Origin of the sequence: Novosphingobium gossypii (genome assembly GCF_050433305.1) — a bacterium.
Lineage (GTDB): Bacteria > Pseudomonadota > Alphaproteobacteria > Sphingomonadales > Sphingomonadaceae > Novosphingobium > Novosphingobium gossypii.
The window spans coordinates 890978-1004733 of record NZ_JBNPXM010000001.1; the positions used below are offsets into that span (position 1 = coordinate 890978).

General features: G+C 66.5%; 100 protein-coding genes and 8 tRNA genes (2 of these 108 running past the window's edge). 46 read left to right on the forward strand and 62 right to left on the reverse strand.

Annotated elements, in window-relative coordinates:
* The 4 genes from GGR40_RS04555 to GGR40_RS04570 all read right to left on the reverse strand — a co-directional run.
* On the reverse strand, nt 1-943 hold the 5' portion of the coding sequence (locus GGR40_RS04555) for an XrtA system polysaccharide chain length determinant (RefSeq protein WP_429274986.1). The gene continues 581 nt to the left of window position 1, outside the view; 943 of the gene's 1524 nt are visible here — the first part of the coding sequence; it begins with the start codon at nt 941-943; its stop codon lies off the left edge, out of view.
* Complete coding sequence (locus tag GGR40_RS04560; protein ID WP_429274987.1) at nt 944-1585, reverse strand: XrtA/PEP-CTERM system exopolysaccharide export protein; 642 nt, start codon at nt 1583-1585, stop codon at nt 944-946. It abuts the gene before it with no gap.
* 172 nt (nt 1586-1757) lie between these two features.
* A complete protein-coding gene (locus GGR40_RS04565) occupies nt 1758-2984 on the reverse strand; it encodes a pyridoxal-dependent decarboxylase, exosortase A system-associated (RefSeq protein ID WP_429274988.1) in 1227 nt (408 codons plus the stop codon).
* On the reverse strand, nt 2981-4531 hold the full coding sequence (locus GGR40_RS04570; RefSeq protein ID WP_429274989.1) for an acyl-CoA ligase (AMP-forming), exosortase A system-associated: 1551 nt from the start codon (nt 4529-4531) through the stop codon (nt 2981-2983). Before GGR40_RS04570 ends, GGR40_RS04565 begins: the two co-directional genes overlap by 4 nt.
* A 24-nt stretch (nt 4532-4555) precedes the next feature.
* Between GGR40_RS04570 and GGR40_RS04575 the strand changes: the two genes are divergently transcribed.
* Genes GGR40_RS04575 through GGR40_RS04590 form a run of 4 tightly spaced genes read left to right on the forward strand, consistent with a single transcriptional unit; the run spans nt 4556 to nt 7359 of the window.
* Nucleotides 4556-5596: a GNAT family N-acetyltransferase gene (locus GGR40_RS04575; RefSeq protein WP_429274990.1), complete on the forward strand. Its 1041-nt coding sequence runs from the start codon at nt 4556-4558 to the stop codon at nt 5594-5596.
* Between the two features lie 38 nt (nt 5597-5634).
* On the forward strand, nt 5635-5895 hold the full coding sequence (locus tag GGR40_RS04580; RefSeq protein ID WP_429275224.1) for a phosphopantetheine-binding protein: 261 nt from the start codon (nt 5635-5637) through the stop codon (nt 5893-5895).
* 16 nt (nt 5896-5911) lie between these two features.
* Nucleotides 5912-6586: an alpha/beta hydrolase family protein gene (locus GGR40_RS04585; RefSeq protein ID WP_429274991.1), complete on the forward strand. Its 675-nt coding sequence runs from the start codon at nt 5912-5914 to the stop codon at nt 6584-6586.
* Nucleotides 6583-7359 (forward strand): hydrolase 1, exosortase A system-associated, encoded by a 777-nt coding sequence (locus tag GGR40_RS04590; protein ID WP_429274992.1) that lies wholly within the window; start codon nt 6583-6585, stop codon nt 7357-7359. The genes GGR40_RS04585 and GGR40_RS04590 overlap by 4 nt, the downstream gene beginning before the upstream one ends.
* Before the next feature lie 9 nt (nt 7360-7368).
* Here the strand turns inward: GGR40_RS04590 and GGR40_RS04595 are convergent, their stop codons facing one another.
* From GGR40_RS04595 to rpmF, 5 genes are all read right to left on the reverse strand, one after another.
* On the reverse strand, nt 7369-7830 hold the full coding sequence (locus GGR40_RS04595; RefSeq protein WP_429274993.1) for a MerR family transcriptional regulator: 462 nt from the start codon (nt 7828-7830) through the stop codon (nt 7369-7371).
* A gap of 28 nt (nt 7831-7858) precedes the next feature.
* Nucleotides 7859-8173 (reverse strand): integration host factor subunit alpha, encoded by a 315-nt coding sequence (locus GGR40_RS04600; protein ID WP_429274994.1) that lies wholly within the window; start codon nt 8171-8173, stop codon nt 7859-7861.
* Nucleotides 8174-8280: 107 nt separating this feature from the next.
* Nucleotides 8281-9255: a beta-ketoacyl-ACP synthase III gene (locus GGR40_RS04605; protein ID WP_429274995.1), complete on the reverse strand. Its 975-nt coding sequence runs from the start codon at nt 9253-9255 to the stop codon at nt 8281-8283.
* A complete protein-coding gene (gene plsX / locus GGR40_RS04610; RefSeq protein WP_429274996.1) occupies nt 9252-10337 on the reverse strand; it encodes a phosphate acyltransferase PlsX in 1086 nt (361 codons plus the stop codon). The genes GGR40_RS04605 and plsX overlap by 4 nt, the downstream gene beginning before the upstream one ends.
* Nucleotides 10338-10373: 36 nt before the next feature.
* Nucleotides 10374-10553, reverse strand: a complete 180-nt coding sequence (gene rpmF, locus GGR40_RS04615; RefSeq protein ID WP_232496339.1) for a 50S ribosomal protein L32 — start codon at nt 10551-10553, stop codon at nt 10374-10376.
* Between the two features lie 161 nt (nt 10554-10714).
* Here rpmF and GGR40_RS04620 point away from each other — a divergent pair, with 161 nt between their 5' ends.
* The gene (locus tag GGR40_RS04620; RefSeq protein WP_429274997.1) at nt 10715-11107 is read left to right on the forward strand and encodes an MAPEG family protein; all 393 of its coding nucleotides are present in this window, start codon (nt 10715-10717) and stop codon (nt 11105-11107) included.
* A gap of 44 nt (nt 11108-11151) precedes the next feature.
* Here GGR40_RS04620 and GGR40_RS04625 read toward each other — a convergent pair whose 3' ends face one another.
* Together GGR40_RS04625 and GGR40_RS04630 are read right to left on the reverse strand one after the other, a co-directional pair.
* The gene (locus tag GGR40_RS04625) at nt 11152-11832 is read right to left on the reverse strand and encodes an MBL fold metallo-hydrolase (protein ID WP_429274998.1); all 681 of its coding nucleotides are present in this window, start codon (nt 11830-11832) and stop codon (nt 11152-11154) included.
* 50 nt (nt 11833-11882) lie between these two features.
* Complete coding sequence (locus tag GGR40_RS04630) at nt 11883-12554, reverse strand: S24 family peptidase (RefSeq protein WP_429274999.1); 672 nt, start codon at nt 12552-12554, stop codon at nt 11883-11885.
* A 101-nt stretch (nt 12555-12655) separates the two neighbouring features.
* Between GGR40_RS04630 and GGR40_RS04635 the strand changes: the two genes are divergently transcribed.
* Together GGR40_RS04635 and GGR40_RS04640 are read left to right on the forward strand one after the other, a co-directional pair.
* Nucleotides 12656-12856, forward strand: a complete 201-nt coding sequence (locus GGR40_RS04635; RefSeq protein ID WP_429275000.1) for a hypothetical protein — start codon at nt 12656-12658, stop codon at nt 12854-12856.
* Nucleotides 12846-13214, forward strand: coding sequence for a hypothetical protein (locus GGR40_RS04640; protein ID WP_429275001.1), 369 nt, complete (start codon nt 12846-12848; stop codon nt 13212-13214). Before GGR40_RS04635 ends, GGR40_RS04640 begins: the two co-directional genes overlap by 11 nt.
* A 52-nt stretch (nt 13215-13266) precedes the next feature.
* Here the strand turns inward: GGR40_RS04640 and GGR40_RS04645 are convergent, their stop codons facing one another.
* The 6 genes from GGR40_RS04645 to GGR40_RS04670 all read right to left on the reverse strand — a co-directional run bounded on the left by GGR40_RS04645 (nt 13267) and on the right by GGR40_RS04670 (nt 21105).
* Nucleotides 13267-14940, reverse strand: a complete 1674-nt coding sequence (locus GGR40_RS04645; protein ID WP_429275002.1) for an acetolactate synthase large subunit — start codon at nt 14938-14940, stop codon at nt 13267-13269.
* 120 nt (nt 14941-15060) lie between these two features.
* Entirely contained in the window at nt 15061-15999 is a 939-nt protein-coding gene (locus tag GGR40_RS04650; RefSeq protein ID WP_429275003.1) for a D-2-hydroxyacid dehydrogenase, read from the reverse strand.
* Between the two features lie 128 nt (nt 16000-16127).
* Nucleotides 16128-17591: a cysteine--tRNA ligase gene (gene cysS, locus GGR40_RS04655; protein ID WP_429275004.1), complete on the reverse strand. Its 1464-nt coding sequence runs from the start codon at nt 17589-17591 to the stop codon at nt 16128-16130.
* 84 nt (nt 17592-17675) lie between these two features.
* Nucleotides 17676-19490, reverse strand: coding sequence for a cobaltochelatase subunit CobT (cobT, locus tag GGR40_RS04660; RefSeq protein ID WP_429275005.1), 1815 nt, complete (start codon nt 19488-19490; stop codon nt 17676-17678).
* 169 nt (nt 19491-19659) lie between these two features.
* Complete coding sequence (fsa, locus tag GGR40_RS04665; protein ID WP_429275006.1) at nt 19660-20310, reverse strand: fructose-6-phosphate aldolase; 651 nt, start codon at nt 20308-20310, stop codon at nt 19660-19662.
* A gap of 99 nt (nt 20311-20409) precedes the next feature.
* Entirely contained in the window at nt 20410-21105 is a 696-nt protein-coding gene (locus GGR40_RS04670) for a DUF4197 domain-containing protein (RefSeq protein WP_429275007.1), read from the reverse strand.
* 49 nt (nt 21106-21154) lie between these two features.
* On the opposite strand from GGR40_RS04670, the gene GGR40_RS04675 reads away from it, so the two are divergent.
* A complete protein-coding gene (locus GGR40_RS04675) occupies nt 21155-23320 on the forward strand; it encodes a primosomal protein N' (protein ID WP_429275008.1) in 2166 nt (721 codons plus the stop codon).
* A 34-nt stretch (nt 23321-23354) separates the two neighbouring features.
* On the forward strand, nt 23355-24923 hold the full coding sequence (locus GGR40_RS04680; RefSeq protein ID WP_429275009.1) for a cryptochrome/photolyase family protein: 1569 nt from the start codon (nt 23355-23357) through the stop codon (nt 24921-24923).
* A gap of 3 nt (nt 24924-24926) precedes the next feature.
* Here the strand turns inward: GGR40_RS04680 and GGR40_RS04685 are convergent, their stop codons facing one another.
* Both GGR40_RS04685 and GGR40_RS04690 read right to left on the reverse strand, forming a co-directional pair.
* Complete coding sequence (locus GGR40_RS04685; protein WP_429275225.1) at nt 24927-25949, reverse strand: bifunctional transcriptional activator/DNA repair enzyme AdaA; 1023 nt, start codon at nt 25947-25949, stop codon at nt 24927-24929.
* Nucleotides 25950-25960: 11 nt separating this feature from the next.
* Complete coding sequence (locus GGR40_RS04690) at nt 25961-26452, reverse strand: DUF1203 domain-containing protein (RefSeq protein WP_429275010.1); 492 nt, start codon at nt 26450-26452, stop codon at nt 25961-25963.
* Between the two features lie 230 nt (nt 26453-26682).
* On the opposite strand from GGR40_RS04690, the gene GGR40_RS04695 reads away from it, so the two are divergent.
* From GGR40_RS04695 to GGR40_RS04715, 5 genes are all read left to right on the forward strand, one after another.
* Entirely contained in the window at nt 26683-27237 is a 555-nt protein-coding gene (locus GGR40_RS04695; RefSeq protein ID WP_429275011.1) for a F0F1 ATP synthase subunit delta, read from the forward strand.
* Nucleotides 27238-27250: 13 nt separating this feature from the next.
* Nucleotides 27251-28780: a F0F1 ATP synthase subunit alpha gene (gene atpA, locus GGR40_RS04700; RefSeq protein ID WP_429275012.1), complete on the forward strand. Its 1530-nt coding sequence runs from the start codon at nt 27251-27253 to the stop codon at nt 28778-28780.
* A 128-nt stretch (nt 28781-28908) separates the two neighbouring features.
* Complete coding sequence (locus GGR40_RS04705; protein WP_429275013.1) at nt 28909-29784, forward strand: F0F1 ATP synthase subunit gamma; 876 nt, start codon at nt 28909-28911, stop codon at nt 29782-29784.
* A gap of 24 nt (nt 29785-29808) precedes the next feature.
* The gene (gene atpD / locus GGR40_RS04710) at nt 29809-31266 is read left to right on the forward strand and encodes a F0F1 ATP synthase subunit beta (RefSeq protein ID WP_429275014.1); all 1458 of its coding nucleotides are present in this window, start codon (nt 29809-29811) and stop codon (nt 31264-31266) included.
* A gap of 2 nt (nt 31267-31268) precedes the next feature.
* Nucleotides 31269-31526: an ATP synthase F1 subunit epsilon gene (locus GGR40_RS04715; RefSeq protein ID WP_429275015.1), complete on the forward strand. Its 258-nt coding sequence runs from the start codon at nt 31269-31271 to the stop codon at nt 31524-31526.
* A 6-nt stretch (nt 31527-31532) separates the two neighbouring features.
* Here GGR40_RS04715 and GGR40_RS04720 read toward each other — a convergent pair whose 3' ends face one another.
* Entirely contained in the window at nt 31533-31697 is a 165-nt protein-coding gene (locus GGR40_RS04720; RefSeq protein ID WP_429275016.1) for a hypothetical protein, read from the reverse strand.
* On the opposite strand from GGR40_RS04720, the gene GGR40_RS04725 reads away from it, so the two are divergent.
* The 4 genes from GGR40_RS04725 to GGR40_RS04740 all read left to right on the forward strand — a co-directional run bounded on the left by GGR40_RS04725 (nt 31687) and on the right by GGR40_RS04740 (nt 37309).
* On the forward strand, nt 31687-32007 hold the full coding sequence (locus tag GGR40_RS04725) for an I78 family peptidase inhibitor (RefSeq protein ID WP_429275017.1): 321 nt from the start codon (nt 31687-31689) through the stop codon (nt 32005-32007). The genes GGR40_RS04720 and GGR40_RS04725 overlap by 11 nt on opposite strands.
* Nucleotides 32008-32287: 280 nt before the next feature.
* Nucleotides 32288-33955, forward strand: coding sequence for a 2-isopropylmalate synthase (gene leuA / locus GGR40_RS04730; RefSeq protein ID WP_429275018.1), 1668 nt, complete (start codon nt 32288-32290; stop codon nt 33953-33955).
* Nucleotides 33956-34726: 771 nt separating this feature from the next.
* Nucleotides 34727-36187, forward strand: a complete 1461-nt coding sequence (locus GGR40_RS04735) for a hypothetical protein (protein WP_429275019.1) — start codon at nt 34727-34729, stop codon at nt 36185-36187.
* Nucleotides 36188-36346: 159 nt separating this feature from the next.
* Complete coding sequence (locus tag GGR40_RS04740) at nt 36347-37309, forward strand: NAD(P)H-dependent flavin oxidoreductase (protein ID WP_429275020.1); 963 nt, start codon at nt 36347-36349, stop codon at nt 37307-37309.
* Here the strand turns inward: GGR40_RS04740 and GGR40_RS04745 are convergent.
* The 3 genes from GGR40_RS04745 to GGR40_RS04755 are packed head-to-tail and all read right to left on the reverse strand — an operon-like array spanning nt 37264 to nt 39075.
* Entirely contained in the window at nt 37264-37839 is a 576-nt protein-coding gene (locus GGR40_RS04745) for an AHH domain-containing protein (RefSeq protein ID WP_429275226.1), read from the reverse strand. The two genes, GGR40_RS04740 and GGR40_RS04745, sit on opposite strands and share 46 nt — an antisense overlap.
* The gene (locus tag GGR40_RS04750) at nt 37836-38633 is read right to left on the reverse strand and encodes a hypothetical protein (protein WP_429275021.1); all 798 of its coding nucleotides are present in this window, start codon (nt 38631-38633) and stop codon (nt 37836-37838) included. Before GGR40_RS04750 ends, GGR40_RS04745 begins: the two co-directional genes overlap by 4 nt.
* 13 nt (nt 38634-38646) lie before the next feature.
* Nucleotides 38647-39075: a flavodoxin family protein gene (locus GGR40_RS04755; RefSeq protein WP_429275022.1), complete on the reverse strand. Its 429-nt coding sequence runs from the start codon at nt 39073-39075 to the stop codon at nt 38647-38649.
* Between the two features lie 152 nt (nt 39076-39227).
* Here GGR40_RS04755 and recJ point away from each other — a divergent pair, with 152 nt between their 5' ends.
* The 4 genes from recJ to GGR40_RS04775 all read left to right on the forward strand — a co-directional run bounded on the left by recJ (nt 39228) and on the right by GGR40_RS04775 (nt 41422).
* Nucleotides 39228-41033 carry a single-stranded-DNA-specific exonuclease RecJ gene (gene recJ, locus GGR40_RS04760; RefSeq protein ID WP_429275023.1) on the forward strand — a complete coding sequence of 602 codons (1806 nt, stop codon included), beginning with the start codon at nt 39228-39230 and terminating at the stop codon, nt 41031-41033.
* 92 nt (nt 41034-41125) lie between these two features.
* Nucleotides 41126-41200: transfer RNA gene (locus GGR40_RS04765), tRNA-Glu, on the forward strand.
* A 35-nt stretch (nt 41201-41235) separates the two neighbouring features.
* Nucleotides 41236-41310 (forward strand) — tRNA-Glu (locus GGR40_RS04770).
* A 37-nt stretch (nt 41311-41347) separates the two neighbouring features.
* Nucleotides 41348-41422: transfer RNA gene (locus tag GGR40_RS04775), tRNA-Glu, on the forward strand.
* A gap of 37 nt (nt 41423-41459) precedes the next feature.
* Here GGR40_RS04775 and GGR40_RS04780 read toward each other — a convergent pair.
* Together GGR40_RS04780 and GGR40_RS04785 are read right to left on the reverse strand one after the other, a co-directional pair.
* The gene (locus GGR40_RS04780) at nt 41460-42185 is read right to left on the reverse strand and encodes an extensin-like domain-containing protein (RefSeq protein WP_429275024.1); all 726 of its coding nucleotides are present in this window, start codon (nt 42183-42185) and stop codon (nt 41460-41462) included.
* A gap of 168 nt (nt 42186-42353) precedes the next feature.
* The gene (locus GGR40_RS04785) at nt 42354-43919 is read right to left on the reverse strand and encodes an amino acid permease (RefSeq protein ID WP_429275025.1); all 1566 of its coding nucleotides are present in this window, start codon (nt 43917-43919) and stop codon (nt 42354-42356) included.
* A gap of 187 nt (nt 43920-44106) precedes the next feature.
* Here GGR40_RS04785 and panB point away from each other — a divergent pair, with 187 nt between their 5' ends.
* Both panB and nhaA read left to right on the forward strand, forming a co-directional pair.
* Nucleotides 44107-44976 carry a 3-methyl-2-oxobutanoate hydroxymethyltransferase gene (gene panB / locus GGR40_RS04790; RefSeq protein ID WP_429275026.1) on the forward strand — a complete coding sequence of 290 codons (870 nt, stop codon included), beginning with the start codon at nt 44107-44109 and terminating at the stop codon, nt 44974-44976.
* Nucleotides 44977-45131: 155 nt separating this feature from the next.
* Complete coding sequence (gene nhaA / locus GGR40_RS04795; protein WP_429275027.1) at nt 45132-46319, forward strand: Na+/H+ antiporter NhaA; 1188 nt, start codon at nt 45132-45134, stop codon at nt 46317-46319.
* A gap of 103 nt (nt 46320-46422) precedes the next feature.
* On the opposite strand, the gene GGR40_RS04800 is transcribed toward nhaA, so the two are convergent.
* From GGR40_RS04800 to GGR40_RS04810, 3 genes are all read right to left on the reverse strand, one after another.
* Nucleotides 46423-47430 carry a class 1 fructose-bisphosphatase gene (locus tag GGR40_RS04800; RefSeq protein WP_429275028.1) on the reverse strand — a complete coding sequence of 336 codons (1008 nt, stop codon included), beginning with the start codon at nt 47428-47430 and terminating at the stop codon, nt 46423-46425.
* Nucleotides 47431-47616: 186 nt separating this feature from the next.
* The gene (secA, locus tag GGR40_RS04805) at nt 47617-50352 is read right to left on the reverse strand and encodes a preprotein translocase subunit SecA (protein WP_429275029.1); all 2736 of its coding nucleotides are present in this window, start codon (nt 50350-50352) and stop codon (nt 47617-47619) included.
* 113 nt (nt 50353-50465) lie between these two features.
* Nucleotides 50466-50741 (reverse strand): hypothetical protein, encoded by a 276-nt coding sequence (locus GGR40_RS04810; RefSeq protein ID WP_429275030.1) that lies wholly within the window; start codon nt 50739-50741, stop codon nt 50466-50468.
* Between the two features lie 125 nt (nt 50742-50866).
* On the opposite strand from GGR40_RS04810, the gene GGR40_RS04815 reads away from it, so the two are divergent.
* Genes GGR40_RS04815 through GGR40_RS04830 form a run of 4 tightly spaced genes read left to right on the forward strand, consistent with a single transcriptional unit; the run spans nt 50867 to nt 54560 of the window.
* Nucleotides 50867-51850: a phosphatase PAP2 family protein gene (locus GGR40_RS04815; protein ID WP_429275031.1), complete on the forward strand. Its 984-nt coding sequence runs from the start codon at nt 50867-50869 to the stop codon at nt 51848-51850.
* 31 nt (nt 51851-51881) lie between these two features.
* Nucleotides 51882-53108, forward strand: a complete 1227-nt coding sequence (gene argJ, locus GGR40_RS04820; RefSeq protein WP_429275032.1) for a bifunctional glutamate N-acetyltransferase/amino-acid acetyltransferase ArgJ — start codon at nt 51882-51884, stop codon at nt 53106-53108.
* A 4-nt stretch (nt 53109-53112) separates the two neighbouring features.
* Nucleotides 53113-53748, forward strand: a complete 636-nt coding sequence (locus GGR40_RS04825; RefSeq protein ID WP_429275033.1) for a glutathione S-transferase family protein — start codon at nt 53113-53115, stop codon at nt 53746-53748.
* Nucleotides 53749-53750: 2 nt separating this feature from the next.
* Nucleotides 53751-54560 carry an inositol monophosphatase family protein gene (locus GGR40_RS04830; RefSeq protein WP_429275034.1) on the forward strand — a complete coding sequence of 270 codons (810 nt, stop codon included), beginning with the start codon at nt 53751-53753 and terminating at the stop codon, nt 54558-54560.
* Between the two features lie 128 nt (nt 54561-54688).
* Here the strand turns inward: GGR40_RS04830 and trxA are convergent, their stop codons facing one another.
* The 9 genes from trxA to GGR40_RS04875 all read right to left on the reverse strand — a co-directional run bounded on the left by trxA (nt 54689) and on the right by GGR40_RS04875 (nt 66536).
* On the reverse strand, nt 54689-55009 hold the full coding sequence (gene trxA, locus GGR40_RS04835) for a thioredoxin (protein ID WP_429275035.1): 321 nt from the start codon (nt 55007-55009) through the stop codon (nt 54689-54691).
* An 86-nt stretch (nt 55010-55095) separates the two neighbouring features.
* The gene (gene addA, locus GGR40_RS04840; RefSeq protein ID WP_429275036.1) at nt 55096-58605 is read right to left on the reverse strand and encodes a double-strand break repair helicase AddA; all 3510 of its coding nucleotides are present in this window, start codon (nt 58603-58605) and stop codon (nt 55096-55098) included.
* A complete protein-coding gene (locus tag GGR40_RS04845; protein ID WP_429275037.1) occupies nt 58602-61607 on the reverse strand; it encodes a PD-(D/E)XK nuclease family protein in 3006 nt (1001 codons plus the stop codon). Before GGR40_RS04845 ends, addA begins: the two co-directional genes overlap by 4 nt.
* Nucleotides 61600-62370, reverse strand: a complete 771-nt coding sequence (locus GGR40_RS04850) for a nucleotidyltransferase family protein (RefSeq protein ID WP_429275038.1) — start codon at nt 62368-62370, stop codon at nt 61600-61602. The genes GGR40_RS04845 and GGR40_RS04850 overlap by 8 nt, the downstream gene beginning before the upstream one ends.
* Nucleotides 62367-63365: an aminoglycoside phosphotransferase family protein gene (locus GGR40_RS04855; protein ID WP_429275039.1), complete on the reverse strand. Its 999-nt coding sequence runs from the start codon at nt 63363-63365 to the stop codon at nt 62367-62369. Before GGR40_RS04855 ends, GGR40_RS04850 begins: the two co-directional genes overlap by 4 nt.
* The gene (tsaE, locus tag GGR40_RS04860) at nt 63362-63808 is read right to left on the reverse strand and encodes a tRNA (adenosine(37)-N6)-threonylcarbamoyltransferase complex ATPase subunit type 1 TsaE (RefSeq protein WP_429275040.1); all 447 of its coding nucleotides are present in this window, start codon (nt 63806-63808) and stop codon (nt 63362-63364) included. The genes GGR40_RS04855 and tsaE overlap by 4 nt, the downstream gene beginning before the upstream one ends.
* Nucleotides 63805-66156, reverse strand: a complete 2352-nt coding sequence (locus GGR40_RS04865) for a PAS domain-containing sensor histidine kinase (protein WP_429275041.1) — start codon at nt 66154-66156, stop codon at nt 63805-63807. Before GGR40_RS04865 ends, tsaE begins: the two co-directional genes overlap by 4 nt.
* Nucleotides 66157-66315: 159 nt before the next feature.
* Nucleotides 66316-66392: transfer RNA gene (locus GGR40_RS04870), tRNA-Asp, on the reverse strand.
* A gap of 67 nt (nt 66393-66459) precedes the next feature.
* Nucleotides 66460-66536 (reverse strand) — tRNA-Asp (locus GGR40_RS04875).
* A gap of 176 nt (nt 66537-66712) precedes the next feature.
* Between GGR40_RS04875 and GGR40_RS04880 the strand changes: the two genes are divergently transcribed.
* Entirely contained in the window at nt 66713-67171 is a 459-nt protein-coding gene (locus GGR40_RS04880; protein ID WP_429275042.1) for a hypothetical protein, read from the forward strand.
* Between the two features lie 36 nt (nt 67172-67207).
* Here GGR40_RS04880 and GGR40_RS04885 read toward each other — a convergent pair whose 3' ends face one another.
* From GGR40_RS04885 to recG, 7 genes are all read right to left on the reverse strand, one after another.
* Nucleotides 67208-67792 carry an iron chaperone gene (locus GGR40_RS04885; RefSeq protein ID WP_429275043.1) on the reverse strand — a complete coding sequence of 195 codons (585 nt, stop codon included), beginning with the start codon at nt 67790-67792 and terminating at the stop codon, nt 67208-67210.
* Nucleotides 67793-67805: 13 nt separating this feature from the next.
* Complete coding sequence (locus tag GGR40_RS04890) at nt 67806-69185, reverse strand: dihydrolipoamide acetyltransferase family protein (protein WP_429275044.1); 1380 nt, start codon at nt 69183-69185, stop codon at nt 67806-67808.
* A 4-nt stretch (nt 69186-69189) separates the two neighbouring features.
* Nucleotides 69190-70242 (reverse strand): alpha-ketoacid dehydrogenase subunit beta, encoded by a 1053-nt coding sequence (locus GGR40_RS04895; RefSeq protein ID WP_429275045.1) that lies wholly within the window; start codon nt 70240-70242, stop codon nt 69190-69192.
* On the reverse strand, nt 70239-71549 hold the full coding sequence (locus GGR40_RS04900) for a thiamine pyrophosphate-dependent enzyme (protein WP_429275046.1): 1311 nt from the start codon (nt 71547-71549) through the stop codon (nt 70239-70241). The genes GGR40_RS04895 and GGR40_RS04900 overlap by 4 nt, the downstream gene beginning before the upstream one ends.
* Nucleotides 71550-71642: 93 nt before the next feature.
* The gene (gene thyA / locus GGR40_RS04905; protein ID WP_429275047.1) at nt 71643-72584 is read right to left on the reverse strand and encodes a thymidylate synthase; all 942 of its coding nucleotides are present in this window, start codon (nt 72582-72584) and stop codon (nt 71643-71645) included.
* 129 nt (nt 72585-72713) lie between these two features.
* Nucleotides 72714-72790, reverse strand: a tRNA-Pro gene (locus GGR40_RS04910).
* 116 nt (nt 72791-72906) lie between these two features.
* A complete protein-coding gene (recG, locus tag GGR40_RS04915) occupies nt 72907-74964 on the reverse strand; it encodes an ATP-dependent DNA helicase RecG (protein ID WP_429275048.1) in 2058 nt (685 codons plus the stop codon).
* A gap of 105 nt (nt 74965-75069) precedes the next feature.
* On the opposite strand from recG, the gene GGR40_RS04920 reads away from it, so the two are divergent.
* Complete coding sequence (locus GGR40_RS04920) at nt 75070-75492, forward strand: baeRF12 domain-containing protein (RefSeq protein WP_429275049.1); 423 nt, start codon at nt 75070-75072, stop codon at nt 75490-75492.
* A 43-nt stretch (nt 75493-75535) separates the two neighbouring features.
* Nucleotides 75536-75808 carry an FAD assembly factor SdhE gene (locus GGR40_RS04925; RefSeq protein WP_429275050.1) on the forward strand — a complete coding sequence of 91 codons (273 nt, stop codon included), beginning with the start codon at nt 75536-75538 and terminating at the stop codon, nt 75806-75808.
* 7 nt (nt 75809-75815) lie between these two features.
* On the opposite strand, the gene GGR40_RS04930 is transcribed toward GGR40_RS04925, so the two are convergent.
* Nucleotides 75816-76541, reverse strand: a complete 726-nt coding sequence (locus tag GGR40_RS04930; protein WP_429275051.1) for an SDR family oxidoreductase — start codon at nt 76539-76541, stop codon at nt 75816-75818.
* 207 nt (nt 76542-76748) lie between these two features.
* Here GGR40_RS04930 and mfd point away from each other — a divergent pair, with 207 nt between their 5' ends.
* Complete coding sequence (gene mfd / locus GGR40_RS04935) at nt 76749-80225, forward strand: transcription-repair coupling factor (RefSeq protein ID WP_429275052.1); 3477 nt, start codon at nt 76749-76751, stop codon at nt 80223-80225.
* 181 nt (nt 80226-80406) lie between these two features.
* Here mfd and GGR40_RS04940 read toward each other — a convergent pair whose 3' ends face one another.
* Nucleotides 80407-81771, reverse strand: a complete 1365-nt coding sequence (locus GGR40_RS04940; RefSeq protein ID WP_429275053.1) for an EAL domain-containing protein — start codon at nt 81769-81771, stop codon at nt 80407-80409.
* Between the two features lie 103 nt (nt 81772-81874).
* On the opposite strand from GGR40_RS04940, the gene GGR40_RS04945 reads away from it, so the two are divergent.
* Together GGR40_RS04945 and GGR40_RS04950 are read left to right on the forward strand one after the other, a co-directional pair.
* Nucleotides 81875-82657, forward strand: a complete 783-nt coding sequence (locus GGR40_RS04945) for an NAD kinase (protein ID WP_429275054.1) — start codon at nt 81875-81877, stop codon at nt 82655-82657.
* A gap of 107 nt (nt 82658-82764) precedes the next feature.
* A tRNA-Asn gene (locus tag GGR40_RS04950) sits at nt 82765-82839 on the forward strand.
* 79 nt (nt 82840-82918) lie between these two features.
* Here the strand turns inward: GGR40_RS04950 and radC are convergent.
* Nucleotides 82919-83842: a RadC family protein gene (gene radC, locus GGR40_RS04955; RefSeq protein ID WP_429275055.1), complete on the reverse strand. Its 924-nt coding sequence runs from the start codon at nt 83840-83842 to the stop codon at nt 82919-82921.
* A gap of 233 nt (nt 83843-84075) precedes the next feature.
* Here radC and GGR40_RS04960 point away from each other — a divergent pair, with 233 nt between their 5' ends.
* Nucleotides 84076-85104 carry a glycosyltransferase family 2 protein gene (locus GGR40_RS04960; RefSeq protein WP_429275056.1) on the forward strand — a complete coding sequence of 343 codons (1029 nt, stop codon included), beginning with the start codon at nt 84076-84078 and terminating at the stop codon, nt 85102-85104.
* A gap of 168 nt (nt 85105-85272) precedes the next feature.
* The gene (locus GGR40_RS04965) at nt 85273-86448 is read left to right on the forward strand and encodes a DegT/DnrJ/EryC1/StrS family aminotransferase (RefSeq protein WP_429275057.1); all 1176 of its coding nucleotides are present in this window, start codon (nt 85273-85275) and stop codon (nt 86446-86448) included.
* Here the strand turns inward: GGR40_RS04965 and GGR40_RS04970 are convergent.
* A complete protein-coding gene (locus GGR40_RS04970; RefSeq protein WP_429275058.1) occupies nt 86445-87683 on the reverse strand; it encodes a glycosyltransferase family 4 protein in 1239 nt (412 codons plus the stop codon). The genes GGR40_RS04965 and GGR40_RS04970 overlap by 4 nt on opposite strands.
* Before the next feature lie 228 nt (nt 87684-87911).
* Here GGR40_RS04970 and GGR40_RS04975 point away from each other — a divergent pair, with 228 nt between their 5' ends.
* The 5 genes from GGR40_RS04975 to GGR40_RS04995 all read left to right on the forward strand — a co-directional run bounded on the left by GGR40_RS04975 (nt 87912) and on the right by GGR40_RS04995 (nt 93341).
* Complete coding sequence (locus GGR40_RS04975; protein WP_429275059.1) at nt 87912-88199, forward strand: hypothetical protein; 288 nt, start codon at nt 87912-87914, stop codon at nt 88197-88199.
* Nucleotides 88200-88328: 129 nt separating this feature from the next.
* Nucleotides 88329-89621, forward strand: coding sequence for a polysaccharide pyruvyl transferase family protein (locus GGR40_RS04980; RefSeq protein ID WP_429275060.1), 1293 nt, complete (start codon nt 88329-88331; stop codon nt 89619-89621).
* Nucleotides 89618-90949 carry a glycosyltransferase family 4 protein gene (locus GGR40_RS04985; protein WP_429275061.1) on the forward strand — a complete coding sequence of 444 codons (1332 nt, stop codon included), beginning with the start codon at nt 89618-89620 and terminating at the stop codon, nt 90947-90949. Before GGR40_RS04980 ends, GGR40_RS04985 begins: the two co-directional genes overlap by 4 nt.
* A gap of 3 nt (nt 90950-90952) precedes the next feature.
* Entirely contained in the window at nt 90953-91816 is an 864-nt protein-coding gene (locus tag GGR40_RS04990; RefSeq protein ID WP_429275062.1) for a glycosyltransferase family 2 protein, read from the forward strand.
* 28 nt (nt 91817-91844) lie between these two features.
* The gene (locus GGR40_RS04995; protein WP_429275063.1) at nt 91845-93341 is read left to right on the forward strand and encodes a lipopolysaccharide biosynthesis protein; all 1497 of its coding nucleotides are present in this window, start codon (nt 91845-91847) and stop codon (nt 93339-93341) included.
* On the opposite strand, the gene GGR40_RS05000 is transcribed toward GGR40_RS04995, so the two are convergent.
* From GGR40_RS05000 to GGR40_RS05030, 7 genes are read right to left on the reverse strand one after another with little or no spacing between them, the layout of a single operon-like run.
* Nucleotides 93338-94270: a calcium-binding protein gene (locus tag GGR40_RS05000; RefSeq protein ID WP_429275064.1), complete on the reverse strand. Its 933-nt coding sequence runs from the start codon at nt 94268-94270 to the stop codon at nt 93338-93340. The two genes, GGR40_RS04995 and GGR40_RS05000, sit on opposite strands and share 4 nt — an antisense overlap.
* A 52-nt stretch (nt 94271-94322) precedes the next feature.
* Complete coding sequence (locus GGR40_RS05005) at nt 94323-95402, reverse strand: polysaccharide pyruvyl transferase family protein (protein ID WP_429275065.1); 1080 nt, start codon at nt 95400-95402, stop codon at nt 94323-94325.
* A complete protein-coding gene (locus GGR40_RS05010) occupies nt 95399-96853 on the reverse strand; it encodes a glycoside hydrolase (protein WP_429275066.1) in 1455 nt (484 codons plus the stop codon). Before GGR40_RS05010 ends, GGR40_RS05005 begins: the two co-directional genes overlap by 4 nt.
* Nucleotides 96850-97989: a glycosyltransferase gene (locus GGR40_RS05015; protein WP_429275067.1), complete on the reverse strand. Its 1140-nt coding sequence runs from the start codon at nt 97987-97989 to the stop codon at nt 96850-96852. Before GGR40_RS05015 ends, GGR40_RS05010 begins: the two co-directional genes overlap by 4 nt.
* Nucleotides 97986-100130: a GumC family protein gene (locus tag GGR40_RS05020; protein ID WP_429275068.1), complete on the reverse strand. Its 2145-nt coding sequence runs from the start codon at nt 100128-100130 to the stop codon at nt 97986-97988. Before GGR40_RS05020 ends, GGR40_RS05015 begins: the two co-directional genes overlap by 4 nt.
* 42 nt (nt 100131-100172) lie before the next feature.
* Nucleotides 100173-101432 (reverse strand): outer membrane beta-barrel protein, encoded by a 1260-nt coding sequence (locus GGR40_RS05025; protein WP_429275069.1) that lies wholly within the window; start codon nt 101430-101432, stop codon nt 100173-100175.
* Nucleotides 101426-102211, reverse strand: a complete 786-nt coding sequence (locus GGR40_RS05030; RefSeq protein ID WP_429275070.1) for a sugar transferase — start codon at nt 102209-102211, stop codon at nt 101426-101428. Before GGR40_RS05030 ends, GGR40_RS05025 begins: the two co-directional genes overlap by 7 nt.
* 299 nt (nt 102212-102510) lie before the next feature.
* On the opposite strand from GGR40_RS05030, the gene GGR40_RS05035 reads away from it, so the two are divergent.
* A complete protein-coding gene (locus GGR40_RS05035; RefSeq protein ID WP_429275071.1) occupies nt 102511-103113 on the forward strand; it encodes a polysaccharide biosynthesis/export family protein in 603 nt (200 codons plus the stop codon).
* 120 nt (nt 103114-103233) lie between these two features.
* A complete protein-coding gene (locus GGR40_RS05040; RefSeq protein WP_429275072.1) occupies nt 103234-103932 on the forward strand; it encodes a LuxR C-terminal-related transcriptional regulator in 699 nt (232 codons plus the stop codon).
* Here the strand turns inward: GGR40_RS05040 and GGR40_RS05045 are convergent.
* From GGR40_RS05045 to GGR40_RS05060, 4 genes are read right to left on the reverse strand one after another with little or no spacing between them, the layout of a single operon-like run.
* Nucleotides 103880-105727: a tetratricopeptide repeat protein gene (locus tag GGR40_RS05045; protein WP_429275073.1), complete on the reverse strand. Its 1848-nt coding sequence runs from the start codon at nt 105725-105727 to the stop codon at nt 103880-103882. The genes GGR40_RS05040 and GGR40_RS05045 overlap by 53 nt on opposite strands.
* A 6-nt stretch (nt 105728-105733) precedes the next feature.
* Nucleotides 105734-107101: a PEP-CTERM-box response regulator transcription factor gene (prsR, locus tag GGR40_RS05050; RefSeq protein ID WP_429275074.1), complete on the reverse strand. Its 1368-nt coding sequence runs from the start codon at nt 107099-107101 to the stop codon at nt 105734-105736.
* The gene (gene prsK, locus GGR40_RS05055) at nt 107101-109227 is read right to left on the reverse strand and encodes an XrtA/PEP-CTERM system histidine kinase PrsK (RefSeq protein WP_429275075.1); all 2127 of its coding nucleotides are present in this window, start codon (nt 109225-109227) and stop codon (nt 107101-107103) included. Before prsK ends, prsR begins: the two co-directional genes overlap by 1 nt.
* Entirely contained in the window at nt 109206-110594 is a 1389-nt protein-coding gene (locus GGR40_RS05060) for a TIGR03013 family XrtA/PEP-CTERM system glycosyltransferase (protein ID WP_429275076.1), read from the reverse strand. Before GGR40_RS05060 ends, prsK begins: the two co-directional genes overlap by 22 nt.
* Before the next feature lie 414 nt (nt 110595-111008).
* Between GGR40_RS05060 and GGR40_RS05065 the strand changes: the two genes are divergently transcribed.
* From GGR40_RS05065 to GGR40_RS05075, 3 genes are all read left to right on the forward strand, one after another.
* Complete coding sequence (locus tag GGR40_RS05065; RefSeq protein WP_429275077.1) at nt 111009-111173, forward strand: hypothetical protein; 165 nt, start codon at nt 111009-111011, stop codon at nt 111171-111173.
* A gap of 85 nt (nt 111174-111258) precedes the next feature.
* Complete coding sequence (locus tag GGR40_RS05070; protein WP_429275078.1) at nt 111259-111957, forward strand: glutamine amidotransferase; 699 nt, start codon at nt 111259-111261, stop codon at nt 111955-111957.
* Between the two features lie 88 nt (nt 111958-112045).
* Nucleotides 112046-112318, forward strand: coding sequence for a hypothetical protein (locus GGR40_RS05075; RefSeq protein WP_429275079.1), 273 nt, complete (start codon nt 112046-112048; stop codon nt 112316-112318).
* A 16-nt stretch (nt 112319-112334) separates the two neighbouring features.
* On the opposite strand, the gene GGR40_RS05080 is transcribed toward GGR40_RS05075, so the two are convergent.
* From GGR40_RS05080 to GGR40_RS05090, 3 genes are all read right to left on the reverse strand, one after another.
* Nucleotides 112335-112418: transfer RNA gene (locus tag GGR40_RS05080), tRNA-Leu, on the reverse strand.
* A 46-nt stretch (nt 112419-112464) separates the two neighbouring features.
* Nucleotides 112465-113286 (reverse strand): inositol monophosphatase family protein, encoded by an 822-nt coding sequence (locus GGR40_RS05085; RefSeq protein ID WP_429275080.1) that lies wholly within the window; start codon nt 113284-113286, stop codon nt 112465-112467.
* A gap of 54 nt (nt 113287-113340) precedes the next feature.
* Nucleotides 113341-113756: the 3' portion of a hypothetical protein gene (locus tag GGR40_RS05090; protein ID WP_429275081.1), read on the reverse strand. Its footprint extends 16 nt past the window's final position; the window shows 416 of its 432 coding nt (coding positions 17-432); the start codon falls outside the window, past its right edge — the gene reads right to left on this strand; the stop codon is at nt 113341-113343.

Below are 113756 nucleotides of genomic sequence, written 5' to 3' on the forward strand. Positions count from 1 at the left end.
TGTATGCCGGATTGATCGTGCCGCCGCCGCTTGCCGCTTCCTGCGAAGCGGGGCCGCGCAGCGCCGCCACCTGATTGCGGGCAGCGATGACATCGGGGTGATTCTCGGTCAGGCCGCGCGCGCGCATGGCCGCCAGTTCCGCCTGCGCACGGGCCAGAGCGGACTGCGCGCCGCCATCGGCAGCACCGCCCGCGATCGTGCGCGGGGTGCCGGCCAACTGGCCGTCGATCGCCGCCAGCGCGCTTTGTGCCGCCGAAAGATCGGCTTCCATATCGCGAAGCGACGTGCGCGAACCTTCCAGCCGCTGCGCCACAGCCGCGCCGCCCAGCGCCATTTCGGGATGCGCCGCTTCGAACGCGGTGCGCTTGGTTTCCGCCGCTTCCAGCTCGCGCTCGCGGGCGCGCAACTGCTGGTTCACGAACTCCAGCGTCTCCACCATGTCGCCACGGTCGCCGGAGAGGTTCTCCTCACGGAAGATGTCGATCATCTTCTGCGCGATGTTCTGCGCCAGCTTGGCGTTTTCCGCATCCGAGAACGACTTGTCGTCGGCGTAGGCGGTGATCTCGAAGAGGTTGTCCTCCTGGCTCACCACCTGCACGTTCTTGCCCAGCCTGAGGACGGCGGCTTCCATCGCCTTGGGACTGTCTATCGTGTCGCCAAGGCGGGTTGCGCGCACCACCTTCTCCAGATTGACGGCGCTGGTCAGCGTCTGGCGGATACGCTCGATGTCGCGCTTCTTGTCCGCCACACCGATGCCCACCTGTTCGGCCAGGGCATCGTCCAGCTGGATGAAGATGCGCGCCTTGGACTGATAGCTGTTGGGGATCAGCGCTACCACCAGCCAGCCCGCCAGGCAGATCGCCCAGGCGACGGCCAGCGCGATCCAGCGCCGGTGCCAGATGCTGTGCAGCCCCGCCAGCAGTTCCTCGTAGAGCGATTCCATTTAGAACATGCTCTCCGGAATGATGATGACGTCGCCAGGGGCAAGCATCACGTTGGCCTTGCTGTCACCCTTCTTGAGCAGGTCGCCAAGGCGCAGCTTGTATTCCTGCTGTTTGCCGCTTTCCTTGTCGAAGCGGATCAGGCGGGCGCTGTTGCCCGACGCATATTCGGACAGGCCGCCCACCGCGATCATCGCGTCAAGCACGGTCATGTTGGCGCGATACGGGATCGACGCGGGCTTTTCAGTGGCACCGACGACGCGGATCTGCTGGCTGAACGTGCCGGAAAACCCGTCGACGATCACCGAAACCAGCGGATCCTCGATATATTGCGAAAGCTGCAGGCGGATATCCTCGGCCAGCATCGACGGCGTCTTGCCCACTGCGGGCATATCGGTGATGAGCGGCGTGGTAATGCGTCCGTCAGGCCGGACCTGCACCTTGGCGCCCAGTTCCGGATTGCGCCAGACGAACACCGTCAGCTGGTCGAGCGGGCCGATGACGTATTCCTCGCCCGGCCCTTCCTGCATCGCCACGAACGAGGCGGGCGGCAGTTCCTTGGCCGGTCCCGGCCCGCCGCAGCCGGTCAGGACGACGCTGGCCAGCGCTGATACGGCCAGAAGTCGGGCTGGAAGATGCGGCATGAACAAGTCCTCGTCTTGGCCCTGCATTCCCGCGTGGTCGGCACGCAGGGGTGAAGAGGGTGAAATCAGCGTTCCGTATCCGTGCAAACGGTGAATATTGCGTTAGCCTTGCAAGGCTAATTCCGCCGTGGTCCCAAATCGGGACGACGATGAGATCGGGGTTAACGGAGGGTCACACCAGCATTTCGCGCGCCGGCCCCTGACCCAGGAAGTTCGCAGGGCTAGCACTGGCGCCGTAAGCCCCCGCGCAGAACACCGCGATCAGATCGCCCACGTCGGCGCGGGGGAAGCCGCCTTTGTCCGCCAGCTTGTCCAGCGGGGTGCACAGGCAGCCGACGATGGAAGACTCCTCTTCCACTTCGTGCCCGAATCGCGTGGCGATGGCCGAGGGGTAGTTGCGCCGCACGACGGTGCCGAAATTGCCGGACGCGGCCAGCTGGTGATGCAGGCCGCCGTCGGTGACAAGGAACACCTCGCCATGGCTCTCCTTGCGGTCGATGACGCGGGCCAGATAGACCCCCGCCTCGCCGACAAGGTAGCGCCCCAGTTCGATGCAGAACGCGGTATCGCGCAGCACTTCCGGCAGATCGTCCATCCTTTCGGCAAGACGTTCGCCCACCAGCGGCAGGTCCAGCGGCGTGTCGCCGGGGAAGTACGGGATGCCCAGCCCTCCGCCCAGATTGCAGTGAGGCAGGACCACGCCGCTTTCTTCCGCCAGCCGCGCCGCCAGTGCCAGCGCGTGACCCTGCGCTTCTGCGATGGCCTCCGCGTCCAGCGCCTGGCTGCCTGCAAAGATGTGGAAGCCCCGCCACTCCGCCCCGCTGGCGACCACTTCGCGCACCAGCGCCGGCACGCGATCGGCATCGATGCCGAAGGGCTTGGCGCCGCCGCCCATCTTCATGCCCGACCCCTTCAGGTCGAAATCGGGATTCACGCGGATCGCCAGTCGCGGCATCAGGCCCAGCTTCTCACCGATGGCGAAGGCGCGGCGGGCTTCACCCTCGGATTCCAGATTGAGCGTCACACCCGACCGGATCGCCGCTTCCAGTTCGCCATCGCGCTTGCCCGGCCCCGCGAAGCTGACCTTGTCCAGCGCCAGCCCTGCCCCGCGCACTATCTCCAGTTCACCGCCCGAAGCGATATCGAACCCGTCGACCAGCCCGGCCATCAGCGCCAGCAGCGGCGCAAAGGGGTTCGCCTTTACCGCGTAATGCAGCGCAACCCGCTGCGGCAGCGCCGCCCGCAGGGCCGCCACGCGGGCGCGCACCAGATCGGCGCTGTAGAGGAACAGCGGCGTATCACCTGCCTGCTCCACCCACTGCGTAACCGGACGCCCGGCCACCGACAGGACGCCGTCGATGGCCGGATAGCCGGCAGGGATCGGACCGAGCGGCTTCATGCCGATGCTCCTGCAAGGATTTCGCCAACAATCTCGGCGGCCAGCCCGGTACGGTCCAGCTTGCCGTTGGGGCCGACCGGCATCGCCGCGCGCCAGTGGATGACTTTAGGTTGCATGAAGTTGGGCAGTTCCTGCATGAGTGCGCGCGGCAGTTCCTGCGCCGCGTCGGGTTGGCCGGGGGCCGCGCGGGCGACAAGGTGCACCGCTTGCCCCAGCCGTTCGTCAGGGACGCCGAGCGCAACCGCCTCGGCGACGAGGCCGGTCGCCAGCGCGGCTTCCTCCACTTCCTGCGGAGAGATGCGGTGGCCCGCGCTCTTGATCATCGCATCGCGGCGCCCGACGAAATAGAGCAGCCCTTCGCCGTCGCGCCGCACCCGATCGCCCGACCATACCGCGATCCCGCCATAGCGCGATCCGGCAGGCGCAGGCCGATAGCGTTCCGCGGTGCGTTCCGGGTCCTGCCAGTACCCCTGCGCCACCAGCGGGCCGCAGTGCACCAGTTCGCCCTCCTCATTATCGGCGGCGATCTCCCCCGCATCGTTGACGACGAGGATCTCGGCATGGGGGATCGCCCGGCCCATGGACGTGGGATGCGTATCGACCAGCGCCGGATCGAGGTACGTGGAGCGGAACGCCTCGGTCAGTCCGTACATCGGGAACAGGCGTGCATGCGGGAACAGCGCGCGCAGCCGCCGTACAAGATCGACGGTCAACGCGCCGCCGCTGTTCGTCAGCCTGCGCAGCCGCGCCGCCGTTTCGGGCGGCCAGTCCAGTTCGGTCACCTGCACCCACAGCGGGGGGACCGCCGCCAGCGTGGTGATCGCGTGGCGCTCCACCGCCTTCACGACATCGCGCGGCATCAGGTAATCCAGCGGAACCACGCAGCCCCCGGCATACCACGTGGAGAACAGCTGGTTCTGCCCATAGTCGAACGATAGCGGCAGCACTGCCAGCGTCCGGTCGTCCGCCGCCATGCCGAGGTAATCGGCCACGCTCTCCGCCCCAAGCCACATGTTGGCATGGCTCAGCATCACGCCCTTGGGCCGCCCGGTGGAGCCGCTGGTGTAGAGGATCGCGGCCAGTTCATCCGCCGACGCCGTGGACCGGGGCAGAGCGCCGTCAAGTTCGCCCGCCAGCCCCAGCGCGTCCTGTTCGGCCACCAAGCGGCATCCTTCGGGGATGTCCCCCGGCTCCAGCGTCTTCAGCCGCGCCGGAGTGCCGATCAACAGCACCGCACCGCTGTCGGCCAAGATATGCGCGACCTGCGCGTGCTTGAGCAGCGGGTTCACCGGCACATGGACCAGCCCTGCCCGCGCCGCCGCCAGCGGCATCAGGCAGGTAAGTTCGCCCTTGGCCGCCCACGTCGCCACGCGCGCACCGCGTTCCGGCACCGCATCGGCCAGCCATGCAGCCAGCCGGGCGACACCCGATCTTAAGTCCTTCCAGCTAAGCACCGCATCGCGCAGCACCAGCGCGTCGTCTTCGTCCTTTCCACGCAAGGCCAGATGGTCGATGGGAAGGACGGGGCCTGCGGGGCTGCCGGACATGATGCAAAATGGCTCCGCGATCGAATGAAGGACATTGTGGTCGAAACGACCTATCACCGCGACGTTAAGGAAGTCCAATCGGACGATGCGCTTGCCGCGCTGTTGTCCGACGATGCCCAGCACGCGCCGTTCGACCGGCTCGATTGGTGGCAGGGTCTTGCCGAGCACTGCGGGCCGCAGCCGCTGATCGTCACTACGGGCACAGGCGCGGACCGGGCCGTGCTGGCGCTGGACTGCACCGATGCGGGCCATCTCCGCTCGCTGGCGAACTGGTACACCTTCCGCTTCCGTCCGATCTTCACGACAGAAGCGCTGCTGGTGCCGCTTGCCCGCTCGCTGCGCAGCCGCTGCCGCCGCGTGACGCTGAACGGCGTTCCGGACGAGGACGGCAGCGCCACCAGCCTGACCCGTGCGTTCCGTTCCGCAGGCTGGGTCGTCCACCGCATCGTTTGTGACACCAACCGCGTTCTCGCCGTCGAAGGGCGCAGCTATGCCGACTACATCACCGCCCGCCCCGGCAAGCTGCGCACCACCCTAAAGCGCAAGTCCGCAAAGGTCGCCACGCGCATCCTGACGCATTTCGACGAGGCCGCCTGGGCGCAGTACGAAGCGATCTACGCCGAAAGCTGGAAGCCGGAAGAAGGCTCGCCCGCGTTCCTGCGCGCCTTCGCCGAACGCGAGGGCGCAGCGGGACGCCTGCGGCTGGCGCTGGCCCATGCCGCCGACGACCTTGCCGTGCATCCCGGCTGCCCTGCCATCGCCGCGCAGATGTGGACGGTGGAGGGCGGCACCGCCTTCATCCACAAGCTGGCGCACCGCGAAGCCGCAAAGCCGCTGTCGCCCGGCTCGGTCCTGACCGCCGCACTGATGCGCCACGTCATCGATGACGACGGCGTCGCGACGGTCGATTTCGGCACCGGCGACGATCCCTACAAGCGCGACTGGATGGAGCAGCAGCGCCCGCGCTATCGGCTTGACATGTTCCGGCCCCTCAACCCGCGCAACTGGCCCGCGCTGGCGAAGATCGGCGCGCGCGCCCTTGCCGCAGTTGCGAAGCGCAGCTAGAGGGCGGCGGTTGGGGAAGACGGAACAGAATGAACGCCATGCAAGACGACACCGACCTGCTGCTGCGCCGCATCCTGACGGATGTGCTTGGACTGAAGCCGGGTCAGGCCGATGCGTTCGATGCCGAAACCGGCCTGTTCGGACACCTGCCCGAACTCGATTCCATGGCCGTTGCCGGTCTGCTCACCGAGATTGAGGACCGCCTGGACATCATCATCGACGATGACGAGATGGACGGCGAAATGCTGGAAACCTACGGCGGCCTGCTGGCCTTCGCCAAGGCCAAGCGCGCCGCGTGATGATGGTCCGGGGCCGATGACACCTGCGCGCTGGCCCTGCCCGCTTCCCGGCGGCGGCACCAGCGACGAATTTGCGCTGTCGTTCGACCGGAGCCGCCGCGCCCGCCTGCTCATCGTCCCTGCGCTGTTCGACGAAGGCAACAAGCTGCGACGCTTCACCGTGGATCTCATGCGACGGCTGGACGCAGCAGGGATCGACAGCGTGCTGCCCGACCTGCCGGGCTGCAACGAAAGCCTGCTGCCGCTGCAGGCGCAGGATCCTACCGACTGGCTGGACGCGATGACCGCCGCCGCGCGTCACTTCCGGGCCACGCATGCGCTGGGCATCCGGGGCGGCTGCCTGTTCGTGCCGCAAGGTCTTTCGGCTTTCCACTACGCGCCGGTACGCGCCGCCGCGATCCTGCGGCAGATGCTGCGCGCCCGCATCCTGTCCTCGCGCGAAGCCGGGCGCGAAGAAAGCCGCGAGGCACTGGCACAGGCAGCAGTGACACAGGGCATAACGCTGGCGGGCTACGATCTGGGTGCGGACTTCTACCGCCATTTCGAACCGATGGCACCTCAGCCCGCCACCGGCGTCCTCACGCAGGAAGAAATCGGCGGCAGCGGTCTATGGCTGCGCGCCGAACCTTCGCACGATCCCGCGCAGGCCGAAGTGCTGTGCGCCGTGCTCGCTTCCCGGATCGACGCATGACGCGGCGGCATTTCACTTTCCCCTGCGAGGGCGCGCAACTGGTCGCCACGCTGGACGAAGCGGCGGGCAGGACCGCGCTTCTGATCGTCTCGGGCGGGAACGAAGTGCGGGCAGGCGCCTGGAACGGGCAGGCACGGTTCGCCGCCCGAATCGCCGCGCAGGGGTTTCCAGTGCTGCGCTTCGACCGGCGCGGGGTGGGCGACAGCGAAGGCGAGAATCGCGGCTTCCGCCATAGCGCGCCCGATATCGCCGCCGCAGCCCGCGCTCTGCACACTGCTGCACCGAATGTCGATCGCATCATCGCGCTAGGCAACTGCGACGCTGCCAGCGCGCTGATGCTGGCAGGCGGCGCCGGCCTCGACGGACTGATCCTTTCCAACCCCTGGACCATCGACGACGGCGCCGAAGACGCCCCCGCCGAAGTCGTGCGCGACCATTATCGCCGCCGCCTTGCCAATGCGGCAGCGATCCGGCGGCTGCTCAGCGGCAAGGTATCGCTGGTGAAGCTGGCTCGCAGCCTGATCGGCGCCGTTCGACCTGCCCGGCCCGCGCCGCAAGGTCTTGCCAGCGAAATTGCTCAAGGCATCGCGGAGTTCGGCGGCCCCATCCGCTTCCTAGTCGCCGGACGCGACCGCACCGGCCTCGCCTTCCTGTCGCACTGGGACAAGCGGGATTCCCGGCTCACAACCTGCCCCCAGGCTTCGCACAGCTACGTCGAACCGGAAGCACAAGACTGGCTGGCGGAAAACGTACTGCACATGCTCCGCACCTGAATACCCAGTTCAGGCTTGGCGCAGGGCCTCCGCAAGATCATCGCGAATCGCGGCAATCCTGTGCAGCAGATCCTTGTCGTGCTCTGTTTGCGCCGCCGGCTGCGATTTATAAGCCAGCGGTTCGATGACCTGCCCCTCGATCGCCTTGGCCGCACCGCGCAGGGTATACCCTTCGCGATTCACCAGCCGGTCGATTTCGGCGATCAGGGCGATGTCCTGCGGGCGGTAGTAGCGGCGATTGCCGCTGCGCTTGATCGGCTGCAGCGTGGGAAACTGTTCCTCCCAGTAACGCAGCACATGCGGACGCAACATCAGCGCCTTGGCGACTTCGCCGATCGTGCGCAGCGCCTGCGGGTCCTTGCCGTCGGCGAACGGTGCCTGCTCAGCCGCGCGGTCATCCGCACGAACGTGGTCGGACCGGACATCTTCGAAAAGGTTCGCCGCAGGGGTATCAGTCGCCAAAGTATCCATGCCTGCCTTTTCCTGACGGGGCTTCCCGTCAATCCGCGGCGATACGGTCCTTCAGCATCTGGCTTGCCCGGAAGGTCATGACGCGCCGCGGCGTGATCGGCACTTCGACGCCGGTCTTGGGATTTCGCCCGATCCGCTCACCCTTGTCGCGGAGCAGGAACGTGCCGAAGCCCGAGATCTTGACGTTCTCTCCGTTGCCGAGAGCCGTGGTCATGTGCTGCAGGATCGCTTCCACCATGGCAAGCGACTCGGCACGGGATATGCCCAGTTTACGATGAATCGCCTCTGAGATCTCTGCTCTGGTCAGAGTATCGGTAGACGGCAAGGTTTCCGTAGAGCGCATCGTTCCCGCATCCCCATAGTGCGCAATGGAGAGCATAATATTATAAAGTTGGAATAAATCAACGGTGCGTCCAATATTGAACGCATCATGCCAAATGGATCGCTCGATCAGACCCGAATGAGGCTGGCACCCCAGGTAAATCCGCCGCCCATCGCTTCGAGCATGACCAGATCGCCCTGCTTGATCCGTCCGTCCCGCACCGCCACGTCAAGCGCAAGAGGCACCGAGGCGGCGGACGTATTGGCATGCTGGCCCACCGTCATCACGACCTTTTCGGAAGGCAGGTTCAGCTTTTTGGCGGTTGCTTCCAGGATGCGGGCGTTGGCCTGATGCGGCACCAGCCAGTCGATTTCGGAAGCGGAAATGCCCGCTTCCTCAACGACTTCGCGCAGAACTTCGGCAAGATTGACGACCGCATGGCGGAAGACTTCGCGACCCTTCATGCGCAGCTTGCCGACCGTCCCGGTGGTCGATGCCCCGCCATCGACGAACAGCAGCTGATTATGCGCACCATCCGCGTGCAGGCGCGAGGCGAGAACGCCGCGCGGTGCCGGACCGTCCTGCTCCTGCGCCTCAAGGACGATCGCACCCGCGCCGTCTCCGAACAGCACGCAGGTGGTGCGGTCTTCCCAGTCGAGGATGCGGCTGAACGTCTCTGCGCCAATCACCAGCGCACGTTTCGCCATGCCGGTGCGCAGCATCGAATCGGCCACGCCCACGGCATAGAGGAAGCCCGAACACACCGCAGCCACGTCGAAGGCGATGCCGCCCGGACGGCAGCCCAGCTGGCTCTGCACGATCGTGGCGGTGGCGGGGAACGTCTGGTCCGGCGTCGCCGTGGCCAGCACGATCAGGTCGATGGAGGCCGCTTCGATCCCAGCCGCTTCCAGCGCCTTGCGCGCCGCTTCGGTGGCAAGGCTGGAAGTCGTCTCGTCATCCTGCGCTATGTAGCGGTTTGAAATGCCGGTACGCTCGACGATCCACTCATCGCTGGTGTCGACGCGGGTCGCCAGTTCGGCGTTGCTGACGGCGGTGCGCGGCAGGGCCGATCCGGTGCCGATCAAAACCGAACGGAGCGTCACGCGCGCTCTTCCTCAAAACCGGGAGCCGTGTTCGATGCACCCCTTGGCATGCGCCAGGTCGCCCCTCCCAGACGGGCAAGGTCGGCAGAAATGCGCTCGGTCACGTTTTCCTCCAGCAGCCGGGCGGTGACCGCCACGGCGTTGGCGACACCGGCGGCATTGGCGCTGCCGTGGCTTTTCACGACAATGCCGTTGAGGCCAAGGAAGACCGCGCCATTGTGATTGTTGGGATCGAGATGGTGCTTGAGCAGGTCGGTCGCCGGCTTGGAGATCAGGAACCCGATCTTGGACCGCAGCGAACTGGTAAACCCGCGCCGCAGCAGGTCGGCCACGAACCGTGCCGTGCCTTCGACCGCCTTGAGCGCGACGTTGCCGGTGAACCCGTCCGTCACGACCACATCGACGTCACCGCGATTGATCTTGTCCGCCTCGGTGAAGCCGTCGAACGACATTGCGAGGTTTTCCGCAGCGCCTTTGAGAACGGCAGCGGCATCGCGCAGCTCTTCGGTGCCCTTGGTTTCCTCAGTCCCAATGTTGAGCAGGCGCACCCGCGGCTCATCGCGGCCGGTGGCGACGCGCGAATAGGCCGCGCCCATGATCGCAAACTGGACCAGGTTGCGGCTGTCGCACTCGGTGTTGGCACCAAGGTCGAGCATGATGACGTCGTTGTCACCCAGCGTCGGTAGCAGAGCCGCCAGCGCGGGGCGATCGATGCCGGGCATCGTGCGCAGCGAAAGCTTGGAAATCGCCATGAGCGCGCCGGTATTGCCGCCGCTGACGGCAGCCCCGGCGTGACCCAGCTTCACCGCTTCGATTGCGCGCCCCATGGACGTGCCCTTGGCGCGGCGAAGCGCCTGACTGGGCTTCTCCTCGCCACTGATGACGCCATCGGTGTGCAGGATTTCGGAGCTGGCCCTCAGGTTCGGGTGATTCTCGAGAGCGGCCTTGATCCGCGCCTCGTCCCCCACCAGCAGGAACTTGAAGCGGTCATGCCGACGGCGCGCAAGCGCGGCGCCTTCGATCATGACGCGCACGCCCTCGTCGCCGCCCATCGCATCGATAGCGATACGCGGCAAACTCATGGGGCTTTCTCCGAAATACGTCTTGAGATCTAAGTCTTAGACTTCGACCGCGACGATTTCACGACCATTGTAGTGGCCGCAGGCATTGCACAGGTTGTGCGGGCGCTTCAGTTCGCCGCAGTTGCCGCATTCGTGGAATGCTTCAACCTTCAGCGCGTCATGGCTGCGGCGCATGCCCCGGCGGGAGGGGGTCGTTTTTCTCTTAGGGACAGCCATTTCGGCACCTGTTCCTGCAAATACGTTTCTGTCAAAAAGGCCGCCGGTGACCGGGTAGGGGCACGGCGGCTTGCGAAGGCGCGCCTATACCGCATTCCACGCGAGTTGCAACCCGTTACTCCCGCAAGCATGAAGCTGTCACCATTGGAGAGTAGGCCCATATGATTCTGCAGACCACCCTCAGCCTTTCCGCCGCTGCCGCCGTGCTGGCCTTCTGGCTGGCGGTACGGACGATCAGGGCGCGCCTTGCAGCCAGGGTGTGGCACGGGGACGGCGAGAATCCCCTGCTTCTGCGGCGTATGCGCGCCCAGGCCAATTTTGGCGAGAGCGCACCCTTCGTGCTGGTGCTGGTCGCGGGAATCGAATTTGCGGGCAAGGGCGGGGAATGGTTGCCGATCGTCGGAGGGGTCTATCTGCTGGCCCGGATCGCGCATGGCATCGGCATGGACAAGGCGGAAAAATCTCCGCTGCGGGCTGCCGGATTCGGCGTGTCGATGCTGACGCTGCTGGGGCTTGCCGCCATTGCCGTACTGATCGCGACGGGGCGATTCTGAAGGAACTGGGTCATCCCGGACGCGATCCGGGACGACCATCGGTTTCAAGCCGGTACGCCTCGCGCGATCGCCTCGTCGCTGACGTAGGGGTTGGTCCGGCGCTCCTGCCCGAAGGTGCTGACCGGGCCGTGGCCAGGCACGAAGGTCACGTCGTCGCCCAGCGGCCACAGCTTGTGCGTGATCGAGTGCAGCAGGTCTTCCAGATTGCCGCGCGGGAAGTCCCAGCGGCCGATGCCGTTCTGGAACAGGACGTCACCCACCATCGCGAATTTGCTGGGAGCATGATGGAACACGACATGGCCCGGCGTGTGGCCGGGGCAATGGACGACGTCCAGCACCAGTTCGCCCACGGTCACGGTATCGCCGTCCTGCAGCCAGCGGTCCGGCTCGAAGGTATGGGCCTCCATATTCCAGCGCGGCCCGTCATCATCCAGCTTGGCGATCCAGAACCGGTCGTCCTCGTGCGGGCCCTCGATCGGCACGCCCAGTTCGGCGGCGAGCACTCCGGCCTGCCCGCAATGGTCGAGATGGCCATGCGTGACGAGAATCTTCTCGATCTGCACCCCGGTCTTTTCCAGCGCCTGCCGCAGCTTGGGCAGGTCGCCGCCGGGATCGACAAGCGCGCCCTTCATCGTGGCAGTACACCACAGGAGCGAGCAGTTCTGCTGCAACGGCGTGACGGGAATGATCCCCACGCGCATCTGTCGTTCGGTGCCTTGCGTCATGCTGCAGGAAATGGCCGCTGCGCCGCGCAAATGCAACCTGCCCGCGCCGGCTAGATCCGCCCGCCCTTCCACACCACGCGCCCGGTCACCTGCACGTCGCTGGCGGGGCATTCCAACGGAGGATAGGCGGGATTGTCGCTGATCAGCACGATCATGCCGGGCCGTGACGTGTCGAGTCGTTTCACCAGTATGCTGTCGCCCAGCCGCACCACGTGAATGCCATCGCGCGAGGGGCGCAGGGTGCGGTCGACGAGGATTTCGTCTCCGTCGCGCAGGGTCGGCTCCATCGAATCGCCGCTAACCACGATCGTCGAGAGCTCGCCCGGTTGAAGGCCCATCGTGCGCAGCCAGCGGCGCGAAAAGCGGATGGTGTCGAACACCAGTTCGCCGTCCGGCTCTGTCCCCGGCCCCGCCGAGGCGCCGACAGCAAGGCGGGGAACGTCGATCCAGTCCGCCTTACCCTTCCGCACCGATTGCTCCGGAACGGCGTAGGAATTTTCCTTCGCCTGCCCCAGCTCTTCCTCGCTCACGCCGAAGAACCGGGCCAGCATGCCGCGGTCCTGTTCCTCCAGCTTTCGCGGGCTGCCCTTGCGCACGAACTGTTGCAGATAGCTAGGGTTCTTGCCCAGCATCTGCGACAGCTTGAGCAGGCTGACGCGCTTTTCATCCGCCAGCTGCAACAACCGGGTGCGGACTGGATCAGGTGCGGGCTCACTTACCATAATGTAATCCGTATCCGTAGGAAATTTCCTAGACATGTAGGATTTAGATAGGAACATAGCAGAAACATCAAGCGAAATTCTACAGGAAAGGACCATACCGGATGCTGCTGCGCCAGATAGAGCGCTTTCTTCGCCAGACGCGGATGCCTTGGACCAAATTCGGTCGCCTGGCTGCGCAGGATCCGCGCTTCGTGGCCGACCTTCGCAACGGACGCGTTCCGCGCGGCGACACCATCGCCCGGGTCGAAAACTTCATGCAATCCTATCACGCCAGCGCCGGAGAGAGCCGCCATGCACTCTGAACTCGTTCTCGAAAGCCCTCTCCCCCTCGTGCCGGCCAAAGCACCCGCGCGCGGCCCGTGGCTGCGGCTGCTGTCCGAGGTACTGCGCCTCGCCGGGCCCGAAGTCGAGTTCGTGCATCACGGCGAACGCGACTGGGCAAGCGCCACGTTCTCGGGCGCGCGGCACAGCATCGCGCTGGCGTTCGACGGGGCGCAGGCGGTCGCTGCCGCAGAAGCGCTCATCGCCGCCCTGCCCGATCACGAATTCACCGTGCCGCGCCATCTGGTGGCCGACGCGGTGATCGCCTCGGTCGAGCATCGCCAGTCACCCCCGCACATGGCGGTGGAAGTGGAACTGCTGGTGATCGTGGACGCATGATGCGCAATCCGCCCCGGTCCCTGCTCCGGGGCGGCCGCTTATCGAACCGGCTTCACAGCGCCCGCGACAGTTCCTTGATCTCGGTGTTGAGGATGTGATCGTTTTCGGAATAGTCCACCGGGCAATCGATCAGGTGGACGCCTGGCGTATCCCGGCAATGGGCGAGCAGTTCCTTAAGGTGCGCGGCGCTTTCCACGCGGTAGCCGTTGGCGCCGTAGCTCTTGGCATACTGCACGAAATCCGGGTTTCCATAGGACAGCCCGAAGTCCGCAAAGCCCATGTTGGCCTGCTTCCAGCGGATCATGCCATAGGCATTGTCGTTGAGGATCAGCACCGTCAGGTTCAGCCCCAGCCGGACCGCCGTTTCCATTTCCTGGCTGTTCATCATGAAGCCGCCGTCGCCGCACACGGCCAGCACCTTGCGGTCCGGATAGACCATCGCGCTGGCCATGGCGGAGGGCAGCCCCGCCCCCATCGTCGCCAGCGCATTGTCGAGCAGCACGGTGTTGGGCTTGATCGCGCAGTAGCCGCGCGCGAACCACAGCTTGTAGACCCCGTTGTCTAGGCACACGATCGCATCGTCGGGCAGCGCGTCGCGGATCTGCTGCACGGCATGCGGTGGGAAGATCGGGAAGCGTTCGTCCGCCGCCAGCTTCGCGGTGTGCGCCACTTCGGCGGCGCGGAAGCGCAGCATCGCGTCGAAGTTCCAGCCGGGCGACGGCACGATCGCTTCCTTGATCTGCCACATGGCATTGGCGATGTCGCCGATGACCTCGATGTGCGGGAAGTACACCGGATCGACTTCGGCGGTCTTGGTGGAGACGTGGATCACCACGCGGTCGTCTCGGGTGCCGTCGTTGTGCATGAAGAACGGCGGCTTTTCGATCACGTCGTGGCCGATGTTGACGATGCAGTCGGCATCCTCGATCGCGCGATGGACGAAATCTCCGGCGGACAGCGCCGCGCAGCCCAGGAACTTCGGGTGCCGCTCGTCGATCACGCCCTTGCCCAGCTGCGTGGTCAGGAACGGGATGCCGGTCTTCTCGACGAACTCGCCCAGCATCTTGCTGGTCATCTTGCGGTTGGCGCCCGCACCGATCACCAGCACCGGACGGTGGGCGTTCTGCAGCGCTTCCACCGCCTGGGAGATCGACTTCACGTCTGCCGAAGGGCGCCGCACGATCGACGGGGGGACGGGGCGCGAATCGGTATATTCGTCGGCGATGTCCTCGGGCAGTTCGACGTGGGAAGCGCCGGGCTTTTCCTCCTCTGCGATGCGGAACGCCTCACGCACGCGGCTGGGGATGTTGTCGGAAGACGCCATCTGGTGCGCGTACTTGGTGATCGGCTGCATCATCGAGACGACGTCGAGGATCTGGAAGCGGCCCTGCTTGGACTTCTTGATCGGCTTCTGGCCGGTGATCATCAGCATCGGCATGCCGCCCAGCGTGGCATAGGCCGCAGCGGTGACGAAGTTGGTCGCTCCCGGTCCCAGCGTGGAGAGGCACACGCCCGCCTTGCCAGTATGACGCCCGTAAGTGGCCGCCATGAAACCGGCGCCCTGCTCGTGCCGGGTCAGGATCAGCTTGATGCGTTTGGAGCGGGACAGCGAATCGAGGAAATCGAGGTTCTCTTCGCCCGGCACGCCGAAGATGTATTCGACGCCTTCCTGCTCCAGGCATTCGATGAACAGGTCAGATGCCTTGCGCTTGTCGCTCTCGGCCATGGTCCCGGTGTCTCCTCTTGTCTGCGCGCCGTCCCTGACGCCGGCTGTCCTGTCGGGGCTGATACGCGATCTACCCCCGTGGTGTCCCTGATGAATTGACCAGCCTGCAGGCCGGGCCGGTCAGTATCCTGCCAAAAGATCGACCTGATGCGCCAGCGGCTCGCCCTGCTGGTAACGCGCTAGGTTGTCGAGGAAGCGCGCCGACCCGCGGGTGAACAGCGCGTCCTGCGCCCGGCCCGACAGGTGCATGGAGATATGCACGTTCTCTCGCGACCACAGCGGATGGTCGGACGGCAGAGGCTCGGGCGTGGTCACGTCCAGAAAGGCGCCGCCCAGATGCCCCGAATCGATGGCGGCCAGCAGCGCGTCCTGGTCGATCACCGAACCGCGCGCAAAGTTCAGCAAGGTGGCGCCGGGCTTCATCGCTGCGAACTGCTCCGCACCGAACATCCCCGTCGTCTGCGGGGTGGAGGGAACGATCAGGATCACCCAGTCGAACCGGCCCAGCGCGCCCTGCCATTCGTCCTGCCCCAGCTCTCCGGCCTGCGGGCGGCGGCGCGCCGTGGTCACGCGGGCACCGAACGCGCGCAGCAACTCGGCGATCCGGCCGCCGATCTCTCCCGCGCCGATCACCAGCACTTCGGAATCGAGCAACTCGCGCGTGCCCGGCGGCTGCGCCAGCCATTCGTGCCGATCCTGCGCGCGCACCACCTGCCGCCAGCCCTTGGCCATCGTCAGCATGCCCATCAGCGCGAATTCCGACACGGTCTGCGCATGGATGCCCACGCCGTTGGTCAGCCGCACCCCGCGTTCCCGGAACAGGTCGAGCGGCAGCCAGTCCACACCCGAGGACATGGCGTTGTACCACTTCAGCCCGGTCATCAGCGCGATCGCCTCGCGCGCCTTGGGCTGGGCGACCATGTCGAGCCACGCCACTTCGGCGCGCGGGGCCAGTTCGATCAGCTGCTCCGCATCCTCGAACCACAGCGGATCGACGCCATCGGGCAGCTTACCCTCCAGCCAGGATCGCGAATTGGCGTTGATGAGGGCGACGGTCATGAAGAACTCCGAATCCGGGCTGGCACAATGAGTTACCAGCCTTTAGCCATCGGAGCGGGAACGCAAGAGCGGGTTACGCCCCTGCCCTTGCGCCCAAAGCAATCATGCGAGCCAACTGGGCCGGGCAGTCAGCCCAGCTTCCATTCCCAGCCGAGCGGATCGCCGTCCATCGCCTCCACGCCCTTTGCGGCCAGTTCGTCGCGCAGGGCGTCCGATGTGGCGAAGTCCTTGTCGGCGCGGGCCTGCTTGCGGAGGGCCAGCACGTCCTCGATCTCCGCCTCGTCGATCGCGGCCGCCTTGGGGCGCAGCCGCAGGTCGGCGCGCGAAGTGCCGAACAGGTCGAGGCCCAGCACCGCGTCCATCCGCTCCACCACGGCGCGCTTGGCGGCGGGATCGACCTTCTTTGCAGCTAGCACATCCTCCAGCGCGGTCAGCGCGACGGCGGTGTTGAGATCCTCGGCCATGGCCTTCTCGAAAGCCTCGATCATCGGCGCCAGTTTGGGGTGCGAAGGTTCCCCGGCTTCAACGTCCGCCAGCCGCTCGGCAACGATGATCATGCGCTTGAGCCGCACCAGCGACGCCGCAAGGCCATCCCAGCTGAATTCCAGCTCGCTGCGGTAATGCGCCTGAAGGCACATCATGCGATAGCCAAGCGGATGATAACCCCGGTCGATCAGCAGTTGCAGCCGCAGGAACTCGCCCGAGGACTTGCTCATCTTGCCGGAGCGTTCGACCAGAAAATTGTTGTGCATCCATACCCTGGCGCCCGAATTTGCGGGCGTGTCGAGGTCGCACGCGTCTCCGGGATTGCAGCAGAACGCCTGGTTCTGGGCGATCTCGTTGGGATGATGGATCTCGCGGTGGTCGATGCCGCCGGTGTGGATGTCGAACGGGAAGCCCAGCAGATCGCCGCTCATCACCGAACATTCCAGATGCCACCCCGGCGCGCCCCGGCCCCAGGGTGAATCCCACTCCATCTGCCGCGTCTCGCCTGCAGGGGTCTTGCGCCAGATCGCAAAGTCGGCGGCATTACGCTTGCCCTCGACCGCTTCGATCCGGCCCTCACCCTCGTCGGTCACGGCGCGGGCAAGGCGCCCATAGTCGGCGACGGTGGAGACGTCGAAGTAGAGGCCGCTGTCCAGTTCGTAGCAGTGCGCGGGCGCGATCTTCTCGGCAAAGGCGATCATCTGCGGCACGTAGTCGGTCGCGATCGACCATTTCGCGGGCTGGCGGATGTTCAGCGCGGCAATGTCGGCCCAGTAGGCCTGCGTGTAATGCGCCGCGATATCCCAGATGGACTGCGACTGCGCGCGCGCCATTTTCTCCATCTTGTCCTCACCCGCATCGGCATCGTCCGTCAGATGGCCGACGTCGGTGATGTTGATGACGTGGGTGAGCCTGTAGCCCCTGTGGCTCAGCGTCCGTCCCAGCACGTCCGCAAAGACATAGGCGCGCATGTTGCCGATATGCGGGTAATTGTAGACCGTCGGCCCGCAGGTATAGACGCGCGCCTCACCGGCATGGACGGGCTCGAACGCTTCGAGCTTGCGGGTCAGGCTGTTGAACAGCGCGAGTTGAGGTGCGTCGGTCATAGACGTCCGCGCATAAGCGGCACGCCGCTGCGGGGTCAATCCTCGTCGTCGCGGACCTTTGCGGGGAAGACGGCAAGCCCCGGCCTATTCCTCCTCGAACAGGCCGGCGAGCTGTTCGATCATCGTGCCGCCAAGCTGTTCGGCGTCCATGATGGTCACGGCGCGGCGGTAGTAGCGGGTCACGTCGTGGCCGATGCCGATGGCTACCAGCTGCACCGGGGACTTGCTTTCGATCCATTCGATCACGCGGCGCAGGTGCGCCTCAAGATAGCCCGCCGAGTTCACCGACAGCGTCGAATCGTCCACCGGCGCGCCGTCCGAGATGACCATCAGGATGCGGCGGTCCTCTTGCCGGGCGAGCATGCGGTTGTGCGCCCAGAGCAGCGCCTCGCCGTCGATGTTCTCCTTCAGCAGACCTTCGCGCATCATAAGGCCAAGATTCTTCTTGGCCCGGCGCCAGGGCTCGTCTGCTTTCTTGTAGACGATGTGACGCAGGTCGTTGAGGCGACCGGGATGCGCGGGCTTGCCGTTCGCCAGCCAGTTTTCGCGGCTTTGCCCGCCCTTCCAGGCGCGGGTGGTGAAGCCCAGGATCTCCACCTTGACGCCGCAGCGCTCCAGCGTGCGGGCAAGCACGTCGGCGCTGATCGCCGCGATCGAGATCGGCCGTCCGCGCATCGAGCCGGAATTGTCCAGCAACAGGGTGACGACGGTGTCCTTGAACTCCACGTCGCGCTCGATCTTGTAGGACAGCGACTGCCCCGGAGAGACGACGACGCGGGCCAGCCGCGCGGCATCCAGCAGCCCCTCTTCCTGGTCGAAGTCCCAGGACCGGTTCTGCTGCGCCATCAGGCGACGCTGCAGGCGGTTGGCAAGGCGCGTCACCACGCCCTGCAGGCCCTTCAGCTGCGCGTCCAGATAAGCGCGCAGGCGGGTCAGTTCCTCCTCGTCGCACAAGTCGGAAGCACCGACCACTTCGTCGAACGCCTCGGTGAAGACCTTGTAGTCGAAGCTGTCGGGAATGTCGGTCCACGGACGATTGGGGCGGACGGGCAGCATGCCCTCCTCGCCATCCTGACCCTCGTCGCCCTCCTCCATGTCGTCGGAGGTTTCGCCTTCGGCCTCGCTCTCGCCCTCGTCGTCGCCCTGCGAGGGTTCGGCGGCCATTTCGGCGGGCTGCTGTTCCTGCCCTTGCTCGCCACCCTCTTCCTCCTGCTCGGTCTCCTCCTCGCCGTCCATGTCCTCGGCGTCGGTGGGTTCCTGCGGGATTTCCTCGGCGCGGGTCAGTTCCAGATGCTGCAGCATATCGAGCGACAGGGTCTGGAACGCCTTCTGGTCGTCCAGCGAATTGGCCAGCGCATCGAAGTCGGTCGCGGCCTTCCTCTCGATCCACTTGCGGACCATGTCGACGCCGGGACGCGCGATCTCGGGGATTTCCTGACCGGTCAGACGTTCCCGCAACAGCAGCGCCAGCGCGGCGGGCACCGGCACGGCATCAGGCGTTTCGGCCCGCGCAATCGGGTCGGAAGTGATGCGTGTCAGCAGCGCGGCGTCCAGATTGTCGCGCATGCCGTCATAGGCGTTGGCCCCCAGCGCTTCGTAGCGGACGGCCTCCACCGCATCGAAGGCCGCACGCGCGGTCGGCTCTGCCGGCGCATTGCGCATGTGCAGCTTTTCGTCGTGGTGGCGCAGTTTCAGCGCGAAGCTGTCGGCGAACCCGCGCGCCTGCATCGCGGCGGCGCGCGGCAGGCTGCGGCCGGGCATCGGCACGCGGAAGGTGTTGCCGGTGGAACTGGGCGCGTCGGCGGTCCAGTTTACTTCCACCTCCGCCTCCTGCGCGATGGCGCGCGAGGCTCCGGTGAGGACGGACTTGAAGCGATCGGTGGGGGATTCGTCGGACATTGCCGACGGTGCCTAGCGCATCGGGACGCGCGGCTCAAATGGCCGATGTGCGAGGGCACCATTCACGATGGGGCGCCCCTGCACGCCGGGGCTTCGGCAAGCTCAGCCTGAGCGGGTTGAGACGTGCGTCACCAACCCCGCTCATCCTGAGCCTGTCGAAGGATCGCGATCAGATCGACTGGCCGGTCTTGGCCCAGTCGGCCAGGAAGCCTTCGATCCCCTTTTCGGTGAGGACGTGCTTGAACAGGCCCTTGATGACCGACGGCGGCGCGGTCATCACGTCGGCGCCGATGCGCGCGGCTTCCAGAACGTGGACGCCGTGGCGGACCGAAGCGACGAGGATTTCGGTGGCGAAGTTGTAGTTGTCGTAGATCAGGCGGATGTCGCCGATCAGGCCCATGCCGTCGAAGCCGTTGTCGTCATGGCGACCGACGAAGGGCGACACGAAGGTCGCGCCGGCCTTGGCCGCCAGCAGCGCCTGGTTGGCCGAGAAGCACAGCGTCACGTTGACCATGGTGCCTTCGCCGGTCAGCGCCTTGCAGGTCTTGAGGCCGTCGATCGTCAGCGGCACCTTGATGCAGACGTTGTCGGCGATCTTGCGCAGGATTTCGGCCTCGCGCATCATGCCGGCGTGGTCGAGCGCGACGACTTCGGCGCTGACGGGGCCATCGGTCAGCTTGCAGATCTCTGCCGTGACTTCCATGAAATCGCGACCCGACTTGGCGATCAGGCTGGGGTTGGTGGTCACGCCGTCGAGCAGGCCGGTGTCGGCCAGTTCCTTGATGTCGGCGATTTCGGCGGTGTCAGCGAAGAACTTCATGGTGCGTGTGTCCTTGGGGCAGCGATTCTGGCCGCCCCTATAGGGAACCACGCGCCGGGGGACCAGCCATGTCGGCGGATGACGCCCGGCTCAGAAGGCCTAGAGCGCCTTCGCAGCCCGAAGCGCCGCGATCAGGCTCGCGTCGTTGGTGCTTTCCGGATGGGCGCGGATTTCGGCTTCCTGCGCGCCGATCTCGTACCAGATGGCGTTGTCCGCCTCCAGCGCCAGCGCGTGGGCGGCATCGGCCATGTTCACACCGGTCAGCGCATTGACGGCGGTGTTGAGGATCGGATCCTCGGCCACGCGCATCACCCGGTCCAGTTCCGGGATCATGGCGTTGACCAGCCCCGAGGCCATCGACTGGCGCAGGAACGAGGTGGCAGAAGTATCCCCGCCGCGCAGCAGGGCCAGCGCATCGGTAACGGTCAGGCGGCGCACCGCGTCATAGACCAGCGGCGCGGCCACGCGGGCGCCGTCCTCTGCCACGCGGTTGAGTTCGTGCTGCAGCTTTTCCTTGAACAGCGGCGAGCGGAACACCTTTTCCGCCACCGAACCGGGGCGGCCGAAAAGCACCGGCAGGTTGATCCGCGCCACCTGGCTGTCCCAGAACCCGTCGGGCTGCGTCAGCCGCGCAAAGGCGCGCTGGCTGGAGAGCATCAGCAGGTTCTCCACGATGTCGGTATAGCTGGGCCTGCCCATCGTCGCGCAGCCCGGCAGCGCCAGCGCCCCGGCGGTCAGAAAACCGCCCAATACCGCACGGCGTCCCATCGTCATCATGCCCGATCCCCCATTCATCGCGTCTGCTCCTTCACGACCCTGACCATGCGCGCCTATATGGGCGCCAATGCAACGTGTCCGACTCCTCGTCTTCAACGCCGCTCTCGGCGTCCTCGACTATCGCGTGCCGGAGGGAATGACGATCGAATTCGGATCGATCGTCGTTGCCCCCCTTGGCCCGCGACAGGTGCTGGGCATCGTCTGGGAAGCGGAACGCCTGAACGCGCAGGAAGTGCCTGAATCAAAACTGCGCGCTCTGATGGGGGTGATGCCGGCCCCGCCGATCGCGGCGAAGCTGCGGCGGCTGATCGAGTGGACGGCCGATTATTACTGCGCGCCGCTGTCCTCCGTGGCGCGCATGGCGCTGGGCAGCATGTCGGCGCTGCGCGGCGGCGGCACCACCACCGAATACCGCCTGACGGGGGAAGAGCCGGCCCGCCTGACGCCCCAGCGCGCCGCCGCGCTCGATGCGCTGCAGGGGGAACAGGGGTCTATCCGCGAACTGGCGGAACTGGCCAGCGTCTCGGAAGGCGTCCTGCGCGGAATGGTGGGTGCGGGCCTGCTGGAAGCGGTGACGGTGGACCTCGACCGGCCCTATCCCCCCGCCCGGCCGGAATTTGCGCAACCGCGGCTCAGCGACATGCAGCAGGAGGCCGCCGACATCTTCGTCGAAGCCGTGCGCGCCGAAAAGTTCGCGCCCTTCCTGCTCGATGGCGTCACCGGGTCGGGCAAGACGGAGTGCTATTTCGAGGCGGTGGCCGAAGCCCTGCTACGGGGCCGGCAGGTGCTGGTGCTGCTTCCCGAGATCGCGCTGACCGAGAACTTCCTGCGCCGGTTCGAGCACCGCTTCGGGGTGCCGCCGATCCTGTGGCATTCCTCTCTGAAATCCAGCGAACGGCGCCGGGCCTGGCGGGCCATCGCCGGCGGCAGCGCGCAGGTGGTGGTCGGCGCACGTTCCGCACTGTTCCTGCCTTATGCGCGGCTGGGCCTGATCGTGGTGGATGAAGCGCACGAAATCTCGTTCAAGCAGGATGACGGCGTCCGCTACAACGCGCGTGACGTGGCGGTGATGCGCGCCAAGTTCGAAGGCATCCCGGTGGTTCTGGCCAGCGCCACGCCCGCGCTCGAATCGATGCAGCTGGCCGAGGCGGGCGTCTATCGCAAAATCGACCTGCCCGCGCGTTTCGGCGGCGCGACGCTGCCCGACATCAATATCCTGGACCTGCGCGAACAGGCGCCCGAGCGCGGCCGCTGGATCGCACCGAAACTGGTGGAGGCGATGAAGGACCGGCTGGCGAAGGGCGAACAGTCGCTGCTGTTCCTCAACCGCCGGGGCTATGCGCCGCTGACGCTGTGCCGCAACTGCGGCTACCGCTTCCAGTGCCCCAACTGCACGGCCTGGCTGGTGGAGCACCGCTTCAGCAAGCGGCTGGCCTGCCACCACTGCGGGCATGAAACGCCGGTGCCCGACGCCTGCCCCGAATGCGGCACCGGCGACTGCCTTGTCGCCTGCGGTCCCGGCGTGGAGCGCATCGCCGACGAAGTGGCCGAGATCCTGCCCGAGGCGCGCACCGCTCTCGTCACCTCCGACACCATGAACACCCCCGCCGCCATCGGCGAGTTCGTGGCGATGGCCGAAAGCAAGGTGATCGACGTCATCATCGGCACCCAGCTGGTGACCAAGGGCTATCACTTTCCCGACCTGACGCTGGTGGGCGTGGTCGATGCCGACCTTGGCCTTGAAGGCGGCGACCTGCGCGCCGGCGAACGCACTTACCAACAGATCGCGCAGGTGGCCGGCCGCGCCGGTCGCGGGGAGAAGCCGGGCGAAGTGCTGATCCAGACCCGCCATCCCGACGCCCCCGTCATCGCCGCACTGGCCAATGGCGACCGCGACGCCTTCTATGCCGCCGAAACCGAGGCCCGCCGCGATGCCGGCGCGCCGCCGTTCGGCCGCTGGGCGGCGATCATCGTCAGTTCGGAAGATCAGGCAGAAGCGCTTGCCGCCGCGCGCGCCATCGGCGGCACCGCGCCCGACCTGCCGGACATGCTGGTGCTTGGCCCGGCCCCCGCGCCGCTGGCGCTGCTGCGCGGGCGGCACCGCTTCCGCCTGCTCATCAACGCGCGCCGCTCCGCCGAACTGCAGAAGACCCTGCGCGCGTGGCTGGACCCGCTGGAGTTCCCGCGCGGCGTGCGGGTAAACATCGACATCGACCCCTATTCGTTCGTCTGAGGCACCCGGCAGGCCGCTCGCGCGTTCGAGCGGCATGACCGTAAAAACCCTCGTCCCCATACTGGGCGATCAGCTTACCCGCACCATCGCGTCGCTGCGCGGGCTGCACAAGGCCGACACCATCGTGCTGATGATGGAGGTTTGGGACGAGACAAAATACGTCAAGCACCACAAGCAGAAGATCGCGCTGATCCTTGCCGCGATGCGCCATTTCGCGGCGGCGCTGGAGCGGGACGGCTGGCGGGTCGACTACGTGAAGCTGACGGACGAAGGCAATTCCGGCAGTTTCACCGGCGAAGTGGAGCGCGCGGTGGAGCGGCATCGTCCCACGGCGATCCGGGTCGTCGAACCCGGCGAACTGCGCGTGCTGGAGATGATGCGGGGCTGGTCCGACGCCTTCGGGCTGCCGGTGCACATCCTGCCTGACGATCGCTTCATCTGCACCATTGATGCGTTTCGGGAATGGGCGCAGGACCGCCGCGAACTGGTGATGGAGACGTTCTACCGCACCATGCGCCGCCAGACCGGCCTGCTGATGCAGGGAGATGGCCCGGATGTCGGCCCCGAAGGCGGCCAGTGGAATTACGACGAGCAGAACCGCGCCCCGCCCGACCGCCACCTGATTCCGCCCGAAGTGCCCCGCTTCGCGCCCGATGCGATAACCGGCGAAGTCATCGACCTTGTAAACGAACGGTTCGCCGATCACTTCGGCGATCTTGCCGCGTTCGACTGGCCCGTCACCGCCCGTCAGGCGGACGAAGCGCTGGATGCCTTCATCAACCAGCGGCTGCCCCGCTTCGGCAAGTATCAGGACGCGATGGTCTGCGGCGAGGATGACCTGTTCCATTCGCTGCTGTCGACCTCGATCAACCTGGGCCTCCTCGATCCGCTGGACTGCTGCCGCCGGGCGGAGGCCGCCTATCACGCGGGCGAGGCGCCGCTGAACGCGGTGGAGGGCTTCATCCGTCAGATCATCGGCTGGCGCGAATACATCCGCGGCATGTACTGGCTGGAAATGCCGCAGCTTCGTCAGGCGAACGCACTGGATGCCCGCCGCCCGCTGCCCGACTTCTACTGGACCGGCGAGACGGACATGCGCTGCATGGCGGACTGCGTGCGCTCCACCCGCGACAATGCCCATGCCCATCACATCCAGCGGCTTATGGTGCTGGGCAACTTCGCCCTCATCGCCGGGATAGAACCGCAGCAGGTGGAGGACTGGTTTCTGGTGGTCTATGCCGACGCCTACGAATGGGTGGAGTTGCCCAATGTCGCGGCAATGGCGCTGTGGGCGGACAAGGGGCGGCTGGCATCGAAGCCCTATGCGGCAAGCGGCAACTACATCAACACGATGTCCGATTACTGCGGCCAGTGCCGGTACAAGGTGTCGAAGAAGTTCGGCCCGGGCGCCTGCCCGTTCAACCCGCTATACTGGCATTTCATGCACCGCCACCGCAGCCTGTTCCAGCGCAACCGGCGGCTTGCCCGCGTCTACGCGAACTGGGACCGCATGGACCCTGACAAACAGAAGGCATACCTAGACAGCGCCGAGAGCTTCCTTCGGACGTTGACCCCGGCAAGGTCGGGCTGGGAGCGCGACTGACGGTCAGCCTTCTCCGTGCTCGCGCCGCAACAGTTCGGTCTTGATCGCCGGGCCATAGGCATAGCCGCCGATCGTCCCGTCTGACCGGATCACGCGGTGGCACGGGATCAGCACCGCCACGGCGTTCGCCCCGTTCGCCGACCCCGCCGCGCGCACCGCGCCCGGACTGCCGACGGCGGCGGCGATCTGCGCATACGTCCGCGTCTCTCCTGCAGGAATACGCTGCAATTCGCGCCAGACGGCCTCCTGGAACGCGGTCCCCTGCACGTCGAGCGGGATGTCACGCGACTGTCCCGGCTGCTCTACCGCCCCGACCACCTGTTCCACAAGGCGCGCGAACCCCTCGTCGCCCTCCACCAGCCGCGCGTTTGGGAAACGCGCCGCCAGTTCCTCGCGCCCTTCCGCGAAGGAAAGCCGGCACACGCCCTTCCCGGTCGCCGCAACCAGCATCGGCCCCATCGTCGTTGGCACCACTGCCCAGTGGATCGTCACCCCGCGCCCGCCATCGCGCCATGCCGAAGGGGCCATCCCCATGCGCCCCTGCGCCGCTTCGTAGAACCGCGAGGAGGCCCCGAACCCCGCATCGTAGATGGCGTCGGTCACGCGGCCGCCCTCGCTCAGCACGTCGCCGGCGCGCTCCACACGCCGGGCCCGCACGAAAGCAGCCGGAGAAAGGCCGACCGCGCGCTTGAACACCCGCTGGAAATGGGTGGGGCTGTAGCCCACCGCCCCCGCCAGCTCGCCCAGCGACGGCGCCTCGTCCACCCCCGCAAGCAGCGCCAGTGCGCGGGTCACCGCCTGCTCGTCACGCGCGGTATCGCCGGGGCGGCAGCGCAGGCAGGCGCGCAGGCCCGCCGCTTCCGCCTGCTGCGGCCCGTCGAAGAAGCGCACGTTCTCGCGCCGGGGATGCCGCGCGGAGCAGGACGGGCGGCAGTAGATCCCGGTGGAAAGCACGCCCGTGACGAAGCGCCCGTCGAACGCCTTGTCGCGCGCAAGCACCGCCTGCCAGGCCCGTTCGTCGTTCATCGTGGCCGTCGTCACCGCTCGTCTCCCACGCCAACCCGGTCGATCCGGGCAGCAAAGCACCCATACGTCGCGTAGTGGGCGTGAATGTAGGCCACCTCGCCCGACGCGAACAGGTCCGCGATGCCGGCCTCGATGCCCGCCGGTTCGGCCAGACGGGCTGCGCGCAGCAACCCCTGTACATCAAAGCCGCGCAACGACAGTGTGCGGACGGCAAGGCTGGGCGGCAGTTCGCCCAGCCACGACCTGCCCTCGCCCGGAGTGTCCACCTCGCGGACATATATCGCATAGGCGGTGCGGAACGGCCCGGGCACATCGTGGCTGGTGAAGTTGAGCAGGAGCACGCTTTCCCCCGCCCGCGCATCTTCCAGCGACACGCGGCAGGGATACCCGGCATCCGCATCGGCGACCACGCGCATCCCACCCATTCGCCGCAGTTCTTCGGTGTCTGCCGCGAAATACCTGGTAAATTCCACGCGGGGCAGACCGGTGATTCGGTAGGTCATCGAAAACGCTCCTGTCGAGTTCGTCCGATGCTTTGCACGTCGCCTCGACCACGCGCGTCCCGGTGCTTGCTTTTAAAGCAGTTACCTGTCCTTTGTCCCCAGGACCGAAGGGGCACCTTGCGTTGTAACAGTATCGTCGCTATGCGCGGCCCCGTCAGCGGGCTGGGGGAGCACGCTGTGCCGTTGCGCCCCCGACCCGAACCCACCTGCGATGTAAGGATAGGACAGGCGTGGAGAATTCCGGAGGCATCAAGGCCAGCTTGCAGGGACGCTACGCTTCGGCGTTGTTCGATCTCGCCAGCGAAAACGGCGTCGTTTCTGCCGTTGAGACCGACCTCGACAATCTCGGCCAGGCCCTGCGCGAAAGCGATGAGCTTGGCGCGCTGATTCGCAATCCGCAGATCAGCCGCGATGCCGCCGCCAAGGCGATCGAAGCGGTGGCGGGCGTGCTGGGCACCTCGCAACTGACGAAGAACTTCCTCGGCGTGCTGGCGGGCAATCGCCGCCTGTCGGCCCTGCCCGAGATCATCCGCGCTTTCGCCGCGATCGCTGCCGCCCAGCGCGGAGAGGCCACCGCCGAAGTCGCTTCGGCGCATGCCCTGTCCGACGATCAGGTCGAACAGCTGCGCCACAAGCTCGAAGCGCGTGAAGGCCGCAAGGTCAAGATCAGGACCAGCGTCGATCCGGAACTGCTCGGCGGCCTCGTCGTCACCATCGGTTCCAAGCGCATCGACAGCTCGATCCGCACCCGTCTCAATTCGCTCGCCCAGGCCATGAAGGGCTAAGAAAGGCAGAACAATGGATATCCGCGCAGCAGAAATCTCGAAGGTCATCAAGGACCAGATCGCCAGCTTCGGCACCGAAGCCCAGGTTTCCGAGGTCGGCTCGGTTCTGTCGGTCGGTGACGGCATCGCCCGCATCCACGGCCTCGACAACGTGCAGGCCGGCGAAATGGTCAAGTTCGCCAATGGCGTGCAGGGCATGGCGCTCAACCTCGAAGCAGACAACGTCGGCGTCGTGATCTTCGGCTCGGACGCCGAAATCCGCGAAGGCGACAGCGTCAGCCGCACCAACACCATCGTCGACGTTCCCGTCGGCAAGGGACTGCTGGGCCGCGTGGTGGACGCGCTGGGCAATCCGATCGACGGCAAGGGCCCGATCGTCGCCGAAAAGCGCGCCCGCGTCGAATCGAAGGCTCCGGGCATCATCCCGCGCAAGTCGGTGCATGAACCCGTGCAGACCGGCCTCAAGGCGATCGACGCCCTGGTTCCCGTGGGCCGCGGCCAGCGCGAACTCATCATCGGTGACCGCCAGACCGGCAAGACCGCCGTCGCCATCGACACCTTCATCAACCAGAAGGAAGCGAACAAGGGCGACGACGAATCGAAGAAGCTCTACTGCATCTACGTCGCCGTCGGCCAGAAGCGCTCGACCGTTGCGCAGATCGTGCGCCAGCTCGAAGAGAACGGCGCGATGGAATACTCCATCGTCATCGCCGCGACCGCGTCTGAGCCTGCTCCGCTGCAGTACCTCGCGCCTTACACCGGCGCCGCCATCGGTGAATTCTTCCGCGACAACGGCATGCACGCCGTGATCGTGTACGACGACCTTTCCAAGCAGGCCGTCGCCTATCGCCAGATGTCGCTGCTGCTGCGCCGCCCGCCGGGCCGCGAAGCCTACCCCGGCGACGTGTTCTACCTGCATAGCCGCCTGCTGGAGCGCGCGGCCAAGCTCAACGACGAGAACGGCGCCGGTTCGCTGACCGCCCTGCCCGTCATCGAGACGCAGGCCGGCGACGTGTCCGCCTACATCCCGACCAACGTGATCTCGATCACCGACGGCCAGATCTTCCTTGAAACCGGCCTGTTCTACCAGGGCATCCGTCCGGCCATCAACGTGGGTCTGTCGGTGTCGCGCGTGGGCGGCTCGGCGCAGACCAAGGCGATGAAGAAGGTCGCCGGCTCGATCAAGCTGGAGCTGGCGCAGTACCGCGAAATGGCGGCATTCGCCCAGTTCGGTTCGGACCTCGACGCCTCGACCCAGAAGCTGCTCAACCGCGGCGCGCGCCTGACCGAACTGCTCAAGCAGAAGCAGTTCTCGCCGCTGTCGTTCGAAGAGCAGACCGTGTCGATCTTCGCCGGCACCAACGGCTACCTCGACAATCTGCCCGTCTCGAAGGTCACCGAGTACGAAGCCGAGATGCTCAGCTACCTGCACTCCGAACATGCGGACGTGCTGGCGCTGATCCGCTCGACCAAGGACTTCGGCGACGAAGCCAAGAGCAAGACCAAGGCCGCGCTCGACGCCTTCGCCAAGCAGTTCGCTTAAGTTAAACCGTCATCCCGGCGAAAGCCGGGATCGCAGGCGGTCTTGAAGCACCCTCGCAAGAGAGGTTCGGCCTAAAGACCGCCACCGGTCCCGGATCAGGTCCGGGACGACGCAACGAGGAACAACGAGTGGCTTCGCTCAAGGAACTCAAAGGCCGCATCAACTCGGTCAAGTCGACCCAGAAGATCACCAAGGCCAAGCAGATGGTCGCCGCGGCCAAGCTGCGCAAGGCGCAGGCCGCCGCCGAGGCCGCGCGCCCCTATGCCGCGCGTCTGGCCGAAGTGATGGGCTCGCTCGCCTCGAAGATCACGGTCTCCGAGAACAGCCCCAAGCTGCTCGCCGGCACCGGCAGCGACAAGGTGCATCTCCTTGTCGTGATGAACTCGGACAAGGGTCTGGCAGGCGCGTTCAACTCGAACATCGTCAAGGCCGCTCTGGTCAAGGCACGCGAACTGGAAGCGCAGGGCAAGACCGTCCTGTTCTACCTCGTCGGCCGCAAGGGTCGCGCGGTGATCCGCCGCGAATACCCGAACCAGATCGCCCACATGTTCGACACCACCGACGTGCGCGACCCCGGCTTCAACGAGGCCGAGCGCATCGCCGATGAACTCGTCGCGCTGTACGACGCGGGCAAGTTCGACGTGGCGCACCTGTTCTACTCGAAGTTCCGTTCGGCTCTGCTGCAGGAACCGACCGACCAGCAGATCATCCCGGTTCCCGCCCCCAAGGCGGCTGCCCCGGCTGCCGATGCCGTCACCGAGTACGAGCCGGACGAAGAGGAAATCCTCGCCGCCCTGCTGCCGCGTTACCTGCGCACGCAGCTGTTCGGTGCGCTGCTCGAAAACGCCGCGTCCGAACAGGGTGCGTCGATGACGGCGATGGACAACGCCACGCGCAACGCCGGCGACCTCATCAAGAAGCTGACGATCGTCTACAACCGCACCCGTCAGGCTGCGATCACCACCGAACTCGTCGAAATCATCGCGGGCGCGGAAGCGCTCTAAGAACCGCAGGCTAAGGAAACCGAAATGGCCACTGCACCCGTGCTCAACCTCACCACCAACGGCAAGATCAGCCAGGTCATCGGCGCTGTCGTCGACGTGACCTTTGAAGGCGAACTGCCTGCCATCCTCTCCGCGCTGGAGACCGAGAACAACGGCCAGAAGCTGGTTCTCGAAGTCGCCCAGCACCTCGGCGAGAACACCGTGCGCACCATCGCGATGGACGGCACCGACGGCCTGACCCGCGGTCAGCCCGTGTCGAACACCGGCAAGCAGATCTCGGTGCCGGTTGGCCCCAAGACGCTTGGCCGCATCATGAACGTCGTCGGCGACCCGATCGACGAGCGTGGCCCCATCGGTTCGGACATGTTCGCCCCGATCCACGCCAAGGCTCCCGAATTCATCGACCAGTCGACCGAAGCGGCGATCCTGGTCACCGGCATCAAGGTCATCGACCTTCTCGCCCCTTACGCAAAGGGCGGCAAGATCGGCCTGTTCGGCGGCGCCGGCGTTGGCAAGACGGTTCTCATTCAGGAACTGATCAACAACATCGCCAAGGGCCACGGCGGGGTGTCGGTGTTCGCCGGCGTCGGTGAACGCACCCGCGAAGGTAACGACCTCTACCACGAATTCCTCGACGCCGGCGTCATCGCCAAGGACGCCGAAGGCAACGCCACTTCGGACGGTTCGAAGGTTGCGCTCGTTTTCGGCCAGATGAACGAGCCCCCGGGCGCCCGTGCCCGCGTCGCCCTCTCGGGCCTGACCATGGCCGAATACTTCCGCGACCAGGAAGGGCAGGACGTCCTGTTCTTCGTCGACAACATCTTCCGCTTCACGCAGGCGGGCGCGGAAGTGTCGGCTCTGCTGGGCCGTATTCCCTCGGCCGTGGGCTACCAGCCGACCCTGTCGACCGACATGGGCGCGCTGCAGGAGCGCATCACCTCGACCACCAAGGGTTCGATCACCTCGGTCCAGGCGATCTACGTCCCCGCGGACGACCTTACCGACCCGGCACCGGCAGCCTCGTTCGCGCACCTCGACGCGACGACCACGCTGAACCGCGCGATCTCGGAGCTGGGCATCTACCCGGCAGTCGACCCGCTCGACTCGACCTCGCGCGTGCTTGAGCCGCGCATCGTCGGTGCCGAGCACTACCAGACCGCGCGCCGCGTCCAGGAAACCCTGCAGAAGTACAAGTCGCTGCAGGACATCATCGCGATCCTGGGCATGGACGAGCTGTCGGAAGAGGACAAGATCACGGTCGCCCGCGCCCGCAAGATCCAGAAGTTCCTCTCGCAGCCGTTCCACGTCGCCGAAGTGTTCACCGGCATCTCGGGCAAGTTCGTCCAGCTGGAAGACACCGTGAAGTCGTTCAAGGCTGTCGTCGACGGTGAGTACGACCACCTGCCCGAAGCTGCCTTCTACATGGTCGGCGGCATCGACGAAGCAGTCGAGAAGGCCAAGAAGCTGGCGGCGGACGCCTGATCATGCCCCTGCACTTCGAACTCGTCACGCCTGCGAAGCTGGTTCGTTCCGAGGAGGTCCACATGGTGGTCGTTCCCGGCACGGAAGGCGAGTTCGGCGTGCTGGCGGGCCACGCGCCCTTCATGTCGACGATCGCCGACGGTGCCCTCAAGGTCTACCGGACCGAGAACGGCGCGCCTGAGGAAATCCGCATCACCGGCGGTTTCGCCGAAGTGGGTGACAAGGGCCTGACCGTGCTGGCCGAGCACGTCGAAGGCTGATCTTCGTCAAAGCAAACCGAAAGGGGCGTCGTCGGGAAACCGGCGGCGCCCTTTTTGCATCCGCTCCCCGCCACCCTGCGAAAAAGGCTTGGCCGCGACGTCTCCGTCATTGATCGTGTATTCAGCATCGCCCGGCCATGTTCGGGCAAAGGAGACCATCATGTCGTTCAAGCCCCTCGCCGCTTCCGCCCTTCTCGCGACCCTGGCCGCCTGTTCGGCACAGACCCCGCCCGCCGACACTACCCCGCCCCCGCCGACCGCAGGTGTCGCCGAAGGCACGTCGTGCGGCGCCGAGAAGTTCGCCGACTACATCGGAAAGAAGGCCACCGACGATGTCATCGCCGCGATCCGCGCCCGCCACGGCGACGAGCCCATGCGCGTGCTGAAGCCGGGCACCGCCGTCACCATGGACTATCGCGCCGAACGCCTGAACGTCTCGGTGGACGATGCCGGCACGATAACGCGCTTCGCCTGCTCCTGAGCCTCCAGCAATTTCCGGCAAGTCCGGCGCCGGTCTGCCTGCTGCGGCGGCGCGCTTACCCCGCGCCGCTCGCAGTCGAATTGCCGGCCAGACCGCATTGCCCCTTTACATCACGCTGCCGGATGCTCATACGCTGCGTCATGAACCTTCTGCTCGGCCTTACCCTGCGACTTATCCGCCCTTGGGCGTGAAGTAGTGCGTCGGCCTGCGGCGCGCTCGGCGCTCAAGGGGACCTGAACCGACTTTGCCTGCAGACTGAATTACCGAGCGAGAATACCCCATGACCATGCTGAAAGACCCTTCGGTCAAGTATCGCCCCTTTCCGCAGATCGACCTGCCGAATCGCCAATGGCCCTCGCAGGTCATCACCAAGGCGCCGCGCTGGCTCTCCACCGATCTGCGTGACGGCAACCAGGCCCTGATCGATCCGATGGGTGCGGAGAAGAAGAACCGCTTCTTCGACCTGCTTGTCAAAGTCGGCCTCAAGGAAATCGAGGTTGGTTTCCCCAGCGCCGGCGCGACCGAGTTCGACTTCATCCGGGGCCTCGTCGATCAGGATCGCATTCCCGAGGACGTGCTGGTGCAGGTGCTGACCCAGTCGCGCCAGGATCTGATCGAGCGTACCTTCGAAAGCCTGGCCGGCGCCCCTGCGGGCATCGTTCACCTCTACAACGCCGTGTCGCCGCTGTGGCGCAACGTGGTGTTCGGGATGGAGCGGCATGAAATCCGCGGCATCGCGGAAACCGGCGCGAAGATCCTGCGCGATCAGGCCGCGAAGTATCCGCAAACGAAGTGGCACTTCGAATACAGCCCGGAGACCTTCTCCACCGCCGAGCTCGATTTCTCCATCGAATGCTGCGCGGCGGTGATGGACATCCTGCAGCCCACGCCGGACAACCCCATCATCCTCAACCTGCCCGCGACGGTCGAGGCGGCAACGCCGAACATCTACGCGGACCAGATCGAATATTTCTGCCGCAACCTGCCCAATCGCGAAAGCGCGGTCATCTCGCTGCACACCCACAACGATCGCGGCACCGGCGTCGCGGCTGCGGAACTGGGACTGATGGCCGGCGCCGATCGTGTCGAGGGCTGCCTGTTCGGCAATGGCGAACGCACCGGCAACTGCTGCCTGGTGACGGTTGCGATGAACATGTACACGCAGGGCGTGAACCCTGAGCTGGACTTCTCGGACATCGACGAAGTGATCCAGACGGTGGAATACTGCAACCAGCTCAAGGTCGCGGAGCGTCACCCCTATGGCGGCGAACTGGTCTTCACCGCGTTCTCCGGATCGCATCAGGACGCGATCAAGAAGGGCTTTGCGGCGCAGGAAAAGCGCAACGATCAGGTCTGGGCCGTGCCTTACCTGCCGATCGACCCCGCGGATCTGGGCCGCAGCTACGAAGCCGTGATCCGCGTCAATTCGCAGTCCGGCAAGGGCGGCTTTGCCTGGGTGATCGAGCAGGACCAGGGCCTCAAGCTGCCCAAGCGGATGCAGGCCCACTTCTCGAAGCACGTGCAGGAACTGGCCGACGAACTCGGCCGCGAGCTGCAGGCCGGCGACATCTGGGACGTGTTCCAGAAGGCCTACCGCCTGAACGGCGAACAGCGCTTCCAGCTGATCGACTGGGACGAGGCGAAGGGCCCTGACAACACTCGTGTCTTTGCCGGTAAGATCGGTGTCGAAGGCAAGGAGCAGTCAGTGTCCGGCAAGGGCAACGGTCTGATCTCGTCGGTGACCGCGACACTGGCCGAAAGCTTCGGTGTCAGCCTTGACGTCAAGGACTATGCCGAGCATTCGATGGGCCACAGCAGCGACGCGCGCGCTGCCGCCTACGTTGAATGCACCCTGCCCGATGGCTGCACCGTCTGGGGTGTGGGTATCGACGAAGACGTCGCCACGGCCAGCGTCCGCGCCGTCCTGAGCGCCGCCAACGCGGCCTGAGGCTAACTCGAGGTTTGAACACGAAGCGCCTGCCGGAGCAATCCGGCGGGCGTCTTCGTTTGGACAGCCTTCGACTTGACTTTAATAACCATTTAGGTTATATGCGCATTGTCAGTCTTCGGATTGGCAGCGGCGGGGCGAGGGCGTGAAGCTGATGTTCCTCATCCTCGCACGCGGTCGGCGTCCGGTCGTGGAAACCCGGACAAAGCCACACTACCGGATGCACGGATGAATTAAGGGTATGCCCTTAGGGTCGATGGCAAGGACGCGAGCCCGCACCATCATCCCCGCGCACCGAAGGGCCGCGCCGGAAGAGTGACCTAAGCTGGTCTGCCCCTCTCCCGGCCATTCGCACATGAAGGCAGCACCCGGCACTGTCGCCTGACGCCGGCGACCCAACACGCGCCGACCGCACCCGTCCGCGTTCTACCCTTGGCGTAAAGCCCGCACTCGCCAGCGGACGATGCCCCGCGCGCATTCCTCTCCCAGCGCCGCTCGAGGAGGAATTTGCAATCGCTGCCGGAGCGGCGGCAACCGCTGCAAGGCCAATTTGCGCGCTTCAGCCCCCTCTTTGCGTATCCTCCCCGCCTCCATTCCTGCTTTTTCGGGCATCGGGGCAGCAGCGACCTTCCGCGCGTTCCCGCGCCGGCGATCTTCCATGCGCCGCTTTCCGGTGCCGCTTGCGAAGCCGCCAGCGCGGCTGCGTCTGGCCGCGCCGGCTGCCCGGCTCCGGCATAGGCTCTCCCGCACAGAGCATTCATGGAGGACAACATGACAACCATCACTTCACGACGAATTGCCCGGCACGCGCTGCTGTGCGCCGTTTCCATTCCGCTGCTCATGCTCGGCGCGTGTGCGGACAGCGGCGGCTTCAACACCGGCCCCGGCGGCATCCCCACTCCCGCGCCGACACCCAGCCCGGCACCAACGCCAACCCCCAGCCCTGCGCCTACTCCAACACCCACGCCTACCCCGACGCCTACCCCCACTCCCACGACCACCAGCTACACCGGCCCTGCGGCGGGCGTCAGCATCGGCGGCACCCCGATCCTGGGGCAGAGCGGATCGGGAACGCTGATCGACGTCAACGTGGCCCCGCCGACGGCCGGGCAGTCCACGGCCAATGTCGCGGTCGACGTCCTGAGCGGCGACGGCACCGTCCTTGGCGTCACGCTGCCGACGACGCCGCAGCAGACCCAGCAGGCGCTTGCCCCGGCTGGCGCGCTTGCCGGGGCCCTGCTTGGCCCGCAGGCAGGCGCCACGGTCAACACCGTAACGGACGGCCTTTCGCCCACCGTGGCCGCCGTGACATCCACCGTCAGCGGCGTGACCACTCCGCTGCTGGGAACGGTGAACGGCGTGCTGGCACCGGTCGTCGGCGACGGCGGACTGCTGTCACCCGTAACCGGACAACTCGGCGGACTGGTCGACGGCCTAACCGGCGCGCTGCCGGGCGGCGCTTCGGGCACGGCACCCACGTATACCGGCCCGCTGGTCGGCGCGGATGTGGGCGGAAACGGCCTGACCGGGCCGAGCACCGCAGGCACGCTGATCGGCGCCAACGTTCTGGCGAACGAGGCCGGATCGGTATCCGGCACGCTGGTCACTGCCGACGTATTGTCCGGCAACACGGTCGTGGACGTGGCGCTGCCCACCACCGCGACGGCAGTGGCCGAAGGACTGGCCCCCGTCGGCACACTGACAGGCGCGCTGCTGGGTGAGCAGATCGGCAGCGGCGTGACGCAGCTGACCGATGGCCTGGCGCCCGTCGTCGCCCCGGTCACGGGCGTGGTCGATGCCGTGGCGTCGCCGGTGCTGGACACGCTCAATGGAGCGGTTGGCGGCGTCGTCGGTCCGGTCGGCGGAGGCTTGGGCGGAACCGGATCGCCCCTGGCTCCTGTCACGGGCGTCGTCACCGGCCTGCTGGGCGGCGGACTGGTGGGCGGCGGCTCAGGCGGCGACGTCCTTGCCCCCGCCACCAACGCGGTGAGCGGCCTGCTGGGCGGCACGTCCGGTTCAGGCAACCTGCTGGCGCCCGTCGCCGGCCTTGTCGGCGGCATCACCGGCAGCCTCACCGTCAGCGGCAGCGCGGAAGGCAGCGCCACTGTTGGTGGAGGACTGGTCGGCGGGCTGCTGGGCGGCGGCTCAGGTGCGGGCAACGCGCTGGCACCCATTACTGGTCTTGTCACCGGACTTGTCGGGGGGCTGCCTGTCAGCGGCTCGGGCAACTGAGATGAAGGCCCGCGTGTCCTTCCGCTCTGTTGCCCTCCCCCAGGGGGGACACGCTGCGCCCCCGATGCGGTGACGCAACGGGGGGAGGAGGCGGCTCTTGCCGGAGCCGCCTCCTTTCGATTATGCCTGCGTTTAATCACACGATTAAACGGAGAAGAGATGGCCATCCCCCCTCAGCATTCGGCCCTGTTCGAATCCCTGCGCCTGCCGGTGATCGCGGCGCCGATGTTCATCGTCTCCAACCCCGAACTCGTCATCGCTCAGGTGCAGAGCGGCATCGTTGGCAGCTTTCCGGCGCTCAATGCTCGCCCCGCCGCGCAGCTGGACGAGTGGCTTCACCAGATCACCGAAGCGACCGCCGGCAGCGCCGCGCCGTTTGCCGTCAACCTCATCGTCCACCGCACCAACCAGCGGCTGGAAGAGGATCTGGCAGTTCTGGGAAAGTGGAAGGTGCCCCTCGTCATCACCTCGCTGGGCGCCAATGTCGAGGTCAACGACGCGGTGCACGACTGGGGCGGCATGGTGCTGCACGACGTCATCAACGACAGGTTCGCGCGCAAGGCCATCGAAAAGGGCGCCGATGGCCTTATCCCCGTCGCAGCGGGAGCGGGCGGCCATGCCGGACCGCAGTCACCGTTCGCGCTGATGCAGGAGATTCGCGCGTGGTTCGATGGCCCGGTGGCGCTTTCGGGCGCGATCGCGTGCGGTCGCTCGATCCTGGCGGCGCAGGCAATGGGTGCGGATTTCGCCTATGTCGGCACGCCCTGGATCGCGACAACGGAGGCGAACGCCTCGGCCGGCTACAAGCAGGCCATCGTCGACGGCGACGCCTCGCAGATCGTCTACTCCAACCTGTTCACAGGGGTTCACGGCAATTACCTGCGCGCCTCGATCACGGCGGCGGGCATGGACCCCGATGCGCTGCCCGAAGGCGACAAGAGCCAGATGGACTTCGGATCGGGCGGCACCACTGCGGCCAAGGCATGGAAGGACATCTGGGGCGCAGGGCAAGGCATCGGCGTGGTCGAAGCGGTGGAGCCGGTGGCCCGGCGGGTCGAAACGCTGGTGACGCAGTATCAATCAGCTCGTGAGGAACTGCATGCGCGCGCCGGCATGGTCTGAACGGGTACCACGCGGGCCGCGCTGCGGGTCACGTCCCAGAGCGCATCGACCATGGCATCCAGTTCGGTGAAGTCCACCCCCGCCCCCAACGGATCGTTGCGGTTAAGCGTCAGCCGCCGTCTGCGACCATCCAGCAGGTAGCGGCGCAAGGCACGCTGGAGCAGGTCCAGCCGCATGTGCGCCTGCACGGCGGCGGCCTGCGGGTTGCGCGGCGCCTGCATGGCCCAGGTGCTTTCGATCTGGCTGACCCGCTCTACAACCAGCTGGCTGTAGAGGCGATGCGGCCCCCGGTGCAGCGGAAGGCCCATGCGCAGCGCTGCGGGTTCGTCGCACGGCAGCAGCAGGCCGTTTGCACGGAAATCCTCGAACCGGTAGCGATGGCTGCCGATCCCGTCGAACATTCGCGCGAAGGCAGCGCGGCTCAGCAACTGACGCGGCAGCAGGTGATGCCGCTGAAGGCCGGGGTCGTAGCCGGGAGCGCCGCTGCGGTTGATGGCGCGAAAGGAGAGAGGACGCCGGATCGCGCTCAGCCGCGGCCCTCACGCCAGACCAGCACCAGCCTGCCCACCTGTGATGGCTCCGCTGTCAGGATCTGGTCGCCTGCATCGATCCGCACGGGCGCGGCCAGCCGCCCCATGGTCACCAGCCGGTCGATGACGCGGACGGCAAGCTTGGCGGTGTCGGCAGGCGCTTCGCCTGCGCGCCCTTCAAGCTGCATTTCCTGCCCGGTGAAATGCGCAAGGCCCCGGCTGGCGATGCTGCCGTCCTGCGCCGGCAGCAGGGCGGTCAGCCCCAGCCCGGGAAACGGGCCGCCGCCCAGCCAGTTCAGCACCGCGCGGCAGAAATAGCGCGGCTCCATCGCCGTTTGCGCAGCGCCCCAGCCGACCGACTGCACCGGCAGTTCCAGCACCAGGTTGGCCGCCAGCCCCATCATCGTGCGGAGCACCGGCAGAATCCCGGCACCGCCCGCGATGTGCCCCGAAGGAACGAGTTCGATCGTTTCTCCTCCGACCGGACCGCTGCCTTCGAACCCCCATTCCTGCTGCGAATTCGCGACCGGGCCCGGCGCCCCCGGCGCCAGTCCGTTTAGGTCAAAGGTCAGGCCGCTGGCGAGCAGTTCCAGCCAGTGCGCCGCCCCCGGGGGCCGGTGGCTGATGCTGGCGGGCAGCCCCGCCTCGCGCGATGCCGCGATGACGCGCGCGATCGCATCGGCGTCAGGCCGTTCCCCCGCGCGAAACGTCAGGGTGAGACCGGTAATGCGTTCATCGTGCTGCATCGGGCGAATAGGCACCATTTCCAGCGTAGCGTCGAGTCCCGTCGGCACTGTGAAAACCCCTTCAGAAAATTCCCAATCTCAGGCCCTGCGCAACGGCTTCGCCAAGTTCGCGGGCTGCGTCCAGCCCAGCCTGCGGCACGCGCTTGTCCGCAAGGATCGCCTCAGGCGTCTGTGCGGCAAGGTTGACGATCAGCGGATCGGCCACGCGCCTCAGCCGCCAGCCGGTGACGATGCGATCGATCTGTGCCTGCGCGCCCTGCCCGTCGGACCCCGCTGCGATAGCGGTGACATAGGCGCGCCCTTCGATGCGGCCCAGCAGCGGATAATAGCAGCGATCGAACATCTCCTTCATCATGCCGGTCATCGTGCCGAGATTCTCCGGACACACGAAAGCATAGCCCGCCGCGCCAAACAGATCTTCGACCGTTACATCCATTGCGGCGATCAGGCGCGAAGATCCATCCGTTCCGGCGTGCATCGCCTCTGCCATGGCGCGCGCCGCGCCGGTTCGACTGTGCCACACTATCGCAAGCAAGGAATCGGTCCCCTTTCGCCGGCCTGGCTCACCATAGCGCAAGCGGGTCCGCCGCGAACTGCCTGCCGTGCATTGCACCGGCATGGCAAGGTCGGGTAACGGGCGACATGGAATCACGATCCGCCTCCGTCTTCGGGATCGACCGCTCGCTGTCCGGCAAGGCCTGGCGCTGGCGTGGCGGCAACATGGACCTGTCCGACCGTTTCGGCGGCGGTCCTGCCGGCCTCGAAGACGACATCGTCACGCAACTGCTGCTGTCGCGCGGGGTCGCCCGCGACGATCTGGAGCGCCACCGCACCCCGTCGCTGCGCGCCTTCCTGCCCGACCCTTCGGCCTTCCGCGACATGGACGCGGCAGCGGAACGAGTCGCGCAGGCCGTCATGACCAACGAGACGGTCACCGTCTACGGCGACTACGACGTCGACGGCGCGACCAGCGCGGCGCTGCTGATCCTGCTGCTGCGGGGCCTGGGTCACGAAGCGCGCTACTATATCCCTGACCGGCTGCTCGAAGGCTATGGTCCTTCCGGCGAAGCGCTGGTGCGGATTGCGGGCGAAGGGTCCAGCCTGATCGTCACCGTCGATTGCGGGGCCATGGCGCACGAAGCACTGGACATGGCGCACGCGGCGGGCGTGGACGTGATCGTGGTAGACCACCACAAGTGCTCGCCCGAACTGCCCCGCGCCGCCGCGCTGGTGAACCCCAACCGCCTCGACGAGGAAGAGCTTGCCGCCGCTCACGGGCATCTTGCGGCGGTGGGCGTGGCGTTCCTGCTGGCAGTAGCCACGGTGCGTACGCTGCGCCGGCGCGGCTATTTCGAGACGCGGCGCGAGCCGGACCTGTTCGCGCTGCTCGACCTCGTCGCGCTGGGCACGGTGGCGGACGTTGCGGCGCTGCACGGCCTCAACCGCGCGCTGGTGGCGCAGGGGCTCAAGGTCATGGCGCGGCGCGACAACATCGGCATGTCGGCGCTGATCGACGCCAGCCGACTGGGCCGCGCGCCCACCTGCAGCGACCTGGGCTTCGCGCTGGGGCCGCGCATCAATGCCGGGGGCCGCGTGGGCGAATCAACGCTGGGCGTGCGCCTGCTGACGACGACCGACGCGGACGAGGCGCGCGACATCGCCGCCCAGCTTTCGCGCCTCAACGACGAACGCCGCGCCATCGAGCAGGCGGTGCAGGAAATGGCGGAAGGCCAGATCGAGCGGCAGCACAACCGCTCCGTCATCGTCTGCGCGGGCGAAGGCTGGCATCCCGGCGTGATCGGCATCGTTGCGGGACGGATCAAGGAAAAGACCGGCAAGCCCACTCTGGTCATCGCCATGGGTGCGGAGGAAGACGGCAATAGCAACGGCAAGGGTTCGGGGCGCTCGATCCCCGGCGTCGATCTGGGCGCCGCGATCATCGCCGCGCGCGAGGCGGGCCTGCTGGTGGCGGGCGGCGGCCACGCCATGGCCTGCGGCCTCACCATCACGCCAGACAAGCTGGAAGCCCTGTCGCAGTGGCTGGACGAACGGCTGGCCGCAGACGTGACGCGCGCCGATGCCAACCGGCACATGCTGCTCGACCTTGCGCTGTCGCCGGGGGGCCTGGTGCCCTCGCTGGTGGAGACGCTGGAAAGCGCCGGGCCTTATGGCATGGGGTGGCCCGGCCCGCGCGTTGCTGTCGGCCCGGTGCGCATCGTCAAGGCCGACATCGTGGGCGCCGATCACGTTCGGCTGATCGTGTCCGGCCCGGACGGCGGGCGGTTCAAGGCGATGGCCTTTCGCAGCGCCGAAAGCGACATGGGGCAGGCCCTGCTCCATGCCGCGCAGGGTCGTAAATTGTGGCTGGCCGGGCGGGCGAAGATCGACGACTGGGGCAGCCGCCCCGCCGCCGAACTGCACCTCGACGATGCTGCATTCTGCGACTGAAACCGAAGGGTCAAAAAAGTTTCGCGTTAAGGCTTGACCACCCCCGGACCCACCGCTAGAGGGCCGGTCCTGCCTCCGGCGCAACCCGGTTTGGCCCCTTCGTCTAGCGGTTAGGACGCGGCCCTTTCACGGCTGAAACACGGGTTCGATTCCCGTAGGGGTCACCATCGGTGCAACGGGATGCGGCTCGAAATGGATAGCTGGCCCCTTCGTCTAGCGGTTAGGACGCGGCCCTCTCACGGCTGAAACACGAGTTCGATTCTCGTAGGGGTCACCATTTCACGCATCGGGACGCCATTTCGCGATGGCACCATGGCCCCTTCGTCTAGCGGTTAGGACGCGGCCCTTTCACGGCTGAAACACGGGTTCGATTCCCGTAGGGGTCACCACTGTTCAGCGACGCAACGGCGCCGCTTCTCCCTCACATCAGCGGCAGGCTCCCCAGCCTCCGGCACGTTGCGCCTGATCCAGGTGCAGGTGATCGGCATGGGCTGCGTTGTAGTCCGGCGACAGCACCGTGGAAAAGCTGCGGCACGCCTCGTCACGCACCGTGCGCAAGAACGCGGACGCGGCGGCATCCTTGCCAGACCAGTCGCGCCTTACGCTGATCCGCCGCCCGTCCGCCAGCACGAACCCAGCGATGTCGATCGCATTGCCGGTGGCGTGCTCGCTCCAGTTGCCTTGCTCGCCCCCACCGATCCGCCGGCAGTTGGCTGTGCCCAGATGCTCGATGCCCGTCACCCTGGCCCCGAAGGCAGCCTGGGCGGCCGACTGCACGCCATGGCTCAGCCATCGCGCCAGACCGGCATCGATCGCACATGTCGCCTGCGCACCGGCAGGAGCAAGCCGGGCGTCAAGCCGCCGTGGCGCGACCAGCACCTGACGATCGGATCTCAGACACGCACCAGAGCCTGCAGGCGGCAAGGGCTGCGCTGCTATGCCGCTGCGGTCCAGAAAGGCCCTGCACGCGGCTCTATCGGTACGCAGGGCATGCACCTTGCGTGGCGTCGCCCAGCCGTCCGGCTCGGCCAGCGTAAGGGGCGCGCCCGGATCATGCTCGGGATGATCGTGCAGCCATACCTTGCCCATCAGCAGGGCCGAGCCGATCAACAGAGCAACAAGGGCCATCTGGTCGAAACGGGAAAGGACCATGGTTCCCATAAGTCCCGTGCCGCCGGTTCGTTGCGACGCACGACTTCGTTCTGGCTGTTGGCAAGGCTGTGGATAAGGGCGGCACAACCCGGCATGCGCTGTTCATGAAAAAGGGGAGAGCGCCGGGCGCCCTCCCCTGTTTCCATAATCCTGAGAGCGACCGCGCGATCAGGAGATCGGCGGCACCGGCTGCGGCGGCACGTCATCGTCGCTCTCGGGAACATCGATGATGCCGCGCCCGACGTGGCTCTTGCGGTAGCCATAGGCAAAGTAGAACACCAAGCCGATGGCGCCCCAGATGGGCAGCACCAGCATCGCCTCCATCGGCAGGTTGAAGTAGAGCGTGATGCAGCCAAGGATAGCGATCGGAGACACCACCCACACCAGCGGCGTGCGGAACGGACGGTGGCGCTGCGGGTCGCGCATGCGCAGGATCAGCACCGCCAGCGACACCATGAAGAACGCGAACAGCGTGCCCGAGTTCGAGATGTCGGCCAGCTGGCCCACCGGCAGCAGTGCCGCCGCGATTGCCACGAAGACACCGGTGATCAACGTCACGACATGCGGCGTCTTCCACTTGGGATGGATGGTCGCCAGCTTTTCCGGGAGCAGGCCGTCACGCGCCATGACAAAGAAGATACGGGTTTGGCCATACAGCATCATCAGGATGACCGAGGGCAGCGCCAGATTGGCGGCAAGGCCGATGAGATCGCCGGCGCGGGTGTAATTGATGGATCGCAGCACATGGGCCAGCGCTTCCTGCGAGCAGACCAGCGGCTCGCTGCCCTTGGCGACAAGCGCGGAACACTGCGCCGCGAACTCTGCCGAGCCGGGCTGGACGCCCAGCGCCGTAGGCTGCGCGCCGATGGCACCGATCGCCGCTGCTGCCACCAGAAGGTAGAACACCGTGCACAGTGCCAGACTGCCGATCAGGCCGATCGGCACGTTGCGCTGCGGATTCTTGGTTTCTTCGGCAGCGGTGGAGACCGCATCGAAACCCACATAGGCGAAGAAGATGGAAGAAGCGGCCCCGACAATGCCGAGACCGCTGGTGCCGACCGGTCCGAACCAGCCGTTGGGTGCGAAAGGCGCGAAGTGCCCGGTATCAAGCACCGGCAGCGCCAGGATGATGAACATCGTCAGCGCCGCCACCTTAATCGCCACCAGAATGGCGTTGAAGGTGGCGCTTTCCTTGGTGCCCAGCATCAGCAGGAAAGTGACCGCCAGCGCGACCACAACCGCGGGCACGTTGATGATGCCGCTGGAGAAATCGACGCCGGTAAGCGACCAGGTAGGCCCCGCAGCGAGCGCTGCAGGCAATTCGAACCCGGTCAGACTTTTGAGCAGGCCCATGAAGTAGCCCGACCAACCCACCGATACGGCGGACGCAGCCACGGCGTATTCCAGGATCAGCGCCCAGCCCACCATCCACGCCAGGACTTCGCCAACGACCGCGTAGGAATAGGTGTAGGCCGACCCGGAAACGGGGACCATCGAAGCAAGCTCCGAATAGCAGAGGGCCGCCACGGCGCAGACGAAGCCGGCGATGACGAAGCTCCACATCATGCCGGGCCCGGCCTTCTGCGCAGCGGCGGCGGTCAGCACGAAAATGCCGGTGCCGATGATGGCTCCGACGCCCAGCAGCGTCAGTTGAACAGGCCCCAGTGATCGGTGAAGTGATTTCTTTTCCGCTGTCGCCAGAATGGCGTCGAGCGGCTTAACGCGTCCGAACATGTGGACCCCCGAATTGCGAATGGCGGGAGGCTAACGACAAGTCTCGACTTGGCAAGAGGCCTCTCCCGTAAATTCCCCAAGATTGTAATAATCTTACAACATTGCGGCATATCATGGTGCGCCGGTGTTGCACAGGGGCCAGTCTTCCGATTTGCCGGGGACCAGATGGGGCGCTAAAGCCTGTCCCATGTCCACGACCTTCCAACTCGACACCGCGACCAGCCGCGCGAACCCCACGCCCGCCCCCATGAAGCGCCTGACGGTGCCGGCGATTCGCCGCCGCAAGAAGGACGGCGTCACTGCCGAACCCATCGTCATGCTGACGGCTTATACCGCCCGGCAGGCACAGCTGCTCGACGCACATTGCGACCTGCTGCTGGTCGGCGACAGCCTGGGCCAGGTGATCTACGGGCTGCCCTCCAGCGTGCCGGTGACGCTGGACATGATGATCGCACACGGCGCCGCCGTGGTGCGCGGCAGCTACCACGCCGCCGTCATCGTCGACATGCCATTCGGCTCCTATGAACAGTCGCCTCAGCAGGCGTTCGAGAATGCGGCGCGGCTGCTCAAGGAAACCGGCTGCGCAGGGGTGAAGCTGGAAGGCGGAGAGGCGATGGCCGAGACCGTGCGCTTTCTCAACGAGCGCGGCATTCCGGTGATGGGCCATATCGGCCTGACGCCCCAGGCGGTGAATGTGCTGGGCGGCTACAACGCACGCGGCCGCAGCGAAGCGGAAGCTGCCAAGATCGTCGCCGATGCGCAGGCACTGGATGAGGCCGGGGCATTCTCAGTCGTGATCGAGGGCGTCGTCGAGCCGATCGCCATCGCCGCCACGCAGGCGATCGCCTGCCCCAGCATCGGCATCGGCGGATCCGCGCAGTGCGACGGGCAAGTGCTCGTCACCGAAGATATGCTGGGGATGTTCGAACGCGTCCCCCGCTTCGTGAAACGCTATGCGGACATGGCCTCGGTGATCTCCGAGGCGGCAGCGCAGTATGCGCAGCAGGTGCGGGACCGCAGCTTCCCCGGCGTCGAGCAGACGTATCAGCCCAAATAGGCAGCCAAAGTAAGCCGACCGAAGGCCCTCGCCGCACTTGCGGGAGCCGCAAGGGTTTGCGATAGCCATCGCGGGTGTCCGGCGCACAGGCGGGCAGGTTTCGCAGCATCGGTCGGGCCGCCGGTGCATGTATGCTTGCGTCCGAAAGGCCCCCGATGACCCTTGCTGCACACCCCAGCGCGCTGCGCCGTTTCCTTCATGGCCAGGCGTCCGCCGGTATCGTCCTGATGGCAACGGCGGCGGTTGCGCTCGCTCTTGCCAATTCTCCGCTCCTGCACGCCTACGAAGCGGTGCTGCACATCCACATGGGTCCGCTGTCGCTGGCGCACTGGGTAAACGACGGGCTGATGGCGATCTTCTTCCTGCTCGTCGGGCTGGAGATCAAGCGCGAGATGCTGGACGGCGAACTGTCCACCTGGTCCCGCCGCGTCCTGCCGGGAATAGCCGCGCTGGGCGGCATGGCCGTGCCCGCGCTGGTCTTCGTCGCCTTCAACCGGGGCGCGACCATCAACGGCTGGGCGATCCCTGCTGCCACCGACATCGCCTTTGCTCTGGGGGTGATCTCGCTGCTCGGCCAACGCGTCCCGGGTTCCTTGCGGATCTTCCTGGCCGCCCTTGCCATCATCGACGATCTGGGCGCGGTGGTGATCATTGCGCTATTCTATACCGCCGGCATTTCCGTGCCCCATCTTGCCGGAGCCGCCGCGGTGGTGGCCGCGCTGGTGGCCCTCAACCGCTTCGGAGTGCGAAGCCTGACGCCTTACCTGCTGCTGGGCTCGGTTCTGTGGGTGCTGGTGCTGCGGTCCGGCATCCATGCGACGCTGGCGGGCGTGGTGCTGGCCCTGACCATCCCCATGGACACCACCCCTGCACAGTCGGATCGCGACGCCGTCAGCCCATTGCATCGGCTGGAAAAGGCGCTTCACGTTCCGGTCGGCTTCCTTGTGGTGCCGCTGTTTGCGCTGGCGAATGCGGGCGTGCCGTTCCTCAGCCTGCCGGCGGAAGCGCTGGCGGCGCCGGTGACGCTGGGCGTCGCACTCGGACTGCTGCTGGGCAAGCCGGTGGGCGTGTTCGGGTTCTCCGCTTTGGCAGTGCGGTTTGGCCTGGCCGACATGCCCGCCCATGCCGGACGGCTCCAGATGCTGGGCGTTGCGCTGCTGTGCGGGATCGGCTTCACCATGAGCCTGTTCATCGCTCTCCTCGCTTTCCCCGACGCGCCCATGCTGCAATCGGAAGCGAAGATCGGCATCCTGGCCGGGTCGCTGCTGTCTGGCGTCCTTGGCTATGTCGTCCTGCGCTTTGCGAACAGGCAAGCCGCCGCACTGGGTCAGCGAACCCGGTAACGACCGTCATTCGGGCGAAGGCGGGTACCATCTGCTTTCGATGCCTGCAGCACCGAGGCCCAATGGTCCCCGCGTTCCCGTTAACTCGGGAACTGCTCCGCCGTCAGGCGACGACGTGATCGAGCAGCGCGTCCACCTCATGCGGGTCGCCAAGCGCCACGCCGATGCGCTGGTGCAGGCCGATAGGCTGTGCTTCCATGATGCGCTCGCGCCCGTCGATCGCCTTGCCGCCGGCCTGTTCGATCAGGTAACTCATCGGGTTGGCTTCATAGAGCAGGCGCAGGCGCGCCTTTCCGGGGCTGCGGTGATCGGCGGGATAGAGGAACACGCCGCCACGCTTGAGGATGCGGTGGATGTCCGCCACCATCGAGCCGGTCCAGCGCATGTTGTATTCACCCGCCAGCGGGCCGCTCTCACAGCCGACGCGCTCGTCGATGTAGCGGCGGATCGCCGGCGACCATTGCGCCCGGCGCGCCATGTTGATGGCGACTTCGCGGTTGCCCGACGGGATCTTCAGCGGACCGTCGGTCATCCGCCACGCGCCCATTTCGCGGTCGAGCGTGAATTCGTAGACGCCATCGCCCAGGCTCAGCACCAGCAGCGTCTGCGGACCGTAGATCGCATAGCCTGCTGCAACCTGTTCGGTGCCGGGCTGCAGGAAATCCTCTTCCGTAACGTCGCGGCCTGAGGCGTCTTCCGGCGCGCGCAGGACGGAGAAGATGGTGCCCACCGAAAGGTCGACGTCGATGTTGCTGGACCCGTCGATGGGATCGAACAGCATCAGGTATTCGCCCTTGGGGTAACGGTTCGGGATGCGATGAATCGTCTCCATCTCTTCCGAGGCCATCGCCGCCAGGTGGCCGCCCCATTCGTTGGCGTCGAGCAGGATCTCGTTGGCGATGACGTCCAGCTTCTTCTGGACTTCGCCCTGCACGTTCTCCGACCCCAGGCTGCCCAGCACGTCGCCCAGCGCGCCCTTGGAGATCGCATGCGTCACCGTCTTGCAGGCGCGGGCGACCGTCTCGATGAGGAGCCGCAGTTCGGCCGGACAAGCGCTGTTTTCGCGGCGCTGCTGCTCGATGAGGAAGCGCGTCAGGGTGATCGGTTGCATGGGTGCCTTTCCCAGGTGCTGGTGAGGATCGTGTCGGAGGAACGTAGAACAGCGAAACGCCGGATTATTCCAGCAGTTTCTCTGCAGAGAAATGACCGAATCCGATATTCCTGTTTGTCGGACCGTTTTTCGGCGCGGAAGCGAAAACGCCGCCGGAATGACCGACAGCGCTCTTTCGCGTTTCGCTTATGCCAGCGTGCCGTGGCAGTGCTTGTACTTGTTGCCCGACCCGCAGGGGCACGGGGCGTTGCGGCTGATCGGCAGGTCGGCCCAGGGATTGCCCTCTGCCGCGCCTTGCCCAACGCCTTCCGGGCTGCCGGCAAGGTTGCCGAACAGCTGCGCCATCTGCGCCGAACCGTCCCCGTCGGCGGAATTGTCCAGCCCGGTGAGCGGGTCGATGTGACCGGTCAGGAAGTCCGGCAGTTCGGGCAGCTGAGTCGCTTCGGGCATGCGCAGTTCGCTGACGGAGATGATCCGCGTCACGTCCTCGCGAATGCCGTCGAGCATGCGCTCGAACAGGCTGAAGGCTTCCTGCTTGTATTCGTTGATCGGCTGCTTCTGGGCGTACGCGCGCAGGAACACCACCTGGCGCAACGCGTCGAGCGTGGCGAGGTGCTCCTTCCAGTAGTGGTCGAGGCGGTCGAGCAGGATCGACTTTTCCACCTGGCGCCAGATCGACGGATCGTCCTGCGCCATCTTGGCCGCCATATGCGCGTCGGCCAGCTGCGTGATGCGCTGCTCGATGTCTTCCGGATCGAGGCCGTCCTCTTCGATCCACGCCTCGATCGGAACGTCGATGGCGAGGATGTCCTTCACCTTTTCCTTCAGGCTGTCGACCTGCCAGTGCTCGGGGTAGGAACCGGCCGGGCAGGCGTCGGCCACCAGCGCGTTGATGGTGTCGTGGCGCATGTCGACGACCACGTCGTCCACCGCCTCGGCGTCCATGATGTCGGCGCGCTGTTCGTAGATGACCTTGCGCTGGTCGTTCATCACGTCGTCGTATTCGACGACCTGCTTGCGCACTTCGTAGTTGCGCGCCTCGACCTTCTTCTGCGCCGTCTCGATGGCCTTGGACAGCCACTTGGACCCGATCGCCTCGCCATCGGCCAGGTTGTTGTTCATCATCTTGGAGAACAGCGTGTCGGGGCCGAAGATACGCAGCAGGTCATCCTCCAGGCAGAGGTAGAACTTCGACAGGCCCGGATCGCCCTGACGGCCCGAACGACCTCGCAGCTGGTTGTCGATGCGACGGCTTTCGTGGCGTTCGGTGCCGATGACACACAGGCCGCCGGCTTCGAGGACGAGGCGCTTCTGTTCGCCCACTTCGGCCTTGATCTTCGCGATCGCGGCGTCGCGCTCGGGCCCTTCGGGCATGTCGCGCAGTTCGTCCTCGACGCGGAATTCCACGTTGCCGCCAAGCTGGATGTCGGTGCCGCGGCCGGCCATGTTGGTGGCGATCGTCACCGCGCCCAGCGAGCCGGCCTGCGCCACGATGTGTGCTTCCATCTCGTGGAAGCGGGCATTCAGGACCGAGTGCTTGACGCCTTCCTTGTTGAGGAAGTCCGACAGAAGCTCCGACTTCTCGATCGAAACGGTGCCGACCAGCACCGGCTGGCCGATCTCGTTCTTCTCGCGGATCAGCTTGGCGATGGCGGCGAATTTATCGAGCGTGTTCTTGTAGAACTCGTCCTCCTCATCGACGCGCTGCACCGGCACGTTGGTGGGGATGGTGACGACGTTCATCTTGTAGATGTCGTAGAATTCGGGCGCTTCGGTGGCCGCCGTACCGGTCATGCCCGAAAGCTTTGGGTACATGCGGAAATAGTTCTGGAAGGTGATCGAGGCGAGCGTCTGGTTTTCCGGCTCGATGCGGACGCCTTCCTTGGCCTCCACTGCCTGATGCAGGCCGTTCGACCAGCGCCTGCCGTCCATCATGCGGCCGGTGAATTCGTCGATGATGACGACCTTGTCGTCCTTCACGATGTAATCGGTGTCGCGCTTGAACATCATCACGGCCTTGAGGGCCTGATCGAGGTGATGGACGACCTGCGTGTTCTCGACGTCGTAGAGGTTCGAGCCTTCCAGAAGGCCGGCGGCCTCCAGCATGCGCTCGGCCTTTTCAACGCCGTCTTCGGTCAGGCTGATGTTCTTGGTCTTCTCGTCAGCCTCGTAATCCTCGGGCTGAAGCTGCTTCACGATGGCGTCTACCTGAACGTAAAGCTCGCTCTTGTCGTCGGTCGGGCCGGAAATGATCAGCGGGGTGCGCGCTTCGTCGATCAGGATCGAATCGACCTCGTCGACGATCGCGAAGTTGAAGGGGCGCTGCACCATCTGGCTGCGCTCGTGCTTCATGTTGTCGCGCAGGTAGTCGAAGCCGAATTCGTTGTTGGTGCCATACGTGATGTCGGCGGCGTAGGCCTCGCGGCGCTCCCACTCGTTGAGGTTCGGGACGATCACGCCCACCGTCAGCCCCAGGAACCCGTGCAGCTTCTCCATCTGCTCGGCGTCGCGGCGGGCGAGATAGTCGTTGACGGTGACGACGTGGACGCCCTTGCCTTCGAGCGCGTTGAGGTACGTCGGCGCGGTGGCCACCAGCGTCTTGCCTTCACCGGTCCGCATTTCCGCGATTTCGCCGCGGTGGAGCACCATGCCGCCGATCAGCTGGACGTCGAAATGGCGCATCCCGAACACGCGCTTCGATGCTTCGCGCACGGTGGCGAAAGCCTCAGGCATGATCTGATCGAGGGTGGAGCCGTTCGCGAGCATTTCGCGGAACTTGGGTGTCTGCGCGGCGAGTTCCTCGTCGCTCAGGGCTTCGAGGGTCGGTTCGAACGCGGCGATCTGGGCCACGACCTTGTCGAGCGACTTGACGTAACGCTCGTTGGACGAGCCGAAGATGGACTTGACGAGTGCGCCGAGCATGGCGGTGAACCCCTGTTTTTCGTGAATGCGTATGATCGATGTGCGCGCCACCACGGCTCATGCCGGGCGCGTCGGAAAGCTCGCGAAGGTGCGAAAAGTTGCCTGCGATCCGCTTATTCGCGGGCGCGGTCTATTCCGGTCAGCACCGTTGCGACAGCAACTGGCGCAAAAGCCGCAACCTGCTGCGGCGCATGGCGGCGCGTGTTGCGCAGGCCCGGTTCGGGCAACTGCGCCAGGGCCACCGGAGCACGGGGCGCCTTTGCGGCGACTTCGCGCGAAGCGAGCACCTGCACCGCAGACACCTGCGACGCGCACGCCTCTGCCGGGCCGACTTGTGCGGCGAACCCGGTCAACAGGGCAAGCAGGGTCAGGATCAGGCGATGGGCCATCGGCAACGCAGATAGGGTCGATGGCGGGATGTGTCCACATGCGTTTGCGATGAAGCGCAAAGCGCCACTGCCACCGCCTGTTAACCCTTTCATGCGATCAGGCGCGGGAAAGTGCGGAAACCATCATGACGCCAGAATTCCACAGCCGCCTGCGAAACCTGCTGACCGACGACCTTGCTCCGTTCGCGGCGGGGCTGTTGCTGGCTAGCTTCGCACTGCTGGCTACGCTGGTGACCCTCACCGGCATGACGCTCGACTGGACGGGCCTTGGCGCCTGCATCGGGTTCAGCGCCGGGTTCCTCGTAATCGGGCTGGGCATCAGGGTGGCAGGCAATAATGCGCGGATGGGCAATGTGGCACTGGCGCTGGCAGTGCTGTCGGGCACGACCGTTTGCAACGTCTTCTCGATGAACATAGCCCTCCGGCTGCGCATGCCGCTGGTGGATGCCAAACTCGTGGCGCTGGATCACCTGATCGGGTTCGATTCCGCCCGGCTGGTGCTGAATTTCGCGAGCCATCCCGTGCTGACGCAGGCGCTGGGATGGGTTTATGTCCAGGCGAACTGGCTGACGGTGGTGATCGTTCTGTGCCAGTGCCTGCGCCCCAGGCCGGACTGGCGCCCGCTGATCGTTTATTCCTTTTGTCTCAGCGTGTCCGTCATCGCCACCGCGTTCCTGCCTGCAATCGGAAACATCCCCTATTCGCACCTCGCATTCCTTGAAAACCACGGGTTGCCCTGGGGAGCCGGAACGTACCATCTCGATGCATTCCGATACTTCCATGAAGGAAGCGGCCAGATCGCAGGGAACGCCAATCTTTCGGGCGTCGGCGTGTTCCCGTCGTTCCATACGGTCATGGGGCTCATCATCGCCACTGCGCTGCGGGGCACGCGGCTCCACCTTGCAGGCGCAGCCTTTGGCGCTGCCACGATCGTCTCGACGGTTCCTATGGGCGGCCATTACGTCAGCGATGTAGTAGGCGGCATTCTGGTCTGGGCCGCAGCGATGGCGTTCGCGGGTATGCCCGCACGCGCCGCGAAACGCCACGATGCGGGCGCGCAGACCAGACCCGCGCCCTGCGAACCCGGACTGAGGCCGCTGGCAGCTTGAATTTGCCGGCCATGGCGCTAGTCAACCCGCCATGGCATATCCCGTCTCCCCGCTCGCCTCGCCCTTCCCTGCCCTGCCCGAAATCGCAGGCGTGACGCCGCATGTCGTGCGGGCGGGCTACAAGGACTGGGGCCGCTGCGACCTGACATACGTAACGCTGGACGAAGGCACGGCCGTCGCGGGCGTGTTCACCCGCAACGTCTGCTGCTCCTCCGAAGTCGAACTGGGGCGCGACAACGCAAAACAGGGTCGCGCGCGGGCGCTGGTGGTGAATGCGGGCAATTCCAACGCCTTCACCGGCTATCGCGGGCGCGAGGCGGTGGAGCAGATCATGGATCAGGTCGCCGCGCATCTGGACTGCCCGCGCGAACAGGTCTTCGTCTCCTCCACCGGCGTGATTGGCGTACCGCTCCCCAAGGACACCGCGCGCGAAGGCGTGGCCAAGGCGCTGGTCGCCGAGCCGTGCAGCTGGGAAGATGCCGCCAACACTATCGCCACCACCGACACCTTCGCAAAGGGCGCCACCGCCACCGCGAAAATCGGCGACACCACGGTGATCATCAGCGCCATCATCAAGGGATCGGGCATGATCGCGCCCGACATGGCGACGATGCTGGGCTACATCTTCACCGACGCCGCCGTGGAACCGGGGTTCCTGCAGGAGTGTCTCTCCGCAGCGAACATCCGCACGTTCTCCTGCATCACGGTCGATTCGGACACGTCGACCAGCGACACCGTGCTGGCCTTTGCCTCCGGCAAGGCCGGCAACGCGCCGCTGACTTCGTTCGCCAGCCCCGGCGCCCATGCCTTTGCCGCTGCCATCCACGACGTCTGCCGCCAGCTGGCGCATCTCGTCGTGCGCGACGGCGAAGGTGCGCAGAAGTTCATCGCGGTGTCCGTCAGCGGCGCGGTTTCGGACGAGAGCGCGCGCAAGGTCGGCATGGCCATCGCCAACTCGCCGCTGGTCAAGACCGCCATCGCCGGCGAAGACGCCAACTGGGGCCGCGTGGTCATGGCCGTGGGCAAGGCGGGCGAACCCGCCGACCGCGACCGGCTGTCAATCGGCTTCGGCGGCGTCTGGGCGGCACGCGAAGGCCTGCCGCTGGCCGACTATGACGAAGCGCCGGTGGCCGCGCACCTCAAGGGGCAGGACATTTCGATCGAGGTGGACTTGGGCCTGGGCGAAGGCACGGCGACGGTGTGGACCTGCGACCTGACGCACGGCTACATCGCCATCAACGCCGATTACCGGAGCTGACCCCTTGAGCACTGCAACCAGCGCGCCGTTCTTCACCATCTGGGGCCGCCTGAACTCGCACAACGTCAAGAAGGTGGCGTGGTTCGCCGAGGAGCTGGGGCTGAAGTACCAGCGCCACGACATCGGCGGCAAGTTCGGCTACACCGACGACTATCTGGCGAAGAACCCCAACCGCCTCGTGCCCATGATAGAGGACGGCAAGGTGGCGCTGTGGGAATCGAACGCGATCCTGCGCTACATGGCGGCGGAATATGGCGGCGCTGCGTGGTTTCCCGCAGACCCGATCGACCGCGCGCTGGCCGACCGCTGGATGGACTGGCAGATCACGTATGCCGATGCGCAGCGCGCGCCGTTCCTCGCCTTCGCCCGCACGCCGCGCGATGAATGGGACCGTGATGCCATCGCCCGCGGCATCGACGCCTGCGCAGAGCATCTGGCCGTGCTGGAACGATACCTTGGCGAAAAGCCGTGGCTGTCCGGCAGCCAGTTCGGCATTGGTGACATCCCCATGGGGGTCTACGCCTATACCTGGTTCAGCCTGCCGTTCGACAAACCGGAATTTCCGGCAGTGGCGGAATGGTACGCACGCATCGTCAAGCGCCCCGGCTTCGCGCAGCAGGTGATGATCCCCCTCACATGACCATGATGACACCTGCTCTTCACGCCGCCGTCGAAGCGATCATGCGCGAGGCGAGCGAACGCGCGATCCTGCCGCACTACCAGAAGCTGGCGGCCAGCCAGATCGACGCCAAGGCACCGGACGACGTCGTCACCGTGGCCGACAAGGAGGCCGAAGCCCTGCTGACGGAGCGTCTTTCCGCCCTCCTCCCCGAAGCGGCGGTGGTGGGCGAGGAAGCCGTCTTTGCAGATGCATCGGTGATGGAGCGGCTGAAGGACCGGTTGTGCTGGATCGTCGATCCGCTGGACGGCACCAACAACTTCGCCGCCGGAAAGCCGCCCTTCGGCGTACTCGTTGCTCTGGCGGACGGGGGCGAGGCGATCGGCGGCTGGATTCTGGACTGCCTGACGGGCCGCTTCTGCCATACTCATGTGGGCGGCGGCGCATGGATCGACGGGCAACGCATCGCCGCCCGGCCCACCGGCGCAGACCGACCCGTGGCGGCCATTTCCACCGTCTTCCTGGAAGACGGCGCCCGTGAAAAGGTGCTGACGCACATTGCGCCGCACTACAGCCTGGTCGACATTCCGCGCTGTGCGGCGGAACAGTACCCCCGGCTGGTGAACGGCACCAACGACATATCGGTGTTCAACCGCACCCTGCCGTGGGACCACGCCGCTGGTGTGCTGTTCCTCAACGAAGCCGGCGGCAAGGCAGCCCGCCCTGACGGCAGCCCCTACCGCGTGGACGAATACGAACGCCGCGACCTCATCGGAGCTTCCAGTCCGGCGCTGTGGGATGCCTTCGCCGGGCTGGCTGCAAAGCTGGGATGACCACCTCGTGCCGGACCTGATCCGGCACGACCTCGGTACACTCGCTTCACCTTCGAAGCGGCCCATCCAAACAAAAACCCCCGCCACTCACGTGGCGGGGGTCTTCGCTCAACCAATAGTCGAAGCGATCAGAGTTCGGCTTCGATCCAGCCCTTCAGCGCGCTCTTGGGCGCGGCGCCGAGCTTTTCGGCGACCTTTTCGCCGTTCTTGAACAGCACCAGGAACGGGATCGAGCGGACGCCGAAGTTGGCGGGCGTTTCGGTGTTGGCCATGATGTCCATCTTGGCGATGGTCACCTGCTCGCCCAGTTCTTCCGAGATTTCCTCAAGCGCGGGGGCGATCATCTTGCAGGGGCCGCACCAGTCCGCCCAGAAATCGACGAGGACGGGCTTGTCGGACTTGAGGACGTCGGCCTCGAAGCTGGCATCGGTGACGGCAATGGTGGACATTGAAAAACTCCTGATAGGTGTTGGGCTGCAATCTAGGGACGAAAGTGGCCAGCGCAACGGCCAAGCAACGCCCGACGGGCATAGCTTTACTCGCGCGCGGGCAAGTCCGGCTTGTGTGCGGCGAGGATCTCGGCGGGCACCTCGACCAGACGCGGCACGGCGGTGTAGAGCAACGCCACTTCCACCCGACGGCCGGGGAAAGTCGCCTCCAGCGCGGCGGCATAGGCGCCCATCTGGCGCAGCACGCCGCGCGGCACGTCCTCTATCCGCGTCGGCGGTCGCCGCGCGCTCTTGTAATCGACCAGACGAACACGATCGGACGAGACGACCAGCCGGTCGATCGTGCCTGCCACCACCTGACCGCCGACGACGGCGGCCACGGGAACTTCGGCCAGGCTGTCCGGCGTGAACAGGTCCGCCCAGTCTGGATTGCCCAGCACTGCCAGTGCGCTCGACAGGAGCGCAGCGCGATCCTCGGCAGGCAGATCGGCGGCATGGCGGGAAAGCCACGCGCGCCCCGCATCCTCGCGTCCGGGCGGCGCAACATCGGGCAGCCGTTCCAGCAGCTTGTGGACCAAAGTGCCGCGCCGCGCCGCATCGCGCCCCGCACCCGGCGGAAACGGCGGATCGGGCGCGTCGTCCTCGCCCAGCGACGATGGCGCCAGCGGGCGCGGCGGGCGCGGCTCGGCAGGTGGCGCCCTTTCCAGCCAGCGCGGCAGCGGTTCGCGCAAGGGCAGTTGCGGCGATGCTGCACGCACCGGCACCGGATCGCCGGGCTGCCCGTCCTCGCAACGCGCACCCCAGATCGGGTCGGCCAGTTCCGCCTCCGCAGGGAACAGCGCACGCAGGGCAGCGTACCAGCTTTTCGGGCTGGGCACGCCCTTGTCCCGGCTGCCCAGCGCGCCGCCCACGAACAGCGCCTCTTCCGCGCGGGTCATCGCCACGTAGAGAAGCCGCCAGTGCTCCTGCTCGTCGGCAGCCCGACCTTCGTCGATATGCGCAGCAATCCGGCCCTGCTTCTCGTCCTTCGACAGCGGTGGCAGCGGAATCTCACGCACAGGATTGGCGGGATCGGGCAGATCCAGCCCTCGCTCCCGCGCATTGTCGGGGTTGCTGGTGGCGTCGGCCAGAATGACGATCGGCGCCTGCAGCCCCTTGGACCCGTGGACGGTCATAACCCGCACAAGGCCCGCGGCATTATCCGCCTCGCGCTTCAGTTCGCCGTCGCCAGCATCGAACCATGCCAGAAAGCCCGCAAGGCTGGGCGTATCGGTGACGGCATAGGCCTTGGTCGCGTTGACCAGTTCGTCGATCGGATCATTGGCCTCGCTGCCCAGCCTCGCGACCAGCCGCCGCCGCCCCTGCCACGACCCGACCAGCAGCCACTGCAGCAGATCCTGCGGCGGCGCATAGTCGGCGCGTTTCAGCAGCTCGCCCAACTGTTCCATCGCCGCCGCGACGTCCGGTTCGCGCGACTGACGCAGGTGATCCCACAGGCGAGTATGCTTTTCACGCCAGCCGTGGGCCAGCAGTTGCTCCTGGCTCCACCCCACCAGTGGCGAGACCAGCAGTGCCGCAAGGTTGAGGTCGTCGAGCGGCTGCACCGCAAAGCGCAACGCCGCCACCAGATCCTTCACCGCCAGCGGCGCGCCAAGGCGCAAGCGATCGACGCCCGCCACCGGGACGCCCGCCGCATGAAGCCGAGCCACGATCAGCCCCGCCAGTTCCTTGCGCTGGCGCACCAGCACCATGATGTCGCCCGCCCCGGCACGACGCCTGCCGCCCTTGACCAGCGTGAAACCCGGCCCCTGCGGGTCCAACCATTCGCGCACCTGCAGCGCGATGCGCTCTGCCATCTGCCGGTCCGGGCGCGACAGCCAGTTGGGCGCAGTGCCTTCGCCGTCATCCTCGGGCACCTCGTCGTCCTCGACGTCCACCCCCTCGCCCACGGGCCGCCATAGCGCGACGTAGCCGGGGCGATCCTCGCCCTCATGCCGCTCTGCCGGACGGTCGAGGCCGAAGTTGGCGTGGCCGATCCCGGCGATGGCGCGGTCGACGAAATCGAGCACTGTCTGGGCCGTGCGGAAACTGCGGTCCAGCCCGTACTCGCGGAAGGTGCGGACCGGGTCGTTGCTGCGCAGCGTGAGCGCATTGTCGGCAGCGCGGTCCATCTCGCGCCGCACGCGGTCGGCAGCGCGGCGAAAGTTTTCGGGGCTGGTGCCCTGAAAGCGGAAGATCGCCTGCTTGTAGTCGCCCACCACGAACAGCGTGCGCATCACTTCAGGCACGCGCCCTTCGTGCTGGCCCAGCCCGGCCCAGAACTCCCCGGCCATCGCCAGGATGATGTCCCACTGCGCGGCGTTGGTGTCTTGCGCCTCGTCCACCAGGATGTGATCGAAACGGCGGTCCAGCTTATAACGGATCCAGTCCGCCTGCGCCTGATTGGCCAGCAGGTCGGCGGCGCGGCGGATCTGATCGTCGAAGTCGATCAGCCCTTCGCGCTGCTTGGCCGCGTCCCAGGCCAGCGCGAAAGCCCGCCCGAGCCGCAACGCCGGCACCAGCCGTTCGGCTAGTTCCAGCAGCGCCCGGGTTGCCCGCACCGCAAGGATGCCATCAATGACACGCGCGCACGAATCCGCATAGCCGGGGTCGATCTTGTCCTGCGATGTGGTGGACTTCGGCTCACCCTTCTGTGTGACGAACACCTTCGCCAGCGCTTCGAGCCCGTCCAGTCGCTGCGGCCCGGTTCCCAGCAGCCACTCGCTGATCGCATCGACGGCGCCCAGCCCGGTCTTTGTCCCCCATTCGGCATTGACGGCCATGCAGTGCCGCAGCGATCGCACGTCGAACGTATCGTCCGTGCACTGCGCCGCCAGCCACTGCGCGTCGGCATCGGACGGCAGGCCCAGCAGCCGCAACACGTTGGCGCGCATGTCGCCCGCCTGCCATGCGCCCGGTCCGAACCATGCCGCCCGCGCGGACGCGCAGCGCAGCAGGAAGCCGGTCACCGCATCGGGCCCGTGGCGCAGCGACAGTGCCTCCACCGCGCGCAGCAACGATGGGTCGCCCAGCGGATCGCTTTCCGCGCCGACCAGCAGATCGGCCAGAACCTGCCGCGCCAGCAGATCACGCTCGCGATCCTCCATCGGGCGGCTGCCGGGGATGAGGTCCGCTTCCTGCGGGAAGGTCGCCAGCAACCACTGCGAGAATGCGTGGATTGTGTCGATCCGCAAGCCGCCGCCGGGCGAATCGAGCACCGATGCGAACAGCGTGCGCGCCCGAGCTTTGGCATCGTCGGTCGCCACCGCGCCGATGGCGGCAAGGCGCACGCCAAGGTTGAAGTCGTCCAGGCGCACCCATTCGGCTAGCGTGCCATTGATGCGCGCGGCCATCTCCGTCGCACCCGCCTTGGTGAAGGTGAGGCACAGCACTTGCGAAGGTTCGACTTCGGGCTGCAGCAAAAGCCGCAGCACGCGCGACGACAAAACCTGCGTCTTGCCGGTGCCCGCCGAGGCGGAAAGCCACACCGTCTCACGCGGGTCCACCGCGTGCATCTGGTTGCCGTGCAGGGGGTGGACCTTGGGCGGGCCGTTCATGCTGCGTCGTCCTTGCTGGAACCGCCCAGCGAGGTGATCCATTCGTCCAGTCGCATCAGCTGGTCGTAATCGGCATAGCTGCCCAGTTCGGGGTTGAGCCTTGCGGTGAACGGCTCCTCGCCCAGGATCCAGCGATTCAGCGCCTCGTCCAGATAGCGTCTGGTCTCGGGCAAGAAATCCTCACGCGGGATCCCGCTTTTCTTGCGGCCTTCCAGCACCGGTTCAAAGACATAGCCCATCGCGCCGTCCTTGCCCTTGGCCATCGACCAGTATTCGAATGCATCCGCCGTACCCTCGGCGCCGGGAAAGCCGCCGTCCTGCGCGATCAGACCGATCAGTCCCAACTGCAGCGCGAAACCCTCCTGCACGCGGCGGCCCGTCGGCGGCTGCCCGGTCTTGTAATCGACCACGGCAAGCGCGCCGTCGGGTTTGCGGTCGATTCGGTCGGCCCGGCCCAGAATGCGGACATCGCGATAGGTCATGCTGCCCCACTGCTCGACCGAGACGACCGTTCGCCCCTCGGCCTTCGCTGCAAGAATGCTGCGCTCGAACGTCTCCAGCGCTGCGGACAGGCGGGGCCACCACAGTACGCGCATCAGCGGGTGGGCGTTCTGTTCGCCCAGCACGCCCTGCGCGATGGCGTGAAGGCCACCGTCCGGCTCACCCGCTTCGTGCCAGCGCTGCATGATGAGGTGCGCCACTTCGCCTTTCCACGCAGCACTGGGTTCGGCATCGAGCGCATCGATGCTGCGCAGGCGCAGGATGGCATTTGCATAGAACTGGTACGGATCGCCGCGCAGCCGGTCCAGTCCGGTGACGGCCAGCTCCACTCGCCGCTGCTCAGGCGACGGCATTGGCTGCGGCCGCGGATGCGGCGGCACAGGGGGCGCATCGTCCAGCATCCGGGCAAGGCGCAGCGCGTCGGTTTCTACGTGGCGGCCCAGCTGATCGCCCAGCATCGCGCGCACCCGCAGCACGAAGCGCGAGGCGATGACCGGCCCGCCTTCATCACGCTGCGCCCAGCTAAGCACCACTTCGGACGCGCCCAGCGCAGCGGCAAGATCGTGCGCGGCAAGGCCGATGCGAAAGTCAGCGCCCGGCACGCCCAATGCGCGCAGCACCGCGGGGGGCAGCAGCGAATCCTGCGCCGGACTGGCCGGCCACACCCCTTCGACAAGGCCGCCGCAGATGACCAGATCGGCGCGGCCCATGCGCGCTTCCAGCAGGCCGTAGATCGACACGCGCGGATGGCCGCCCCACGGTGGACGCACCGACACACGGTCCATCGCATCGCGCAGCACGGCATGCAGTTCACGCGGGTCGATCACAGTGCCCGCCGATCCCGCCGCGCCGCGCAGATCCTCAAGGAAGGCGCTCAGGCCCCGGCCATCGGCGCCGCTCCAGATCGTATCGCCGCAAAACGCCTCCGCCGCGTCTGCCAGCAGGCCCAGCAGCCGTTCGAGCGGCTCGGCGTCCGCCAGCGCGAACAGCGGGGCCAGCATGGGTTCGACTTCGGCCCACCAGCGATCCGCTTTCGCACCCTCGGCGCGGGCGCGGAGGGCCTCCAGCCCGGCCTGCGGACGCGGCCCCCGCAAGGCTAGATCCAGACGACGCGCATTCTCCAGCCAGCGCGCGCGGCGCTCTCCGCCCCCCGACAGCGGGTGGACCAGCAGCGCGATCAGCGGCACCGGCGCGGCCTGCTCGGCCAGCACTTCGGCCAGCAGCAGGAACAACCGCCCTGCGGCGGTCTGCGGCAACGGGCGGCCGGCGGTGTCGTCCGCCTCGATCCCCCAGCGGCCCAGATGCGCGACAACGCGCGCCGCAAGGCCCCTGTCCGGCGTGACCAGCGCAACGCGGCGTTCGGGCACTTCCAGAGCCTCGCGCATCATCACGGCAATTGCCTGCGCCTCTTCGCCGGGATGCGTCGATTCCATCAGGCGCACCCCGGTCAGCCGACGGCGTTCGGCGGGCAGGTCTACCCACGCCGCAGAGGCGCTGGGCGGCAGGAACAGGCTGGAGATCGCCCGGCTGCGCTCCGGCGGCGCGGCGGACAGGCCAGATCGGCGCCACGGCTGCACTTCCTCGCGCGCGATGCCCATGCGGTTGAGCAGCAGCTTCAGGTGATACTGCGGATGCGTGACCGCGTCGGCACCGCCGAACGGCGGGTCGTCATGCTGCGCAGGATTCCCGGCGGTGCCGAGTTCGTCCCACACCGCCTGCTCCAGCGACAGGTCGAGGTCGGGAAGGACGACGCTGCCCTGCTCCATCTCGCTGACGACGCGCAGCAATCGGGCCAGCGCAGGCGATGCCCCGGTGACGCCTGCGGCCACCACTGGATATGCCGGCGGGGCTTCGCGCCAGGCCGTGGCGGCGTGGTCGAACAGCCGGTTACGCCGTTCCGGAGCGTCGATCTCGCCGCGTTCGGCCAGTTCGGCAATCCAGTATTGCTGCACCATCAGAAAGGTGCGTGTATTGTCAGTCCAGTGCCCGGCCAGATCACCGACGATGCCGATCACCCGCTCCGACATCAGGTCGATCGGGGCGATCCCTTCGGCGATCAGGCGATCCATGGTGCGGCCGATTTCGAACGCGCGGCGCAGCAAGGCCGCGCTCCCCATCGCCGGAGCGCCTGCAGCACCGCCTTCCACTTCGCGCAGGTAATGGGCCAGCCGCAACCAGCGGCGCGTGGGATCGGCGGCAGGAGGAATGTCCGCCGCGCCCAGCGGATCGAGCAGCGGCCCCAGCGTCTCGTCCAGATCGAGGTCGCCCACCACCACCATGCGCGGCAGCAGCAATCCGGCCCCGGAGTGGCGCACGAACGCCTCCGTAACCGTGCGCACCGTGCGACGGCTGGGCAGCAGCAATGTCAGCCGGGCAAGGCCCAACTCGCCTTTGGAATAACGCGGAATCAGGCCTGCAACGAGGGCATCGGCAAACCCGCGGTGCGCAGCGATCGAGTAGACCTTGGGCCCCGGCCTTCCCGACGCCGGCCTATCAGGCACGGGTCAGCCATTCCTCGGTAGGCCGGATCGCGGAAGGTTCACCCACCTCGAACCACAGCCCCTGATGCGAGATACCGTAGAGGCGGCCTTCCTCGATCGCGCGGCTCCACAGCAGGTTGGTGGAAAACGGCCCTTCCGGCGCATCGCGCAGCAGCCGCTGCGACACCAGTTGAATGCCGGTATAGATGAACGGCGCCACCCGGCCCTGACGGCGGCGCGACACGCGGCCTTCGGGATCCAGGTGAAAGTCCCCCTCGCCCCGGTAATTGACCGCGCGCGTGTGCGGCACCATCAGCAGCAGCGCATCCATCCGCTCCGCATCCCAGGCCTGCGACAATTCGGCGAAGACGTCCTGCGGGCCGTCGAGCCAGATGTTGTCACTGTTGAGGCAGAAGAACGGATCGGGCAGCAGCCCCGCCGCATGTACCATGCCGCCGCCGGTTTCCAGCAGCTGCTCCCGCTCGTCGGAAAGGACTACGGTGGGGGCGATCTTGCGCAGCTTCAGGTGCCCTTCCAGCGCATCGGCCATGTAATGCGCGTTGACCACCGCGCGGGTCACGCCGGCGTTGCCCAGCTTGTCGAGCGCATGGTCGATCAGCGACTTGCCCGCAACGCGCACCAGCGGCTTGGGCTGAGTCGCCGTCAGCGGGCGCATGCGCTTGCCCAGCCCGGCGGCAAGGACCATCGCGGTATCGCTGGCCAGAGAAGGTCGGTTCGCGGGCTTTGTCGGGGGCGTTGTCGGGGGCTGGGGCGCGGGGTTCATCGGGCGTACTCCCCACCGTTCGCTTCGCGCAGGTGCGCGGGAATGTTGGCGGCGAACCATGCCGCCACGGGCGCCAGCGCGGGGTGGGCCAGATCGCGCTCCATCGCCGCCCATACGCGCGGGATCAGGTCAAGGTAGCGCGGCTTGCCATCGCGCCGCCACAGCCGAACGAAGATTCCCACGATCTTGGCGTTGCGCTGCGCGCCAAGGCGCGCGTAATCGGCGAGGAACGGCTCCACCGCGACGCCCGTTTTCTGGACGTAGCGGTCGAACATCTGCGCCTCCAGCTCTGCCGAAACGTCCCGCCGGGCGTCCTGCAGCAGGGAGACGAGGTCGTAAGCCGGATGGCCGACCAGCGCATCTTGGAAATCCAGCAGGCCCTGCCGTTCCAGACTGCCCAGCAGCATGATGTTCTCGGCGTGGTAGTCGCGCAGTACCGTCACGCCGGGCCGTTGGCGCGGCAGCATCGGCGACAGCGCCTGCTCCCACGCCGAAGTCCAGCCCGCCGCATCGACGTAGAGGTTCTGCGCGGTGCAGTACCAGTCGATGAACAGCCGCGTTTCGCGCAGGTATTCGGCCAGCGAGTAATTGAGGAAAGGCCCCGCCGGCAGCTGGTGCAGCTTCACCAGCGTGTCGATCGCGGAGGAATAGACGGCGGCTTCGTCCGTGGGCCATTCGTCGAGGTAGTCGCGCATGCGCGCCTCTCCGAAATCCTCCATCAGGATCAGGCCGCGGTCCGGCTTTTCGGCCAGAATGCGCGGGGCGCGCATGCCGTTGTCGTCCAGCCAGTGGGCAGCGCGCAGGAACGGCGCAGTGTCTTCCTGCGGTGGCGGCGCGTCCATCAGCATCGCGCAGGCGCCATCCACGCTGCGCACGCGGAAATAGCGCCGGAACGATGCATCGCCCGGCAACGGCTCCACCACGGCGCCTCCCCAACCGGCGGCGGCAAGAAAGGCGTCGAGGCCCTCGGGCAGATCAACAGAGCTGAGCGTCATACAGGTATACGCCCTAGCCAATCCGCCCCACCCTCGACAATGGCGATCCGTCCCTCTTCACCAACTTCCAGCGCGATCGAGAGGCAGCCCGGCTCATGCGCGAACCCGCCTGCATGATCGGGCCATTCCGCGATCAGGACGGCACCGTCGCGATAATCGTCAAGGCCGATCTCCTGCGCCTCCTCCGGGTGGTTCAGGCGGTAGAAGTCGGCATGGACCAGCGGCAGGCGAACGGCAGGGGGATCGTAGGGCTCGATGATCGCGAAGCTGGGCGACGGCACTTCGCCGTCATGCCCCAGCCCCGCGATGATCGCGCGCGCCAGCGTCGTCTTGCCCGCTCCCAATCCGCCGCTCAGCGCGACGACATCGCCGGGCCGCAGCGCATCGGCGATCCGGCGACCCCAAGCCTCCATCGCGGCAAGATCGGGAAGCGCCATCGTCATGGCAGTTCGATCACGGCGCTGGTACCCTGCCCCGGTTCTGAATCGAGCCGCAGCGTGCCGCCGTGGGCCTCCACCAGCTGGCGGGCGAGCGGTAGCCCGAGCCCGTCGCGGCTCTCCACCTTGCCGTCCGCGCTAACCTTCATCCCGTCCAGCGCACGGGCCAGGGTGCGGCTGTCCATCCCCGCGCCCTTGTCCTGTACCAGCAGTTGCAGCGTGTCGGCATCACCCTGACGGCGGCGCGACAACTGCACAAGAATGCGCCCCCCGCGCGGCGATGCAGCAATCGCATTGTCGACGATGTGGCCGATCGCGCGCGCCAGCCGCCGCCGGTCCGCGACTAGCGGACGCAGCAGCCCCTTGGCCTGAAGGTCCAGCGTCAGCCCGGCCTTCTGCAGTCGGGAAGCGCGCTCTTCCACCACGCCGCGCACGAAGGGCATGGGGTCGATCTCCTCGAACTTGAGCGGCAGCAGCCCCGCCTCGCTCTGCGAAAGGTCCAGCAGGCTGTCGATGTGATCGCCCAGTTGCTGCGATGCGGAGATGATCGAGCCGACGTAATCCTTGCCCGAAGTGCTCAGATCGCCGCCAAGGCCCAGTTCCAGCATCTCGGCAAAACCGCCGATGGACGTCAGCGGGGTGCGCAGTTCCTTGCTCATGTTGGCAAGAAAGCGGGTCTTTATTGCATCCGCCTCTATCAACGCGGCGTTGCTTTCGCGCAGCGCCTGCTCAGCCTTCATCGAATCGGTGATGTCGAGCACCGCCAGCAGCCCATTGCCGTCCGGCAGCGGGACACCCGCGTATTCCAGCACACGCCCGTCGGCCAAGCCAATGCGCCCGCCGGTCTGGGCACGGTCCAGCGTGGCGGCACGCACCACGTTGCCGACCGTCTCCGCCTCTGCCGGGCGTTGCAGGCGCGGCGCGATCTTCTTGAGCAGCGCCTCCACATGCGGGTGCGTATCCAGGAATTCGCTTTCCAACCCCCAGTCGGCGGCGAAGCGGCGGTTCCATATCTGCATCCGGCCATCGGGCGCAAAGGCGGCGACCGATTCGAACAGACTGTCGAACGTCGCCGTGCGGGTGCGCAGCAGCGTGTCGCGCATGGCCGAAAGGCGCAGTTGTTCGGTGCGGTCCTCCACGATCAGCAGCAGACCACCGTCGGGCACCGGCTGCGCGACGATGCGCAAGTGCGTGCCGTCTGCCAGCGACCACGATTCCTCCTGCGTCGATCCGGCAGCGAACCACGCCGCCTTTTCACGCCGCCATGCCGGAAAGTCGCGCGCTTCCGGTACGCGTCCGGCATCGCGGGCGGTGTCCAGCAGGCGCTCGAAAGCCGGGGGGTCGACCAGCACGCGCCCGTCCAGCTTGAACAGGCGCTGGAACGGCTGGTTGGCGAAGGACAGGCGGCGACGGGCGTCGAACTGCGCCACCCCTGCCGAAAGCTGGTCGAGCAGCGCGCGCTGCGCTTCGCGAAAGGCGCGGAACGAGCGCGACATCTCCTCAAGATCCTCGATGTCGACGGCGTATCCGGCCACCCCGTCCTCCCCCAGCGGCAGGTCGCTGACGCGCAGGGCGCGGCGCTGGCCGTCGATCGTGGTGGAGACGATACGTTCGATCGGGGTACCCTTGTCCGCCGCCTGCCGCGCAACCTGTGCGGGCGAGAGGCCGTCGACCGATTCGATCAGTTCGGTGCCCTTTGCGACCACATCGTCCGCGCTTTTGGCTCCGACAGCCGCAACATAGGCATGGTTGACCAGTTGCAGTTCGCCGTCGGGGCGGCGGAACCACATCGGCATCGGCGCGGCTTCGATCAGGGAGACGAGCGCGTGGAAATCTCCCCGCGCGCGGGCAGCTTCATCGCGCAGGCGGACCAGCTCGGTCTCGCTGTCGGAAAAGTCGAACACCCATACCAGCGCCGCACCGCCGGGGCTGACCTGCGGGTCTGCCAGATGGCCGCGCAGCGCCAGACTGCGACTGGACCCGTGCGGCGTCACCGCCATGCGGAATGGCGCGGCGGTCTTCTGGCAGCGACGCACCGCCTCTGTCAGTTCGGCCAGCTTTTCTGCCGGCAGGCCGCGATCGTTGCCATCCAGTTCGGAGAGGAATTGCGGCACCTCGTCCAGCCCCAGCCATTGGGCAAGGCGCGGGCTAGCCTCTATCCGGCCATCGGTGCGGACCAGCAGCGGCAGCGCGGGCGATTCCTCCACCATGCGGCCAAGACGGCGGGCAGAGCGCAGCTGCGCCTCCGCCCGGCCCTGACGCGCACGGGCAGCCAGCACGGCCCAGGCGGCGGCAATCGTCCAGGCGCCCAGCAGGAGGCCGATCAGCAGAGGCAGAAAACGCGAAAATTCCATCGCGCACGGCTATGCTGCGCAAGGTTCGGCCTGACAATGGGGGATGGCGCGAAACTGGTAGATACGCGCGACAGGTGCCGGACCAACTGGTCCGTTCCGGATATTGATGCTGTGAGAAAATCCGATCATCGCGCGCTATGGCCACTTCCGTGCGGGAAGTGGCGCGAGTGACGGGGCTCGAACCCGCGACCTCCGGCGTGACAGGCCGGCACTCTAACCAACTGAGCTACACCCGCGCAGCGATGATATGTTGTTCCGGTTGCCCGGAAGGCCAACTGCCTGAACAGCAAGCCTTTTCCCAAGTGGCGCGAGTGACGGGGCTCGAACCCGCGACCTCCGGCGTGACAGGCCGGCACTCTAACCAACTGAGCTACACCCGCGTTCTAAACGGTTGCGTCCGCTTGGGAGCGCCGCCACTAGGCCAGCCTCGCAGGGCTGTCAACGGCTTTGCAGACGGCTTTTTCATTTTTTCCGGGCGCCTCGAAATTAACCCTATTTTTGCGAGTGGAGGACAGTCTGCAGCGGTGCCGCGATCGGCGGCCGGGGGAGAATAATCGTGGACACAACCAAGCGAATCCTCTGCACGATCACCGCCGTGGCCGCCTGCTGCGGCACCGCGCTTCCCGTGCAGGCGCAAAGCCGGTCGAGCGTGCAGACAGACAGCACCGTCTTCGTTGAACGGATCGACGCCCGCAACGGTCGTCGCCTGGAACCGGCCAGCCTGCTGGTGCGCGGCGACCGGGTGGTGACCGTGGTCACATGGACGCGCATGCATGGCACCGGCGGCTTCATGCTCACTAACCCCCTGCCCGCGCGGCTCGCCTACCAGCGCAGCGCCAGCGAGATGCAGGAGGTGTCGGTGGACGGCGGACGGAGTTGGGGCCAACTGGAGGCCATGCGGGTGGACGGACGACAGGCGATGCCGCAAGACGTCACCCATGTACGCTGGCGCATTCCCGCCAGCTACGCCGCGCTGGGACAGGGGCGGATCGCCTACTCGGGCGTGGTGAGGTAAGAGGCTTCGTCGTCCCCGATCAAGGGCGGGTCGACGTCAGCACTTCTCGTATTTCCAGTTGCGCTTCTTGCCCTCGGCCAGCCATTCGACTGCCTGCGTCATGCGTTTTTGGCGAGTGGCAGCGGCCTTCGCCTCGGTGATCCATTCCAGGTAATCGCGGCGCTGCGCAGCGGTAAATCTCTCGTAGGTGGCGCGCGAAGCGGGAGCGGCGTCGAGGGCAGCGGCAAAATCGTCCGGCATGGGGATTTCGGCCTTCACCTTGCGCAGCCTGTCGGTCCTTTGCGCGGTACCTCTCGTCTCGATGCGCGCCTGCGCGGCGTGCAGCTTCTCCGCAAGTTCACGTTCAGGAGGCAGGTCGGCGATGCCGCCGATGCGCCCGAACTGGCCCATCGCATCACCCTGCCTGCCATCTCCGTGGATCACGAATGTGCAGTGAGCCTTGAACGCAGCCATTCCGGCCACGTTCTTTCCGTCAATCAGGAAGTGCGGCATGCCCCACTTGATCGCCTCGTCTGCGCCGGGCAGCGCGCGGTGCGCCACTTCGCGCAGATGTTCAAGGATCGGACGGGCAAGGTCCGCGGCGCCGGCGATGTATTCGTCCACCCGCGGATCCCTGCCCATCTCGTGCCCTTTCCTATCCCGCCAGGATCAGCGCAGGCGCCTCGATCAGCTTCCTGAGATCCTGCGCAAAGCTTGCCGCATCCCAGCCGTCTACCACACGATGGTCGCAGCTCATCGAGATATTCATCAGCTTGCGTTTCTCGATCCGCTCGACCCCGTCAGCGCCCTTCACGAACATCGGTCGCTCGACGATGCGGTTGGGACCAATGATGGCCACTTCGGGCCGGTTGATGACCGGCGTGGTCGCCACACCGCCCATCGGCCCGAGCGAGGTGACGGTGATCGTCGAGCCGGAAAGTTCCGACGACTTTGCCGACCCGTCACGCGCGGCATTCGCCAGCCGGGTGATCTCGGCGGCTAGCTGCCACAGGTTGCGATCCTGCGCGTCGCGGATCACCGGCACCATCAGGCCACCCGGCGTCTGCGCGGCCATGCCAAGATGCACCGAGCCGTAGCGCGTCACCACGCCCGCCTCGTCGTCATAATGCGCATTGAGCATCGGGTACTTGGGCAAAAGCTTGCAGATCGCGGTGATGAGGAACGGCAGCATCGTCAGCTTCGGGCGCCCGTCTGCATTGGCTCCGCGCCCGGAGTTCAGCTGCGCGCGCGCCTCTTCCAGTGCAGTGACATCGTACTCCTCGACATAGGCGAAGTGCGGGATGTTGCGCTTGGATGCGGCCATGTTCTCGGCGATGCGGCGGCGCAGGCCGATCACGCGGACCTGCTCGTCCCTGCCCTTCACGCCTGCGGGCTGGAAACCGCCGGTTGCGTTGTAGGACAGGAAGGCGTCGAGATCGCCGTGGCGCACGCGGCCATCCTCGGCGGGGCGCACTTCGGACAGATCGATGCCCAGATCGCGCGCGCGCTGGCGCACCGCCGGGCTGGCCAGGACTTTTGCGTGACTGGTCTGCGGCGCGGGCGTGGGCTTGCGGGCTTCGGCAGAGTCGGCCTGAGCGGGGATAGGCGTGGATTCAGGCGCCTTTTTCACAGGTTCCGCCACGACATCCGCTCGTGCCGAGCTTGCAGAAGCAGCGGTCACTGCCCTGTCCACATCTTCGGCATCGGGCGTCTCCACCTCGATCCGCTCTGCAACAACGTCGGCCTTCGGGGCCGGCGCGCTTTGGTTGCGGGCGCCCTCCTCGTTCCCGGCGCCTTCGACCTCGATCACCACCAGCGGCGAGCCGATGGCGATGACGTCGCCCGCCTCGCCCGCCACTTCGACGACGGTACCCGAAACCGGGCTTTCCATCTCCACCGTGGCCTTGTCAGTCATCATGTCGGCAAGGCGGCCGTCTTCCTCGACGGTATCGCCCACCTTGACGTGCCAGGCGACGATCTCTGCCTCGGCGATGCCCTCCCCGATGTCGGGCAGGCGAAAAATATAGCGTCCCATCCCTTTATTCCTTCATCAGCCGGTCGACCGCTTCGCCGATGCGGACGGGACCGGGGAAATAGGCCCATTCAAGGCTGTGCGGATACGGCGTGTCGAACCCGGTCACGCGCTCCACCGGGGCTTCGAGGTGGTAGAAGCAGCGCTCCTGCACCAGCGTCACCAGTTCTGCGCCGAAGCCGGAAGTGCGGGTGGCCTCGTGTATCACCAGGCATTTCCCCGTCTTCTCCACCGACTTTTCCACAGTCGCGATGTCCAGCGGGACAAGCGTGCGCAGGTCGATGATTTCCGCATCGATGCCCTTTTCGGCCAGCACCGCTTCGGCAACGTGGATCATGGTGCCATAGGACACCACCGTCAGTGCGGCGCCTTCGCGAACGATGCGCGCCTTGCCCAGCGGCGTCTTGTAGTATCCCTCAGGCACCAGACCGCCGGGGTGCCCCTTCCACGTGCGCGAAGGACGGTCGTAATACCCGTCGAATGGGCCGTTGTAGATGCGCTTGGGCTCGAAGAAGATGACGGGATCGTTGTCCTCGATCGCCGCGATCAGCAGGCCCTTGGCGTCGTGCGGGGTGGCCGGAATCACCGTCTTCAACCCTGCGACGTGGGTGAACAGCGCCTCCGGGCTTTGGCTGTGGGTCTGCCCTCCGAAGATGCCGCCGCCAAAGGGAGAGCGGATCGTGATCGGAGAAGTGAACTCGCCCGCCGAACGATACCGCATGCGCGCGGCCTCCGACACCAGCTGGTCAAGCCCGGGGTAGATATAGTCCGCGAACTGGATTTCCGGCACCGGGCGCAGGCCATAGGCGGCCATGCCCACCGCCGCGCCGACGATGCCGCATTCGTTGATCGGCGAATCGAACACGCGGTTGCGGCCGTACTTCTTCTGAAGGCCGGCGGTGGCGCGGAACACGCCCCCGAAATAGCCCACGTCCTCGCCCAGAATGACGATGTCCGGATCGCGGCCCATCATGATGTCGAGCGCGTCGTTGATCGCCTCGATCATGTTCATCTGACGGGTGGGCGCGTCGTGGAGGCTCACGGCGTTTTCCTCTGTCATGCGCCGTCCTCCTTCCATTCAGGCCATTTGGTCTGACGCTCCCGGATGGCCTGCGCGGCCTGCTCCTCAAGGTGCCAGGGCAGTTCCTCGAACACGTCCTCGAACATGGTGTGGAACGGGTGATGCAGGCCGTGACCCAGCACGCCGTTCTTCTCGGCCTCCTTGGTGGCGGTCTTCACCAGTTCCACCAGTTCGCGGTCCATCGCCTCCTGTTGCTCCTCGGACCATTCGCCCAGAGCGATCAGGTGCTTCTTCAGGCGCATGACGGGATCGCCCAGCGGCCATTCCTCACGCTCCTGCGCGGAGCGATAGGCGCTCGGATCGTCCGAGGTGGAATGCCCTTCGGCGCGGTAGGTGAAGTGCTCGATCAGGGTCGGCCCCTGATTGGCGCGGGCGCGGTTGGCGGCCCATTCCATCGCGGCATAGACCGCCAGCGCATCGTTGCCGTCCACGCGAAGGCCGGCGATGCCGTAGCCCGTCGCGCGCGCGGCGAACGTGGTGCGCTCGGCCCCGGCAAAGCCCGAGAAGCTGGAAATCGCCCACTGGTTGTTGACCACATGCAGCACGACCGGCGCATTGTAGACCGCCGCGAAAGTCATCGCCGCATGGAAATCGCCTTCCGCGCTCGACCCTTCGCCGATGAAGGCCGTAGCGATGCGGGTGTCGCCCTTGATCGCGCTGGCCATCGCCCAGCCCACCGCCTGCGGGAACTGCGTGGCAAGGTTGCCGGAAATCGAGAAGAAGCCGTAGTCCTTCGCCGAATACATGATCGGCAGCTGGCGGCCCTTCAGCGGGTCGGCGCGGTTGGAATAGATCTGGTTGACCATGTCCCGCAGCGGATAGCCGCGCGAGATCAGGATGCCCTGCTGGCGATAGCTGGGGAACACCATGTCGTCGCCCGCCAGTGCCATCGCGCAGGCGACCGAGATCGCCTCTTCGCCGGTACACTTCATGTAGAAGCTGGTCTTGCCCTGCCGCTGGCCGCGATACATCCGGTCGTCGAAGGCGCGGGTCAGCGCCATCGTGCGCAGCATCCGCCGCAGCGTGTCGGGGTCGAGGCCGGGGTTCCATGCGCCCACCGCGCCATCGTCATCGCCCAGCACGCGGATCATGTCGGTGGTCAGCGGCCAGGTATCGCTGGCCAGGCAAGTTTCGTCGGGGCGCGCCAGCTTCCCGGCAGGCGGCACGACCAGATGCGAATAATCGACGACATCGCCGGGCCGATAGCGCGGCTCGGGTACGTAAAGCTCCAGCGGCGGGAGATTGCCCCGCCCGCGTCCTGCATTCGGTGCCGTAGTTTCGGCCATTTTCAACCTCTCCCGCCAAAGCCGGGCCGCGAGAAAATTGAGTTTCAAAATTCCACGGTTAAGTCATAATATTTCAAACCTTGGCAATGTCAATCAGACCGCAACTGGCGCGGAGATGTGGCTCTGGGGCGCATATCCGACCACTTCGAAGTCCTCGACGCGATAGTCGAAGATCGAATTGGGACGTCGCAGAATCGCCATCGTCGCTTCGCCCTGAGGCTGGCGGGACAGTTGCTCTTCCACCAGTTCCGCATGGTTGAGGTACAAGTGAACATCACCGCCTGTCCAAACGGCTTCACCCGGTTCCAGGTTGCACTGCTGCGCGATCATCCGCGTCAGCAGCGCCAGTGACCACATGTTGAAGGCAAAGCCCAGCCCCAGATCGCAGCTGCGCTGGTACAGCAGGCACGAAAGGCGTCCGTCGGCGACGTGGAACTGGTAGGTCTTGTGACAGGGCGGCAGCGCCATCGAATCGAGCTCGGCCACGTTCCACCCCTCGATGATGTGGCGCCGGCTGCCGGGATTAGTGCGCAGGCTGTCGATCACCTGCGCCACCTGATTGATGCCGGGACCGCGCCGGAACAGTCCGTCGCCCGCCGGTTCGTAGGTGTCCCAGTCCACCCACTGCTTGCCGTAGACCGGGCCGAGATCGCCCCATGCCTTGGCAAAGGCTTCGTCCGCCACGATCCTTGCGGAGAAGTCCTTGCGGCTGATCTCCTCCCCCGTTTCGCGGCGATAGCGATCCAGCGGCCAGTCGGTCCAGATTTCCACACCCTGCGCGCAGAGCGAGCGGATGTTGGTATCGCCGGTGAGGAACCACAACATCTCGCGCGTGGCGGTCTTCCAGTAGACGCGCTTGGTCGTGAGCAGCGGCATCACGCCGCCCGACAGGTCGAACCGGATGGTCGCCCCGAAGACCGAGCGGGTGCCTACCCCGGTCCTGTCCCGCCGCTCGTCCCCGTGCTCCCAGATGCGGCGCATGAGGTCGAGGTACTGGTGTTCCCAATGCGGAGCGAGGGTCGTGGACGTGATCATGCGACGGGTTTACCGCCCGCCCGCGCAAGGTTCAAAGCGAACCTTTGCGCTCTGTCCACAAGATCGGCTGCGTAAAGCAAAAAACCCAGCGTTTCCGCTGGGTTCTTGTGCTTCACCAGAAGGTGAAAATGGTCGGGGAAAGAGGATTCGAACCTCCGGCCCCTGCCTCCCGAAGACAGTGCTCTACCAGGCTGAGCTATTCCCCGACCGGAGGGGCAATCCGAAGACCGCCCCGGGCAGGAGGGCGCCTATATAGGGCACTTCCGGGGGTGGCAAGGGGCTTTCACGGAAAATATGACGCTCCCGGAAAAAGTCTGCGCAATCACCCGGAACGCAGCAGCTGCACGCCCCAATCCCGCTCGAACAGATAAAGCAGCAGCCGCGCCGCCTCGCCGCGCGGGCCGGACAGGCCGCCGTCGCGCTCGATCAGCAGGCGGGCGTCGTCATGGGCCAGCGGGAGCAGCTTGGTGATCTGTTCCAGGCTGGCGATGCGGAACGGCGTGTCGCCGGACTGGCGCGTTCCCAGCAGTTCGCCGCCGCCGCGCAGTTGCAGGTCTTCCTCTGCCAGACGAAAACCGTCCTGCGTCTCGCGCATCAGGGCCAGCCGCTGGCGACCGGTTTCGGACAGTTGGTTGCCGCGCAGCAGCAGGCAGGTGGACTTGCCCGATCCGCGCCCCACGCGCCCGCGCAGCTGGTGCAGCTGGGCCAGGCCGAATCGCTCTGCCTGCTCGATCACCATCAGAGTGGCGTTGGGCACATCCACCCCCACCTCGATCACCGTGGTCGCCACCAGCAGGCTGGCCTCCCCGCGTGAGAACCGCTCCATCGCCGCGTCCTTCACTTCGGGCCTCAGCTGGCCGTGAACCAGCGCCACGGCATCGCCGAACCGCTCCTTTAGCGCAGCGTAGCGCGCCTCTGCGGCGGCAAGGTCGTCGGTTTCGCTCTCGTTGACCATGGGGCAGACCCAGTAAGCCTGCTGCCCCGTCTCGATATGGCGGGTGAGCGCACCCACCACGTCGTCCATTCGCTCCACCGCGACCACGCGGGTGTCGATCGCCTGCCGGCCCGGCGGCAGTTCGTCCAGCTTGGAGACTTCCATCTCGCCATATTGCGCCAGCGTCAGCGTGCGCGGGATCGGGGTGGCGGTCATCGCCAGCGTGTGCGGCGCCCGGCGGCCCTTGCGCGCCAGCATCAACCGCTGGCCCACGCCGAAGCGGTGCTGCTCGTCGATCACCACCAGTGCGAGGTTCTTGTAAGCCACGCTGTCCTGGAAGATCGCGTGGGTGCCGACGACGATCTGGATCGAACCGCCCAGCAGCCCCATCAGGATCGCCTCTCGCGCCTTGCCCTTATCGCGCCCGGTCAGCAGCGCGATCTCCACGCCGGTGCCCTGCAACATGCGGCTGAGCGTCTCGTAATGCTGCCGCGCAAGGATCTCGGTGGGCGCCAGCAGCGCGGCCTGCGCGCCTGCCTCCACCGCGATCAGCATCGAGGACAGCGCCACCACCGTCTTGCCCGAACCGACATCGCCCTGCAGCAGCCGTAGCATCGGCGATGCTTGCGCCAGATCGCCCTCTATCTCGCTGATGGACCGCGCCTGCGCGCCTGTCAGCGCGAACGGCAGCTTCAGCTTCGCCCGCAGCGAGCCGTCGCCCACCAAGGGCGTGCCACGCTGCGATCGGTTGCTTTCGCGCACCAGCATCAGCGCCAGAGCATTGGCGAAGAGTTCGTCGTAGGCCAGCCGGTCACGCGCGGGTCCGTTGACGCCGCGATGCGCCTCGGTCAGCGCCGCGCGCCAGATCGGCCAGCCCGTTTTGGCTATCAGGCCGGGTTCGATCCATTCCGGCAGATCCGGCAGGCTTTTCAGCGCCTGTGCCACCAGCCCGGCGGCGCGGCCCTGCGTCAGGCCTTCCGAAAGCGGATAGACTGCCTCGCACAGCTGGCCCACCGGCGCGGACGAATCCTCCGATACATGTTCGGGATGCACCATCTGCAGCATCTGGCCGTACTGGTCGATCCGCCCCGCCACCCAGCGCAGTTCACCCACCGGCAGCTGCTTCTTGCCGGTATAGGATGCGCGACCGAAGTAGGTGATGGTGCAAGTATTGCCGATCGCATCCTCGGCGATGATGCGAAACGGACCGCGCCCGCTGGGAGAGCGATGTTCGCGCACCGTCAGCGCCACGATGACGTTCTCGCCGACAGTTGCTTCATCCAGGTTGGTGATCGCGCGCCGCTCCACGAAGCGGTCGGGCAGGTGATACGCAAGGTCGCGTATGCGCGTCAGGCCCAGCTTTTCCAGCGGTTTGCGCAGCTTGGGGCCGACGCCTTCCAGCGCCTCGACTTCGACGAACAGGGAATTGAGAGCTTCGGGCCGCATGATGCCGCGCCTCTTAGCGCGAGTTTATACCGTTTCGCCAGAGCGCCGGGGAACTTCGCCGCCCCGGCACCTGTTGGCGTCATGCATGTGAAGAAGGAGATGCCCATGCTCTTGCCGCACGGAACCGTGTTCGCGATCGTCGATGGAGAGAAATTCGAGCTCTATCGCAATTCCGGCATGGAGAGCGAACCGCAGCTCACCGCCCTCGACACGCCCGACCTTGAGGCCACCAACTACAGCGCGGCGGCTCGGGACCATGACAAGATTTCCCGTTTCCAGTCCGGCGCGCCCAAGGACCGGCTCGACAACATGGAGGAAGCCGCGCACGCAACCGCCGTGGCGCAATGGTTGAACTCGCAGGTGCTCGCGCGCGAGATCGACAAGCTGGTGGTCGTCGCCGATCCCAAGTCTCTGGGCGAGATGCGCCGGCACTATCACAAGGAGCTGTCCAGCGTGCTGGTGGCCGAAGTGCCCAAGAACCTTGCCGGACGGCCTGCGCAGGAAATCATCAAGGTGCTGCACACCTGATGCAACCTTGCCCATGCCCGCGCCGCACGGTATCGGCGCGGGCATGACCGAACTTTCCCCCCGCCTCGCCCGCCTCAAGTTTCGCGCCTGGCATCGCGGCACGCGCGAGGCGGACTACATGATCGGCTGCTTCTTCGACCGCTTTCATTCCGAATGGACGGAATCAGACATCGATCTGTTTGAGCGGATGATCGAGGAAGAGGACGTCGACATCATGGCGTGGGCGCTGGGCACTCAGAGCATTCCCGAAGAATACCGCGGGCCAATGCTCGACCGCATGATGAAGCTCGATTACGTCGAGATCCCGCGCGACTGAACGGGCGTCACAGTCCGCCGAGGATGTGCCCGCCGTCCACCGGGATCACCACGCCGGTCATGTAACGCGATTCGTCTCCGCACAGCAGCCGGAGTGGCCCGTCCAGATCCTCGAACCGCCCAAAGCGCCTCTGCGGGATGCGCCTGGCCATAGCCTCGCCCAGCGGGCTGCTCAGGAAGTCGCGGTTCATGTCGGTGGCGAAATAGCCCGGTGCCAGTGCGTTGACGCGGATGCCATAGCGCGCCAGTTCCAGCGCCATCTGCCGCGTCATCTGCACCACCCCGGCCTTGCTCATTGCATAGACCGCCAGTTGCCCGCCCTGCGCAAGCCCGAGGATGGAAGCGATGTTGACGATCGCGCCGCCCTCTCCCCGATCCCGCATGCCGCGCGCCACCTCGGTGGCGACAAGGAAGGCGCCGCGCAGGTTGGCGTTCATGATGTGGTCGTAATCCTCTACCGTCGCGTCGAGGACCGGCTGCGCACTGGATACGCCGGCGTTGTTCACCAGCACGTCGATATTGCCTGCCTGCGCCACGGCACTGCGGATGCTGTCGGCGTCGGTCACGTCGAGGGGCACGCAAGTGGCATCACCGATCTCTGCCGCCAGTTCCTGCAAAGCGTCCATCCTTCGGGCAGCAAGCACCACATGCGCTCCCGCCGCGCTCAGGACATGGGCGAAGTGTCGACCTAGGCCGCTGGATGCGCCGGTGACGAGTACGCGCTTGCCGTTCATTGCTCCATCCTTCCCGTCGTCCCGGACTTGATCCGGGACCGCTGGCAGGGCACCGACCCGCTCCCGGCCCCACTCTCGGAAGGGCCCCATGCACGATGCGTTCATCTAAAGACCGCCAGCGGTCCCGGATCAAGTCCGGACGACGCCGACGTTGCAAGACGATTGTATTTCGCAACCGGCCCGCATATCCCGCCTTTCACCTCTGTCATGACTGATTTTTCCCGCATCATCACGGCCTCGGCGCCGCTGACCCTCGCCTCGGTCACTCGCGGTTCGCAGCCGCTGGTCATGGCCGACCTTGCCCGCGCCATCGCTGCCAAAGGCCGCGCCGTCTTCGTCGCGGACAACGACCAGGCCATGAGCGCCGTCGCCAGCGCCGCGCAGTTCTTCGCGCCGGAGCTGGAGGTGATAGAGTTCCCCGCGTGGGACTGCCTGCCTTACGACCGCGCCAGCCCTGCCCTGTCGGTCAGCGCCCGCCGCCTAGCCGCGCTTCACGCGCTGCAGCTCAAGCGGCAGGGCCCGCAGTTGCTTGTCACCACCACGAACGCCCTGCTCCAGCGCGTGCTGACGCCGTTCCGCATCCGCGAATCGGTGCGCCTGCTGAAGCCGGGGATGGAAGTGGGCCACGAAAGCCTGATCGCGCTGCTGCGCCGCCAGGGCTACCAGCGCACCGACACCGCGATCGATGCGGGCGAGTTCGCGGTGCGCGGGTCGATCTTCGACATCGTGCCTTCGGGGCTGGAAGGCGGCCTGCGCCTCGACTTCTTCGGGGACGAGCTGGAAACGCTGCGCCTGTTCGATACCGGCACCCAGCGCTCCACGGGCACGATCCCCGATCATCTGCTGCTCCCCGCCAGCGAGGCCCTGCTCGACGACGATACCGTCAAGCGGTTCCGCACCCGCTATCGTGAGATGTTCGGCGCCAACGCCACCGCCGATCCGCTTTATCAGGCGGTCAGCGACGGTCGCCGCCTTGCCGGCATGGAGCACTGGCTCCCGCTGTTCGAGGACCGGCTGGTCACCCTGTTCGACCACCTTGGACCCGACGACCTGATCGTCATGGACAGTGCCGCCCTTGGTGCTGCGGACGAGCGGCTGAACGATATTGCGGACTATCACAAGGCCCGCCTCGACACGTCGGGCCAGAAAGCCGGGTCCTACCGCCCGCTGAAGACCGACGCGCTCTATCTGGGCAAGGACGAATTCGACGAACTGGTGGCCGCCCACCCCGTCCATCGCGCCGATCCCTTCGCCCAGCCGGAAAGCGCGAAGGTCATTGACTTCGGCTTCGGCAATGCCCGCGATTTCACACCCGAACGCGCCCGCGGTGACAATGCGTATGAGGCAGCTTCGAAGCACCTTCACGCCGTTGCCAAGTCGGGGCGAAAGGCGATCCTTGCGGCCTATTCCCCCGGCAGCCGCGCGCGCCTCGTCTCGATCCTCGGCGAAGCACAGGGACCGGAACCGCGCGTAGCGGAAACGTGGCAGGAAGCGCTCGGCCTTGCCGTGCAGGGCCGCTCCGCCGCGCTGGTGCTGCCGCTGGAAACCGGCTTTTCCAACGATGCCGTAGAAGTCGTCACCGAGCAGGACATTCTGGGCGACCGCCTTGTCCGCCGAAAGAAAAAGAAGAAGGATTCCGACGCCTTCCTCGCCGAACTGGCGGCACTGACACCGGGCGATCTGGTCGTCCACATGGACCACGGCATCGGCAAGTACGAAGGCCTGCAGTCGATCCCGGTCGGCAAATCCCCGCACGACTGCGTGATGCTGACGTATGCGGGCGGCGACAAGCTCTACATCCCGGTCGAAAACCTCGACGTCCTCTCCCGCTACGGCAGCGAGGCGGAAGGTGTCGCGCTCGACAAGCTGGGCGGAGAAGCATGGCAGAAGCGCCGCGCCCGCCTGAAGGAGCGCATCCGCGAGATCGCGGGCGAGCTGATGAAGACCGCCGCCGAACGCGCCCTGCGTCAGGCCCCGGCCCTCGTCGCCGACGAATCGAGCTTCAACCAGTTCGTAGACCGCTTCCCCTGGCAGGAAACCGAAGATCAGGAAGCCGCGATCGCCGATACGCTGGAAGACCTTTCCAGCGGCAGGCCCATGGACCGTCTGGTCTGCGGCGACGTCGGCTTCGGCAAGACCGAAGTGGCCCTGCGCGCGGCCTTCGTCGCGGCCATGGCCGGCCAGCAGGTCGCCGTCGTCGCGCCCACCACGCTATTGGCGCGCCAGCACTTCTCTGGCTTTGCGGACCGCTTCAACGGCTTCCCGCTCAAAGTCGGTCGTCTTTCGCGCCTTGTGCCGGAAAAGGAAGCCAAGGCCACGCGTGACGGGCTTGCAGACGGCACCATGGACGTCGTTTGCGGTACGCACGCGATCCTGTCCAAGACCGTCAGCTTCAAGCGCCTTGGCCTCGTCATCGTCGACGAGGAGCAGCGCTTCGGCGTCAATCACAAGGAAAAGCTGAAGCAGTTGCGCGCCGACGTGCATGTGCTGACGCTTACTGCCACGCCCATCCCCCGCACGCTGCAGATGGCGATGTCGGGCCTGCGCGAGCTCTCCACCATCCAGACCCCGCCGGTAGACCGCCTTGCGGTGCGCACTTACGTGATGGAGTGGGATGAAATGGTGATGCGCGAAGCCCTGCTGCGCGAACACCATCGCGGCGGCCAGAGCTTCATCGTCGTCCCCCGCATCTCCGACATGGCCGAGATCGAGGACTGGCTGCACAAGAACGTGCCTGAGGTGAAGTACATTTCCGCGCACGGCCAGATGTCGGCGGGCGACGTGGAAGAGCGCATGAGCGCCTTCTACGAGGGCAAGTACGAGGTGCTGCTCTCCACCACGATCGTCGAATCGGGCATCGACATTCCGCGCGCCAACACGATCATCATCCACCGAGCCGATCGCTTCGGCCTTGCCCAGCTGTACCAGCTGCGCGGGCGCGTGGGCCGATCGAAGCTGCGCGCCTACGCCTACCTGACGACGCCCGCCGACCGGGCGCTGTCCGAAGTGGCGGAAAAGCGCCTGAAGGTGCTGGGCGATCTCGATTCGCTGGGCGCAGGCTTCCAGCTGGCCAGCCACGATCTCGACATTCGCGGCGCGGGCAACCTGCTGGGCGACGAGCAGTCCGGTCACATCCGCGAAGTGGGCTTCGAACTCTACCAGTCGATGCTGGAAGACGCGATCCTGGCCGCGCGCGCAGGCGGCGTCGGGCTGGAGAAGGACACCAGCGGCCTGTCGCCGCAGATCACCGTCGAAGCGCCGATCATGATCCCGGAAGACTACGTGCCGGACCTTGCCGTCCGCATGGCGCTCTACCGCCGCCTCAACGATGCAGAGAGCAAGGACGAGATCGAATCGCTCTCCGCCGAAATGATCGACCGCTTTGGCCCCCTGCCCCAGCCGACCGCGAACCTCGTCCAGCTGATCCAGATCAAGCGGCAGGCGATCGAAGCGCACATCGCCAAGATCGACGTCGGCCCGCGCGGCACGCTGGTCAGCTTCCACAACGACAGCTTCCCCAATCCGGCGGGGCTGATCGCCTATGCGGAAAGACTGAACGGCACGGTGAAGCTGCGGCCCGACAACAAGCTGGTTTTGCAACGCGCCTGGGGCGATCCCAAGAGCAGGCTCAACGGGTTGCTGCAGCTTACCAAGGGGTTGAGTGCGGTGGCGCGGAAGGGGTGATTTATGCAGGGGTTTACCACCCCTGCACCCCGTATATCGTCGAGGTTGCGCGTGCAGGGGCGTTCTCCTCTCATTGCAACGGGTCGGGTCGATGGCGTGCGGCGCTTTTCCCTCACCCCGTCACCCTGAACTTGTTTCAGGGTGTCCTCGGGCAACGGGGCAGCGGCGGGAGTGCAGGCGGCTATGCCTCCCTGCTTTCCTTCTTCCCTTCAGCCCGTGCCAGCTTCGCGAACATCGCCGCACTCATTGGCTGCGCCCTCAGAAAGCCCTGGAAGTACGCACACCCTTCCCGCGCGGCGACTTGGCGCTGGCCTTCTTCCTCGATCCCTTCGGCGATCACTTCAAGGTCGAGAGCCCGGGCCATCGCCACGATGGCGCGCAGGACAGCCACGTCGCGGCGGTCGGTGGTCACGCCGTCGATCATCGAGCGGTCCAGCTTCAGGTAGTGGATCGGCAGCACCTTGAGGTAGCGGAAGTTGCAGAAGCCCGCCCCGAAATCGTCCAGCGCGATGCGGATGCCCTGGGCGGAAAACTCCGCCATCGTCTGCGCCACCATCTCTATGTCGGCGATCAGCGCCTGCTCGGTGATTTCGAGCGTCAACTGCCGCAGGGGAAAGCCGCTTTCCCGAATAAGCTCGAACATCTGGCGGGTGTAGCTGGCGAAGGCGAGATCGGCGGGGGTCACGTTGATCGACAGCCGCAGCTTTCCCGGCCAGTCGCGTGCTGCGAACATCGCCTTGCGCGCAATGTGGCGCGACAGCGGGCCGATGTGGTCCGCTCGCTCTGCAATCGCGAACAGCGCGCCGGCGCCGATGCGGCCAAGATCCGGGTGGTTCCAGCGCGCCAGTGCTTCGGCCCCGGTCAGCCGATCGTCCGCGAGGTTGAACTGGGGCTGGAACAGCACTTCGATCTCGTCCCGGTCGATCGCGACGAGGAGGTCCGCTTCCAGCTGCTGCGCCGAACGGCCGGGCGGAGTCACCTCGCCGTCGGCCCAGGCGAGGCGGGCGCCGGTCTGTTCGTAAGCTTCGCCCAGCGCGTGGCCCAGCCGGTCGAGCATGGATTCCACGCTTTCGCCGGTCAAGGCGCGGATCAGCGCCACGCGCGGGGACAGACGCAGCACGCCCGAACTGACCGGAATGGGCCGCGCGATCATGTCCGCCAGTTGGTCCGCCACCAGCTGCCAGCGCTCGCGGCTGCATGCCTCGTTGGCGATGAGGACGAAGCTGCCGCCCCCCGCCCGCGCCAGCAGCCATGGCCCGTCCAGTTCCTGTTCCGCAAAGTGGCCGATGCGCGCGGCGACTTCCTCCAGCGCGCCGTCGCCCGCAGCCTCCCCATACGCCATGTTGATGGCATCCAGCCGGCGCAGGCTGAGCAGCATGGCGTGGACGTGCGCCAGGTGCGGCATCAGTGCCGGGTCTTCGCGCCATGCGGCAATACGGTCGTGAACCGCCTCAAGCCCGGGGATGCCGGACAGGCGGTCTTCGATCCGCTTGGCCGGATTGCGGACTTTCTGGTTCACTTTGGAGCTGTTCGGTTTTGCGCCCATCGGGTGGCCATAGCCCAAACCCCTTGCAAAACCCTTCAAAATTCTACAGCCGAAACGCCTGCCCGGTCCCGCATTGGGACCGTAAGCCTTTGCAGGAAACGTGATGAGCAACGACTCGAAACTGGCGCTTATCGTCTCGGACAGCGCCAAGGCGCAGGACGGGGCACGGGCGCTGCTCGATTCGCACCCCTGGGTTCCTGCCAACGAGGCCGACGTGCTGGTGGTGCTGGGGGGCGACGGCTTCCTGCTGCACGTCCTGCACGACCTGCTGGATCGCGGCATCAACAAGCCCGTCTACGGCATGAACCTTGGCACTATCGGCTTCCTGATGAACGGCCCGCTGGAAGATGGTGAGACGATGGCCGGGCGGGTGGTCGAGGCGCATCGCGTGCCGGTGCGCCCGCTGTGCATGGATGCGATCACGCAAAGCGGGCAGAAATTCAGCTATTACGCCTTCAACGAAGTGTCACTGCTGCGGGAAACACGCCAGACCGCCAAGCTTGAGATTCGCATCAACGGCCGCGTCCGGATGGAGGAACTTGCGGGAGACGGCATCCTGCTGGCGACGCCGGTCGGCTCCACCGCCTACAACCTGTCCGCACACGGGCCGATCCTGCCGCTGGGATCGCGCATGGTGGCGATGACGCCGCTCAACCCGTTCCGCCCGCGCCGCTGGAAAGGCGCGATCCTGCCCGAGAGCGCGCAGGTGGAACTGCGCATCCTGGAACCCGGCAAGCGCCCGGTCGCCGCCGTGGCCGACCAAAAGGAAGTGCGCGACGTCGCCGTGGTGCGCATCAACGCCACCGCCGAAAAGGAACTGACGCTGCTGTTCGATCCCGGCTTCACGCTGGAAGAGCGGATCTTCGCCGAGCAGTTCCAGGTCTGAGAAAAATTTACGCGCAGGATCAGATTTTTGCGTTCATGGGGTTGCCAAGGCTGAGGAAGCTGTTATTGGCGCACCCCTGCCCGGCGGTGGTAACACTGACAGGCTGCTCCCCGATAGCTCAGCGGTAGAGCATTCGACTGTTAATCGAATGGCCGTAGGTTCGAATCCTACTCGGGGAGCCAACTTCTTCCAGACAGACCGGCACAATCACCCCCTCTGGGGCGCCGCTGTCTTGCGCCCTGCCCTCCAAGGGATCGCCCCCTAGATCAGTCCTTTCGCCCGCAACGAAACATGGCCGCTGCTGCTGATGATGACATGGTCGATGACCGTCACCCCCATCAGGCGCCCTGCTTCGGCGATCCGGTTCGTGAGCGCAATGTCCTCGCTGCTCGGCTCGGGATTGCCGCTGGGGTGGTTGTGGACCAGGATCAGGCCGCAGGCACCGGAATCCAGCGCATGATGAATAACCTCGCGCGGGTGGACGGAAGCTTCGTCGATGGTGCCCTCGCTGATGTGCTCATCGCGGATCAGCTTGTGGTGCGTGTCGAGATAGAGCACCCGGACCCGCTCGCGCTTCAGGTGCGCCATGTCGATCGACAGATAGTCGATCACGGCATGCCAACTGCCGAGGATGGGCTGGTCGCGAATCTGCGCCCGCGCCATCCGCATCGCCGCCACCATCCCGATCTTGATCACGCCTACGCTTGCCGGGCCGACGCCGGGCACCTGCAGCAGGGCGGTGGGATCGGCGTTCAGCACCGCCGGCAGCGATCCGAACCGCTTGATGAGCTTCTTTGCGGTAGGTTTCGTGTCCCCCTTCCTGATCGCCCCGAAGAGCATGAACTCCAGCACCTCATAGTCGGCCAAGGCATCCGCGCCGCCCTCGATCAAGCGGGCGCGCAGACGGGAGCGGTGCCCGATGCCGTGAAACTCGGGATCGGGCTCCTTGTGCGTGCGCGGCGCGCGGTTCGAACCGTGCCGCGATGGGGAAGGCGCAGCGCTTGCCGGCGCCCATTGGGCCGCCACCCCCTCGCGCAGTCTCGACCACAGCCCCCGGCGCGGCTCGGTGCGGCTCTCTTCATAGGACGGTGGGCCGATGGGAACGTCGTTTTTCAAGATGCCGGCCTGCGTGACTGAACTTTCCGCATCGTGAAAACGGCTGCCGCGCTCGTGGCAAATTAACAAACGACAAGCGGGTGCACCTGAAGCCGAAGGACGCGGCCAAGGCAGCGCTGATCCCGAAATCTCCCAACCGCAGACAAGGCTCCCAAACGGGCAGGTTGAGCCTGCGCGGGGCGGAAAACAGCCATTTTTCGGCATGATGCGCCAAATGGGCAAGCGGCGGCGATATGGACGCTCAAACGGGCATCGTGTAACAATTCAGAAATCATAAAGGCCATGGCGGTCCCGGAGCGCGTATGCCGACGATTTCGATCTGCATTCCGACATTCAATCGCGCGGCTTTGCTGATCGAACTTCTGGACAGCATAGTCGCACAGAACATGAATCAGGTCGAAGTCGTCGTCAGCGACGATGCATCGACCGACGATACTGCGCAGGTTCTTGCCCGCTACGGTTCGCGCTTGCCCCGGTTCAGGTATATGCGCCAGCCCTGCAATCTGGGCGTCGATCGCAACGTGGCGGCGGTAACTGCCGCTGCCACCGGCGACTATGTCTGGCTGGTGGGCGACGACGACCGGATCGAGCCGGGCGGCATCCGCCGCGTGATGGAGGCGCTGGAGCGCTGGCCCGACACCGTGGCGCTGACCGTCGGTGTGATCGACTACGACCGGCTCATGCAGGGCATCACCGGCATCCGACCCATGCCGGAAACGCAGACCTTTTCCGGCGCCGGCGCTGCCTTCAGCCGCATCGCCGAGCTGCTCGGCTACATTTCCGCCACCCTGGTGAAGCGGGATGCATGGCAAGTGGCCGCCGCCGACCCACGCGCGCGGGCGATGGACAACCTCTATTCCCCGGTCTTCATTGCCGGCCTTGCAGTGGGCGCACGGGGGACCTGGGGCGTGGTGCGGGAGCCTTGCGTCGGCTTCCGGTCCGGCAACGACCAGCTCAAGCGGCGGGTCGGCTGGCTGGAGCGGCTGCGGATCGACGTGCGCGGCTATGACGAAATCGCGGCCATGCTCTTCCCCCATGATCCCAAGGTGCGCAGGGCAGCCGCACGGCGAATCTTCGATACGCATGTGATTGCGCGCATCGTCAACGCGAAGGCCTGCGGAGAGACGCGCGGCGACACGCTTCAGGCCGCCGCCTACCTGATCCGGCGCTATGCCGCCCAGCCGCGCCTGTGGACGCTGGCGCTGCCGTTGTTGCTGGCACCCGGACGGACGGTGCGGGCGCTGCGCCACGCCTATCAACGGGTGCTGCCGTGTTCCGGGGCAAGGCGGGCGCATCGGCTGACGCTCCAGCGCGCGCAGCCTGCCGCCTAGTTTCTTCCAAGCCTTCCATCGGGAGTATTCGCCATCGGCCTCTTCGGTACCCATGCACGCCCCGTCCCGCTTCCCGACGAGGACGACGCGCCCGGCGACTTCGGCATCCTTCACCCGCTGGGGGCCACATCGCGGCACAGCCTGCACGATCGCCTCGCCGCGCCGGGCATGGCATCGTCCCGCCGCCTTCTGCCGTGCGAGCCTATCCTGCCCACCGCCGATGCGATCGCCCCCTACCTGCGGTTGATCGACAAGGCTCGGATGTATTCCAATCAGGGACCGCTGGTGCGGCTGCTTCAGCAGCGCATGGCCACTTTGCTGAGCCTGCCCGCCGACACGTTGGTGGCGGCAAGCTCGGGCACCGCGGCGCTGACCGCCGCAATCCTTGCCCATGCCGGAGAGGCCAGCACGGAGCGCCCGCTGGCGCTGTGCCCGGCCTATACGTTCGTGGCCACGGCCACGGCGGCGCGGCATTGCGGCTATGAGCCATACCTTGCCGACGTCAGCGCGCAGACGTGGACGCTGGACCCGGATCAGGTGACGCGCCATCCGATGCTGGCGCGCATCGGCGTGGTCATCCCCGTCAGCGCCTATGGGCGCCCCCTGGACGTGGCTGCATGGAGCCGCTTCCAGCAGGAGACAAGTATCCCCGTCGTCATCGATGCCGCCGCCGCGATCGAGGCACTGGCGACCGGGACAATGCGCCCCGAACCCAACGTGCCGCTGGCGCTCAGCTTCCACGCCACCAAGGCGTTCGGCTGCGGCGAAGGCGGTTGCATCGTGTGGTCCGATCCCGCGCTCGCCGCCGACGCGCGGCAGGCCACGAACTTCGGCTTTGGCGATTCGCGCAACAGCACGGCGGCCAGCCTCAACGGCAAGATGAGTGAATATCACGCCGCCGTGGCGCTGGCCGAACTGGACGGCTGGGCGGCCAAGCGCGCCGCCTTCGCCCGCGCTGCGCAGGCCTATCGCGCCGCCGCCGCGCGCGAAGGCCTGCCTGCCGACACGCTCATGGCGCATCCTGACGTGGCTTCGGCCTACATCCTGCACCGACGGCGTGACGCACGATCAGCGGAACGGCTGCGCGTCGCGCTGGATGCGGCTAATATCGAGGCACGGTTGTGGTACGGCCACGGCCTGCACCGGCACGATCACCTCCTGAATGCCCCGCGCGACGCGCTTCCCGAAACGGAGCGCCTTGCGGGGGCCATGCTGGGCCTGCCGATGGGCTGCGGGCTTGGCGCTGCGGACATCGCGCGGGTGGTGGCGGTACTGGCCGCCAATCGCGAGGAGATCGCACCTGAAACCGAAACCCTCGTTCGCGAGCTTTCCGTGCAGGGCTAACCCGCCGTCGGCACCGGCAGGCTTGCGTAGAGGAGCGCGGCCTGCTCGTCCCACCGATGACTGGCAGCCATCGCCCTGCCCGCTGCGATCATGGCGGTGCGATGCGGGGAATCGTCCAGCACGGATCGCACCGCACGCACCAGCGAATCGATGGACAGCGGATCGCAGTATACCGCGCTCGTGCCGCAGCGCTCCCACATCGGGGCGATGTTCGACACCACCACGGGGCATCCGAAATGCGCCGCCTCCACCGGGGGCAGCGGGCAGGCTTCGTAGAGCGAGGGAAACAGCATGACCCGCGCCTTGCGATATATCCGCGAGAGGCGCTGCGCATCGTTGATCTGCCCGAGGAAGTGGATGCGATCGGCGACGTCCGGCGGCACCGGCCGATCCGGCTGGCGCAGGACATGCCCCGATGCGCCGACGAACACGAAGTGGAGCCCGTCCTCCCGCGCCAGCCGGATCGCTGCCGCCAGCGTCCTGCCGAAGTTCTTGCGATGGGAAAGCGACCCCACGTAGAGGCCGAAGGGCTCGGTCGGCAAAGCATCGGGCGCGGCTTCTGCCCCGCCCGCCCCGACCGCCTCTGCCGTCAGCACGCACTCGCCGCTCCAGCCGCCGTTGGGCGCCACGGCCAGCCGTGCCCCAGCAGCGGGGCTGAGCGCCGTCAGGCGTTCGCACTCGGTTTGCGACACCGTGAATATCCGGCGCGCCCGCTGCATCACCAAGGGCAGCATCCAGCGATGCGCCAGCCGATACCGCAGCGTGTATGCGCCCGGATGATCCAGGAACGACACATCGTGGATCATCACCGCAACCGCCACATCGCGGCGCAGCAGCGACAGCGCGGGCGCACTGTTCCCCAGGCACAGCAACGTGCCGTTCCGCGCGCGGATGGGGAGGTCCATCTGCTCCCAAAGCACACCCGTGCGGCGCCCGACGACCTCGACCGGGATATGGCGCAGCGCCAGTTCCTGCACCCACGGCCCCGGCGGCACCATCAGCACGACATCGGCGGTCACTTCGCCCCGCCCCGCCATGGCGTCGATCTGGCGCGTGATCTCCCCCGCGACGCGCTGGACGCCGGTGGCCTGCTGCACCACGAACCGGCCATTGATGAACAGTCGCGGTCGCTGGAGACGCGGATCGACCGCTGCTGGCCGCGCAGTTCTGCCTGAAAGCCGACGCGATGCGCCATCCGGGTTCAGCATTTCACGAAGCCATGGAAGTTCTGCCATCGCTCGATCCGTATTTCTGGCAGGAAGCCGCTGTCGCCCGGCATCTTCATTCGCCGATCCGCCATGGCGCTCCAACGGCTCTTAGGGGGTACGCCCGAGGGGTGCCCGACACCAAAGTGATAGGCCCTTCATCGCAGTGGTCGTCGTCCCGGCGGCGCAGGATAAGGTTGCGGATTACCGGTGTCCGGTCGTTTCGCTGGACAGAGCCGCGTTCGGTCGAGGTGCGCCATGCAGGAAATCCATTCATCGAAAGACAGGACGCAGGGCCGGTTGCCAAAACGGCGCGGCGCGGCGTGCGCAGAGCTCGATTATCGCCAGTTCGCGCTGGTTTCGCAGCAGCTGACGGCAAGCTATGCGCGGCTGTCGGCGATGGGCATGCCGCAGCACGCGGTCGCCACCGCCATGCTGGGTGCCACGGTCAACCTTTACGAATGCTTCGGCATGACGGCAGAGTTGCCGGCGGTCCTGCGCGCGCTGGCAGACCGGCTTGAACAGTCGGGAGTACCCCTTTCGTAGCGCCCCCTTTGCGCCTCTTCGCCGCCTGCGGAGGATGGCATAACCTGCGGGAAGACAAGGCGGACTTCCCCTTCCTGCCATATTTCCATGGCGGGCTGGGCAAGCGAGCGGCGACTGCAAGGATGCCAGATGACGCTCGCCGATACGCCGACCCTCGACCGATCCCGGCGTTCCCCACTGCTGCCCGCAGCCCCTCTGCAACAGGTGGAGAGTGGCGCGCAGCCGCAGGCGCGCCCGGCCTTCAACCATCGCGTCGGCATCTTCAACGTCAAATACAGCCCCAATCTGGGCGACGGAATCATCGCGCAGTGCCTGGAAGGCGAGCTGCGGCGCGCCGATCCGCGGATCGTGCCGACATCGATCGACCTTGCCGGACGCAGCGGCTTCGACACCGGCCACGGCAAACATCGCGCCCGGCTGCTTTCACTTATCGAGCGCCTGCCCCGCCCCCTCCGTGCGCGACTGGTTCCAGCGCTGCTGGTCACGCTGGTGCGGCTGCGCCTGACGCCGCGCTGGCAGACGCAACTGAGCGCCTGTGACAGCGTGGTCATCGGCGGCGGAGCGCTGTTCCAGGATGTCGACCAGAACTTCCCGGTCAAGCTGGCGGAAGCCTTGCGGCTGGCCAATGCGCGCGGGCTGCCGGTTGCCGTCGCCAGCGTAGGTGTTACCGGGCACTGGTCTCAGGCAGGGCGCAGGCGGCTGGTATCGCGGTTGAAAGCGGCGCGGATGGTCGGGCTTTCCGTGCGTGACACCGCCTCTGCAGGCACATGGCGGTCGGTGATTGGCGTGGGCGAAGCGGCGATTGCGCCCGATCCCGGCCTGCTCGCAGCATACCATTACGGTCTGCCCGCCACCGAGCCGCGAACCCGCCCGCGCGTGGGCTTGTGCGTCACAGCGCCGCTTGCGCTGCGGCTGCACCACGAAGGCGCGCACGACGACCGCCATCTGGAAGTCTGGACCACGGCCCTTGCGCGGCAGCTGTCGGCGCTTGGCAACGATGTGGTGCTGTTCACCAACGGCAGCCCCGAAGACCGCCTGTTCCGCGACCGGATCAGGACGCGGCTGGGGGATGACCCGGCGATCCGCTTCGCTCCCGACTTTGCCGTGCCGCAGGACCTCGCCCATTGCCTGGCGACCTGCGACTGCGTGATGGCGCATCGCCTGCATGCTTGCATCGTCGCTTACTCCTACCGGGTGCCGACCGTCGGCTTTGCGTGGGACGGCAAGCTGCGCAGCTTCTTCGAGCAGACCGGGCGAGGTGATTTCGTGATCGACCCGCGCGAAGCCAGTCCGCCGCACACTGCCGAACTTGCCATCAAAGCGATGGCGCAGGGCGTCGATCCGCAGCGGCACGGCGAACTGCTGGACCGCGCGGGCACCGCCATCCACACGCTGGCAGGGCAGCTGGTCGGCGCGCGATGATCGAGCGTATCGTCGTCATCAACGACCTGTCCCGGCCCCAGGGAGGCGCGTCGCAACTGGCGCTTGAATCGGCCGTCCAGTTCGCCCGCCGGGGGCACCGGGTGACGCTGCTGTGCGGCTCGGGCGACGATCCCGCACTGGCTGAGCAAGGCATCGAGGTGGTCGCGCTGGGGCAGGAACGGCTGCTTGAGGGCAACCGCGCCGTGGCGATGCTGCGCGGGCTCTACAACCGGCCTGCCGCTGCGATGGTGCGTAACTGGATCGCGCGCAACGATACACCGCGCACCATCTATCACGTCCACGGCTGGTCGCAGATCCTGTCGCCCGCGCTGTTCAACGGGCTGCTGCCGGTGAAGGCGCGCACGCTGGTCCATGCCCATGACTTCTTCCTGACCTGCCCGAACGGCGCGATGTTCCACTTCGGCAAGGACGCCCCCTGCCCTGCAACGCCGATGAGCGCCGCCTGCATTGCATCCGCCTGCGACCGGCGCGGCAAGGCATCGAAGGCCTGGCGGCTGGCGCGGCAGGGCATACAGAATGCAGCGCTGGCGGACTTTCCCATGCCGATGCTGCTCATCCATGCCGGCATGAAGCGCTACTTCGCCCGCTCCGGCATCGCGGCGCAGGACATGGCCGTGGTGCCCAATCCGGTGCGCGCGTTCGTGCCGGAGCGTGTGCCTGCCGAGAACAACCGCACCGTGCTGTTCGTCGGGCGGCTGGAAGCGACCAAGGGGATCGACCTTGCCGCCGAAGCCTGCCGCCGCGCGGGCGTGCGGCTGATCGCGGTGGGCAGCGGCGCGCTGGGAGACGAGCTTGCCCGGCGCTATCCCGAGATGGACTGGGTGGGGCGGCGCGACCATGCCGGGATCGGCGCGCTGGCGGCGAAAGCTCGCGTTGCGGTCATGCCCAGCCGCCACATCGAACCGTTCGGCCTGGCCGCCGTCGAAGCGCTGTGGAGCGGCATCCCCGTCATCGCGTCCGCCGATTCGCTGCTGGCGTCCGATATTGTCGGCGCGGATGCGGGCATGGCCCTCAATCCGCGCGATCTGGATGCCTTTGCGGCGGCATTGCGCACGATGTTCGACGACGATGCCCGCACCCGTCGCATGAGCATCAACGCGCATGAACGCACCGGCCATCTGGCACTGGAGCCAGACCAGTGGATCGACGCCCTGCTGGATGCTTACGCCGGCTATCTGGAAGCGGGCCGCACCGGACTTGCCGCCGCCGTCCAGCGTCATGTCGCGCCGGGGGATACGGTCGCCGCGCCCGCGCGCCCTTCGCCAAGATTGGTCCCGCAGACTCTGGCGGCGATGGAGGAAGGTTGAGGAATGCGCATCCACGTCGTCTTTGCAACTCTGGGCCGGGCGTCCCTGCTGGCGCACACGGTGGACCGCATGGCCGACCAAACGCGCCGGCCGGACGGCGTTCTGGTTTCCGCCACCGCGCCTGCCGACTTCGATGGTTTCGGACGGGCGGCACCGATGACGCAGGTGGTCCTAGGCCCGCGCGGCCTGTGTCGCCAGCGCAACAACGCCCTGCGCCATCTTGCGGGAGAGAGCAATGTCATCGTCTTCCTAGACGACGATTTCGTGCCGCATAACGACTACCTCGCTGTGATCGAGGAGACGTTCCGCGATCCCGCGATCGTCGGCGCTACGGGCGACCTGCTGGCAGACGGCATCCACGGAGACGAAATCCCCTTCGATCAGGCGGCCCGGCGGCTGGACGGCCATGATCTGCCGGTGCATGCGCACCTGCGACCCCGACGCGCGCTGTACGGCTGCAACATGGCGATCCGCCTGTCGGCAGCGGAAGGCCTGCTGTTCGACGAGGCACTGCCCCTGTACGGGTGGCAGGAAGACATCGATTTCACCGTGCAACTGGGCCGCCGGGGACGGCTGGTTTCGGGCGATCGGCTGACCGGCATTCACCTTGGCACCCGCAGCGCGCGGTCGCCGGGCAAGCGGCTGGGCTATTCGCAGATCGCGAACCTCGTCCATCTGTGGCGCAAGGGCACGATGCAGCCCAGCCTGGGCCAACGCCTGCTGTTGCAGAACCTTGCGTCCAACGCGCTGCGCAGCCTCTTTCCCGAATCGCATATCGACCGGCGCGGGCGGCTGCTGGGCAACCTCATCGCCATCGCCGATCTGACCACCGGCCGGATCGATCCGCGCAAGGTGGAACGGCTGTGACCGCTGCGTCGCTCGGGGCCTGCCCCGCGTGAGCAAGGCAGGGATCGCGCGGGGCGCCGCTGCGCTGGGCATGACGCGGGTGGTGATCAACCTGGCGAACCTTGGCGCGCTGGTGCTGCTGGCACGGCTGCTGACGCCGCAGGACTTCGGCCTCGTCGCCATCTGCACGACGGTGCTGAGCGTCCTTGTGGCGATGACCGAGTTGTCGATGGGCTCGGCGCTGGTACAGCGCGCAGAGACCACGCAGGAGCACATCGACACCGCCTGGACGATGGCGATGATCCGAGGCCTGCTGATCGCGGCGGGCTTCGCGCTGGCGGCGATCCCGCTCTCGCGCCTTTACGGCGATGCCCGGCTGGCCCCGCTGTTCGTCCTATCGGGCATCACAGGAGCGATGAGTGGGATGGGCAGTCCGCTGGTCACGCTGTGCACCCGACAGATGAGCTTCCGGCCGATGATCACGATGCAGATCGTCCAGAAGCTGTCCGCCGTGGCGCTGTCGATCGCGCTGGCGCTGTGGCTGCGCAATTACTGGGCGATCGTTCTGGGCAGCGCCATCGGCGGGGCGATCTCCACCCTGCTGAGCTATTTCGTGATCCCCTACAGGCCGCGCTTCACGCTGGCCCGCTCGCGTGAGTTGCTGGGGTTTTCGTCGTGGCTGTTCGTGGGGCAGGCGGCCAGCGCGCTGAACTGGCGGTTTGACCAGTTGGTGATCGGCCTGTTCCTGCCGCCCGCGCAGCTGGGCGCCTATTCCATGGCAGAGACGATCTCCGCCCTCCCCACGCGTGAAGCGACGGCGCCGCTGATCCAGACCCTGTTCCCCAGCTTTGCAAGGATGCAGGGCGATCGCGATCGGCTGCGCAATGCCTACCAGACGGCGCTGGGTGCGGTGGGCGTGATAGCCCTGCCGGTAGCGGTGGGCTTCATGCTGCTGGCCGACCCTTTCGTGCGGCTGGCGCTGGGGCCGAAATGGCTGATGGCCGTGCCGCTCATCAAGGTGATCGGCGCGTGCTATGCGATCCAGACGCTGGTCACAGGCGCCCGCCCGCTGGCGATGGCAGAGGGCGCGACCCGCACCCTCTTCGTGCGTGACCTGTGGGGCCTCATGCTGCGCGCGCCCTGCGTCACCGCCGGGCTGATGGCCTGGGGGATGACGGGGCTGATCTGGGGCCGCTTCCTGAGCGCGGTGCTGGATTACTTCATCACGACGACGATGGTGCGCACGCTGATCGGCCTGTCGATCCGCGACCAGTTCCTGGCCCATCGCCGCACCTTGGCCGCTGTGGCCTGCATGGCGGTGGCGGTGCTGCTGGCGGACCAGCGCCTGCTGGCGATGGAGGCCGCACCCTTTACCCGGCTTGCGCTGCTGGCCCCGCTGGGAGCGCTGACCTATCTGGCCGCGCTGCATGGCCTGTGGCTGGCGAGCGGGCGCTGCGCCGGGGCGGAGGCGGAACTGCTGGCCCTGCTGCGCGCCGCGATGACACGCCGCGGCAAGGCAGCCCCGCCCCCGTCAGCGCCCGCTTAAGCCCCCAATACGGCGCGGATAGCGGCCACGGCGGGCCGGGCTGACAGGTCCGCGTTGAACAGCCCGAAGTTGTTCATCTCGCTCGTCCCGCCCCAGGCGAACAGTTCGTATAGGCTCATCGTATAGACATACGGCCGGGCCAGCGCCGCCCGCACGTCGGACGCCAGCAGCCTGCCCTGATCCGCCAGCGACACAGGCGGCGAGGTGACGTTGGCGGTGCCCCCGCCGGTGGTGCGCCCCCATTCGGTGATGACGACCTGGCTGTGCCCGCCCTGCGCCGCCAGCGCCTGGAGGCTGCCTACCCGCGCCTCCACGTCGGTCTGAAGGCGCGGATAGATGTGCGTGTTGGCATAGGCGCTGAACGGCCCCTGCTGCGCCTGCATATAGTCGTTGCTGGCGATCAGCGGGATCGTGCGCAAACGCGCATCGGCCTTTATCGCGGCGTGAAAATCCTTGATGAAGGCCATCAGAGCCGGCGCATCCCCGGTGCGAAAGCCCAAGCGCTTGTCGGTGACGCCGTTGTAGGTGACCGGGTTCAGGTCCGGCTCATTCGGAAATTCGATCGCCCAGATCGATCCTGGCACCGTATCCAGGAACGCGCGCAGATCGCCCAGCGTCGTCTGGATGTTGCGCACCGAAAGCGTGAAGCAGAACTGCACGCCCGCGCGCGCAAGGCCCACATATGTCGCCCAGCCCGCAGTGCCGCGAAAGGGCTCGCGACACCGCATCTTGCGCACACCGCCCAGCTTGTCGAGCGCGGGCAGGATGTTGGCCAGCTTGTAGGGCGAACCGGTGTCCTGCGGCCTCCCCTGCACCATCATGCGCTGCACCGGCGTCGATGCTCCACGCGCCACGGCGGGCAGCGATGCGGCTGCCGCGGCGCCTGCGATCAGGTGGCGGCGGGAAAGGGGGAATGGCTCAGGCGGCATTTCATGTCTCCTCGGTTGGGGGGGTAGGGCCAAGGGGTAAAAACCGGGAAAGTCACGCGAGATTGAGCGCCGCCATGAACGCCATGTCGCCGCGCACGCGTGCCCGCTGACCGCGATCGAAGCCGAGCGCCGCGCCCACCTGATCCTCCGCCCCGTCAGGCGAATGCCGCGACAGGACGGGGATGGAAAAACGGTCCGCCACGACGCGGACCTTGGCCGTGCCGTCCTCGATGGCAAGCACGGGGGCGTCTGCCAGTACCGCGAAGATCAGAGCATGGAGCCGGTTGGTGACCACCAGCGCCGCCTCTCGGTACAGATCTGTCAGGCGGGACAAGTCGAAGCTGTCGAACACGGCGGGGTCGTGCTCGCTCCAGCGCGCCGCCAGCCGGTGCGCCACCGGCCGGTCCATGCAGTCGCGCGGGTCGTGACAGGCGATGGCGATGCGCGCGCCGGGCAGCGCCGCCAGCGCTGCCGCCAGCGTCGCCTCCAGCGCCTCGCCTTCCAGCGAGCGCGCTTCGCTGCCGTCGACGCAGGGCGCCACGACCACCCAGCGCGGGCGGGCGGCGGGTGCATTCGCTGCGGGGAAGCCTGCGGTCTGCAGGAACACCATGTCGGCATTCACCGCCAACGGCTTGTCCGGCAGCAGGCGTGCCAGGTTGCGCGCGGACGTCTCATCCCGAAGATTCACCAGCGCGCAGTTGCGCAGGATGGCGCGCCACAGGAACCGGCGCAGCGGTGAATGGATGGCGCTTACCCCCAGCCCCCGCGTGACGAAGCGGCCGCCGCCAAGCCGCGCGCTCCATGCCGTCAGCAGCAGGCCCAGCAGCGAGGGGACAGAGACGTTGTCACGCACCAGCTGGCCCCCACCGAACACCACTTCTCGCCCGAATGCGCGCGCGGCGAATGCCAGTACGTGTCTGCCGGAGACGACTTCACCGCCTGCCCGCTCCACCTGCCGGACCACCGCGTCGGGCAAGGCGCCCCAGCGGCGGACCACCCCGCCCCGGCCCTCGGTAAGCGCAAGGTTCTGAAGCAGCAGCTTGAGATCGCCCAGGTTGTGCAGATCGCCGCACACGAAGACCTGCGCGCGGGTAACGGCGCGGGCGGGCGGCGGGATACGCGGGTTCTTCACGATCCGCCCGCCGCCGCGCCGACCGGCGGCCCTCCAGTCATTCGGCGGCTCACCAGCAGTGCATGGTCCATCGTCGGCCGCCGCCGGGGCAGCATTGCGCTGAGACCCAGCGCGGCGCCGGCGAAGATCGCGAAGTTGATGCCCGGATGGCTGTTGGGCGTGGAGATCGCCGCCGGCAGCAGGATGATCGGGGCGGTGGTGGCGCAGGCGCGCATGACCGCCGAAATCGCCTCCTCCTCCGGCCCCTGCGCGCGCCGGGTGCAGCGCATGATCTGCAACAGGTATCCGCAGAACGTCACTACCCCGATCACCCCCATGGTGCCCAGGATGGCGGTGAACAGGCTGGACGACCGGAAACTGCCCGGCCCGATCCCCAGACCTCCCGAAGCGACGAACGCGGTGAAGCCCTGCATCGCCCAGAACAGCCGCTGCCGCCCGGAATCGCTGTCGCCCTTTTCCACCGTCATGTGAAGGATCATGTCCCAGACTTTCGCGGCCAGCCCCGGCATTACCGCCAGCGCCAGCGCGACCAGAACGGTCAGCGCCACCATCGCCACGCCCGCCTGTCGCATCCGCAGCGGCGCGGCGCTTGTCGGCGCCAGCAGCGCGCGTGCCACAAAGAACCCGCCGTAACAGGCCAGTCCGACGTAGGCCGTGCTGGAGGTGCTGGCGAACAGCATCCCGCCCAGCACCAGCGCGGCCAGTCCCGTATGCCTTGCCCAGACGGAGCGATACCAGCACTCGGTCGCGAACACGAACCACGCGAAGCCGAACGACGCCCAGCCCGATGCTTCCGGAAAGAACCCGTCGATTCGCGCGAACCCCTGATAGGACTGGTCCAGCTGTGCATAGGCGCCGTTGCGAAACAGCGCGAAGAACCCGCCGATGGCCGTGCCCTTGGTCTGTGCGGCGATTAGGCCGCTCAGCGCATGGACCCAGGCGATGGCGACCGCGCCTTTCACCAGCGCCTCCACCCCACCGCGCGTGCGAACGATGGCATAGGCCGCCAGCGTCGCCAGCAGCGCGCCGATCAGGTACACCGCCGCCGTTATGTTCTGCGGCGTGGGCTGCAGCGGCACCGTGTCGAACAGGCTGCGCGCGCCATCGAAGCGCATCGGCGCCACCTGGATGTGGCCGGCGAAGATGCGCGGCGCGACGATGGCCGCAGCGACGCCGTAGAGCGTGAAAAGCACCAGCAGCAGGTTGTCGCGCACCCCTTGCGTCCACACCGCGAAGCACCCACCGCGCGGCATCAGGATCCGCAGGTAGACGAAAACCAGCGCAAACTGGACCGGCGGGATCGTGCTGTTGCCCAGCGCCGGCACAGTCAGCGCCGCCGCCCCGCCCAGCAGGCCCGACACCATCAGGAACACCAGCATCGCCGCCAGCGACCGGAACAGCAGCACCGATCCGACGACCATCTGCAGCAGGCCGACGAAGGTTAAGCTCATGCCCCCTGCCTCACCGCCGCAAGGATCGCGGCGTCGAACCGTTCGGGTGCGAAGAGGTTGGACCGGGCCACCGCCTGCCGTGGATCGAACTGCGGCAGCCAGCGTTCGAACCGGGCGACGCCATCGGCCAGCGATTCGGGCGTCTGCTCGTCGAAGAACAGGCCGGTTTCCCCCGGCACCACGCTGTCGAGCACGCCGCCACGGCCATAGGCCAGCACCGGGCGGCCCGACGCCATCGCCTCCACCGGGACGATGCCGAAGTCCTCCTCTGCGGTGAACACGAGCCCCCGCGCGCGGGCATAGGCCCGGCGCAGGTCGTCAAAGCCCAGCCGCGGGACGAAGTGGATGTTGGGCCCGGCGATGCGCCGCAGCTTTGCCAGCATAGACCCGTCCCCCACCATCAGCAGCGGCAGGCCGGTGCGGTTGAACGCTTCCACCGCCAGATCGGGACGCTTGTAGGGGACCATCTGGCCCACCCACAGGTAATGCTCCTCCACCTCAAGGCTGGGCGTGAACAGCCGCGTGTCCACCGGGGGATGGATCACTTGCGATTCGCGCCGCCAGTATTTGCGCACGCGGTCCTGGATGAAGCTGCTGTTGGCGACGATCGTGTCCACCCGCGCGCTGGACGACATGTCCCACTGCCGCATGCGATGATAGATCAGCGGCATCGCCGCACGGGCCAACGGGTTCGCGTCCTTGCGGTAGAGGTGGTAGTGATCCCACAGGTAGCGCATCGGCGAATGGCAGTAGCACAGGTGCTGCGCCTGCGGCCCTGCGATGACGCCCTTGGCCGGGCCGCTCTCGCTGCTGATGACAAGGTCGTAGCCGGTCAGGTCCAGCTGTTCGAGCGCCATCGGCATCAGCGGCAGATAATATTGATAGAACCGCTTCGACAGCGGCAGCCGGTCGATCCACGTCGTCTGCACCCGCGCTGCGCGGATGGCATGCGACATGCGCGCCTCGTCATAGACGTTGGTGAACAGGTCCGCCCCCGGAAACAGGCCGAGCAGCCGTTCCAGCACCCGCTCCCCACCGCGCATGGACACCAGCCAGTAGTGGACGATCGCTACGCGCGGCGCGCTGAAGCTGCGCGGCCGTACCGCCGCCGGCCAGTCCGGAGCATAGGCGGTCATGCGTAGTAGCCCTTGTATTCACGGTAGAAATACGCCGGATCGCCATGACCGAACAGGCGGCGGCGGCGCATGTCCATCCGGTTGATCGTGACGCCGACGACGTTGACCGTATCGCGCGGGAGCATCCCCAGCGCCGAGCGCGCCGCGCCCGACATCGTCTTGCGCCAGCGGACCACCAGCACCGTCGCGTCGGCCAGCCCGGCGATGGTGCGCCCGGCGGCGATCGGCAGTACCGGCGGCAGATCCAGCACGACATGGTCGAAACAGGCGCGCAGTTCCTGCACCAGCCGCGCAAAGATTTCTCCGGTCAGCAGGTTTTCAGGGTCGCTGTCGGACGGGCGAATGGGCAGGACGCACAGGCCCGATTCCCCGGTCACCAGCGCTTCGGCCAGCGACACGCGGCCTTCCAGAACCTCGATCAGGCCGGGATGCTCGGGCGACAGGCGCAGCAGGCGGCTAACGCCCCGGCCCCTGAGGTCGCAGTCCACCAGGATCGTCGGCAGTCCGCTGACCGCCAGCGTCTGCGCCAGGCAGGACGATACGGTGGTCTTGCCTTCCTTGGGCAGTGCGGAAGTGACTGCGATCACCTGCGTCGGGCCGTAGACCGCCTGCTCTATCGAGGTGCGCAGCGAACGGAACGATTCAGCAAAGGCAGAACGCGGTTCCTGCGTGATGGCGGGCACTTCGCGCCGCGCCTTGCGGCTGACGGACGCCAGCAGCGGGATGGAGCCGAGGTAGCGATGACCCAGCCCCTGCTCCACTTCATCTGCGGTGGTGAGGCCCCGGAACAGCGCTTCGGCCACGTAGGCGGCGGCCAGCCCCGCACCTAGCCCGATCACCAGCGCCAGTGCCATGTTGAGCGGCACGTTGGGCGAACTGGGCAGCAGTGGCACTTCGGCCAGAGACAGCACGCGCGCATTGGGCCGCTGCGTGCCGTCTTGCGCCACCAGCTGGCGATAGCTGTTGAGATAGCTTTCATAGAGCGCCTGTGACGACTGCGCCGCCCGCTCCAGTTCGTCCAGACCCACCATCGCGGCGTTGTTGCGGGCAAGGTCGCCGCGCGCCGCACCCAGGCTGCTGCTAAGCGAGGCCAGCCGCTGCTGCGCCACATCACGCCGCGCCTGAAGGCTGGAGATGATGCGCCCGATCTCGCTCTGGATGTTGCGCCGCACTTCGGCCAGTTCGCCCTGCGCGCGCACAAGTTGCGGGTGGTTCGGGCCGTATCGCGCCGACAGGTTGGCGACTTCGCCGCCCACCAGCGTCTCACGCGCGCGAAGGCTGCCAATCACGCTCGATCCCAGCGCCTCGCCCACGTCCTCTCCCGAGGAGCCGGACTGGAGCTGTTGCAGCGCAGTGGAAAGCCGCGCCTGGCTTTCCGCCGTCTCAGCGCGGGCGCGGGTGACTTCCTGGTTGTAGCTGGAGATCTCCTGCTCGGTCAGCGATGCACCGGACGTGCTCAGCAGGCCATTGGCAATGCGATAGCGCTGCAGCCGCTCGGTATCGGCATGGGCCTGACGGCGCAGTTCCTCCAGCCGTGGCGCAACCAGCCGGGTGGTCTCCCGGTTGCTCTCCTGCGAGGCCTGCATTTCCAGCTGTGTGAACTGCTGCGCGTACATGTTGGCCGCCTTGGCCGCCGCCTGCCCGCTATCGGCATCGAACACGATCTTGAGCGCATAGCTCTCGCCGCTGCGGATGGCCGAGACGTTCGACTGGAAGCGGGTGATCGTTTCCGCCCGTTCCGTCGGGTTCAGCCCGTCCAGCGCGCCCAGCGCCGTGGCGACGCGCTGCGCCAAGTCGCGTGACTTGATGATCTCCACCTGCGTATCGACATAGGCGCTGTCGGGTGCAGGGCCGGCCTGCCGCCCGGCGCCGCCGGTCGCGTTAGAGCGATCCTCGGTCACGGCCTGAAGGCTGACCATCGCGTCCGCCGTGTAGGTGGTGGGCGTGTACCATGTGATCGCGCCGCCGATCGCCAGTGCGGCGGCGGTCACCATTGCGATCAGGCCGGAACGCCGTCGGAAGAACGCCACCGACCCGCTCAGGTCCACGCGGTCCGAAGGGACCATGAGCGACTGGCCCGGCGCCATCGGCAGATCCCTAGGGTCCGGCGCGGCGCTGATGATGTGATGGGAACTGTTCATCGTGTTCTCCTGCCATCCGGACTGAAGGATGTTGCGGGCATGTCAGATCGCGAAAGTCACGCCGATGCGGGCCGTGCCGCCATCGTATTCTCTGGGAGCGGTGCCCGATCCGCGCTGCCGCCGGCCGCTGACGGCGGCGAAGGCGGCGATGCCGGGGGCCACGAAATGGCGCAGGCTGGCTTCTGCGAAGAGCCGCGTCTCGCGCCGGTCGAAACCGTCGTAGCGATTGCGCAGCAGCCCCGCCTCGAGGCCGAGCAACGTGCGGCTGCCCAACGCCAGCGTGCCTTGCGCCGAGACGGTCGACTGCAGCACCGCCGCGCCGATCGCCAGCGGGCTGCGTTCCACCCGGCGGTCGGCGCGCAGTTGCAGGCGCAGCCGTGCGTCGGGCGTCCAGTCGACGTTGAGGTGGTAATCGAGCGCGCCGATGTCCGCGAACCGCGAATCGCGCGTGTCCTGCCGGACATAGCCCAGCCCCGCCTCCACCCGGACAAGATCGGTGACGCGATAGTTCACACCGCCGAGCACCGAGAAGCCGCGCGAATTGCGGCCGCGCTGGATGTCGTAGTCCAGCCGTATCCCCATCACCCGGGCGAACAGGCCAAGGCGCCCGGCGCGGCGATAATCGACGCGCAAGGTCGCGGCATCGCGCCGCACGTCGCGGAACGTCTGGTCCGCCCGCACCCCGCCCTGCCGCGCGTCGCGATAATTCAGGTCTTCGGTGTCGATCCCGGCCTGCCATTCGATGATGCCGCCCCGGCGCGACAGCCGCGCGCCTGCGGAAAGCTCGCGGTAGGATACCGGGCGGTCGGTGAAGAACTGGTCGCCGAAGGTGCCGCGCCGCTCGATCCGGCGGGCAACGCCCACGTCGCCGTCCAACACGAAGCGATCCGCGAAATCCAGCCTGCCGCTGCCTTCCAGCGCCCACTGGTTGCTGTTTTCGGCAGGCGTGTCGAAATAGCGGCGACCCTCGGCTGCGGCGTCGAGTCGCAGGGCGTGGCGGGCAAAGTCGCTCTCCAGCCGCAGCGACGGGCGCACCACCGCGACCACATCAGAACGCTCGTTGCGCTGGTCGTAAATATTGCTGTCACCGCGCAGGTCGAAATTGACGCGCGGAAAGGCGATGAAGCTGCCGACCGGAAGCCCCTGCACTTTCCCGGCCTCCACGATCGTTTCGGGCACTTCCACCGGGCGATCCTGTGCCCCGGCACTATCCGGCAGCGCGATCTGCACCAGCGGAGCCGCCAGCCAGAGCGCACGCACCCGCCGCAACGCCCCGGGCCACGGCAACGGGCCGATCAGCATGAACCACGCCCCGTGGCCACCGCTGGGATCGTCGCTGCAAGGATCATCGCGTCGAACGTCAGCGTCCGTGCGCGCGCATACTTGATGTCGGCGGCGATCCGGCGGCGGTAGCTGACGCTGCTCCGCCCGGACACCTGCCACAGCCCGGTCAGCCCCGGCCTTACCGCGTAATAGTGATGGATGTAGCGCCCGTACCGGGGCACTTCGGATGCCACGATCGGACGCGGACCGACGATGCTCATTTCTCCGCGCAGGACGTTGAACAGTTGCGGCAGTTCATCCAGGCTGGTCACGCGCAGAATCCGCCCCACCCGCGTCACGCGCGGATCGGCGGGCAGCTTGTGATCCCGCTCCCACTGCGCGCGCAGTTCGGGGTGCTCCTTCAGTATCCCCGCAAGCTGCGCCTCTGCATCGACCTGCATCGAACGGAACTTGAAGCACGGAAAGCACCGCCCGTTGCGGCCCACCCGGCGCTGCGCGAACAGGATCGGGCCAGGATCGTCGATCCAGATCGCGATGGCGACGATGATGAACATCGGCAGGAAGCCGACGATCAGCAGCGATGCCAGGATCACGTCGAACGGACGCGCCAGCACATGGTCCGGGTTGGCCAGATCGCCCCAGCTATCCCAGCGAGAACGGGCCGCCGGTATGATCGGCGGAGCGGACCTCCCCTCCTCTGCAGACCATGGCGCATAGGCACGCGCCTGAGGATGAGCATACCCCAGGGACAGCGATGCACGCCCTGAAACCGGCATTTCGCCTGCGTTCGCTGACATCGAAACGGCCCCCTTACGAAAGTGATCGCTGGCCTGAACGGCACGCACGTCGAAGCGGCGGCCAGGCGATCGGCACACACGCAAAGTGATGGCATCGGCACCGCGCAGGCAAACGGGCATAAGACTTAGCGCGGCCTAATCCTTTGGAGTTAGGCTGCGTCCGGTGCGTCTTTTTCCCAAGGGCGAACGCGTGATGAACTGGCGCGGTCGCGCGAATATCATTGCGCATCATCCGCCTGCATCGCCTGCCCCGCATTTTCGTCTCGGGCCGGTTGCCATGCCACATGAAGGAGGCTCGATTGGCCCGTACCATCCGAAAGATGCATCGCCCCACCCGCCACGCCGGCGCCGCCCTGATGGCGCTGGTCCTGACCGCGGGCTGCGCCGGGCAGACCTATCCGGCGGTGGACGTTGCCGAAGCGAACGCCCGCGCTCCGCAGGGGGCAAGGCTGGAGCCGGGCGACAGGATCAGGATCACCGTCTTCGACGAACCGACCCTTACCGGCGAGTACGACGTGGGCTCCGACGGTTCGGTGACGATGCCGCTTATTTCGCAGGTGCCCGCCGCCGGCCACTCCGCACAGCAACTGGGCGATGCCATCGGCAACCGGCTGACTCAGGGCGGCTATGTCATCAAGCCCCGGATCGCCGTGGACGTGCTGGCATCCCGGCCCTTCTACATTCTGGGCGAAGTCAACAAGCCCGGCGAATATACCTATGTAGGCGAAGTGTCCCTGCTGCAGGCCATTGCCAAGGCCGGCGGCTTCACGCCGCGCGCACAGACCGGCAAGGTCGTGGTGCGGCGCAAGGCGTGGCAAGGCGGCCGCACGGTGCCGGTTGGCGATCCGGGGCTCATCATCCTACCCGGGGACACCATAACTGTTCAGGAATCCCTGCTCTGAAATACCCGGAGAAGGCTTCCGTTCGTCCGACGAAAGAGGCCTTTCGACCCCATTCGCCTAACCTGTTCCCAAAAAACCCAATGTCTGCTGCAGCGCCGAAGGGGTACATAGGAAATCCGCTTGATTGGCGATCCTGGAGGCCGGACATTGGGAATTTCAGTATCGATCGTGAACCCCAGCCTCATCTCTCGCGAAGGGCTGCGCAGGATCGTTGCAGATGGCGGGATCGACGTGCATTCGGCATCCTCCTGCGTGGAGGATCTGCCGGATCTGCCGCCGGATACCGAACATCTGGTAGTGGTGGACGTGCCCAGCCTGTCCGAACAGCTCAGCTCGCTGCGGACGCTCAGCGAGCGTGAGCATTCGCGCACCCTGGTCCTGGCCGAAAAGTTCGACCTGCCATCCATGCTCAGCTGTTTCGACAACGGAGCGCAGGGCTATGCCGTGAAGGACATGCCCTGCGACACGCTGATCGTGCTGCTGCAACTGGCGGCGCTGGGGCACAAGGTCATGCCTTCCGACCTTGCCGACGTGCTTCGCAGCGAGGATTTCCGCTTCACTCCGCCCAGCCTTGCACAGCCCCGCGACGAAGACCGGTCCAACCTGTCGCAGCGCGAAAACGATGTTTTGTGCTGCCTGATGGCGGGTTTTTCCAACAAGCGGATCGCCCGCAAGCTCGAAGTCACCGAAGCCACGGTGAAGGTCCACGTCAAGGCGATCCTGCGCAAGCTGAACGTGGCCAATCGCACGCAGGCGGCGATGTGGGCTACCTCGCGGGGGTACGCAGGTTCAGCGCCGCAGGAACAGCGCGCGATCTGACCGGCTCCGGCTTGTCGCTCAGTATGGCCTGCGCCTTTGCCAGCAGGGCGGCGGCCTGCGCGGGATCATTCCCGCCCGCACGATAGGCATATCCCAGCGCCCGGGCCGCCAGCGCATTGGCCCGCTGCAGCCGATATGCCGCTAGAGCATTGCCCTGTGCAGCGAGCGGGTCGCCCAGCGCGGTTTCCGCCACCGCAAGATCCGACAGCAATTCGACGTCGCGCTTCCCGCCATTGTCGCGCAGCCAGACCAGAAACGCCCGCGTCCGTGCCATGTCGCCTCGCCCGGCAGCAAGCCGCGCCGCCGCCTGCAAGGCCGAGCGGCTGGTGGGGTTCATCTGCAGATAGTCCTGCACCAGCACGCCGGCACCCCGTGCGTCGCGGGCCATCGCATAAGCGGCAAAGCGGCGCTCGAACAGACTTTCAGGCATCCGTATCCGCGCCGCCAGCACATACCGCGCTTGTGCCTCTTGCGCATTGCCCAGCGCAAGCTGCACGTCGCCTGCCAGCGCCTGCGCATCGTAGAAGCCGGGATCCGAACGGCGCCGGGCCTCTGCCGCCGCCTGCGCCGCGCCGCTCTGCCCCAGCGAGAGAAGTTCGCCGATCCGCCCAGCATCGCCCAGCACCCTCAGTTCCGCGCTGGCAGGCCGGGCCGCGCGGTCGAGCAGTTCGCCCGCCTGCTGCCGATCCCCAAGCGCCTCCCACGCCCGCGCCACTGTGGTGAGCATGTAGGGCGAAGCAGCCCCGTCGCGCACGGCGTCGGCAAAGCGCAGCGTCGCGTAGCGATACTGGCCCGACATCACGATGGCACGCAGCAGCAATTCGCGCGCATGCAGGTCGTCGGGCCGTTGGCGCAGCACCGTCTCCAGCGCCTCCGAAGCGGCGCCCGGATTGCCCGCGGCGATCTCCACGACACCCCGCAGCATCTGCACGCCCGCCTGATCGTCCAGCTTGCCTCGGGTACGCGCCAGAAGGCCGCGCGCCAGCCCATAGTTGCCTGCGCGCGCCGCCAGCACCGCCTGAAGATAGAACGCACGCGGGTTCTTCGGGTTCAGTTCCAGCACGCGCCGCGTCACGGTCAGGCTTTCGCTTGCGTGGCCCAGTTCGCCCAGCGTGGCGGCATATTCGAGCAGCGCGGAAACATCGCGCGGATCCCCGACGATGGCGCGTTCGAACCACGGGATCGCGGCCAGCAGGCCATAGCGGTCACGCACAAGCTGGCCCCTGAACTCGATGGCCCGCACATTGTCCGGGTCAAGGCGCAGCGCATGTTCCGCCGCCTCTATCGCCAGCAGGTGCTGGCCGCCTGCATAGCGCAAACGTCCGATCTCCACCCACAGCGACGCGTCGCGCGGGATGATCGCCAGCGCCCTGTCATAGGCGCGGCCCGATGCGGGCAGATCGCCGTCCAGCTTTTCCAGTTGCGCCAGCGCGCGCCAGCCTTCGGCCGCGGTGCCCTGTGCGAACAGGCCGGGCGCCAGCCATTCGCGCGCGTGCGCCCGGTCGCCCTGCACAAGGTAGGCCTCGCCCATGAAGGCGCTGACGTCTTCAGGCCGCGCGCCCTGCTCCATCGCCGCGCGCAGCTTCATTTCGGCGTCGATGCCGTCGCCGCGAACGATGGCCCGGCGCGCTGCGGCGATCAGGGCGCCGCCCTTCGCGGTATCGGCGGCCCCTTCGCCATGCGCTGTCGGGGTGGCGGTGGTCAGCACCAGGGAAAAGCACAAGGCAAGGATCAGCAGCGGCGGCGTCACCGCCACCACCCATCGTCCCCCCTGCGTGATTGCCCCCCGGCGCATCGTCGATCAGGTCGGTTGCAGGTCGTACTGCTTGAGCAGATCGTACAGTGTGGGTCGGCTGATGCCCAGCAGCTTGGCGGTACTGGAGATATTGCCCTCGCTGCGCGCCAGCGCATGGCGGATGACCTTGCGATCCGCCGCCTCGCGCGCGGTTTTCAGGTTGAGCGCGGCAGCAATCTGCTCGTCCGGATCGGTGAGGTCCAGGTCTGCGGCGCAGATCAGCTTCTCGTCGGCCATGATGACCGCGCGCTTCACCCGGTTTTCCAGCTCGCGCACGTTGCCCGGCCAGCCCCATGCATCGATCGCTGCCAGCGCATCGGCGGAGAAACCGCGCACCCGCGGGTTCATCTCCTTGGCATACCGCGTCAGGAACGCCTTGGCGAGAAGCGTGGGATCGCCCGGTCGCTCGGCAAGGCCCGGAATGCGCACGACGATTTCTGCCAGACGGTAGAAAAGATCCTCCCGAAAGCGGCCTTCCGCGATCATCCCTTCCAGATTCTGGTGGGTCGCGCAGACGACGCGGGTGTCGACGGGGATCGACTGGCGCGATCCGACCCGTTCGATCACCCGCTCCTGCAGGAAGCGCAGCAGCTTGACCTGCAACTGCAGCGGAATGTCGCCCACTTCGTCCAAGAACAGGGTGCCGCCCGCCGCCTGCTCGATCTTGCCGGGCGTGGTCTTGACCGCGCCGGTGAACGCGCCCTTCTCGTGCCCGAACAGCTCGCTTTCCAGCAGGTTTTCGGGGATCGCGGCGCAGTTGATCGCCACGAACTCGCCCTTGGCGCGCCCGCTGGCTTCGTGCAGGCCGCGCGCCAGCAGTTCCTTGCCGGTGCCGCTGGCGCCCAGCAGCATCACCGATACGCTGGTGTTGGCCACGCGTTCGATGGTGCGGGCCACCTTCACCATTTCGGGCGCGGCGGTAATCATCCGGCCCAGCACCTTTTCGTCCTTCTCCACCTTGCTGGCAAGACGGCGATTCTCGTCCTCAAGCCTGTGGAGGTGCAGCGCGCGGCGCACGATGTGCCCCAGCGCGTCGATGTCGACGGGCTTCTGGTAGAAGTCGTAAGCTCCGCGTGCGATGGCATGGAGCGCCGATTCGCGCGCACCGTGGCCCGAGGCCACGACCACCTTGGTATCCGGCTTGAGCGCCATGATTTCATCCAGGATGGCGAACCCTTCGGTGGTGCCATCGGGATCGGGCGGCAGCCCAAGGTCCAGCGTGACCACGTCGGGCATCTCGGATCGCAGCAGGGCAATGGCGCTGGCACGATCGCCGGCCACGAAGACCTCGAAATCCTCGTAGGCCCACTTCAACTGCGCCTGCAGTCCGGCATCGTCCTCGACGACGAGGAGTTTGGGCAGAACCTGGGTCATCAAGCCACCTTTTCGGCGTAGTTCGGGTGAAAATCGCTGGCCGCTGCCAATGGCAGCCGCACCGTGAAGCGCGAGCCGAGCCCTTCTCGGGATTCGACGTCGAGCCGCCCCCGCATGGCCCGGACCAGTTCGCGCGCCTCGAACGCGCCAATGCCGAAGCCGCCCGGCTTGGTCGATACGAACGGCTTGAACAGGCGATTGCGCACGAACTCGGCGCTCATTCCAGTGCCGCTGTCGAGCACCTCGAACCGGGCGTTCAGCCCCTCCACCGCAAGCGAGAGGAACACGGGCTTGTCAGATGCGCTGGCATCGACCGCGTTCTGCACCAGATGAACCAGCACCTGCTCCAGCGAATGGCGGCTGGCGGTGACCGCCACGTCGCACGTTTCGGCCAGCACCACTTGCGGCGTGTCCCTGAACCGCTCCATCACCAGCGCCACCACATCGTGCGCAGGAACGTGTTCAACCCGGTCGACTCCGCCCGAACCATAGCGTGACAAGCGCGCCAGCAGGGCGTTGAGCTTGTCCGAAGAATTGCGCAGCGTCACCAGCATGTCGGCGCGGAAGGCGGGCTTCTCGGCGTGGAGTTCGGCATTGCGGGCCAACAGGCTGAACTGGCTGGCCAGGTTCTTGATGTCGTGCATCACGAAGGCGATGCGGCGATTGAAATCCTCGAACCGGGCGGACTCGGCCAAGGCCAGCTGGCTGGCGTTTTCGGACAGGTAGCTGGCCACCTGCTGGCCGATGACACGCAGCAGGTCGAAGTCCTCCCAGTCGAACTTGCGCGCCAGCTGCGGGCGCGCCAGCACGACCATGCCGACCAGCCGCTCGTAATGGACCAGCGGGATCAGCGCCCAGGCGCGCGGGTGATCGCACAGCCATTCGGGAATGTCGCTTTCGACCGTCGCCTGCGCACGCACGTCGTCGAGGTCGGCGATGAAGCCGGTCCGCTCGAAGAATGCGATCGCGGACTTGCCCATGGCCACGGCAGGGACTTCGATCTCGCGCCAGTTCCAGCGCGCCGCAAGCGTCAGTTCGCCCGTCTCTCCCGGTGTCAGCAGCAGGCCGGCGGGGCTTTCGAAGACGTCAGCGATGGACTGCACCACGCGCTCGCCCAGCGGGGCCGACTGATCGGAACCGATGGTGCCGGTAAAGCGCAGCCACTCTTCACGATAGTCGTAGCGGTGCTGGAAGAAGTGCTTGGCCAGCACCACCTTCAGCCACGCCCGGACCCGGCGCGAAGGCAGAACCACCAGCGCCACTGCGCTGCCCAGCGTCAGAAATGCCAGTTCGACCAGCCGCGCAAAGTTGCCGCCCGCATAGGACAGCCACTGCGCGACGGCCACCATCGCGACAAGGTAGACGCCGATCACCAGCAGCGAGAACGTCTGGAACGTAACCGCGCGCGAAGGTCGCAACCGCAGGTCTTCGCGGTTTCCGGCACCGCCGATGATGATGCATGCCGAAAGCGCGACGGCGGACAATCCGCGCAGCGCCGCGATTTCGTACGGCCAGGTGCCCGCCAGATAGGCGATGGTGTAAAGGTTGAGGTCGAAGGCCCACAGCACCGCCAGTCCCATCGCCGGCCAGCGCAGCGATGCGCGTGCCTCTCGCGGGGCCCCGGCATAGAGGTTATGCGCCAGCACCAGCCCGCCCACGGTCACCAGCAGCCGCAGCATCACGCCGAATTCCAGCGCGATGCCCAAAATCTGCTCGTCCATTTCCATCCGGGCAAAGACCAGATCGACGACGAAGTGCATCATTTCCACGAAGGCCAGCGACACGATCACCGGCCGGATCGGCGCCAGACTGGCGTGCCGGCCATCGCTCGCGAAGAAACGATGGATCACCGCCAGCCAGGCCAGGTTGCGGACCGATTCGGCCAGCGACGTGACGAAATCCACCGCGATCGCGCTCGAAGCGCTGGCCGCAGCCTCCATCACCGCCCACAGCGCGGTCAGGAACAGGGCAGCGACCGCTGCGGTGCCGGCGCCGCCGAAGCGGTCCCGTCGGGGTATTAGCCACAGCCCGGCACTGGCCAGCGCTATCGCGCCGGTCAAGTCGAGGCTGACCCCCGCCGTCGTCCACAGGGACGGCGAACCGATCACCGTGCGCCCTCGCTCCACAGCACGACCCGCAGCGTCTGCAGGATGATGAGGAAATCCAGGAACGGGGTGTAGTTCTTCGCGTAGTAGAGGTCGTATTCCAGCTTGTGCCGCGAATCCTCTATCGACGCGCCGTAGGGATAGTTGATCTGCGCCCAGCCGGTGATGCCCGGCTTCACCATGTGCCGCTCTGCATAATAGCGCAGCTGCTGTTCAAGGTCGGAGACGAACTCGGGCCGTTCCGGGCGCGGGCCGACGAAGCTCATCTCGCCTTTCAGCACGGTCCAGGCCTGCGGCAGTTCGTCGATGCGGACCTTGCGGATGAACCTGCCGATGCGGGTCACGCGCGGATCGTCCTTGGACGCCCACTGGGCGCCTGCAGCCTCGGCATCGGTGCGCATCGATCGCAGCTTGATGACGTCGAAGTGCTCTCCGAACAGGCCCACGCGCGGCTGGCGGTAGAAGGCCGGCCCCTTGCTGTCGATCTTCACCAGCAGCGCGAACAGCAGGATTACCGGCGCGGTCACGGTCAGCAGCAACAGGCTGACGGTGATGTCGAACACGCGCTTTGCGGCGCTCGAAATGGCGCGCCCGGAAGAGAACCCGTCCGAGAAGATCAGCCAGCTGGGGTTTACGGTGTCGAGATCGACACGCCCCGTCTCGCGCTCAAGGAAGCTGGAGAATTCGTTGACGTGGACGCCGGTGGTCTTGATCCGCAGCAGATCCTTCAGCGGCAGCGCGTTGCGGCGTTCCTCCAGCGCCAGCACCACTTCGCTGACGCCCAGATTCTCTACGTAGCGCGTCAGATTGTTGATGGCGGAGCGCTGGATCGCCTCCTCGATCACGGCGGGGGCGGTGTCGCTCATGCCCACGTAACCGACGATGACGAAGCCGCTTTCGATCCGCTCTCCCAGCTGCCGCAGCCGCTGCGCCCGCTCGCCCGCGCCCAGTACCAGCACGCGGCGGCGGAAGGCGGTGGTGCCCACGAAACTGCCGAGCAGCAGCCGGTTGACGATCAGCAGGACGATCGCGAACCCCATCGAATAGGCCAGCGTGGATCGCCAGTAGTTCTGCCCCCCGACAAGGAAGTCCACGAAGGACAGCGCGATCACACCCAGCGAGATGGCCACCAGCAACCGCGCGGCTGCGAACCGCATCGAACGCAGCGCCTCTGCCCCGTAAACCCCCACCGCGACCATCGACAGCGAGATAACGGCGGCAAAGGCTCCGTGCGCGATCAGGCGGTCTGCGATCGGGGCGGGGTCGATGTCGATCTGCTGTGCGCGCAGCCGCCACGACGTCTCGTTCGCCGCCGCCAGCAGCAGCACGTCGACCAGCCACAGCAGCACGACAGCGTGGGGAATGTAATGTTTGAACAGCCGAATCATCGTCGCTTACGCCATCCTTCGCGGCCGAAAATCGCGGCTCCGGGTTTGAGGCCTAAGGGCAAGGCGTAAAATGTCGGTTACCATTACACCACCCAGACCGCGGCGCCTTTACCATCGTGGCAGGAAAAATGCCGCCCTAAAGCACCGGTTTCGCATCCCACTGTCGGAAAATTTTACGGTGATCCGCGTACATCGCGGTTCCCGCCGCAGCCGTGAAGTTTTTCTCACACGGCCCAAAGAAAGGCATGATGGACATTCTCTACTGAACAGATAGATTGATTGTCGAAAGGCAGGGTTCGCCTGTTTTTCCGCGGCATTTGATGGCTGTCAGCTTGCTCCGCGTCACCAACCGCTAAAGCGCACGAAACCAGGACGACAACGTCGGCTTCGTGCCTCCACGATGGAGATACGAAAATGCTAAATTCCGTAACCCGCGCTTCCCGAGTGCTGCGGTCCAGTCCTGCGCCCGATCCGCGCCTGCCGCATCCTTCATGGCGCAATGCCCGGCAACCGGCGCCCGGCGATGCCGCGCTCGCCATTCGCAACGCTGGCGACTTCTGGTCGCGGCTGGGATTGTGATGTGCCGGGGGGCATCGACAAGGCAGGCCTTCATGGTCCAGTTTCGATGCCGCCCGTTAACATATGATGTGACACAGTGATTGCCGTGAAGACCGCGCTCATAATCCGCCATGTCCCCCATGAAGGCGTCGCCGGCTATCGCCAGCCGATCGAAGAGGCCGGGTATCACGTCAACCGAATTGACGTGACCGACCCTGAGTTTTCTTGCCTCGACCTGCGCGAACCGGACCTGCTCATCATGATGGGCGGGCCGATGGGGGTGTACGAACAGGATCGCTATCCGTGGATCGCGTGCCAGATGCGCCGCCTGTCGCTGCGGCTTGCGGCGGACAGGCCGACGCTGGGCGTGTGCTTCGGCGCACAGATGATGGCAGGTGCACTGGGGGCTGAGGTTTACCCTGGCCCGGCCAAGGAGGTCGGCTTCCACCCCGTGCAGGTGCACGAACATGTTGCCGACAGTCCCTTGAGCCATGTGCGCGAAGTGCCCGTGCTGCACTGGCATGGCGACACTTTCACGCGCCCTGACAACGTAGAGATCCTGGCGTCCACGGCGCTGTACCCGCATCAGGCGTTCCGTCGGGGCAAGACCCAGCTGGCGCTGCAGTTCCATGCGGAAATGGGCGAAGACCCGCGCTTCGATGCGTGGATCGACCAGTGGCCCGAAGCCGTCGTCGAGGCTGGCGGCTGCCCCAAAGCCCTGCGCCGCACCCACGACGAACTGGGCCCCGGCGCAGTGGCGGCTGGACGCGCGATGATCGCCGACTGGCTGCGCGGCCTGAACTGAGGCGTAACGCGCGCCAACGGAGCCATACCGCCCCATTCCCGCGCCGCGCCGATTCGCCGCCGTCTTCGGAACGCGCTACTTTCCTGCCATGGTCGAAGGCGTTTCCAACTCAAGGCCGCAGCGGTGGCAGGCCCTGCCCCGGATGTTGGCCGGCTTCTTCCCCGTCGGCGTGTTCGCGCTCGTCCTGCTCTGGGCAATGGGAGAGTGGGGTGTCATGACCGGCATCTTCGCCGGAACCGCCCTGGGCGCGGTCATAGCCTGGGCCCTGACGCGGCTGATCGCCGCCTATCCGCTGGTACAGTGGATCGCAGCCGCCTTGATCGGTCTGCTGCTGATGATCGTCGTCCTCTCGCTCTTCTGAGCGACGACATGTGAAATGGTGCCCCTGGCCCGACTCGAACGGGCACGCCTTGCGACAAACGATTTTGAGTCGTTCGCGTCTACCATTCCGCCACAGGGGCAGGCATTTCGAAGGGCGACTTAGCGCCGCCGCCCTTCATACTCAAGTCATGCCTTCAGTGCAGTCGCCACGATCTTGTGGAGACGCGAATGGAGGACGTCGTTTCCGGCCAGAATCTCGGTGTCGCAGATCGGGTTCGAACGACCCTTCCAGTCCGAAACGAAGCCGCCCGCCTCACGTACGAGCAGGCAACCCGCTGCCGAATCCCACGGCTTGAGATCGGACTCCCAGAACCCTTCGTAGCGGCCCGAGGCGACCCATGCCAGATCGAGCGCGGCCGAGCCGAAGCGGCGGATGCCCGCGACCTGCGGTGCCAGCGCGTGGTAGATCTTGGTCCACTGGCCATGATCGCCGTGGCCCGCGAAGGGGATGCCGGTGGCGATCAGGCTTTCGTCGAGATGGCGGCGCGAGGAAACGCGCAGGCGACGGTCGTGCAGCCACGCCCCGCGCGACTTTTCCGCCCAGTAGCTTTCGTCGGTGACCGGGTTGTAGATTAGGCCGGCGGTGACTTCGCCCCAGCCCTTTCCGTCCAGCCGCGGCTCCTGCACCGCGATCGAGATCGCGAAGTGCGGGATGCCGTGGAGGAAGTTGGTCGTGCCGTCCAGCGGATCGACGATGAAGCGCGGCATGTTGGGATCGCCCTCGATCTCGCCCGCTTCCTCGAACAGATAGCCCCAGTCGGGACGGGCTGCGCGCAGTTCGTCCCAGATGGTGCGTTCCGATGCCTGGTCGGCCTTCGACACGAAGTCCGCAGGGCCCTTGCGGCTGACCTGCAGGTGCTCGATTTCGCCAAAATCGCGACGCAGGCGGTTGCCCGCCTTGCGGGCGGCCTTTTCGATGACGCGGATGAGACCGGAAATGGCGGCCATGACTTTACTTCACTCCTGTGAGCCGAACCGGCCCGAAAATACAACTTCCGACCGTCAACGGCCCTGCACGGGCTTGGCGGGGGCGGGTGCCGGGGCAGTGCCCGCAGCGCCTGCGGCAGGCTTGTACCCACAGATCTGCGCCATCAGGCTCAGCAGTTCGCTGGGATTGTCGCGGCTGATCTTGCCCGAATTCTCAGCGATCACCTTGTCCATCGATTCGGTGATCTTGCCCAACGAATTGTCGTAGATGCAGCCAACCAGCGCGCTCTTGACCGGTTCGGGAACCTGCTCCGACTGCAACCCGCTGATGAGCACCTTGAGGTACAGCATCGCGTGCTGTTCGGGCCCATCGGCCGCTGCGGGGGCAGCAGCAGCGGGTTTCGCAGCAGGCTTCGCCGCGGCCTTGGCGGCAGCGAAAGCGGGAGCGGAGAGGGTTCCGGCGATCGCCAGGGTGGCGACGGCGGCGGTCA

Excerpts from the sequence above, each read along its gene's own strand:
- GGR40_RS04560 (WP_429274987.1), bottom strand. The coding sequence starts at position 1,585 with ATGCCGCATCTTCCAGCCCGACTTCTGGCCGTATCAGCGCTGGCCAGC.
- GGR40_RS04565 (WP_429274988.1), bottom strand. The coding sequence starts at position 2,984 with ATGAAGCCGCTCGGTCCGATCCCTGCCGGCTATCCGGCCATCGACGGC.
- GGR40_RS04570 (WP_429274989.1), bottom strand. The coding sequence starts at position 4,531 with ATGTCCGGCAGCCCCGCAGGCCCCGTCCTTCCCATCGACCATCTGGCC.
- GGR40_RS04575 (WP_429274990.1), top strand. The coding sequence starts at position 4,556 with ATGAAGGACATTGTGGTCGAAACGACCTATCACCGCGACGTTAAGGAA.
- GGR40_RS04580 (WP_429275224.1), top strand. The coding sequence starts at position 5,635 with ATGCAAGACGACACCGACCTGCTGCTGCGCCGCATCCTGACGGATGTG.
- GGR40_RS04585 (WP_429274991.1), top strand. The coding sequence starts at position 5,912 with ATGACACCTGCGCGCTGGCCCTGCCCGCTTCCCGGCGGCGGCACCAGC.
- GGR40_RS04590 (WP_429274992.1), top strand. The coding sequence starts at position 6,583 with ATGACGCGGCGGCATTTCACTTTCCCCTGCGAGGGCGCGCAACTGGTC.
- GGR40_RS04595 (WP_429274993.1), bottom strand. The coding sequence starts at position 7,830 with ATGGATACTTTGGCGACTGATACCCCTGCGGCGAACCTTTTCGAAGAT.
- GGR40_RS04600 (WP_429274994.1), bottom strand. The coding sequence starts at position 8,173 with ATGCGCTCTACGGAAACCTTGCCGTCTACCGATACTCTGACCAGAGCA.
- plsX (WP_429274996.1), bottom strand. The coding sequence starts at position 10,337 with ATGAGTTTGCCGCGTATCGCTATCGATGCGATGGGCGGCGACGAGGGC.
- rpmF (WP_232496339.1), bottom strand. The coding sequence starts at position 10,553 with ATGGCTGTCCCTAAGAGAAAAACGACCCCCTCCCGCCGGGGCATGCGC.
- GGR40_RS04620 (WP_429274997.1), top strand. The coding sequence starts at position 10,715 with ATGATTCTGCAGACCACCCTCAGCCTTTCCGCCGCTGCCGCCGTGCTG.
- GGR40_RS04625 (WP_429274998.1), bottom strand. The coding sequence starts at position 11,832 with ATGACGCAAGGCACCGAACGACAGATGCGCGTGGGGATCATTCCCGTC.
- GGR40_RS04630 (WP_429274999.1), bottom strand. The coding sequence starts at position 12,554 with ATGGTAAGTGAGCCCGCACCTGATCCAGTCCGCACCCGGTTGTTGCAG.
- GGR40_RS04635 (WP_429275000.1), top strand. The coding sequence starts at position 12,656 with ATGCTGCTGCGCCAGATAGAGCGCTTTCTTCGCCAGACGCGGATGCCT.
- GGR40_RS04640 (WP_429275001.1), top strand. The coding sequence starts at position 12,846 with ATGCACTCTGAACTCGTTCTCGAAAGCCCTCTCCCCCTCGTGCCGGCC.
- GGR40_RS04645 (WP_429275002.1), bottom strand. The coding sequence starts at position 14,940 with ATGGCCGAGAGCGACAAGCGCAAGGCATCTGACCTGTTCATCGAATGC.
- GGR40_RS04650 (WP_429275003.1), bottom strand. The coding sequence starts at position 15,999 with ATGACCGTCGCCCTCATCAACGCCAATTCGCGATCCTGGCTGGAGGGT.
- cysS (WP_429275004.1), bottom strand. The coding sequence starts at position 17,591 with ATGACCGACGCACCTCAACTCGCGCTGTTCAACAGCCTGACCCGCAAG.
- cobT (WP_429275005.1), bottom strand. The coding sequence starts at position 19,490 with ATGTCCGACGAATCCCCCACCGATCGCTTCAAGTCCGTCCTCACCGGA.
- fsa (WP_429275006.1), bottom strand. The coding sequence starts at position 20,310 with ATGAAGTTCTTCGCTGACACCGCCGAAATCGCCGACATCAAGGAACTG.
- GGR40_RS04670 (WP_429275007.1), bottom strand. The coding sequence starts at position 21,105 with ATGAATGGGGGATCGGGCATGATGACGATGGGACGCCGTGCGGTATTG.
- GGR40_RS04675 (WP_429275008.1), top strand. The coding sequence starts at position 21,155 with ATGCAACGTGTCCGACTCCTCGTCTTCAACGCCGCTCTCGGCGTCCTC.
- GGR40_RS04680 (WP_429275009.1), top strand. The coding sequence starts at position 23,355 with ATGACCGTAAAAACCCTCGTCCCCATACTGGGCGATCAGCTTACCCGC.
- GGR40_RS04685 (WP_429275225.1), bottom strand. The coding sequence starts at position 25,949 with ATGAACGACGAACGGGCCTGGCAGGCGGTGCTTGCGCGCGACAAGGCG.
- GGR40_RS04690 (WP_429275010.1), bottom strand. The coding sequence starts at position 26,452 with ATGACCTACCGAATCACCGGTCTGCCCCGCGTGGAATTTACCAGGTAT.
- atpA (WP_429275012.1), top strand. The coding sequence starts at position 27,251 with ATGGATATCCGCGCAGCAGAAATCTCGAAGGTCATCAAGGACCAGATC.
- atpD (WP_429275014.1), top strand. The coding sequence starts at position 29,809 with ATGGCCACTGCACCCGTGCTCAACCTCACCACCAACGGCAAGATCAGC.
- GGR40_RS04715 (WP_429275015.1), top strand. The coding sequence starts at position 31,269 with ATGCCCCTGCACTTCGAACTCGTCACGCCTGCGAAGCTGGTTCGTTCC.
- GGR40_RS04725 (WP_429275017.1), top strand. The coding sequence starts at position 31,687 with ATGTCGTTCAAGCCCCTCGCCGCTTCCGCCCTTCTCGCGACCCTGGCC.
- leuA (WP_429275018.1), top strand. The coding sequence starts at position 32,288 with ATGACCATGCTGAAAGACCCTTCGGTCAAGTATCGCCCCTTTCCGCAG.
- GGR40_RS04735 (WP_429275019.1), top strand. The coding sequence starts at position 34,727 with ATGACAACCATCACTTCACGACGAATTGCCCGGCACGCGCTGCTGTGC.
- GGR40_RS04740 (WP_429275020.1), top strand. The coding sequence starts at position 36,347 with ATGGCCATCCCCCCTCAGCATTCGGCCCTGTTCGAATCCCTGCGCCTG.
- GGR40_RS04755 (WP_429275022.1), bottom strand. The coding sequence starts at position 39,075 with ATGGCAGAGGCGATGCACGCCGGAACGGATGGATCTTCGCGCCTGATC.
- recJ (WP_429275023.1), top strand. The coding sequence starts at position 39,228 with ATGGAATCACGATCCGCCTCCGTCTTCGGGATCGACCGCTCGCTGTCC.
- GGR40_RS04780 (WP_429275024.1), bottom strand. The coding sequence starts at position 42,185 with ATGGTCCTTTCCCGTTTCGACCAGATGGCCCTTGTTGCTCTGTTGATC.
- GGR40_RS04785 (WP_429275025.1), bottom strand. The coding sequence starts at position 43,919 with ATGTTCGGACGCGTTAAGCCGCTCGACGCCATTCTGGCGACAGCGGAA.
- panB (WP_429275026.1), top strand. The coding sequence starts at position 44,107 with ATGTCCACGACCTTCCAACTCGACACCGCGACCAGCCGCGCGAACCCC.
- nhaA (WP_429275027.1), top strand. The coding sequence starts at position 45,132 with ATGACCCTTGCTGCACACCCCAGCGCGCTGCGCCGTTTCCTTCATGGC.
- GGR40_RS04800 (WP_429275028.1), bottom strand. The coding sequence starts at position 47,430 with ATGCAACCGATCACCCTGACGCGCTTCCTCATCGAGCAGCAGCGCCGC.
- secA (WP_429275029.1), bottom strand. The coding sequence starts at position 50,352 with ATGCTCGGCGCACTCGTCAAGTCCATCTTCGGCTCGTCCAACGAGCGT.
- GGR40_RS04810 (WP_429275030.1), bottom strand. The coding sequence starts at position 50,741 with ATGGCCCATCGCCTGATCCTGACCCTGCTTGCCCTGTTGACCGGGTTC.
- GGR40_RS04815 (WP_429275031.1), top strand. The coding sequence starts at position 50,867 with ATGACGCCAGAATTCCACAGCCGCCTGCGAAACCTGCTGACCGACGAC.
- argJ (WP_429275032.1), top strand. The coding sequence starts at position 51,882 with ATGGCATATCCCGTCTCCCCGCTCGCCTCGCCCTTCCCTGCCCTGCCC.
- GGR40_RS04830 (WP_429275034.1), top strand. The coding sequence starts at position 53,751 with ATGATGACACCTGCTCTTCACGCCGCCGTCGAAGCGATCATGCGCGAG.
- trxA (WP_429275035.1), bottom strand. The coding sequence starts at position 55,009 with ATGTCCACCATTGCCGTCACCGATGCCAGCTTCGAGGCCGACGTCCTC.
- addA (WP_429275036.1), bottom strand. The coding sequence starts at position 58,605 with ATGAACGGCCCGCCCAAGGTCCACCCCCTGCACGGCAACCAGATGCAC.
- GGR40_RS04850 (WP_429275038.1), bottom strand. The coding sequence starts at position 62,370 with ATGAACCCCGCGCCCCAGCCCCCGACAACGCCCCCGACAAAGCCCGCG.
- GGR40_RS04855 (WP_429275039.1), bottom strand. The coding sequence starts at position 63,365 with ATGACGCTCAGCTCTGTTGATCTGCCCGAGGGCCTCGACGCCTTTCTT.
- tsaE (WP_429275040.1), bottom strand. The coding sequence starts at position 63,808 with ATGACGATGGCGCTTCCCGATCTTGCCGCGATGGAGGCTTGGGGTCGC.
- GGR40_RS04865 (WP_429275041.1), bottom strand. The coding sequence starts at position 66,156 with ATGGAATTTTCGCGTTTTCTGCCTCTGCTGATCGGCCTCCTGCTGGGC.
- GGR40_RS04885 (WP_429275043.1), bottom strand. The coding sequence starts at position 67,792 with ATGGGCAGGGATCCGCGGGTGGACGAATACATCGCCGGCGCCGCGGAC.
- GGR40_RS04890 (WP_429275044.1), bottom strand. The coding sequence starts at position 69,185 with ATGGGACGCTATATTTTTCGCCTGCCCGACATCGGGGAGGGCATCGCC.
- GGR40_RS04895 (WP_429275045.1), bottom strand. The coding sequence starts at position 70,242 with ATGACAGAGGAAAACGCCGTGAGCCTCCACGACGCGCCCACCCGTCAG.
- GGR40_RS04900 (WP_429275046.1), bottom strand. The coding sequence starts at position 71,549 with ATGGCCGAAACTACGGCACCGAATGCAGGACGCGGGCGGGGCAATCTC.
- thyA (WP_429275047.1), bottom strand. The coding sequence starts at position 72,584 with ATGATCACGTCCACGACCCTCGCTCCGCATTGGGAACACCAGTACCTC.
- recG (WP_429275048.1), bottom strand. The coding sequence starts at position 74,964 with ATGCGGCCCGAAGCTCTCAATTCCCTGTTCGTCGAAGTCGAGGCGCTG.
- GGR40_RS04920 (WP_429275049.1), top strand. The coding sequence starts at position 75,070 with ATGCTCTTGCCGCACGGAACCGTGTTCGCGATCGTCGATGGAGAGAAA.
- GGR40_RS04925 (WP_429275050.1), top strand. The coding sequence starts at position 75,536 with ATGACCGAACTTTCCCCCCGCCTCGCCCGCCTCAAGTTTCGCGCCTGG.
- GGR40_RS04930 (WP_429275051.1), bottom strand. The coding sequence starts at position 76,541 with ATGAACGGCAAGCGCGTACTCGTCACCGGCGCATCCAGCGGCCTAGGT.
- mfd (WP_429275052.1), top strand. The coding sequence starts at position 76,749 with ATGACTGATTTTTCCCGCATCATCACGGCCTCGGCGCCGCTGACCCTC.
- GGR40_RS04940 (WP_429275053.1), bottom strand. The coding sequence starts at position 81,771 with ATGGGCGCAAAACCGAACAGCTCCAAAGTGAACCAGAAAGTCCGCAAT.
- GGR40_RS04945 (WP_429275054.1), top strand. The coding sequence starts at position 81,875 with ATGAGCAACGACTCGAAACTGGCGCTTATCGTCTCGGACAGCGCCAAG.
- GGR40_RS04960 (WP_429275056.1), top strand. The coding sequence starts at position 84,076 with ATGCCGACGATTTCGATCTGCATTCCGACATTCAATCGCGCGGCTTTG.
- GGR40_RS04965 (WP_429275057.1), top strand. The coding sequence starts at position 85,273 with ATGGCATCGTCCCGCCGCCTTCTGCCGTGCGAGCCTATCCTGCCCACC.
- GGR40_RS04970 (WP_429275058.1), bottom strand. The coding sequence starts at position 87,683 with ATGGCAGAACTTCCATGGCTTCGTGAAATGCTGAACCCGGATGGCGCA.
- GGR40_RS04975 (WP_429275059.1), top strand. The coding sequence starts at position 87,912 with ATGCAGGAAATCCATTCATCGAAAGACAGGACGCAGGGCCGGTTGCCA.
- GGR40_RS04980 (WP_429275060.1), top strand. The coding sequence starts at position 88,329 with ATGACGCTCGCCGATACGCCGACCCTCGACCGATCCCGGCGTTCCCCA.
- GGR40_RS04985 (WP_429275061.1), top strand. The coding sequence starts at position 89,618 with ATGATCGAGCGTATCGTCGTCATCAACGACCTGTCCCGGCCCCAGGGA.
- GGR40_RS04990 (WP_429275062.1), top strand. The coding sequence starts at position 90,953 with ATGCGCATCCACGTCGTCTTTGCAACTCTGGGCCGGGCGTCCCTGCTG.
- GGR40_RS05000 (WP_429275064.1), bottom strand. The coding sequence starts at position 94,270 with ATGCCGCCTGAGCCATTCCCCCTTTCCCGCCGCCACCTGATCGCAGGC.
- GGR40_RS05010 (WP_429275066.1), bottom strand. The coding sequence starts at position 96,853 with ATGAGCTTAACCTTCGTCGGCCTGCTGCAGATGGTCGTCGGATCGGTG.
- GGR40_RS05015 (WP_429275067.1), bottom strand. The coding sequence starts at position 97,989 with ATGACCGCCTATGCTCCGGACTGGCCGGCGGCGGTACGGCCGCGCAGC.
- GGR40_RS05020 (WP_429275068.1), bottom strand. The coding sequence starts at position 100,130 with ATGAACAGTTCCCATCACATCATCAGCGCCGCGCCGGACCCTAGGGAT.
- GGR40_RS05025 (WP_429275069.1), bottom strand. The coding sequence starts at position 101,432 with ATGCTGATCGGCCCGTTGCCGTGGCCCGGGGCGTTGCGGCGGGTGCGT.
- GGR40_RS05030 (WP_429275070.1), bottom strand. The coding sequence starts at position 102,211 with ATGTCAGCGAACGCAGGCGAAATGCCGGTTTCAGGGCGTGCATCGCTG.
- GGR40_RS05045 (WP_429275073.1), bottom strand. The coding sequence starts at position 105,727 with ATGCGCCGGGGGGCAATCACGCAGGGGGGACGATGGGTGGTGGCGGTG.
- prsR (WP_429275074.1), bottom strand. The coding sequence starts at position 107,101 with ATGACCCAGGTTCTGCCCAAACTCCTCGTCGTCGAGGACGATGCCGGA.
- GGR40_RS05060 (WP_429275076.1), bottom strand. The coding sequence starts at position 110,594 with ATGATTCGGCTGTTCAAACATTACATTCCCCACGCTGTCGTGCTGCTG.
- GGR40_RS05065 (WP_429275077.1), top strand. The coding sequence starts at position 111,009 with ATGCTAAATTCCGTAACCCGCGCTTCCCGAGTGCTGCGGTCCAGTCCT.
- GGR40_RS05075 (WP_429275079.1), top strand. The coding sequence starts at position 112,046 with ATGGTCGAAGGCGTTTCCAACTCAAGGCCGCAGCGGTGGCAGGCCCTG.
- GGR40_RS05085 (WP_429275080.1), bottom strand. The coding sequence starts at position 113,286 with ATGGCCGCCATTTCCGGTCTCATCCGCGTCATCGAAAAGGCCGCCCGC.